Raw genomic sequence first — 112,825 nt, forward strand, 5'->3', positions numbered from 1 at the left:
ACCGCCCTGGAAGTGCTGCACCGCCACCTCAGCGAGGAGCCGCGCCGCCCCGGCTCGGTGCCCGAACCGCTGTGGACGGTCATAGAGCGCTGTCTGCGCAAGCGGCCCGAGGAGCGCCCCAGCGCCGAGAGCCTGGCCCGCGCACTGCGCAGCCTCGCGCCCGGCATCGGGGTGCACGCGACCCCGGCCCAGGCCGAGGCCGCGCTCGGTGTGGCCGCGCTGCTCGCCCCCGACCCGGCGCCCGCCGCGGTCCCGGACACCGGCCGGACCGGCGACGCCGACCCCACCCAGGCGCTCCCGTCCCATGCCGGCTCCTACGACCCGGCCGCGGCCACCAGCGTGCTGCCGGCCACCGGCGCTGCGGGTGGTCCGGGCGGACCGAACCCCGGCCAGGCGCAGCAGGGCTTCGCCTCCCAGGGCTTCGCCTCGGACGGCTACGGCCAGGGCGGCGGCGACCCGACCCGGGCGATGCCGCCGGTGCCCCCGGGCCCGCCCGGCGGGGACCCCGACGGGCCGCACCCGTGGGAGAACCAGATGCGGGCGGCCCGCGACCGCAACGAACAGACCCAGGTCCAGTACCTGAACCCGGACGAGGACCCGCTGCGCCGCCGCCCCCAGCGCCGTCCGGCCGGTCCGCCGCCGCAACAGCAGCCGCAGCAGTACCAGGGGCAGCAGCAGCCCCCGGCGCCGTACGCCCAGCAGCCGCCGCAGGCGCAGCAGCGGCCCCCGGCCCCGCAGCGCCGCCAGGAGCCGCCTCCGCAGCGCTACGAACCCGAGCGCCCGCCGGCCCGGGAGCCGCGGCCGCGGCGTGAGCCCCGCCAGCGCAGCGCCAACCCGATGCGGATCCCGGGCCTGGGCTGCCTGAAGGGCTGCCTGCTCGTCCTGGTCATCCTCTTCGTGGGCAGCTGGCTGGCCTGGGAATACGGCCCGTTCCAGGAGTGGTTCGGCACGACCAAGAGCTTCTTCAGCCAGATCTCGGACATCTTCACCAGCGTGAAGGACTTCGTCCAGGGGTTCGGTAAGTAGGCGCTCCGCTGAGGGGCCCGCGCGGGCCCCTCAGCAAGACTCCCGGGGGCGGAGCGGCGAAGCGGCGGCGTACGGCCGCCTCGCGCACGGTGAACTCCCGTAGCCCGTCGGCGCCGTGAACCCTGCCGAAGCCCGGCTTCCCGGCCGGCGGCGCGACGCCGACGACGCGGTGGCCGGGCCGTCGACGCGACGCCCGGCCCACCACCCCGGCGCCGGTCTCCGCGGTCGGTGCCGGAGCGAACCCGGCGACGGCGCGCGGGTAACCCTGTGGATTTGTCGACACCTGGCGGTCGAATTCCTGTACAGATGTGAAGGTTGCTGCCTTCCTGGGCACTGAACCCTCCGGCACCCGCGTAGCTTTGACGCCAACTTCAGTCCCGGCAGGACGCTCGGGGCCCGACACGTCGGAGCAGTCTTGGCACGGAAGATCGGCAGCCGGTACACCGCTCACCAGATCCTGGGGCGCGGCAGTGCCGGCACGGTATGGCTGGGCGAGGGTCCCGAAGGGGCCGTGGCCATCAAGCTGTTGCGTGAGGATCTCGCCTCCGACCAGGAGCTCGTCGGCCGCTTCGTGCAGGAGCGTACGGCGCTGCTGAGCCTGGACCACCCCCAAGTCGTCGGCGTCCGCGACCTCGTCGTCGACGGCAACGACCTCGCCCTCGTCATGGACCTCGTCCGCGGCACCGACCTGCGCACCCGCCTGGAGCGCGAGCGCCGGATGGCACCCGAGGCCGCCGTGGCGATCGCCGCCGACGTCGCCGACGGCCTCGCCGCCGCGCACGCCGCGCGGATCGTGCACCGCGACGTCAAGCCGGAGAACGTCCTGCTGGACATGCAGGGCGCGCTCGGGCCCGGTGGCGCGCACCCCGCCCTGCTCACCGACTTCGGCATCGCCCGCCTCGTCGACTCGCCGCGCCGCACCCTCCCCCAGCCTCCGGGCGGGGGGACCTCCCTCTCGCTTCGCTCGACGAAGGTCATCGGCACCCCCGACTACCTCGCGCCGGAGATCATCGAGGGCCTGCCGCCGCGCGCCTCCGTCGACGTCTACGCGCTGGCGACCGTCCTGTACGAGCTGCTCGCCGGCTTCACGCCCTTCGGCGGCGGGCACCCCGGGGCCGTCCTGCGCCGCCATGTCACCGAGAGCGTCGCGCCGCTGCCCGGCATCCCCGACGAGCTGTGGCAGCTGCTGCTCCAGTGCCTGGCCAAGGCGCCCGCCTCCCGGCTGCGCGCCCCCGAACTGGCCGCCCGGCTGCGCGAGATGCTCCCCGGCCTGGCCGGTATCCCGCCGCTGGACATCGACGAGCCGGACAGCGAGCACCCGGAGGACGAGGACAGCCGGCCGGGCACCGGCTCCGCCTCCCGCGACGAGGCGCTCTACTCCCCGGCCGCCTCCGGGGAGGACACCCCGCCGCGCGGCGCGGTCCCGCTCGTCCAGGGGGCGGCGCCGGACTCCAACCGCGACACCCACACGAGCATGCGGGTGCCGGGCCCGGACGAGCTGGCGGGCGGTGCGCACGGCACCGCGCGGGCCCCGCGGGCGGCCGGTGAGCGCAGAGCGGGGTCGGCCCGGCACCGTTCGTCACCGGAGGCGGTGCGCCGCCGCCGGATCAAGCTGGGCGCGGCCGCCGCGGCGGTGGTCGTCGCCGCGGGTCTCGGCGGCTGGCTCGCCTCGGGCGGCGACGAGCCGGGCGACGCGAAACCAGGCGTCCACCAGCCCGGTCCCGCCGCCCCGTGACCGTCCTCCGGCGGGCGCCCGGCCTGCGGCGGGACCACCCCGGCGGGCCCGTCCCGCCGGGGCCGGGTCACGCTGACGGTCCTAGCCGTTAGGCTGGGTGCGTGGCAGTCGTCGATGTATCCGAAGAGCTGAAGTCCCTCTCCTCGACCATGGGGTCGATCGAGGCCGTCCTGGACCTCGACAAGATGAGGGCCGATATCGCCGTGCTCGAGGAGCAGGCCGCGGCGCCGTCCCTGTGGGACGACCCGGAGAGCGCGCAGAAGATCACCAGTCGGCTGTCCTACCTCCAGGGCCAGCTGCGCCGGGCCGAGGAACTGCGCGGCCGGGTCGACGATCTGGAGGTGCTCTTCGAGCTCGCCGAGGCCGAGGCCGACGACGACGCCCGCGAAGAGGCCGAGGCGGAGCTGACGGCCGTCCGCAAGGCGGTGGACGAGCTGGAGGTCCGCACCCTGCTGTCCGGCGAGTACGACGCCCGTGAGGCGCTGGTCAACATCCGCGCCGAGGCCGGCGGTGTGGACGCCGCCGACTTCGCCGAGAAGCTCCAGCGGATGTACATGCGCTGGGCCGAGCGCCACGGCTACAAGACCGAGCTCTACGAAACCTCGTACGCCGAAGAGGCCGGCATCAAGTCGACCACCTTCGCCGTCCAGGTGCCGTACGCCTACGGCACGCTCTCCGTCGAGCAGGGCACCCACCGCCTGGTGCGCATCTCGCCGTTCGACAACCAGGGCCGCCGCCAGACCTCGTTCGCGGGTGTCGAGGTGCTGCCCGTCGTCGAGAAGACCGACCACATCGAGATCGACGAGTCCGAGCTGCGGGTGGACGTCTACCGCTCCTCCGGCCCCGGTGGCCAGGGCGTCAACACCACCGACTCCGCGGTCCGTCTGACGCACCTTCCGACCGGCATCGTCGTCTCCTGCCAGAACGAGCGCTCGCAGATCCAGAACCGCGCCTCCGCGATGAACGTCCTCCAGGCCAAGCTCCTTGAGCGCCGCCGCCAGGAGGAGCAGGCCAAGATGGACGCGCTCAAGGGCGACGGCGGAAACTCCTGGGGCAACCAGATGCGTTCGTACGTCCTGCACCCCTACCAGATGGTCAAGGACCTGCGGACCGAGTTCGAGGTCGGCAACCCCACCGGCGTGCTGGACGGCGACATCGACGGCTTCCTCGAGGCCGGCATCCGCTGGCGCAAGCAGCAGGAGAAGTAGCCACTTCGCAGCATCGGACAACTGCTCCTCCTCGGAGGGCAGTTGTTTTTTGCTGTGCGGCCGGTGAGTCCCAAGGGGCCGCGTGGTGTGGCGGTTTGGTCACAGTCGTACGTCCATGTATCACCCAACTCCAGGCAATCCGGGCATCGAGACTTTATTCGACCTTGACGATGTTGGGAGAACTGGGAATGGTGGGCGCGGCATGCGTATGTCTGGGGCGCGTGTGTGAACGGGGAGATGAGTGGCCTGTCCGCCGAGAGCGGGGCTGTGACTCGCGTACCCCCATCGGCCGTCGCCCCGTACAGAGATGCTCCATTGACAAGCTCAGCTACTGGGGGTAGCAGGCACATGACGAAGAAGACACGGCTGCGCGTAGCGCGCATCGCTGCCGGTGCGGTGATTGCGGCCGGTGCGTCGCTCACGGCTGCCGGTGTGGCCTCCGCGGCTCCGGCCGACGGCCCGAACCAGGATGGTGGCGGCGGCATCATCGGCGGCATCATCGGCGGGATCTTCGGTGGCACCGACGGCGGGGACTCCTCCGACGGCGGCACCACCGGCGGCGAGATCGGTGGCAGTGACGGCGGCGAGACCGTCGGTCAGGTCGGCGGCGAGATCGGCGGCGACACCACCGGTGGCGAGACGACCGGCGGCGAGATCGGTGGCGACACCACTGGCGGCGAGACCACCGGCGGTGACACCACGGGTGGCGAGACCACCGGCGGCGAGACCACCGGCGGTGACACCACCGGCGGCGAGACCACGGGTGGCGACACGACCGGCGGTGACACCACCGGCGGTGACACCACCGGCGGTGACACCACTGGCGGCGACACCACGGGTGGTGACACGACCGGCGGTGACACCACTGGCGGCGACGACACCACCGGTGGCGACAGCACCGGCACCGGCACGGACAACGAGGGCAGCAAGCCCGTCGAGCAGCCGGGCCAGGGCAAGGAGCAGATCGCTGACACGCCCGGCCAGGCCAAGCAGCAGGCGAAGGGTGGCGAGCTGGCGGAGACCGGTGCCGACGGCACCACCTTCCTGCTCGTCGGCGCGGCGACGATGATCGCGGGCGGTATCGGCTTCCGTCTGCTGCCGCGTCTGATCAACAAGAACGGTGGCGGCGCGGCAGCGGCCTGACGCTGACGCTTCACACGACGAGGGGCCCGGGACGCGGAAATGGCGTCCCGGGCCCCTCGGTGTCTGTGCACACCTCGCGCGAGGCCGCGATGCACACCTCGCGCGAGGCCGCGATACGGAAGATCAAGTGGCGGAACGCATACGGAGTGTGCGCGGAAAGTACGCGCAACGTCACACTGGGTGAGACGGCTAAATCCGGTCAATCTGCACGAGGGTGATTTCGCCGGCCTAGGCGACCTGGTGGAGCAGCAGCCCGACCGCGATCAGCACGATCAGCAGGGCCACCAGCATCACGGGGTTGAGCTGGGCGAAGATATTGCCTTCGTGCCGCTGGAGCCGTTCTCTGCTGGCCCGGCATACAGGGCAGCGGCCCTCGCTCACAGGGGCCGCGCAGTTGGCGCACACCAATCGGTCGTACGTCATGCGACCTCCTTCTCCACTGCGCCAACGCACCGGAAGGCGCATTGGTTCCCTCTACCACTGTGCCAGCTTCACGGCGGAACGGCGCGCCCCGCGGGATTGTGCTCCTTTTGTCCCGTAGGTGCCGTGAATAAACGCACCAACCGAGGTCGCCGACTGCGCCGCCGCGTGAGGTTCGCGTATGGTCACGCACACCGACGGGAGCCGCAACTCGGCAACCCGTGCCCCTACCCAGGTCGACCGTGGTGCATCAGTGATCCGATTCGACAACGTCTCCAAGACCTACCCGAAGCAGAACCGCCCTGCACTCAGGGACGTCTCGCTCGAAATCGAGCGCGGTGAGTTCGTCTTCCTGGTGGGCTCCTCGGGCTCCGGTAAGTCCACCTTCCTGCGCCTGCTCCTGCGCGAGGAGCGCGCCAGCCATGGCGCCGTGCACGTACTGGGGAAGGACCTCGCGAAGCTGTCCAACTGGAAGGTGCCGCAGATGCGGCGCCAGGTGGGCACGGTCTTCCAGGACTTCCGGCTGCTCCCCAACAAGACGGTGGGGCAGAACGTCGCCTTCGCGCTCGAAGTCATCGGCAAGCCGCGCGGCCAGATCCGCAAGACGGTTCCCGAGGTCCTCGAACTCGTCGGCCTCGGCGGCAAAGAGGACCGCATGCCGGGTGAGCTCTCCGGCGGAGAGCAGCAGCGCGTCGCGATCGCGCGGGCCTTCGTCAACCGCCCGATGCTGCTCATCGCGGACGAGCCCACCGGCAACCTCGACCCGCAGACCTCGGTCGGCATCATGAAACTGCTGGACCGGATCAACAGGACCGGTACGACAGTGGTCATGGCGACGCACGATCAGCAGATCGTCGACCAGATGCGCAAGCGGGTCATGGAACTAGAGAAGGGCCGGCTCGTACGCGACCAGTCGCGCGGCGTGTACGGCTACCAGCACTGAAAGGACGCCATGCGCGCCCAGTTCGTCTTGTCGGAGATCGGCGTCGGTCTCCGCCGTAACCTCACGATGACCTTCGCCGTCATCGTCTCCGTAGCCCTCTCGCTGGGCCTGTTCGGCGCGTCGCTGCTGATGCGTGACCAGGTCAGCACGATGAAGGGCTACTGGTACGACAAGGTCAACGTCTCCATCTTCTTCTGCAACAAGAACGACGCCGGATCCGGTACGAACTGCGCCAAGGGCGCGGCCACCGAGCAGCAGAAGAGCGAGATAAAGGCCGAGCTCAACCGGCTGCCGATCGTGCAGAAGCCGGTGACCTACGAGTCCAGTGACCAGGCGTACAAGCACTACAAGGAGCAGTTCGGTGACACTCCCGTCGCCGGGCTGGTCACGCCCGACCAGCTCCCGGAGTCGTTCCGGGTGAAGCTGAAGGACCCGACGAAGTTCCGGGTCATCAAGTCGGCGTTCTCCGAGCGGCCGGGCGTCCAGGAGGTGCAGGACCAACGGGACACCGTGGAACCCCTGTTCAATCTCCTCAACGGGATGAATATCGCCGCCCTGTGCGTGATGGGGCTGATGCTTGTCGTTGCGCTGATGCTGATCGTCAACACCGTGCGGGTGTCGGCGTTCAGCCGAAGGCGGGAGACCGGGATCATGCGCCTGGTGGGAGCGTCCAGCTTCTACATCCAGATGCCGTTCATCCTGGAGGCGGCCATCGCGGGACTGCTCGGCGCCGCCTTCGCGTGTGTGCTGATCGTCGGCGGCAAGTACATCCTGATCAACAACTGGCTGGCGGAGAAGATCCAGGTGATCAACTTCATCGGCTGGGACTCGGTGGCCGCGGTGCTTCCGCTGGTCCTGCTGATCGGGCTGCTGATGCCCGCGCTCGCCGCGTTCTTCGCGTTGCGCAAGTACCTCAAGGTGTGAGCTTTGCCAAGGGGCGTCGTACGGCCAACTCGCCGTACGGCGCCCTTTTGTCGCCTAGACTCACCGCCATGTCGGGCCCGTGTGCGTACGACCGGCCCCGCCGCATTCGCCGCGGGGCGGTCCTGACGTTGGTCTTCGCGAGTCTGCTCGGCACCGGTGCGGCCACCGGTGCCTGGAGCGACCGGGCCGAGGGCGCCGCCGCACACCACCACCCCGCACACCCCAATGACGGATTCGCCGCCGGATCCGCCGATTCCGGACGGACCGCGGACCGCGAGGCCGTCGAGCGGGCCGCGTCCCAGGCCATCGAGGACGGCAAATCCGGTTCGCAGGCGGCCGCCGAGGTCGTCAGCCGCAGCGGCGACCGCTGGTCGACGATCTACACCCCCGGCGAGTTCGACGATTTCCAGCAGCAGTTGGACGGCGGCTACGTCGGCGTCGGCCTGTGGGTACGCCAGGCGTCCGGCGGCCGCATCGAGGTCTCCCGCATCCAGCCGGGCAGCCCCGCCGCCCGCGCCGGTATCGCCATCGGCGACCGGCTGCACGCCGTCGACGGCCGGGCCGTCCGCGGCAGGCCGGTCACCGAGATCGTCTCCCGGCTGCGCGGCGCCTCCCGGGACCGTGCCCGCGGCCCGGCGGCGGGCGCCGGCACGCCCGTCGAGCTGGACCTCCAGCGCGGCACCCGCCACTGGGGCGTGACCTTGCACCGCACCCGACTCAGAACCCAGAACGTCACCACGGACCGGCCGGCCGGTGCCGACGGCGTCACCCGGATCAAGGTGTCGGCGTTCACGAAGGGCACCGGCGACGAGGTCCGCGAGGCGGTGCGCGAGGCGTCACCGCACGGCGGTCTGCTGCTCGATCTGCGGGGCAACACCGGCGGCCTGGTCACCGAGGCCGTCACCGGCGCCTCCGCCTTCCTGGACGGCGGCCTGGTCGCCACCTATGACGTACGCGGCAAGCAGCGGGCGCTGTACGCCGAGCGGGGCGGCAACACCCGCATCCCGCTGGTCGTCCTCGTGGACGGCGGCACGATGAGTGCGGGCGAGCTGCTGGCCGGCGCGCTCCAGGACCGGGGCCGGGCGGTCGTCGTCGGCTCGCCGACCTTCGGCAAGGGCTCGGTGCAGATGCCCAGCGAGCTGCCGGACGGCTCGGTCGCGGAGCTGACCGTCGGGCACTACCGCACCCCGTCCGGCCGGGCCGTCGACGGCCACGGCATCACGCCCGACCTGAGCGCCGAGCACGGCGCGGAGAAACGGGCCCGCACAGTATTGAGTGGCCTCGGGGGTGGGTCGTAGTGCGAAAATGGCCGCACTATGGCTAAAGAGACGGGGCGCAAGCTCATCGCGCAGAACAAAAAGGCGCGGCACGACTACCACATTCTGGACACGTACGAGTGCGGCCTGGTGCTCTGGGGCACCGAGGTGAAGTCGCTGCGGCAGGGCAAGGCGTCGCTGGCCGACGGCTTTGTGCAGATCGACGGGCACGAGGCCTGGCTGCACAACGTGCACGTACCCGAGTACACCCAGGGCACCTGGACGAACCACAGCGCGCGCCGTAAGCGGAAGCTGCTGATGCACCGCGTCGAGATCGACAAGCTGGAGTCCAAGAGCCAGGAGTCCGGGCACACCATCGTGCCGCTGGCGCTCTACTTCAAGGACGGCCGCGCCAAGGTCGAGATCGCGCTGGCCAAGGGCAAGAAGGAATACGACAAGCGGCAGACCCTCCGCGAGCAGCAGGACCGCCGCGAGACGGACCGTGCGATCTCGGCGGCCCGCAAGCGTCAGCGCGCCCAGGGCTGACCGGCGCGCGCCGCTGCCAGGGAATACGCTGGCCCCGTGGTCGGTTGTTCCCGTACGATGGCACTGCACCTCACGGGGTGCACGCCGCACCTCACGGGGTGCACAGCACCACATTGAAAAATCAACATGGGGATGATCGGTTTCGACAGCGGATGTTGAAGCAGGGGAAGCGAGTCGAGGAAGCGGCAATGATCTCGTTAACCATATGTCGCAAACAATAATCGCCAATACCAAGCGCGATTCCTTCGCCCTCGCTGCCTAAGTAGCGACTTGCGAAGTGTCAGCCCGGGGCTGTTCCCGACCCGGATCCTGGCATCAGCTAGGGAACTAAACTTCTAGACCCGGTCACGGGGCCTAGGAGGAAATCAAACAGTGGCTGAGCCCGTCGGAGACTTGTTCGCGTGATCTCCGGGGCCGAGAAAATCGCAGCGAACTGCACTCGGAGAAGCCCTGATTTTGCACCGTTGGACGCGGGTTCGATTCCCGCCATCTCCACAATTCCCATGTGAGGCCCAGGCCCCGTATGTCCGACAGGACGTACGGGGCCTGAGTCGTTCCCGAGTGCTTCGGGCACCCCTGACATCCCGGAGGCCTCCGTTGTGGGCACCCGCCACATGTCCGCGACCCCGCGGCTTCTCTAGCGTCCCTCGGCAGGCAAGTGCCTGATGGGCTTTGGAGAGAGCGGGAGTGGTGAGGCGGATGGCCGGATGGCGTGGGGGTCGGCGTGCGGGTGCGGTGCTGGCGGTGCTGGGCGGGTTGCTGGCGGGGGTGGTGGCGCCCGGGGGCACGGGCCGGGCGGCGGCCGCCGGGGTGGTGCAGGAGGTGACCGGGTTCGGGTCGAATCCGGGGGCGCTGCGGATGTACCGGTATGTGCCGGACGGATTGCCGCAGGGGCGGCCCGTGGTGGTGGCGATGCACGGGTGTACGCAGAATGCGGCGGATTACGGGCGGGACAGCGGGTGGATCGAGCTGGCCGACCGCTGGGGGTTCTCGGTGGTGCTGCCGGGGCAGACCGCGGCGAACAATGCGAATTCCTGCTTCAACTGGTTCGAGCCGGGCGATATCCGCAGGGGATCGGGGGAGGCGGCGTCCATCGCGCAGATGGTGGAGCGGCAGCGGACGGACAGCGGGGCGTCGAAGGTCTATGTCACCGGGCTGTCGGCCGGCGGCGGAATGACGACGGTGATGATGGCCGCCTATCCGGAGAGTTTCGCCGGCGGCGGGGTGGTGGCCGGATTGCCGTACGGGTGCGCACAGGCTGCCGGGTCGCCGTATGTGTGCATGTACGTCGGGGCGTCTCAGTCGCCGGCGCAGTGGGGGGACCGGGTCCGGGCGGCGGATCCGGGATACGGCGGCCCCTGGCCGACGTTGACGGTGGTGCAGGGGACGGCGGACACGACCGTGAAGCCGGTCAACGCGGCGGATCTCGTGGAGCAGTGGACGCATGTTCACGGGGCGGACGGCACGGCGGACGTGAACGACACGGTGGGGGGATATCCGCATGCCGTGTACCGGGACGCGGGCGGGGCGCCGGTCGTCGAGACGTATGCGATCACGGGGATGGGGCACGGGCAGCCGGTGGATCCCGGGACGGGCGCCGCGCAGTGCGGCCGGGCCGGCGCGTATGTGCTCGACGTGAATCTGTGTGCCGCGTATGAGGTCGGGCGGGGGTGGGGGCTGGGCGGCTGAAGGGGAGCCCTCAGCCAACGGGGGTGAGGCGGCGGGGTGTTGAGGTGCTCCAGGTGACGGCGCAGGCGAGCGTGGCGGCGGCCGCGGGGATGACGTAGCCGGTCCCGGGACCGGTCAGGTGCTCCGCCGCCCAGCCGCCCGCCGCCGATCCCGCCGCGATACCGGCCAGCAGGGCGGTCACCGCGAGCGTCATCCCCTCGTTCAGTTGACGGGGCGGGGTCCGGGCCTGGATGAGGCCCATGCCGGTGACCATGGTCGGTGCCGTCGCCATACCGGCCAGGAGGAGGGCGGCGGCCAGGACCGCCGGGCTCCCCGTGGCGGCGGCGAGCAGCGGCAGCAGCATCAGAGCGGCCATCGCGGCGACGCAGGCCGGGAAGCGGGCGCCGACGCGGCGGGCGGGCGGCAGCAGGCCGTAGAGCAGGCCCGCCGCGCAGGAGCCCGCCGCCTGGAGGGCGAGCATCCCGCCGGCCGCGGCCCGTACGCCGTGCCCGTCCGCGAAGGCGATCGTGACCACTTCCAGCGACCCGAAGACCGCGCCGGTGCACAGGAAGGTGGCCAGGAGGGGCGGGACGCGGGGGATGCGGAGGGGGGAGCGGTTCCGGCTGCCGGGGGTGCGGGGTGCCACCGGGGGTTCGGTGCGGCGTTGTGCCGCGAAGAGCAGGACGCCGCTCAGCAGCAGGGCCGCGGCCACGGCCGTGCCGGCCTCCGGGAAGAGCGTGGTGCACAGCAGGGTCGCGAGCACCGGGCCGAGCAGGAAGCAGAGTTCGTCCACCGCCTGCTCGAAGGAGTTGGCGGTGTGCAGCGCGGCCGGGTCGGCGCGCAAGAGGTGCGCCCAGCGGGCGCGGGACATGCCGCCGGTGTTGGGGGTGGTGGCGGTCGCGGCGTATGCGGCGAAGAGGGTCCAGTCGGGCGCGTCGTAGTGGATGCAGAAGAGCAGGGCGAGCGAGCCGAGGGCGGCGAGCACGGTGGCAGGGACGGCGATCCGGGCCTGGCCGTGGCGGTCGATGAGCCGGGCGGTCCACGGCCCGGCCAGCGCCGTGGCGGCGAGGCCGGTCGCGGTGACCGCTCCGGCCAGCGCGTACGAGCCGCGCGACCCGGCGATCATCAGCACCGCGCTGATGCTGAGCATGCCCATGGGCAGCCGGGCCAACAGGTTGGCGGCGGTGAACGCGCGGGTCCCCGGGACGGCGAAGAGGCGGCCGTAGCGGGTGATTGCGGGACGGGCGGGGGCGCGGCGGGGGAAGCGGGGACGGGCGGTCACGGGCCGGGCGGCGAGGAAGAGGATCACGCCTTCACGGTCGCGTGCGGCCCGGCGGGCCGTCCAACACCTGCTCGGCGACGATTCACGCACCGTGGTTGTCAATGCCGGGAGCGGCTCGGCAGGATGGGCCGGTGCCGTACGACATCGAGCCCCGCCTGCTGCGCGCGTTCACCGCCGTCGCGGACGAACTCCACTTCACCCGCGCCGCTGCCCGGCTGTACGTCGCCCAGCAGGCGCTGAGCCGCGATATCCGCCGTCTGGAGCGGGAGTTGGGCACCGACCTGTTCGTACGCACCACCCGCCAGGTCACGCTGACCCCCGACGGCGCCCGGCTGCTGCCGTACGCGCGGCGGGTGCTGGACGCCCAGGACGAGCTGACCGCCGCCTTCCGGGCCGCCCCCGAGCGGCCGCTGCTGGTCGATGTCGGCGTGCCGATCGGCACCGCGCACCGGGTGCTGGAGGAGGCCCGCGAACGGGTGCCGGAGAGCTGTGAGCTGGTGGCCCGCTTCCACAGCGGACTGACCGGCGCGGCAGGGGAGTTGGCGGCCGGGCGGCTCGATGTGTCGTTCGGCCGGATCGCCGGGCTGCCGGCCGCCGCACGGGCCGGGCTGGACCATCAGCCGGTACGCCTGGAGCCGATGGCCGTGCTGCTGCCCGAGGACCATCCGCTGGCCGCCGGGCCCAGCGTCCAGCTCGCTGACCTGGCCGGCGAGACGCTTTACGCGGGTGCCGGAAACCCGCAGACCGCCGAATGGACGGACCTGGCGGAACGCCTCTTCGCCGGGCGCGGTATCGCGGTCGCCGAACCGTTCCCGGAGATCGAGGGCTCGCGGGAATTCGTCCGCGTGGTGCGCAAGCGGGGGTGGTCGGTGCTGGCGAGCGTGGAGTTCATCGACGTGCCGGGCATGGTGCTGCGGCCCCTGGTGGATCCCGTACCGCTGTCGCCGGTGGCGATGGTGTGGCGGCGGGGCCTGCGCCATCCGGGCCTGGACGCGTTGCGGGCGCTCGCCCGGGAACTCGCCGACGAGGACGGCTGGTTGGCGGCTCCGGCGGGATCGTGGCTGCCGCCGGAGGATGCCCGTGCGATGGGGGTGGCCAGGCCGTAGCCGGCGCCTGCTCGGCGGCGTACGCGGTGAAGGCGGCCCACGCGGCGGGGCACAGGCCGAGGTGCGGGCCCTCGGGGTCCTTGGAGTCGCGGGCGTGGACGGTGGTATCGCCGCTGTAGCTGGACTTGAACCACGTGAAGTCGGTCATTCGGCGGGCCGACGAGGTGTTGCTGTGTGTGAGCGAGCTGGCGACGAACGCCGTGCGGCACGGGGTTCCGCCGGGGCGCGGGTTCCGGTTGTCCGTGTGGCCGCTCGCGGGCGGGGCGTTACGGGTGGAGGTGCACGACAGCGGTGACGAGTGGCCCGGCGTACGGATGCCGGCCGACAGTGACGAGGGCGGGCGCGGGTTGCTGCTGGTGGAGGCGCTGCCGGACAAGTGGGGGGTGGCGGAGCGGTCGTCGGGAAAGGTGGTGTGGTGCGAGTTCGCGGAGGTGCTCACCACCGCCCACCGCCCCCCGTGAGAGCAAGGTTTCGTCGGCGTCACCGGGCGGCACCGGGTGGAAACCCGCCGTCCCTAGCTTCGGGTGGGAGGACCGACGGCTGGGAGGCGCGATGACGGACGAGAGCGGCAGCACGAAAGCAGCAGCAGAGACAGAGGCAGAGGCGGGGGCGGGGGCGCGGAGGCGGGCCGGGGGGCGGTGGATCGAGCGGTGGGATCCGGAGGACGCGGAGTTCTGGGCGGCGTCGGGGGAGCGGATCGCGCGGCGGAATCTGGCGTTCTCGGTGCTGTCCGAACACATCGGGTTCTCCATCTGGAGCCTGTGGTCGGTGATGGTGCTGTTCATGGGGCCCGAGTACGGGGTCGATCCGGCCGGGAAGTTCTTCCTGGTGGCGATGCCGACGCTGGTGGGGGCCGTGCTCCGGGTGCCGTACACCTTCGCGGTGGCGCGGTTCGGGGGGCGTAACTGGACGGTGTTCAGCGCGCTGCTGCTGCTGGTGCCGACGGTGGCCGCTGCGGTGGTGATGACGCCGGGGACGTCGTACACGACGTTCCTGGTGGCGGCGGCGCTGACCGGGGTCGGGGGCGGCAACTTCGCCTCGTCGATGACCAACATCAACTCCTTCTATCCGCTGCGGAAGAAGGGCTGGGCGCTGGGGCTGAACGCAGGCGGCGGGAACATCGGGGTGCCGGTGATCCAGCTGCTCGGGCTGCTGGTGATCGGGACGGCGGGGGCCGCGCAGCCGCGGATCGTGCTCGCCGTCTATGTGCCGCTGATCGTGATCGCGGCCCTCTGTGCGGCGCTGTTCATGGACAACCTGCGGCCGGTGACGAACGACACCGGCGCGGCCAAGGACGCGGCGCGGGAGCGGCACACCTGGGTGATGTCGCTGCTGTACGTCGGCACGTTCGGGTCGTTCATCGGCTACAGCTTCGCCTTCGGCCTGGTGCTGCAGAACCAGTTCGCGCGCACACCGCTGCAGGCGGCCTCGCTGACCTTCATCGGGCCGCTGCTGGGGTCGCTGGTACGGCCCGTCGGCGGGCGGCTGGCGGACCGGTACGGCGGGGCGCGGATCACGCTGGGGAACTTCGTGGCGATGGGGGCGGCGACCGGTGTGGTGATCTACGCGTCGGCGCAGCGGTCGCTGCCCGTCTTCCTCGTCGGGTTCATCGCGCTGTTCGTGCTGACGGGGCTCGGCAACGGCTCCACCTACAAGATGATCCCCGGGATCTTCCAGGCACAGGCTGTACGCCGAGGGCTGGCGGGCGAGGCGGCCGCGGCCTACGGGCGACGGCTGTCGGGGGCCGCGATGGGGCTGATCGGGGCGGTGGGCGCGCTCGGCGGGCTCGCCATCAACCTCGCCTTCCGGCAGGCGTTCGAGACGGCGGGGTCGGGCACTCCGGCGTTCGTGTCGTTCCTGGCCTTCTACGCGGTGTGCGGCGTCGTGACCTGGTTCGTATACCTGCGGGGTGCCGGGCGCGGGCCGGCCGCCGCGGCCTTGGCGAGCGGCGCGGACGCGGGGGAGGAGGACCGGAGGCCGGTGTACGCGCAGGTGTGAGGCGCGCGGGCGGGGCGGCCGGCCCACGGACGGGGGGCGAAGGGCCGGGTCGGTGCGGGGGTTCCGTAACCATGGGGAAATATGGGGTGACCGTGCCTGTCACGTGCTGTTGACAGGCTCGGTACCTCGGACCGCCGGAGCCGCGGCGGCCCGAGCCGGCAGCACCATGCACCACACCACTCTGGGCGGAGCGGGACGACCATGCACGATCAGCAGCAGTCACAGCAGCAGTCGCAGTCGGAGCAGGGCGCGCCGCAGGAGCCGGAGGCCCCTGACGTGCGGCCGCTCGACGGGTTCACCGTCGGAGTGACCGCGGCGCGTCGCGCGCAGGAGCTGGGCACGCTGCTGGAGCGGCGCGGTGCGCAGGTCCAGCACGCGCCCGCGCTGCGCATCGTCCCGCTGCCCGACGACACCGAGCTGCTGGCGGTGACCCAGGACCTGGTCGACAGTGCGCCGGACGTCGTTGTCGCGACCACCGCCATCGGGTTCCGCGGCTGGATCGAGGCCGCCGAGGGGTGGGGGCTGGGTGAGGCGCTGCTCGGGCGGCTGGCCGGGGTGGAGCTGCTGGCGCGCGGGCCGAAGGTGCGCGGGGCGATCCGGGCAGCGGGGCTGACCGAGAAGTGGTCACCGGCGTCCGAGTCGATGGCCGAGGTGCTGGACCGGCTGCTGGAAGAGGGCGTCTCCGGGCGCCGGATCGCGCTGCAACTGCACGGGGAGCCGCTGCCGGGCTTCGTCGAGGCGCTGCGGGCCGGTGGCGCGGAGGTCGTCGGGGTGCCCGTCTACCGCTGGATGCCGCCGGAGGACATCGGGCCCGTCGACCGGCTGCTGGACGCGCTGACCGGCGGCGGCCTGGACGCGGTGACCTTCACCAGCGCCCCTGCCGCCGCGTCGCTGCTGCGCCGGGCCGAGGAGCGGGGCATCCGCGAGGAGGTGCTGGCGGCGCTGCGGCACGAGGTGCTGACGGTGTGCGTGGGGCCGGTCACCGCGCTGCCGCTGCAGGCCCTGGACATTCCGACGCTGCAGCCCGAGCGGTTCCGGCTGGGGCCGCTGGTGCAGGTGCTGTGCCGCGAACTCCCGGGCCGGGTCGAGTCGTTGCCGGTCGCCGGGCACCGGGTGGAGATCCGCGGGCACGCCGTCGTGGTGAACGGTGCCCTGCGGCCGGTGCCGCCGGCCGGGATGGCGCTGCTGCGGGCGCTGGCCCGCCGCCCCGGCTGGGTGGTCTCCCGGGCGGACCTGCTGCGGGCGCTGCCGGGCGCGGGGCGGGACGAGCACGCGGTGGAGACGGCGATGGCCCGGCTGCGGGTGGCGCTGGGCGCCCCCAAGCTGATCCAGACGGTCGTCAAGCGCGGCTACCGGCTGTCGCTCGACCCGCATGCGGACACGGACAAGTACGGCGGGGAGTGAACCGGCGGCGGGGCGGCGCGGTGCCCCGCGCGCGCACTTCCCTTATGCGCCCGGATTGTTGACCCGGATCTTCGACTGGCCGTGTTTGCGGGTCTCCCAGTCGTCCATGAAGCGCGCCTCCAGGCCGTGTTTGCGGGCCAGCTTCAGCAGCGTCTCGGTGCGGTAGTAGAAGTCCTCGCGCAGCACCTGGTGTTCGGCGCCCTCGGTGCGGTCGAAGGTGAAGTCGAAGAAGCCGCCGGGCGCCAGGATCCGGCCGACGTGTGCGAGGCATTCGTCGATGACGCCGATCGGTGAGTGCGAGAAGACGCTGTGCGCGTGCACCACGTCGAAGTGGGCGTCCGGGAGGAAGTCCAGCGTGAGGTCGTGGGTGATCGTCAAGTGCGGCAGTTTTTCCTGGAGTTCGTAGGTCGCCAGGGTCTGCTTGGCGGATATCAGGATGTCCGGTGAGATGTCGATGCCGTAGTAATTGCCGCTGTCCAGGTAGGCGATGAAGCGCCAGCCGGCGCGGAGGTTGCCGCAGCCGATGTCGAGCATCCGGTGGCCCGGCTTGAGGCCGTGCTCGGACAGGTAGTCGAACTGCATCTCGCCCAGCGCCAGCCAGCGTTCATGGCTTTGGCTGCCGACCGCGGCCTCCGGGTTGCGGCCGGCGTCGGACGCCATCACCGCGCGGTAGTAGTCGACGTGGTTCGGATGCTTGAGGCGCAGCCAGGCGTCCCGTGCGGTGCGCTTGACGTACGGGGGGATGCGGGCGGGGTTCCGGACCGCGTAACCGATCTTGTGGGTCAGGCTGGCGCGGTTCCTGAGCAGCGATTTTGCGGGCATGGTGACCTTCGTCCTGGAGTGGCCGGCGGAGGGGCAGAGGCGCGGCGGGCCGAGCCGGAGCCGCCCCGCGTGGACTGTTCGCGGACTATACATCAGAGGTATACGCGGCGTGTCTACTGCGAGTGTTGACTGGCGAGGGCGGCGGGCGGGCGGGTGCTGCCCCGGGGCCTGCCCGAGGGTTCCGGCGGGCCCCCGTGCCGGGCACCCTGGGAGCACACGCGTCGGTTCCCTAAGGAGTGACAGGCACATGGCGTCGCCTCACGACCTGCGATTCGACTGCGGGCGGATCTGCCTGGACCTCGTGGCCACGACCGGCGACCCCCCTGCCGAACGCCTCGCCGGACCGGAGCACTTGACGACCTGGCTGGTCGGCGCGGGGGTCGTGCCGCACAGCGGCCCGCTGGAGGGCGTCGACAGCCGCTGGGTCGCCCGCTTCCGCGCGCTGCGGGAGCTGCTGCGCCGTGTGCTGCACGACGAACTCCGGGGCCGGGCGGGCGATGCCGACCTGGCGCTGCTCAACGGTATCGCCGAGGCCGCCGCCCCGCCCGCGGTCAGGGCCGTACGGGCGACGGACGGCACCCTCGCCCGTGCCCTCCCCGCCCCGCCGGACTGCGCCGGGCTGCTGGCCGTGGTGGCCCGGGACGCCGTCGGGCTGCTGACCGACGCCGTGGCGCGCGGCCGGCTGCGCCAGTGCGAGGGCGAGAGCTGCTCGCTGCTCTACCTGGACACCTCGCGCGGCCGGCGCCGCCGTTGGTGCTCCAGCGAGGTCTGCGGCAACCGGGAGCGGGTGGCCCGCCACCGGCGCCGGACCGCCGGCCGCTGACCTGGCCGAAGGCGCCGCACAACGTGCCCGGAATCACCGGGAATTGCCGAGGTCCCCGGTCCGGCGCGAAAGTTTTTCGTCCGGCGCTGAGTCGCTTCGCCCGTACCGTCCGTACACCACACCGCAAGTCCGATCCATGGCATGGTCCGCGGCGCGCGCCGCGGATCCGCGCTATCGACCCGGGAGTTGGAGTGCGCAAGGATGCCGTCGTGGCAGACAGGACGACACCCGACGAGGAGCTCATGCGAGCCCTCTACGACGACCATGCGGGGCCGCTTCTCGCCTTCGTCCTGCGGCTGGTGGCGGGCGACCGGCACCGCGCGGAGGACGTGGTGCAGGAGACACTGGTACGCGCCTGGCGCAACGCCGACCAGCTCCAGCGCGCGACCGGCTCCATCCGCCCCTGGCTGGTGACCGTCGCCCGCCGGATCGTCATCGACGGACACCGCAGCCGCCAGGCACGACCCCAAGAGGTCGACCCCACCCCCCTGGAGACGATGCCCGCAGCCGATGTACTCGACCGCGCACTGCGCCTGATGACGATCTCCGAGGCGCTGAGCGACCTGAGCCAGGCACACCGAGAGGCCCTCGTTGAGACGTATTTCAAGGAACGTACGGTCAGTGAGGCAGCGGAGGTACTGCGTGTACCTGCCGGGACCGTACGGTCCCGCGTCTTCTACGCGCTGCGCTCCCTGAAGCTCTCCCTTGAGGAACGAGGAGTGACGGAGTGACCCCGCCCACGCAGCCGGACCGGCACAGCGACGTCGGCGCCTACGCGCTGGGCGTCCTGGACGGCGCCGACGCGGACCGGTTCGAGGCGCACCTTGTCGGCTGCGACCGGTGCGCGGCCGAACTGGAGCACCTGATGGGCCTGCCACCGCTGCTGGCCGAATTCAAGGAGTCCGCCCCGACCCCGCAGACCCTCACCGCCGTACCCGGCCCCGGCCTCCTGGACGGACTGCTGCGCGAGGTGTCGGCGGGCCGGCGCAGCCGTGGCAGGCGCCGGCTGTTCCTCGTCGCGGCGGCCGCCGTCCTGATCGTCGGCGGGCCGCTGGCCGCGCTCGCCCTCACCAAGGGCGGGTCCCAGGAGGCGCCGGCGCCGCCGCTCGCGAACGCCGTGCGGGCGCAGTTCGACGCGGGCGAGAAGGCGGCCTCCGTCGATCCGGAGACCAAGGTCTCCGCGGGTGTCTCGATGGCGGCCAAGCCGTGGGGCACCCAGGTCGTCCTCCAGCTCGCCAACGTCAAGGGCCCGCTGACCTGCGACCTGGTCGCCGTCGGCAAGGACGGCAAGCGGCAGACCGTCACCACATGGGCGGTCCCCGAGGGCGGCTACGGCATCAAGGGCAGCGCCGCGAAGTGGAACCGCGAGCCCCTGTACGCGGCGGGCGGCGCGGCCCTCAACCGCGGCGACATCGACCGCTTCGAGATCCGGACCCTGGCGGGCGAACGGCTGGCCACCGTGGACGTCTGAGACCCCGGTGCGACGACCGATTCCTTCCGCACCCTTGACCAGGTCAAGGGTGCGGAAGGGGGTCGAGTCAACATCCGACCGGAGTCGCCCGATTTTGTCCCTGTGGCCAGGTGCGCACGGTGCCCGGTTCGCGTACGGTTGACGGCTGCCCTACGCACAGCAGAAGGGGGCCTGGGTGGCCGCGCAGAACGCCACGCACGCACCGGATCACGCTCCGGATCCCGCTCCGGATTCCGTTCGCGACCGTGAGATCGAATCCGAACAGACGCATCTCGACCGCGTCTACCGGCGCCTTGAGGAGAAGATCCACGAGGCGGAATTCCTGATGGACGACGCCGCCAAGCGCGGCCAGGTCGGCACGCCCGGCGCCCTCGCCGAGCGCGACGCCCAGGTCTTCCAGGCCGGCGTCCATCTCCACCGCCTCAATTCCGAATACGAGGACTTCCTCTTCGGCCGTATCGACCTGCTCCTCGGCAAGGACGGCAAGAAGGGGCCCGACGGCGCCTACACCTCCGTCGAACCCGCCGACGGCGCGATCGAGGACGGCCGCGCCGCCATCGCCGAGACCCTGCACATCGGGCGCCTCGGAGTCCTCGACGCGGACTACTCCCCGCTGGTCATCGACTGGCGGGCGCCCGCGGCCGCACCCTTCTACCGCGCCACCCCCGTCGCCCCCGGCCGGGTCGTCCGCCGGCGCGTCATCCGCTCCAAGGGCCGCCAGGTCCTCGGGGTCGAGGACGACCTGATGCGCCCGGAGGTCCTGGCCACCCTCGACGGCCGGGAACTGCCCGCCATCGGCGACGGCGCACTGATGGCCGCGCTGGGCCGGGCCCGCAGCCACACCATGCGGGACATCGTCGCCTCCATCCAGGCCGAACAGGACCTGGTCATCCGGGCACCCGCCGCCTCCGTCACCGAGGTCGAGGGCGGCCCCGGCACCGGCAAGACCGCCGTGGCCCTGCACCGCGCCGCCTACCTCCTCTACCAGGACCGCCGCCGCTACTCCGGCGGCATCCTGGTCGTCTCCCCGACCCCGCTGCTGGTCGCCTACACCGAAGGCGTCCTGCCGTCCCTCGGCGAGGAGGGCCAGGTCGCCATCCGGGCGCTGGGCTCCCTCGTCGACGGCGCGGAGGCATCGAGCGGGGGCGGCCCGAAGGGCCTCGATGAGGGGCGGCGGTCGGGCGACGGGGGGGCGTACGACCCGCCCGCGGTGGCCCGCATCAAGGGCTCCAGCCGCATGCAGAAGCTGCTGCGCAAGGCGGCACGTGGCGCCCTGGAGATGGCCGCACCGGGCGCCGAGCCGCCGGAGCCCGAGGCCCCGCCGGAGCCGCCGGCACCGGCCGGAGCGGACGCCCAGCTGTCCCTGGAGGACCTCCTCGCGGGCCCCGCCGACGCCCCCACCCCGGCCGGGGCCACCGGCGGCACGGACCGCCGCCGGACCCGCTCGCGCACCCCGCGCCCCGAGAACACCGCACCCACCCGGCTGCGCGTCGTCGTCTTCGGCGGCCGCATCGAGCTGGAGGCCGACGAACTGCGCGGCATCCGGCAGGCCGCGCTCGGCGGCACCGCACCGGTCAACCTGCTGCGCCCGCGCGCCCGCCGGCTGATCCTCGACGCCCTGTGGGCCAAGTCCGGTGCTTCCCGGCGCTACACCGACCCCGAGCTGGCCGCCGAGGCCCGGCAGGGCTTCGACGAGGACATCACCACCGAGGCGTATTTCCAGGAATTCCTGGACGCCTGGTGGCCGGAGCTGACGCCGCGCGGGGTGCTCGCCGCGATGGCCGACGAACGCCGGCTGGGCCGCTGGGCCCGCCGGATCCTCAACCCCCGCGAGGTACGCCAACTCGCCCGCTCCCTGAGGCGGTTGGACGGTGCCGGCGCGTCCGGTGGCGCGCCCGGTGGCGCGGACACCCCGGCCGGCCAGGGTCCGCTGTCCGTGCACGACATCGCGCTGCTGGACGAGCTCCAGCTGATCCTCGGTGCCCCGATGCGGGCGGCCCGGCAGCGCGAGGCCGACCCGCTGGACCATCTGACCGGCCTGGAGGAGCTCTCGACGTTCGCGGACCGCAACAGCGGTGGCCGCAGCCGGCGCGAACGCCTGGAGGAGGAGCGCACCGACTACGCGCACGTCATCGTCGACGAGGCGCAGGACCTGACGCCGATGCAGTGGCGGATGGTGGGCCGGCGCGGCCGGCACGCCACCTGGACCGTGGTCGGCGACCCGGCGCAGTCCTCCTGGTCCGACCCGGACGAGGCGGCCCTCGCGCGCGATGAGGCGCTCGGCGCCCGCCCGCGCCGCCGCTTCACGCTCACCGTCAACTACCGCAACCCTGCGGAGATCGCGGAGCTGGCGGCCAGGGTGCTGGCGCTGGCGATGCCCGGCATGGAGTCGCCGCGGGCGGTCCGCTCGACGGGCCTGGAGCCGCGGTTCGCCGTGGTCCCCGGGAGCCCGGCGGACGGCTCCCGGGCCGCCGAGGAGGCGCTGGCACGGGCCACGTACGAGGAGGCCGAGCGGCTGCTGGGCGAGGTGGAGGGCACGGTCGGCGTCGTGGTGGCGATGAACCGCCGCGAGCAGGCCCGCGGCTGGCTCGCCGGGCTCGGCGACCGGGTCGTGGCGCTGGGCTCCCTGGAGGCCAAGGGGCTGGAGTACGACGCGACGCTGGTGGTCTCCCCGGCCGAGATCGCCGATGAGTCCCCGGCCGGGCTGCGGGTGCTCTACGTGGCGCTCACCCGCGCCACCCAGCAGCTGACGGTGCTGTCCGCCGGACGCGACGACCCGGACACGGAAGGGGTGCCCGACCTGCTGCGGGACTGACGGCCGGCAGGGGGCCGGGGCAGGACGGCGGGCGGTGGCGGGCGGCTGGCGCCCGCCGCGCGCCGCCGTACGAGGGGCGTGCGAGCCCGCCGTACGAGGGGTCTTGAAATCGGTCCCCCGGGACGGGATTCGCTTCCGGGGATGGTTTGTTAGCCTTGGTGACGGCACCGGCTCGATCCAAGCCCCCGGGCCCAACCATCGTCGCTACGAGCGACCACTTGCCGCGAGGCGAGCATGGCGGGTCGGTGCCGCTCAAGCATTCACCACGGGCGTCCCTCCTTCGGGAGGGGCGCCCGTAGTCGTTGGTGCGCTGCCGGGTTGGCCGGATCGCGCCCCGGGCGATCGCGTCCTCCGGAGGGGGTTCCGTTCGACCGGCCATCTCTCGTATGGTGGAAGTGTCTTTCCGAAATAGGTGGCTGGTTACCGTATACCAGCTGGTAGGTGGGACGATCGGACCACGCGCTCCGGACCCAGACGCTGGGTCACGGAGCGGCGCGCAGCGAAATCCAGGGAAAGCAGAGGAAGTCGGCCATGGCAACGGCGCCTAGCGTCTCGTATTCGATGACGGTGCGACTGGAAGTCCCCGCGAGCGGCACCGCCGTCAGCCAGCTCACCACGGCCGTGGAGTCCTCCGGCGGGTCGGTCAGCGGCCTCGACGTGACCGCTTCCGGCCACGAAAAACTCCGGATCGACGTCACCATCGCCGCGACGTCGACCGCGCACGCCGACGAGATCGTCGGCAAACTGCGCGAGATCGAGGGCGTCTCGCTCGGCAAGGTCTCCGACCGTACGTTCCTGATGCACCTCGGCGGCAAGATCGAAATGTCGTCGAAGCACCCCATCCGGAACCGCGACGACCTGTCGATGATCTACACCCCGGGTGTCGCACGGGTCTGCCAGGCCATCGCCGACAACCCCGAGGACGCCCGCCGCCTGACGATCAAGCGCAACAGCGTCGCGGTCGTCACGGACGGCTCCGCGGTCCTGGGCCTGGGCAACATCGGCCCGATGGCCGCACTGCCCGTCATGGAGGGCAAGGCGGCCCTCTTCAAGCGCTTCGCCGGCATCGACGCCTGGCCGATCTGCCTGGACACCCAGGACTCCGACGCGATCGTCGAGATCGTCAAGGCCATCGCGCCCGGCTTCGCCGGCATCAACCTGGAGGACATCTCCGCGCCCCGCTGCTTCGAGATCGAGGCGCGGCTGCGTGAGGCCCTGGACATCCCGGTCTTCCACGACGACCAGCACGGCACCGCCATCGTGGTGCTCGCCGCGCTCACCAACGCGCTGCGCGTCGTCGGCAAGAAGATCGAGGACATCCGGGTCGTGATGTCCGGCGCCGGCGCGGCCGGCACCGCCATCCTCAAGCTGCTGATCGCGGCCGGTGTCCGGCACGCCGTCGTCGCCGACATCCACGGCGTCGTGCACGCCGGCCGGCCCGACCTGGTCGACGCCGACCCGGACTCGCCGCTGCGCTGGATCGCCGACAACACCAACCCGGAGGGCGTCACCGGCACCCTCAAGGAGGCCGTCGTCGATTCCGACGTCTTCATCGGTGTCTCCGCGCCGAACGTCCTGGACGGCGACGACGTCGCGAGGATGGCCGAGGGCGCGATCGTCTTCGCGCTCGCCAACCCCGACCCGGAGGTCGACCCGGCCATCGCCCGGCAGACCGCCGCCGTCGTGGCCACCGGCCGCTCCGACTTCCCCAATCAGATCAACAACGTCCTGGTGTTCCCCGGCGTATTCCGCGGCCTCCTGGACGCTCATTCACGTACGGTGAACACCGAGATGATGCTGGCCGCGGCCGGCGCCCTGGCGGATGTCGTCCTGGACGACGAGGTCAACCCGAACTACATCATCCCCAGCGTCTTCAACGAAAAGGTTGCGGGCGCGGTGGCCGGTGCGGTAAGGGAGGCGGCAAAAGCCGCTGATCCCGCTGTGACGGCGGCCACGGCGGTCTGAAGACGGCGCGTCGCATGACACGCCGTCCGCAAGGCCCCCATAGGGTGGCGGGCAGCAAAGGGCCGCCACCGTGCGGGGCCGGAGCGGGACGGTACGGAAGTCATCACTACGAGGCAGTGGTGCTTTTCGTGTGACCCTCCAGGGTGCCGGATTGGCTTTACCGCCGCAGGTGGGGGCAGGATGCTCCCCCGAGGACTACGTCCAGGGGGGACCCCCACGGCGCGGAAAAGATCAATTGGTCAGACCCGGCTTCGGGGACTGTCCGAGGGCCCTGGCAGCATCGGCTTCGATCTCACGCCTCATTGGCAAGAAGAACACGGGAGTACAAACATGAACCGCAGTGAGCTGGTGGCCGCTCTGGCCGATCGCGCCGAGGTGACCCGCAAGGACGCCGACGCCGTTCTGGCCGCCCTCGCCGAGGTGACCGGCGAGATCGTCGCCAAGGGCGACGAGAAGGTCACCATCCCCGGCTTCCTGACCTTCGAGCGCACCCACCGTGCCGCTCGCACCGCTCGTAACCCGCAGACCGGCGAGCCGATCCAGATCGCTGCCGGCTACAGCGTGAAGGTCTCCGCGGGCTCCAAGCTCAAGGAAGCCGCCAAGGGTAAGTAACACCCTCCGGCACAGCGAAAGGACGGTCATCCCTCCCAGGGATGACCGTCCTTTTCGTCTGTCCGGGGCCGTCCCGTGCGTCTGCCGGGGCCGGGACCGGCGGGCGCGGCGGTGGGCGGCACGCGGATCCGGCCGCCCGTGGAGGGGTCTGTGGCCGGTTCTGCGGCCCTGGCGTCAGGCCACTCGGGTGAACGGGAAGTCCGCCAGGTCCACGTCCTCCAGAGAGGCCACCACGGCCGTACGGGGCCCCGGGGCGATGCCCGGCACCGTCGGCACCGCCAGCAGCCGGCAGCCCGCGGCCAGCGCCGCCGCGGCACCGGTGGGTGTGTCCTCGACCGCCAGGCAGTCCGCCGGATCCACCCCCAGCCCCTCGGCGGCCGCCAGATACGGGTCCGGGTGCGGCTTGCCGCGCGGCGCCTCGCCCGACGTCACCGACAGCGCGAAACGGTGCGCGCCGAGGGTGCGCAGCACCAGATCCGCCACATGGCGCTCGGACGCGGTGACCAGGGCGGCCGGGATGCCGAGCGCCCGCGCCCGGTCCAGCAGCCGCAGGGCACCCGGCTGAACGGTGACGCCGGCCGCGACCCTGGCGGTGAAGTCCCGGTCCAGTCGTGCCGCCGTACGGGTGACTCCGAGGCCGACGCCGTGGTCGCGCACCAGCCGCTTCGCCGCGTCGTCCACCGGGGACCCGGCGAAGGCCGCCAGCGTCTCCTCCCCGGCCTCGGCCCCCTGCTCCCGCAGGAAGTCGGCGACCGTGGCCAGCCACTGGTGCTCGGTGTCGACGAGGGTGCCGTCCATGTCGCACAGCAGGGCGGCGGGAAGCGCGGGGGCGGGCAGAGAGGGCATGCGGGCTCGCTGTTCGTGAGAGGCGGGAGTTAGGGGGGAGCGCAGGTGGTGCGGGTCAGTCGGCCGGGCCGGCCGTCGTGCGGGCCAGCGGGTTGGCCTGGGTGGAGTTCCGTACGGTGAAGACGACCGAGCCGGGGCGGTAGCGGTCGTCCGACGTCTCCACCGGGCGGCCCTCGGCGGTGGTCGTCGTACGGCGGACCCGCAGCAGCGGACTGCCCCGCCGCACCCGCAGTTCCCGGGTGTCCACGGTGCCGGCGGCGAGCGCGTCGATGTGATGCTCGCCATGGGCGAAGACCAGTCCGCGGGACTCCAGCAGCGCCTGGGTGACGGATTCGCAGTCGGCCGGCAGCGACTCGACCGCGTCGGCGACCCAGCCCGCGTAGACGGTGCGCTCCAGCAGCACCGGCTCACCGTCCAGCGTCCGCAGCCGCATCACCCGTAGCACCGCGTCGCCCGGCTGCAATTGGAGCAGGACCGCCTCCTCGCCATCGGCGACGCCGCGTGCGGACCGCAGGACCAGACCGCCGGGGGTGTGGCCGCCGGAGCGGGCCCACTGGGCGAAGCTGCGCAGTTCGGTGAAGCTCTGGCTGGGCGCGGTGCTCAGCACGATGTGCCGGGCGCCCTGGCGGGAACCGATCAGGCCCTCGGCGAGCAGCGCGGCGAGGGCCTGGCGGACGGTGCCGCGCGAGACGCCGTGCGCCGCGGCCAGTTCGCTCTCCGACGGCAGCGCGGCGCCCACCGGATGGCTCCCGTCGGTGATGGCGCGGCGCAGCGCCTCGGCGATCTGCTGGTGGCGTCGGGTCAACAGGACTCCTCGCGGCTGCTGCCTGGTCAAAGGTGCTCCCCGTGTACGTACCCGGGATGGGGTGATCATGTCACCTGTGCGCAGAAGTGCGCATCTCAGCAGGCGCGGGGTATGCGTCTTACCGCTTGGGGAAGCTCTAAACCCTTTCCTTCATAACGCTTATGACCTGCGGTTTTATTGCTGCCAGGGCTTTGTTTGGGGTCCGTCTTGCTGTTAGCTTGCCGGGGTTTACTGACGGCGGCTTGTCCATACAGGTGGACGGTCGAAGATCCAGGAGAACACATGGTGAAGGCACCCCGCCCGGCCCGGAAGCGCCAGGCGACCGCCTGCTGCGCAGCCGTTCTCGTGGCGGCCACGGCCACGGCCGCGGGCGGCTGCGGATACGCGCCGGCCGCCGTCACCAGCAAGGCGGCCACCGCCCGCTCCGCCGCCGACCTCGGCGGCATGGACGCCCTCGTCAAGGCCGCCAAGAAGGAAGGCCGGCTCAACGTCTACGCCCTCGCCCCCGATTGGGCGAACTACGGCGAGATGATCAAGACGTTCGAGCGGAAATACGGCATCGAGGTCAACAACGAGAACCCCGGCGGCACCAGCCAACTCGCCCTCGGCGCCGCCGACAAACGCCGCGGCCAGGACCGCGCCGTCGACGCCCTCGACCTGGGCACCGCCTTCATGCAGAACGCCCGCGGCAAACGGCTGCTCGCCCCCTACAAGGTCGCCGGCTGGAAAGACATCCCCGGCTCGCAGAAGCAGGCCGACGGCTCGTACATGAACAACTACGGCGGCTACGTCTCCATCGGCTGCGACGCCAAAGCCGTCAAGAAATGCCCCACGACCTTCGCCGAACTCAAGCAACCCCAATACCGCAACAAGGTCGCACTCAACGGCAACCCGTCAGAATCGTCGTCCGCCTTCTCCGCGATCTTCGCCGCGGCCCTCGCCAACGGCGGCTCCTACGACGACGTACAACCCGGCCTGGACTACTTCAAAGAGCTGAAGCAGCGCGGCACCTTCGTCCCCGTCGAATCCTCACCCGCCACCATCCGCAAGGGTGAAACCCCCATCTCCATCGACTGGGACTACCTCAACCTCGGCTACAGCAAAGAGCTCAAGGCCAAGGGCGTCGACTGGAAAGTCACCGTGCCCACCGACGGCCAGTACTCCCAGTACTACAACCAGGGCGTCAACGCCTACGCCCCACACCCCGCCGCCGCCCGCCTCTGGCTCGAATTCCTCTACAGCCCCACCGGCCAGAACATCTGGCTCAAGGGCTACTCCCGGCCCGCCCTCCTCGACGAGATGACGAAGGACGGCACCGCCGACAAACAGGCCGCCGCCCGGCTCCCCACCGTCCACGGCACCCCGAAGTTCCCCACACCGGAACAGGAAGACGCCGCCAAGGTGGCCATCAACGAGGGCTGGGGCAAAGCCGTCGGCTGAACCGCGCGACCGCCCCCACAGCCCCCCGCCCCCTGGAGAAACCCGCCGCGTATGAGTGACCGACCGATCACCTCCCAACCCGCCGGCCCGCCGGGCACCCGCACCCGACGCCACCCCTGGCCCGCCGTCGTCCCGTTCTTCGCCTTCCTCACCCTCTGCTTCGGACTGCCCGCCGGCGCCATGGTGTACGGCGCGTTCACCGTCACCGACCCCACCACCGGCCACAGCCACGCCACCCTCGACAACGTCCGCCAGTCACTCAAAGGCATCTACGCCACCGGCCTCGGCGGCAGCGTCCAGCTCTCCCTGATCTGCGCCCTGCTCGCCACCGTCCTCGGCACCCTCATCGCCCAGGCCGTCATCACCTCCCGGCGCCCCGCACTGCGCCGCGCCGTCGTCGCCGCCTCCGGCGTCCTCGCCAACTTCAGCGGCGCCCCGCTCGCCTTCGCCTTCGTCGCGACCCTCGGCACCACCGGCACCATCACCCGCATCATGTCGCTCGCCGACACCGGCTTCAGCCTCTACACGATGACCGGACTCGTGCTGGCCTACCTCTACTTCATGATCCCGCTGATGGTCGTCACCGTGCTGCCCGCACTCGACGGACTGCGCACCCAGTGGCAGGAAGCCGCCGCGTCCTGCGGCGCCACCCGAGGACAGTTCTGGCGGCACATCGGCATCCCCGTCCTCACCCCCTCCCTGCTCGGCGGCGCCGTCCTGCTCTTCGGCACCGCCTTCGCCTCGCACGCCACCGCCGCCGTCATGGTCGGCAGCTCGGTGCCGCTGATCACCGTCCAGATCTCCAACGCACTGGCCGGCAACGTCCTCGTCGGCCAGGAGAACCTGGCCCTCGCCATGAGCCTCAACATGGTCGTCATCGCGCTGCTGGTGATGGCCGTACAGATACCGCTGCAGCGCAGGAGCGCACGATGGCTGGGATGACCACCGCCGCCCAGGCGCCCGTCACGGCACCCCACGACCCCGCGCCCGGTACCCCCGCGCCCCCGACAGGCCGCACACGCCGCCCCTACGGCCGCCTCGCCACCCTGCTCCTGGCGCTCCTCTACTTCACCGTCCCCGTCGCCGCATCCCTCTGGTTCACCGTCGACGACCCCGTCAAGGGCTTCTCCCTCGACGTCTACACCGACCACCTGGTCTCCGACGACATGCTGGGCAGCCTGCTGCTCTCCGTCGAACTGGGCCTGGCCACCGTCGCACTGGGACTCGTCCTCGTCGTCCCCACCATGGTCGTCATCCACCTCCGGCTGCCCCGGCTGCGCCCGGTCGTCGAAATCCTGTGCATGACACCGCTAGTCGTCCCGCCGATCGCCCTCGTCGCCGGCGTCAACACCGTGCTGTCCTGGGCCCCCGACCTGGCCAGAACGCCCTTCTACCAGACCCTGATGGTCATCCAGAACGAGAACTTCCCCCTCGTCCTGGTGCTCCTCTACACCGTCATGTCGCTGCCGTTCCTCTACCGCTCACTGGACGCAGGACTGCGCGGCATCGACCTCAAAACCCTCGTCGAAGCCTCCCGCAGCCTCGGCGCCGGACGCCTCACCACCCTCGCCCGGGTGATCGTGCCGAACCTGCGCGCCGCCGTCGTCGGCGGCGCCGTCCTCGGCCTCGCCATGGTCCTCGGCGAATACACCGTCGCCTCCGTACTGGGCTACCGGCCGTTCGCCGTATGGATGGTGGAGGTCGGGGACGCCGACGCCGAACTCGCCGGCGCCGCCGCCATGCTGAGCCTCTTCATCACCTGGGGCCTGCTGCTCCTGCTCACCACCTTGGCGGGCGGCAGGCGCGCTCGCCCGCGCAAGCAAAGGAAGACGTCATGAGTGTGCCCGTACCCGCCCCCGCCCCCGCGCCCACGGGCGAACCGGGCACCGCCGCAGCGACCCCGGCCCCGGCCCCCGCGCGGACCGGCGGCGTCCCCGTACAACTCAAGGGACTGCGCCGCGCGTTCGGCGACACCACCGCACTGGACGGCCTCGACCTCGACATCGCGCCCGGAGAGATGGTCGCCCTGCTCGGCCCCTCCGGCTGCGGCAAGACCACCGCGCTGCGCATCATCGCGGGTTTCGAAACCGCCGACAGCGGCGAGCTGACCATGGACGGACAGGACGTCACCGGCGTCCCCGCCCACCGCCGCGACATCGGCATGGTCTTCCAGTCCTACAGCCTCTTCCCGAACATGACCGCGGCCCAGAACGTCGGCTACGGCCTCCGCGTCCGCAAGGCCGGTGCCGCCGAACGCGCCGCCCGCGCAAAGGAATTGCTGGAACTCGTCGGCCTGCCCGGCCGCGAGGACCACTACCCGCACCAGCTCTCCGGCGGCCAGCAGCAACGCGTCGCCCTCGCCCGCGCGCTCGCCGTCCGCCCGCGCGTCCTCCTCCTGGACGAGCCGCTGTCCGCCCTCGACGCCAAGGTCCGGCTCACCCTCCGCGAGGAGATCCGCCGCATCCAGCTCGAACTCGGCATCACCACGGTCTTCGTCACCCACGACCAGGAAGAAGCGCTGTCCATGGCGGACCGCGTCGCCGTCATGCACGGCGGCCGGCTCGAACAGTGCGCCACACCCTCCGAGCTGTACGAACGCCCCGCGACCCCCTTCGTCGCCGAATTCGTCGGCACCATGAACCGGCTGCCCGGCACCGTCCGCGACGGCGGCACGGTCGAACTCTTCGGCCGACGGCTGCCGGTCCACGGCACCGCGCCGGCGACCGGCACCGAGGTGGACGTACTGCTGCGGCCCGAGGGGCTCGCTGTGCGAACGGGGGCGGGGACAGCAGCTGACGACGGGGGTAATCCCGCCGGTGCGGTCGCGGGCGCGGAGGGGATGCCCGCGACCGTACGGGTGGCGACCTTCCTCGGCGCCACCACCCGGCTGCACCTGACCACCGAGACCGGCATCCAGGTCAAGGCCGACCTGCCGAGCTGGGAAGCGGGCGCCCTGACACCGGGAGCCGGCTGCACGCTCACCCCGCACGACAACCCGGTACTGGTGGCCGAACGGACGGGCGCCTGACGCGCGGCGACGGGGGCGGGCGGGTGGCTGAGGGCCTCCGACGCCTCTGACAGGCGCCTCTGATCGGCGCCCCCGCCCCCACCCCCCTCCTCCCCCTTCGGGGGAGGGGGCGGGGGAGGGTGTGCGGGTGGGGTGGGGGAGCGGAAGCCGGGCCTCCGCCCCGCCGGGCCGCCGCCCCGCATCCGCTTCGGACTCAGTCCCGCAGCGCGCCGTTCGGGAGTTCCACCTTCGCGCCGAGGCTGATCAGCTTGTCCATGAAGTTCTCGTAGCCGCGGTTGATCAGGTCGATGCCGTGCACCCGGGAGGTGCCCTGCGCCGCCAGCGCCGCGATCAGGTACGAGAAGCCGCCGCGCAGGTCGGGGATGACCAGGTCGGCGCCCTGCAGCTTGGTGGGGCCCGACACGACCGCGGAGTGCAGGAAGTTGCGCTGGCCGAAGCGGCAGGCGGAGCCGCCGAGGCATTCGCGGTAGAGCTGGATGTGCGCGCCCATCTGGTTCAGCGCGGAGGTGAAGCCGAGCCGGGACTCGTACACCGTCTCGTGGACGATGGACAGCCCCGACGCCTGCGTCAGCGCGACGACCAGCGGCTGCTGCCAGTCGGTCTGGAAGCCGGGGTGTACGTCGGTCTCCAGCGCGATGGCGTCGAGCGAGCCGCCCGGGTGCCAGAAGCGGATGCCCTCGTCCTCGACCTGGAAGGCGCCGCCGACCCGGCGGAAGGTGTTGAGGAAGGTCATCATCGACCGCTGCTGGGCGCCGCGGACGTAGATGTTGCCCTCGGTGGCCAGCGCCGCGGACGCCCAGGAGGCCGCCTCCAGGCGGTCCGGGAGCGCGCGGTGGGTGTAGCCGTCGAGCCGGTCGACGCCGGTGATCCGGATCGTCCGGTCGGTGTCCATGGAGATGATCGCGCCCATTTTCTGCAGTACGCAGATGAGGTCCTCGATCTCCGGCTCCACGGCGGCGTTCGACAGCTCGGTGACGCCCTCCGCCAGAACGGCGGTCAGCAGCACCTGCTCGGTCGAGCCGACCGACGGGTACGGCAGCCGGATCTTGGTGCCGCGCAGCCGCTGCGGGGCCTCCAGATACTGCCCGTCGGCGCGCTTCTCGATCGTCGCGCCGAACTGGCGCAGCACGTCGAAGTGGAAGTCCACCGGCCGACCGCCGATGTCGCAGCCGCCCAGGCCAGGGATGAAGGCGTGGCCGAGGCGGTGCAGCAGCGGGCCGCAGAACAGGATCGGGATCCGCGAGGAGCCGGCGTGCGCGTCGATGTCCGCGACGTTGGCGCTCTCGACGTGCGACGGGTCGAGGATCAGCTCGCCCGGCTCGTCGCCGGGGCGCACGGTGACGCCGTGCAGCTGCAGCAGCCCGCGCACGACGCGGACGTCGCGGATGTCGGGCACGTTGCGCAGCCGGCTCGGGCCGCTGCCCAGCAGTGCGGCGACCATGGCCTTGGGCACAAGGTTCTTCGCACCGCGAACCCGGATCTCGCCCTCGAGCGGGGTGCCGCCGTGGACAAGCAGTACGTCGTCAGTAGAGACGGTCATGGATCTCGCGTTCCTGGAGACGGGCAGGGGCCAATGAGAAATGGTAAGGGCGGCGGAGGGGGTGTCCGTAGGGCCGTGCAGGCATCGGGCGTGTAATGGCTTTGTCACAACACGCTCCGCTACGATCCGCCTTTGTTCTGTAATCACCTTCTGGCCGGATATGCACCTCAATGTCTTGAATGGGCGACTCGGCGTGGACAGCGCCCCGATGTCGTGCGCCGGGTGCTGCCGCCGTACGCCCGCCCTGCTCTCGCACGGGAAGCGCCGTTGACACCCCGCTCCGGACCGAAGTGCGGGATCATGTGGCCATGACCGAGGTGTCCTCGCTCACAGGCCGACTACTCGTCGCTACACCCGCGCTCGCCGACCCGAACTTCGACCGCGCGGTGGTGCTCCTCCTCGATCACGACGAGGAGGGCTCCCTAGGCGTGGTCCTGAACCGTCCCACGCCGGTCGGCGTCGCGGACATTCTCGCACCGTGGGCAGCGCTGGCCGATGAGCCCGGGGTGGTGTTCCAGGGCGGCCCGGTCTCCCTGGACTCCGCGCTCGGCGTGGCCGTGATCCCCGGAGGGCTGTCCGGCAGCGGCGACGTTCCGTCCCTGGAGAGCGGCGCCCGGCCCGCCGGCACCGAGGCCGAGGGGGCCGGTGCGCCGGCCGCCGACCGGGCGGAGAGCACCAGGACCGGCGACGAACCGCTCGGCTGGCGCAGGGTGCACGGCGCGATCGGCCTGGTCGACCTGGAAGCCCCGCCGGAACTCCTTGCCGCGATCCTCGGCAGCCTGCGGATCTTCGCGGGGTACGCGGGCTGGGGGCCCGGCCAGCTGGAGGATGAACTGGCCGAGGGTGCGTGGTACGTCGTCGAGTCCGAACCGGGCGATGTCTCCTCGCCCGACCCGGAGCAGCTGTGGCGCGCGGTGCTGCGGCGGCAGCGCAATGAGCTGGCGATGGTCGCCACCTATCCGGATGACCCGTCGCTGAACTGACCCGGGTACGGCCGGATTTCGGGGTGCGCGCCGTTGAACGGCCCGGTGCGGGCGGCCGGTTGGCGTGCGGGGAGCCCGCAGGGGAAGGGCCTCCGACGCTTTGTGACGGCTTCGTCATGGGGAATTGTCGGACCCCGTCGCTATCGTTCGAGAGGGAAGAGGTGACGGCGTGCGGCCGCGAAGGCGGGGCCGTGCGGGACGAACGGGGAGAGTGCCATGCACAGGCCGAGCGTGCCCGAGGATCTGGACCACCCGGAGCGGCTGTGGGCCCGCGCCGCGACGCTGGCCGTGGTCGCGGCCGCCATGGACGACGGGGACGAATTCTCCCTGGGCGCCCACGGACTGCTGTGCTGGAACGCCGGCGGCGCCTACTGGTGGCGGCTGAAGCTGTACGCGGGCGGCCGGGCGCTGCTCTGCGGCCAGGACGCGGACGGCAGCTACACCCACCTCGGCGACAAGCCGGTCGATGTCCTGGACGGCGGCCCGGACTGGCTGCCCTGGGAGCAGTTGCGGCACGACGCCGACGGGCGCCTCCTCGGCTTCGTCTACTGGTGGCAGGACGGCGTCTGGGCCCGCGCGCCGTATCCCGGCAGGCTGCGGGACGACGGCCTGGAGATGGCCGTGAGCTGGGCGCAGCCCGGCGAGGCCGCGGTCGCCGAGATCGTCGAGGATCTCGTGGAGCTGACCGAGACGGAGCGGGAGGACACCCCCGTCGCCGAGGTCCGCGACTTCCTCGCCGCGGCCGAGGCCCGCTCCATCGGCGCGGCGGAGATGACCGCCCTGCTGGACGCGTTCTGCGGCGCGGATTCCTGGCACGACGTCCGGCCGGACGCCGGGCTGGCGCTCGCCGCCCGACTGGGCCTGACGGCCGGCGACCGGGGCGGCGTACCGGTCGCGTCGTAGCCACCGGTGCCGGGTGCGTGAGGCGGCCCGACGGCGGTGCCGGGTGCGGGAGCGCCACCCGTTCGGCGTGGCGCTCCGCCGGTGGGTGGGTCTTACGGGCGGGCAGGGCAGAGCGAGCGGGCAGGGCGAGGGGGCAGGCACGGCGAGAGGGCGGGCGCGGGCACCGCACCGGGGGTGCCGACCGGGGATGTCGACCGGGGGCGCCGGCCCGCCGAGCGCGCTCGTCGGCGGGCCACAGGCGGCCCGAGGGGCGGCGTACGCACTGGCGCGGGCGGTGGCGGGCGGCGGCCGCGGGTCTCGCGCCGCATCCGGCGGCGGGCCGACGCTCCCAGGTCGGCGCGCGCGTGAGTACCCTTGGCAGTTATGAGCACTCTTGAGCCCGAGCGCGGGGCAGGTACGGGGACCCTCGTAGAGCCGACACCGCAGGTGTCGCACGGCGACGGCGACCACGAGCGCTTCGCCCACTATGTCCAGAAAGACAAGATCATGGCGAGCGCGCTCGACGGTACTCCCGTCGTGGCGCTGTGCGGCAAGGTCTGGGTCCCGGGCCGCGACCCGAAGAAGTACCCGGTCTGTCCCATGTGCAAGGAGATCTTCGAGTCCATGGGCGCCGGCGGCGACAAGGACAAGGACGGCAAGGGCGGTAAGGGCGGCGGCAAGAAGTAGCCGCCCGCGACCGCCGGGCCGTGATCGGCGGATGACGCAGGTGAGCCACGCGACGTGAGAGTGCGCCGCGTGGTGCCGCGCCGGGTGCGACGGGCCCGGGTCCCAAGGGACCCGGGCCCGTTGGCGTTCCCATGCGGGGCGATGGCGTCCGGGAACACCTCCCCGGAGCCGGTGTAGACCAATGCGGCCCAACCCCTTGTCGGGGCCTGTGGGCACCCTTAATCTCCTGGGTAATTGTGCAGCGCGAAACGCTCGTTGCGTATGTTGCAACAACGCCCCGGAGGGTCCTTCCATGCACCTCTCTGCTCGAATTGCCGCCGCCACCGCGACAGTTGTGCTGGCCTCCCTGACCGCCACCGCGTGCGCACCGTCCACCTCCGGCAACGCCGCCAAAGGGGACGCGAAGACCGGCACGCTACGGGTCTGGCTCTTCCGGGAAGTCAACAACGCGCCGAAGGAAAAGGTCGTCCAGCAGGCCCTGTCGGCCTTCAAGGCCGACCACAAGGGTGTCCGGGTGACCGTCGACTACATACCCGTCGACACCCGCGCCCAGCGCATCAAGGCCGCCTTCAACGACCCGGCCAGCGCCCCCGATGTCATCGAGTACGGCAACACCGACACCGCCGGCTACGTCAAGGACGGCGGACTGGCCGACATCAGCCGGGAGTTCGGCGCCTGGGCCGACGCCAAGGACACCGACGCCGCAGCGAAGCAGTCCGTCACCGTGGACGGCAAGATCTACGGCGCGCCCCTCTTCGTCGGCGTCCGGGCCCTCTACTACCGCACCGACGTCCTGAGGGATCTCGGCATCCCCGTCCCCGCCACCCAGGCCGAACTCGCCGCGGCCGCCAGGAAGATCCACACGAAGCGGCCCGAGCTCTACGGCCTCGCCGTCGGCGGCGCGTACACCTACGGCGCGATGCCGTTCCTCTGGGCGGCCGGCGGCGAACTCGCCACCGAGAAGGACGGCACCTATACCGCCGCCGTCAACAGCACGTCCGCCAAGAAGGGCATCGCCGCCTACACCGGCCTCTTCGGCGACGACAACTGCCCGGCCGCCAAGTGCGCGGACATGGGCGGCAACGACACCGTCACCGCGTTCGCCTCCGGCAAGGCCGCGATGGCCATCGGCGGCGACTTCAACCACCAGGCCGTCGAGGACGGCAAGGTCAAGGGCAAGTACGCCGTGGTGCCGCTGCCCGGCGTCAAGAAGGGCGAGATCGCCCCGGCCTTCGCGGGCGGCAACAACCTCGGCGTCCTCAAGAGCAGCGGCCACCGCACCCTCGCCGTCGGCCTGTTGAAGGAACTCGCGGGCAAGGAGAGCCAGCGCAAGCTCTTCGACGCGATGGGCTTCCTGCCGACATACCGCGAGGTGCGCGCCGACGCCGCCGCGCGCAAGCCCTATGTCGCGCCGTTCGTCAGGACGCTGGACGCGGGCGCCAAGTTCGTGCCGGCCGCGCCCGGCTGGGGCGCCATCGACGCCGGCCTCGTCCTGCCGACGATGTTCCAGGAGATCGTCAGCGGCCGGAAGAGCGTCGAGGAGGCCGCCGACGACGCCGCGCGCACGATGGACCAGGCCTTCCGGAAGTGAGCACCGTGAGCGCGGTACGCCCCCGCGGCCGGGGCGCGGGCGGCTGGACCCCCTGGCTGTATCTCGCCCCCGCACTGGTCGTCCTCGCCGGGCTGCTCGTCTACCCGATCTACCAGCTCGGCCTGATCTCGTTCCTCGAATACACCCAGGCCCAGGTCAGCGGTGGCGAACCGACCACCTTCCAGGGGCTGGCGAACTACGCCGCACTGTTCGGCGACGGCCAGTTCTGGCAGGTGCTGCTGGCGACCGTGCTGTTCGCCGCCGCCTGCGTCGTCTCCACCGTCGCCCTGGGCTGCGCCCTCGCCGTACTCCTCACCCGCGTCCGCGCGCTGCCCAGGCTCGCCCTGATGCTCGCCGGACTCGGCGCCTGGGCGACGCCCGCCATCACCGGCTCCACCGTCTGGGTCTTTCTCTTCGACCCCGATCACGGGCCGGTCAACAAGGTCCTGGTCGCGCTCGGACTGACCGGATTCCAGGACTACTCCTGGACCTACGACCGCTACAGCGCCTTCGCGCTCGTCCTGCTCGAAGTGGTCTGGTGTTCCTTCCCGTTCGTGATGGTGACCGTCTACGCCGGGATCCGGGCCGTCCCCGGCGAGGTACTGGAGGCCGCCGCGCTGGACGGTGCCTCGCAGTGGCGGATCTGGCGCAGCGTCCTGGCACCGATGCTGCGGCCGATCCTCGTCGTCGTCACCCTCCAGTCGGTGATCTGGGACTTCAAGGTCTTCACCCAGATCTATGTGATGACGGGCGGCGGCGGCATCGCGGGCCAGAACCTCGTGCTGAACGTCTACGCGTACCAGAAGGCGTTCGCGTCCTCGCAGTACAGCCTCGGCTCGGCGATCGGCGTCGTGATGCTGCTCATCCTGCTCGTCGTGACGCTCGGCTATCTGCGGCTGCTGCGCCGCCAGGGGGAGGAACTGTGAGCACACCGCGTACGTCCCGGGCCCCGGGACTGCGGCTGCTGCGGGTGCCGCGCCGGCCCTGGCGGCTGGCGGCCGAGGCCGGTGCGCTGCTGATCGCCGCCGTCGTCGCCTTCCCGCTCTACTGGATGGTGCTGTCCGCCTTCAAACCGGCCGGTGAGGTGCAGTCCACCAGCCCGCGCCCCTGGACCCTCGATCCGTCCCTCGACGCCTTCCGACGGGTCTTCCAGCAGCAGGACTTCGGCCGCTACTTCCTCAACAGCCTGTTCGTGGCGGGTGTCGTGGTGGTCGTCTCGGCGCTCATCGCGTTTCTCGCCGCCACCGCCGTGACCCGCTTCCGCTTCCGGTTCCGTACGACGCTGTTGATCATGTTCCTGGTCGCGCAGATGGTGCCCGTGGAAGCGCTCACCATCCCGCTGTTCTTCCTGCTGCGGGACGTCGGCACCGCCGTACCCTCCATCGGGCTCAACACCCTCGGCTCACTGATCCTCCCGCACCTCGCCTTCTCCCTCCCGTTCGCCATCTGGATGCTGCGCGGCTTCGTCAAGGCCGTCCCGGAGGCGCTGGAGGAGGCCGCCTACCTGGACGGCGCGAGCCGCACCCGCTTCCTGTGGCAGATCCTCTTCCCGCTGGTCTTCCCCGGACTCGTCGCCACCAGCGTCTTCTCCTTCATCTCCACCTGGAACGACTTCCTGTTCGCGAAGTCGTTCATCATCAGCGCCACCGAGAACTCCACCCTCCCCATGGCGCTGCTCGTCTTCTTCAAACCGGACGAGAACGACTGGGGCGGGATCATGGCAGCATCGACCGTGATGACCATCCCCGTGCTGGTCTTCTTCGTACTCGTACAGCGCCGGCTGGTCTCGGGCCTCGGCGGCGCGGTGAAGGACTGACGGATGCCGGAACGCCACCCCGACGCCCCCACAGACCACCGCTCGGCGGCCGCCCCCGCTCCGCGGCCCGAATTGCTGCCCCAGGCACGCGCCTTCGGCCCGGCGCCGTCCGGCCGCGGGCCGCGCGTCCTGGACGAGGAAACCGTGATCGAGGCCCGGCCCGGCACCGAAGGGGTCGCCCGCTGGCTGCGCTCCGCGGTCGGCGCCGCCACGGGCCTGCCGCTCGCCGAGGCCCACGACGACGACCGGGCCGGCAGCGACGACCCCGCCGGCAGCAAGGTGAACGGCGGGGCCAACCGCATCGTGCTGAGCATCAGCCCGCGGGTGGAACGGCACCTCGGGCCCGAGGGCTACGTCTATTCCGACGGCGACAGCGACGGCGACGGCGGTAGTGACGGCGCGGCCCTCCGTATCGAGGGCGGCAGCGCGGCCGGCGTCTTCTGGGGCGCGCAGACGTTCCGTCAGCTGCTCGGGCCGGAAGCCTTCCGGCGGGCACCGCTCGACACCGCCGCGCGCGAGCGGACCGTCCCCAGGGCCGTCATCGAGGACGCCCCACGCTTCGCCTGGCGCGGCATGATGCTCGACGTCGCACGGCACTTCCTGCCCAAGGACGGCGTGCTGCGCTACCTCGATCTGCTCGCCGCGCACAAGCTCAACGTCCTGCACCTGCACCTCACCGACGACCAGGGCTGGCGCATCGAGATCGACCGCTACCCCGAACTCACCGCGACCGGCGCCTGGCGCGAGCGCACCAAGCTCGGCCACCGCGCCTCTCCCCTCTGGGACGAGCGCCCGCACGGCGGCTACTACACCAAGGACGACCTCCGCGAGATCGTCGCGTACGCCGCCGCACGGCATATCACCGTCGTCCCCGAGATCGATGTCCCCGGGCACTCGCAGGCCGCCATCGCCGCGTATCCGGAACTCGGCAACGCCGACGTCATCGACACCACCTCCCTGAAGGTCTGGGACACCTGGGGCGTCAACCCGAACGTACTCGCCCCCACTGACACCACCCTCCGCTTCTACGAACACGTCCTGGAGGAGGTCCTCGCCGTCTTCCCCGCGCCGTTCGTGCACATCGGGGGCGACGAGTGCCCCAAGGACCAGTGGAAGGCCTCGGCCACCGCCCAGGCCCGGATCGCCGAACTGGGGCTGGCCGGCGAGGACGAGCTGCAGAGCTGGTTCATCCGGCACTTCGACCGCTGGCTCGCCGACCGCGGGCGCCGGCTCATCGGCTGGGACGAGATCCTGGAGGGCGAGGACCCGAGGGAGCCCGGCGCCGGGCGGGGCGGCCCGTCCTCCCCGGGCCTGACGCCGGGCGCCGCCGTCTCCTCCTGGCGCGGCTACGCGGGCGGTATCGCCGCCGCCCGCGCCGGTCACGACGTCGTCATGTGCCCCGAACAGCAGGTGTATCTGGACCACCGTCAGCACGCCTCTCCGGACGAGCCCGTCCCCATCGGCTTCGTACGGACCCTGGAGGACGTGTACCGCTTCGAGCCGGTGCCGCCGGAGCTGACGGAGGAACAGGCCACGCACGTCCTGGGGACCCAGGCCAACGTCTGGACCGAAGTCATGGACAGCCAGGCACGCGTCGACTACCAGGTCTTCCCGCGGCTTGCCGCGTTCGCCGAGGTCGCCTGGTCGCGGCTGCCGCCCCCGGCCGACCGCGACCACCAGGACTTCCTGCGCAGAATGACCGTCCACTACACCCGGCTCGACGCCCTCGGTGTCGCCTACCGCCCGCCCGGCGGCCCGCATCCGTGGCAGAAACGCCCCGGGGTGCTCGGACGCCCGATCGACGGGGCGCCCCCAAACGTGTGAGCCGTAGTGCAAGGAGGGCTCCCGAACGGCCGGATCCTGGGACGGTGGTTGCCCGCACCGCCGCACGGGCGGTGAGCGCCCCACCGGGGCACCCGCCGCCGCGCGGGCGCCCAGTGGGGGAGCCCGCGTTCCGGATCCCCGGCGACGGCGGACGAAACCGGACCAGCCCCCTCTTCGGGGACGGATCGTCGCTTCGCGGACCCTCGCGCCGTGGCCCCGGCAAGATGTGCCAGAGTTGCCACGTCCGGGCCGTGAACACGTACCGTACGGCGGAGCGGAACTGCCGGGACACCGGGGAAGGGGCAGCTGGCTTGACCACCCACGCACCGCACGCGTCGCACACGGTGACGTTGCCGGCCTCGCTCGACGAGGCGGTGGCAGCGCTCACCGCCATGCCCGCCGCCGTGCCCGTCGCCGGCGGCACCGACCTCATGGCGGCCGTCAACTCCGGACTCCTCAGACCTGCCGCCCTCGTCGGCCTCGGCCGGATCAGCGAGATCCGCGGCTGGCAGTACCTCGACGGCCACGCGCTCCTCGGCGCCGGCCTCACCCTCGCCCGTATGGGGCGCCCCGACTTCGCCGCGTTGATCCCCGGCCTGGCCGCCGCCGCCCGCGCGGCAGGGCCCCCGCAGATCCGCAACGCCGGGACCCTCGGCGGCAACATCGTGACGTCCGCCCCCACCGGCGACACCCTCCCGGTGCTCGCCGCCCTCGAAGCCACGGTGATCATCGCCGGGCCCGGGGGTGCCCGCCGCGAGATCCCCGTCAGCCATCTCCTGGCCGGCCGGGAGATGCTGGGACCCGGCGAACTCGTCGGCTTCGTACGGGTGCCGCTGCTGCACGCCCCGCAGACGTTCCTCAAGGCCACCGGCCGCACCGGCCCCGGCCGTGCCACCGCCTCCGTCTCGCTGGTCCTCGACCCGGCCCGGCGCGGCGTGCGCTGCGCCGTGGGCGCGGTCGCCACCATGCCGCTGCGTCCTCTGGAGGCCGAGCAGTGGGTGGCCTCGCTCATCGACTGGGACGGCGAACGCGGCCTGGTCCCCGAAGCGCTGACGGCCTTCGGTGACTACGTCGGCGCCGCCTGCATCCCCGACCCGGCGCCACCGCAGGACGGCTCGGAGCCGCAGACCCTGCCGCCTGCCGCACTGCACCTGCGCCGTACGGTGGCAGCCCTGGCCCGCCGCGCACTTGGGAGGGCGCTCTCGTGAGCGACGCCGACAATCGCCATCCACAGCAGCCGCACCCCGAACAGGGCTGGCAGCCGCTGCCGCAGGGCGGTGAGTACGAGCAGGAGGCGACGGCCTTCGTGCAGCTCCCGGAGGGGTTCACCACCGGGGCCTACGGAGCCGGGCTGCCCAACGGTTACGGCACCTCCGGCGCCGATCCGCTCGCCGCCCCCGGCCACGGCTACACCCCGCCGGCCTCCTTCACCCCGCCCGTCCCGGGCGCCGGCACCGACCCCTCGGCGACCGGCCAGTGGACGATGCCCTTCGCCGGCCCCCAGACCGGCTACGCCGACCCGTCCGCGGCCTACCAGGACCGGACGGCTTCGGCGCACCCTTCCGCCCACCAGGACCACTCCGCCGGCTACCCGGGCGCACCCGAGGCGGCCCAGCCGTGGGGCGGCGACCGCGTCGACTGGCCGGTCGCGGGCAGCGCGGAGGCGGCCGGCGCCGGCGGAACGTGGTCGGTGCCCACGGCGGACGAGGGGCCGGAGGAGTCCGGCGAGTACCTGGTCGGCGACGACGGCCTGACGGGGCATCCGGGCCACCAGGGGCATCCGGACCATTCCGCCCATCAGGGCTATGAGGGGCATCGGGCCGATCAGGGCCATCAGGGATATCCCGGATATTCGGACGACGCCGCGAACTCCCTCTACGGGGGCGCACCGGACGCCGGGCACGACGCGCGTACGGGAGAGGCCGGCGGCGCCGGAGGTACCGGGCACTGGAACTTCGCCGCGGGGCTGACCGCCACCAGCGGCGGCACGGCCGCCGAGGGTGCCGGCACCGGGCGTGACGGCATGGACGGCGGCACGGGCGCCACCGGCGCGCACTATGCCGAGGCGCCGTTCCCCGGCGCACGCGACGCGACGCACGACGTGCTGCAGGACGCGGCCCACGGGGGCGCCCGCCGCGACCCGTACGCCGCCCCTGCGTCCGACCCGTACGGAACCCACCCGAACGGCGCGCATGCCCCCGCGGAGGGCGGAACCGGCCACTGGTCGCTGCCGGCCGACGCGATGGCCCAGTGGCCACCCGCCGCGGACGCGGCGAACGTGGCGGACCACCCGGGACACACGAGCCAGGCAGACCACGCGGACCGCACGGACGAGACGGACCAGGCGGACCGGACGGGCCAGTCGCACGACCCGCATGACGCGCGCAACCCACATGACGCGCACGACCCGCACGACCCGCAGGGGATGGGTGAGGCGAACCGCTGGTCCGTCCCGGCGGCCGACGGTGAACAACCGGACGAATCGGGACAGTTCGCGTCCGGAGTGTCGGCAGGACCAGGAGAAGCCGCAGCAGCGGAAGCTGCCGGCGCGGGCATCGCGTCGGAAGCCGGGCCCGCACGACCGGCCGAGCCCGCCGACACCGGTGAGCAGCACGGAGCGGACACCACGGGCCCCGTGGACACCGCCCCCGTGGACACCGCCCCCGTGCACGCGACGGAACCCGAGGCCGTGCCCCACCCGGCAACCGCCCCCGGCGACGCCGCCCAGGACGTCCAGGGCCCCGCAGACACTCACGACGAGCACCCCGCCGCCTCGTACATCCTGCGCGTGAACGGCACCGACCGCCCGGTGACCGACGCCTGGATCGGGGAGTCGCTGCTCTACGTGCTGCGCGAGCGCCTCGGCCTGGCCGGGGCCAAGGACGGCTGCTCGCAGGGCGAGTGCGGGGCCTGCTCCGTGCAGGTGGACGGGCGGCTCGTCGCGTCCTGCCTGGTGCCCGCGGCCACCGCCGCGGGCAGCGAGGTCCGTACCGTCGAGGGGCTGGCGCAGAACGGCACACCCTCCGACGTGCAGCGCGCGCTCGCCGCATCCGGTGCCGTGCAGTGCGGGTTCTGCGTACCGGGCATGGCGATGACCGTGCACGACCTCCTGGAGGGCAATCACGCCCCCAGCGAGCTGGAGACCCGTAAGGCGCTGTGCGGCAACCTCTGCCGCTGCTCCGGGTACCGCGGGGTGCTGGACGCCGTCGACGAGGTCGTCAAGGCCCGTGCGGAGGCCGCTGACGCCGCCTACGCGCCGGCGGACACCCGGGACGACGCGCCCGCCGACACCGCCCGCATTCCCCGCCAGGCGGGGCCCGCCGACCCCATGGACCACGCCGCGCACGACCAGGATTCCCCCGGCCGGTACCCCCACGACCCGGGCTCGCACGACCCGGGCTCGCACGGGCCGCACCACCAGGGGCCGGGCGCCGATCCGCAGTCCGGAGGCTCCGCATGACCGGGCGTGGCGAGCGGCGTGGCGAGCGATTTGAGGAGAGGTGCGCGCCGAGCGGGTGCGAGGCCGGGCGAAGCGAGGATTCGGCATGACCGGTATGACAGAGGGCGGCGGTGCCGCCACCGCGACCCCCGCGGCGGGGGTCCGGATTCCCGCCGAGCCGACCCAGGGGCTGGGTGTCTCGTTGCCGCCCGCCGACGCGCCCGCCAAGACGGAGGGCACCTTCCCGTACGCCGCCGACCTGTGGGCCGAGGGGCTGCTATGGGCCGCGGTGCTGCGCTCCCCGTATCCACGCGCCCGGATCCTGTCCATCGACACCAAGCACGCGGCGGAAATGCCGGGTGTGCGGGTCATTGTCACGCACGAGGACGTCCCCGGGGACGCCGGACACGGGCGGGGCATCGCCGACCGGCCGGTCTTCGCCAAGGACGAGGTGCGCCACCACGGCGAGCCGATCGCCGCCGTGGCCGCGGACCATCCCGACACGGCCCGGCTGGCGGCCGCCGCCATCGCCGTCGAGTACGAGATGCTGGACGCCGTCACCGATCCGCAACTCGCCTTCGAGGCCGAGCCGTTGCACCCCGACGGCAACCTCATCCGGCACATCCCGCTGCACTTCGGTGACGCCGAAGCGGTCGGCGACGTCATGGTCGAGGGGCTCTACCGGATCGGCCGGCAGGACCCCGCGCCCATCGGGGCCGAGGCCGGGCTCGCCGTGCCGCGCCCCGATGGCGGCGTGGAGATCTACACCGCCTCCACGGACCCGCACACCGACCGCGATCTGGCCGCCGCCTCCTTCGGCCTCGAACCCGAGCAGGTCAAGGTCGTGGTGACCGGGGTGCCGGGCGCCACCGCCGACCGCGAGGACCCCGGAATCCAGCTGTCGCTGGGCCTGTTGGCGCTGCGCACCGGCTGCCCCGTGAAGCTCGCCGCCACCCGCGAGGAGTCGTTCCTCGCGCATGCCCACCGCCACCCCACGCTGCTGCGCTACCGCCACCACGCCGACACCGAGGGCAAGCTGGTCAAGGTGGAGGCGCAGATCCTGATGGACGCAGGCGCCTATGCGGACACGTCGGCGGAGGCGCTGGCCGCCGCCGTCTCGTTCGCCTGCGGCCCGTACGTCGTCCCGCACGCCGCCATCGAGGGCTGGGCGGTGCGTACCAACAACCCGCCGTCCGGCCATGTGCGCGGTGAGGGCGCGCTGCAGGTGTGCGCCGCCTATGAGGGCCAGATGGACAAACTGGCCGCCCATTTGGGCATGGAGCCGGACGAGATCCGGCTGCGGAATGTCATGGCCACCGGTGACCTGCTGCCCACCGGGCAGACCGTCACCTGCCCCGCGCCGGTCGCCGAACTGCTGCGCGCCGTCAAGGAGGCGCCGCTTCCGGAGCTGCCCAAGGACACCCCCGAAGCGGAATGGCTGCTGCCGGGCGGTCCCGAGGGCGCCGGCGAGCCGGGCGCGGTGCGTCGTGGCGTCGGGTATGCGCTGGGCATGGTGCACATGCTCGGCGCGGAGGGCGCCGACGAGGTGTCCACCGCCACCGTCAAGGTCAGCGGCTCGGTCGCCACCGTCATCTGCGCCGCCGTGGAGACCGGTTCCGGGTTCTCCACACTGGCGCGGCAGATCGTGCAGGAGACGCTCGGCATCGACGAGGTGCATGTCGCGGGCGTCGACACCGACCAGCCACCGGCCGGGCCGGCCTGTCACGGCCGGCACACCTGGGTGTCCGGTGGCGCCGTCGAGCGCGCCGCCAAGATGGTCCGTACGCAGCTGCTGCAGCCGCTGGCCCACAAGTTCGGGATGTCCACCGAGCTGCTGCAGATCACCGACGGCAAGATCACTTCGTACGACGGGGTGCTCACCACGACCGTCGCCGAGGCCCTGGACGGCAAGGAGCTGTGGGCCACGGCGCAGTGCCGGCCGCACCCCACCGAACCGCTGGACGAGGGCGGGCAGGGCGACGCGTTCGTCGGACTCGCCTTCTGCGCCATCCGCTGCGTCGCCGACGTCGACATCGAACTGGGCACCATCCGCGTCGTGGAGATGACCGTCGCACAGGATGTCGGCCGGGTGCTCAACCCGCGTCAGCTGCGGGCCCGTATCGAGGCCGGCGTCACCCAAGGCCTGGGCGCGGCGCTGATGGAAAACCTGCGCACCACGCGCGGTCAGGTCCGCCATCCCGACCTGACCGGCTACGCGCTGCCGACCGCGCTCGACGCCCCGGACATCCGGATCGTCAAACTGGTCGAAGAGCGCGATGTGGTCGCGCCGTTCGGCGCCAAGCCCGCCAGCGCCATCCCGGTCGTCACCGCGCCGGCTGCCGTCGCCTCGGCCGTCCGCGCCGCCACCGGCCGCCCCATCGGCCGCCTGCCCATCCGGCCACAGGCCGCGGTCGCGCAGCCGGCGGGGGCGCAGGCGGCGGGAGCCCAGGGCCAGGGCCAGAACCAGGGCTAGCCGTGGGTGGGTCTTCAGGGGGCGGGCTCGCACCCGGTGGCCCGGTGGCCCGGTGGATCCGGTGAATTCAGCAGGTGGGGCGCGGTAGGCCGGGTGTGGAGCGGTCGGTCGCGCCGCGGTCGGTGGGTCGTGCCCGCGGTCGGTTGGGCGGGGCCCGCTCGACAGGGCGGGCTCGTCGCGGCCCTCTTGCCCGCGGCTCCCCTCGGGCGGCCAGGCGGAGGCCGGGCGCCGGCCGCTGGCTTCCGGCCTCCAGCTTCCGGCCTCCGGCTCCCGGCCTTCGGCTCCACGCCTTCCACTCCCGGCTTGCGGCTCCCCGCCCACCGTCCCCGCTGCTGACTTCCGGCCCGCGATTTCCTGGCCTCCAACTTCCGGGCTCCGGCCTCGCCCCCATCGTCGACGTGCCAGCGGCCTGAGCCGAGTCCACCCCCGATCACGCTCCGTCGGCGCGATTGTCAGTGGTGTCACTTAGAGTGATATTCAGTGCGCGGAGTGGGGCCGCGGCGTGACGGGGGGAGGTGTCCGGTGAGGTCAAAGTACTTACACCGTGCGGGAATTGGAGGATCCTGGGGCGGCCGGAGCGGGGGGCGACCGGCTGCGGGAAGCGTGGGGGCTGCGAGGGCTGCAAGGGCCGTGGGGGCCGTGGGGGCGAAGGGGAGTGGGATGCCGCAGGAGTGGGCGGGGGAGTCCGGGCGGGACCGGGCAGTTGAGCGATACACGCAGGAGCTGTTGGTGCGGAGGCCGGGCAGCCGGGTGGAGTTGCCGGCGACGCTGTTGCTCGGGCCGCGCGGCAGCGGCAAGACGACCGTGCTGCGGCATCTGGCCGACTGGGCGGCCCGCGCCCCGGTGGCCCGGCTCGATCTGGCGGCGCTGGGGCAGGAGGGCCGTAAGCCGATCGATGTGCTGGCCGCGCTGGTCTTCCAGCTCAACGCCAGGAAGAGGGATTTCGCCCGGCTGCGGTTCCCGGCCTTCGGGCTGCTGACGATCGCCGTCGCGGCCCGGATGGAAGCGGCCGACCGCGACGCCGCCGTGCGGCAGATGGAGCAGGCCCTCATCGGCCCGCCCAGCAGCCGCACCGAAGTGATCAACCAGCTCGCGCAGTACGCCGCCACGGTCCTGGGCGCGCCCACGGCCGTGACCGCGGCGCTGCCCCTGTTGCCGGAGTGGCGTCGTCATTGGGCGCGGATGCGGGTCCGCTGGCGGCTGGCCAGGATCCGGCGGCGCCATCGCGGCGGCGGCTCCGTGGACGGCTTCCTGATCGACCTCAACCAGCGCTACGGCGACCGGGAGGCGGCCGAGCGGCAGCGTGCCGAGGCCGTCCTCTTCGACGCCTTCCTGGACGACCTGCGCCGCGCCTACGGCTCGCGCGGTGGCGACAAGCGGCGTACGACACAGTGCCTGGTGCTGCTGGACAACGTCGACAGCCCGCTCGGCAACGACTTCCTCAAGGCGCTGCTCGACGCACGGAAGAAGGCCGGGGCGCCCGACCCGCTGCTGGTGCTCGCCACCGCCGGCAGCTATCCGGCGGCGCTGGAGAGCTTCGCGTTCGGGGGCCCGCGGCGGCCGGGCGCGCTGCCGGGGCGGTGGCCGGCCGACGAGGAACGGTTCGTTCCCGAACAGGTCGTCAAGGGGCTGGTGGTGGGCCGGCTGCGCGATCTGGCCCGCCATGAGGTGGAGCAGCAGGCCGAGGAGGTGCTGCGGTCGGCCGCCCGCCGGGCCCCGGCCCCGGCGGCCGACAACGGCGTGCAATGGCTGGGCTGGGCGGTGCACGAACTCACCCGCGGCCATCCCGCGGGCACCACCCAGCTGCTGGACGCCCTCCTGGAGTGCCCGGCGGAAACGGGTTGGGAGGCGCGCCTGCGCCAGGTCCTGCAGCCCTCCTACGGGCTCGTCGACGCCCTGCTGGAGCGGCTGTTGCCGATCGACGCGAGCGGCGAACTGGCGCAGGCACTGGCCCGCGCCGCGGCCGCCGCCGATCTGGCCCAGGCGCAGGCCGGCCGGGAGCTGTGGGACGAGTCGAGCGCCCGCGTCCAGGAGGAGTTCAACGATTTCTGTACGGACGTGCTGCGCACCATGCACCCCGACACCGGGGACGAGGGGGCCGACGGGCCCACCGAGACCCCGCATCCGCTGCTGCGCCTCCTGCTGCTGCGCCGCCTCGCCGCGGTCCCCGAACCAGGGTCCGGGCCCGGACCCGACGGGGAGGGGGGCACCGGGAGCGGCGGGGACGGCTCGTCCGGCGTCCGCTGCTGGAGCGAGGTACACGCCGCGCTGCGGGATCGCGCGAGCGCCGCGGGGCAGTGGGGCGCGGCGGCGTACCACGCCCTGGCGGGCGGTGATCTGGCCGCTGCTGCCGCCTACTTGGACGACGCTTTCGAGCGGGTCAGCCCGGAGGAGTGGTGCGCGGAGCTGTGCCGGCTGCGCCGGGCGCCGCTCGCCGACGCCGGCGGGGACCTCGACCGGCCGCTGTGGGAGCGCTACGAACGCCTCGTCGACCACCTCGGCGACGGAGCCGTCGAGCAGCGGCTGCGCACCATCACCCGGCTGCTCGCGGCGGTCTGGATCGCCCCCGAACCGCCCGACGACCCCCGTACGGACCTGGTGGGCGACCCGTACCGCGATCCGCTCGGCGATCCGGGCGCCGAGCTGTACGGCGAGGCGCAGGCCCGGTTCCACACCCTCGCGGTGCACGCCGACAGCGTGCCCTGGACCTCCGCGCTGCTGCGGAAGGCGAAGCAGTACGGAAAGGAGCCGTGGCTGTGAGCACCCGGGTCTTCGAGCCGCCCCGCCCGCCGCGCCGCTGGGGCCTGTGGAGCGTCTGCACGCTGGCGGTGCTGGCCGTCGTGGGCATCGTCGTGCTGCGGATCGTCAGCATGGCCGGCACGTGCGGGGAGGGAGTGTCGGAAGCGGACGGCGAGTGCGTGGGCGTCACGGACGGCGCGTACGCCTTCGAGAACATGAAGGGCCTGAGCGGGAAGATCCGCGCCGAGAACGCCGCGGTCGACAAGTCCGGGAAGCGGACGGTCTCCATCGCCTACATCGAGGCCATGGCCGGCGGGTCCGCGGACCGCGGCCCGGAAGCCACCCGGCAGGCCGTCAGCGGTGCCTATCTCGCCCAGCGCGCGCTGAACTCCGAGCGGTCCACCCTGCCCAAGATCCGGCTGCTGCTCGCCAACACCGGGCGGGGGGACCGCCATTGGGGGCAGGTCGTCGACCGGCTCATCGCGCTGAAGGACAAGGAGCATCTCGTCGCGGTCGCGGGCCTGGGGCAGAGCAACGACCGGACGGCGGCCGCCGCGAAGCGGCTGCGCGCCGCCGGGCTGCCGCTGGTCGGCGCGACCGTCGCCGCCGATGACCTGAGTTCCGGCACCAGCGGCTTCTACCGGGTCTCCTTCCCCAACCAGGACCAGACCGCGGCCGCCGCCCGCTACCTCAAGGACCAGCAGCGAGCGCACCCCGGCTACCGCGTCCAGGTGATCAGGGACGACAACGAGAAGGACCGCTACAACACCTCGCTCTACAAGGACTTCTCCGCGGCCGCGCGGCGCACCGGCCTGGACGTGGACGACGAACTCATCTCGTTCCTCTCCGGCGACGGCGCGCAGGAGACCGCGGGCAACGAGCTGTCCCTGGTGGCCGACAAGGTGTGCGGGGACGGCAGACCCCCGGACGCGGTCTACTTCGCCGCCCGGGGCCGGGAGCTGCGCCGGTTCATAGAAGCGGCCGGCGAGGGCGGCCGGCACTGCCCGACGACGGTGCTCTCCGGGTCCAGTGCGCTGGGTGTCTATTTCGACACCGGAGGCACCCGGCACCGTGCGGAGCTCGCCCGGCTCGCGCAGCGCTGGAAGCACAGCCAACTGAGGGTCTACTACACCGCGTTCACCCACCCCGACATATCCAAGGAGGTCTACGGCGCCAGGAGCGGCCCGTTCGCCGACTTCGCGCGGGCCTACCGCGACGAGATCGGCGACCCCGCGGCCCTGGCCAGCGGCCAGGCGATGCTCGGCTACGACGCCACGTACACCATCGGCCGGGCCGCCCGCCGCGTCGTGGACATCTCGCCCGGGGTCCGCCCCGACGCCGGGCTGGTCCTGAGGCTCCTGGAGCAGACCAACGGGAAGTACCGGGTGCGCGGGGTCAGCGGCGAAATAGCCTTCGACCCCGACACGGGCGAGCCGATGGACCGCCCGCTGGCGCTGGTGGAGCTGCTCCGTCCGACGGACGAGGGCGAGGCCGGGAAGACCTACCGCTTCGTGGCGCCGCTCCGGCCCTGAACCGTCCGGCCCCGCGCCCGGCGTACCCGGACACGTGGCGGTGGGGCCGGATGCAGCTGAAGACGGTCCCCACGGGTGTTGGGGCCGCCTTCAGGTGCGTACGCGTCGTGCGTATCGAGGCCGTGGCGGGAATCGAACCCACGTAACTCGCTTTGCAGGTCTGCTCTAGCCCTCCAGGGTGCGATACGCGATCGTTCGTAGCCGTTCGCGGCGGGCCGGGCGCCTCGACGCGAACGGCTGGAGTACCGCCGTGAACGGTCGCGTACGGCCATGAACGAGACGGGAAGTGAGACGGAGCGTCGATTCCGGAGGACGGCACTGAGGCACTGTGGCTCTCCCCGACGATCGGCCGGCGGCGCGAGGGTGTCATCGCGAACACCCGTTCCTGGACTGGTCAGGCAGTCAGCAGATCAGGATCACGTCATGGACAACAGGATCAGCATCGTTCCCATCGGCCGGGATGGCATTCAGCACGTCCTGGTTGGCAACAGCAGGGACGCCCCCTGCCCAGACCCAGACTGTCGCAGCTTGTCTGACGTCGTCACCGAGATCATCCGTGATGACCAGAGTGGCGAGATCTTCTACGACGGCTGTGATCACGAGTACCTGACCGCTGAGCCCACACTCGGGCGCCTCGTTGCCAGCCGGAGAAGCGAGACCTAGTCGAAGTGTTCAGTCACAGCGTTTGTAGTCCGTGCCGAGCTGCGGGCATGGTAGCGCTGGCTTCGGTATCGACCTGACCTGTTGCATTTGGAAGCCGGTAGAAGACCGTCTCCAATGGGCCAGGTTTCCCGAATTGGAGCAAGGGGACAGCCCAGAACGTCATGCTCGGGAGATGGAGGACTTCGAGTTCGAGTGCTGGCGGTGCTGGGAAACCAACGTCATCAAAGGGAGCCCCAAGGGCTTCTGGACGACGACTCATTACGAACTCCCGGGGGAGTGGGACTGCTGGTCGTGCGGCGCCCTCAACCAGACCCCTGACGACTAAAACCTGATCGACCGAAAAGATCTACAGGCCCCGGACGTTCTGTCCGGGGCCATTTCAGTTCAGTTCCGCAGCCTTGCCGAGGTGGTCGTTGACGGGAGCTTCATGCCTGCTGGTCACCGCGTCGGTACCGTGAGAAGTGCCCTACTCGGCATCGGGAGGCAACATCCATGCGTGGTCTCGGAGATCACCTCAGCATCGGCGAACGGATCGCGTTCTACAGGAAGCGCCGCGGATACACGCAGGAGGTTCTGGCCGGCCTGGTGGGACGCAGTACGGACTGGCTCGCGAAGGCAGAGAGCGGCCGGCGTAAGCCGCCGCGGATCGACATGCTCACCGAACTCGCGAGCATCCTCCGCGTCCCGCTTGGCGATCTGATCGGCCAGTCGGCGCTCATGGAAGACGAGAAGCAGCAGGACGACGTACCCGCGGTCCGAGATGCGCTCATGAGTCCGCGGCGCCTTTCTCGTCTCCTCTTCGGCCCCGAGGCCGATGTGCAACTGCCAACGCCGGCACCGACGGCGGTGCGCGTGGAGAAAGCGTGGGGGGACTACCAGGCGGGGCGGCTCGGCAGCGTCATTGCCGCGCTCCCCACGCTTCTGCAGTGCGCCCAGCAACTGGAGGACCGTGCCGCACGCCGGGAAGCGGACCGGCATGACTGCTGGGCGGTTTCGGCCCGTACGCATCACCTCGCGGCCACCACGCTCGCGAAGATCGGGGAGTCCGACATCTCCTGGCTTGCGGCTGAGCGCGCGATGCAAGCGGCGGATGCCTCTGATGACCCGCTTGTACTGGCCTCTGCGGCGCGCTCCGGTACCCATGCCTTGCTCGCCAACGGCCGCTACGAGGCGGCGATGGAGCTGGGAGACGCCACAGCGAAGTGGCTGTCGCCCAACGTGGAGGACAACGATCCGGCGGCTCTGAGCCTGCTCGGAATGATTCATCTACGAGCTGCTGTCGCTGCGGCACGGCACCAGGATCGAGCGACCGCTACCCGGCTGCTGCACAGTGCCGAGGCGCTGGCCGAAGGCCTCGGTTCCGACGAGAACTACTGGCAGACCGGGTTCGGCCCGACGAACGTGATTCTTCATCGCCTGTCCATCGAGCTGGACCTCGACAACGTCGCGTACGTTGTCGAGCACGGCCGGATCGACGTGGAGCACATGCCGCAGGAGCGGAGCGTCTCGCACCGGATCGACTTCGCTCGCGCGCTGTCCCTGGCCGGTCACGGAGACGACGCATTCGCTGAACTCCGGAAGGCCGAGAGGACTTCTCCACAGCTTGTGCGCAACAATCCTCGGGTGCGTGAGACGCTGCGGGACCTGACCAAGCAGGCTCCCGTGACTGCCGGTTCCCGCACATCTGAGGTGTACGTCATGGCGCAACGATGCAGGGCGGTTCAGTGAGCACGGAGTCGCGCAAGGTTCTCGGTGTGGTGGGTTCCGCTGCCGGCGGGGTAGAAGCGCTGCGTACCGGTCTGGTCGAGCCAGCCATCGCTCGTGGTTGGCGAGTAGCCGTGACGCTGACGCCCACAGCGGGCAGGTGGCTGAGGCTGAACGGGGAATCGGCGAAGCTCGAAGAGCTGACGGGGCTCCCGGTGCGAGACGAACCACGTCTCCCGGGGGAGTCCAGCCCTCACCCGCCGGTCGACTGCTACGTGGTGGCCCCGGCGAGCGCGAACACGGTCGCCAAGCTCGCGACGGGTGTCGCCGACAACCAGGCGCTCACTCAGGTCTGTGAAGCCATGGGGACGCGAGGGCTGCCTGTAGTCCTGTTCCCAAGGGTGAATGCGGCCCACGCACGCCACCCGGCCTGGCAACGTCACCTCGACGCACTGGAGTCGGGCGAGGTCCGGCTCGTTCAAGGCGACGACGTATGGCCGCTGTACGAGCCGCGGGAAGCGCCGCCAGGGCGGGAACTCCCGTGGCGAGCCGTCCTCGATACGGTGCACCAGATGACTACATGAGGCTCCGTCAACTGCCTTGACCTGCAACGACTGTGGACCCGGACAATCTGTCCGGGTCCACAGTCGTCTCTGGATCGAAGCTTTCTCACATGGCAGAGACGTTCGAGCGGCATAGCGTGCAAGTGGGGCTCACCGACGCCCACATCGCCTTGATCACGGCAAGTCTCAGGCGCGTGAGGCAGGAGGCGGACCACCTCGCGCGGCGAACCGATGCCGTCAGCGAGCGGGTGGCGTGCCGGCGTCCTCGACAGCCTGCTCAAGGCGTTCCAGGCGGTCACCGAGACTACGGATCGTCTCGTGCATCGCGCTGATCTCTGCCGCGAGCGTCAGGAAGGCCGAGCCGCCACGCTTCTCATCGTTGGGCGCCTGCTGAGCGGGGTCGACGACGAAGGTGCCACGCCCCTGCTGGGAGACGACGAGTCCCTCGTCCCGCAGCTCGCGGTAGGCGTTCTGGACCGTTACGAGGGTCACTCCGTAATGCTTCGCGAGATCGCGAGCTGCGGTGAGCTGATCTCCGGGCCCACGAGTGCCCTTCACCAGCTCTTGGCGGATGTCTGCCGCGATGTCCTTCGCGGTCACACGCGGTTTCCCAGGGCTCGTCTCCATGGGTTCGAGCGTAACCGGCATAGGTCAATTCGAACCGTGGCGGCGCCCCTTGACGGACCAGATTGACTTAGGTAACTTCTCCTCCTGTGAGCGAGTGACCTAAGTCAATCTCACTCGCGAAGTTGCTTTGACCTGCATGACCGCACCTGCGTGTCCCGTGAAAACGGGAGCCCGAGGGTTACCGCGCTCGCCGGGGCGGCTGTTACTTGAGAACTCCATAGCGATCATGCGGGGCTGACGCGAGAGCGGCTGCTACTTGCAGAGGTCACGGCAGGCGCCTAATCCGAGACGGATGGACGAGGGCGAACCACCGCGGCGAAACGCTCTCCCCCTACGCACGGCACGCCGTCCTCGAACACTGGGGACGGGGGGAAGGACCAGGAGCTGACCAGCACGATGCACCACCGGCTGGATGGCAAGCGGATCGACCAGCGTGGCCCCAACGCATGTGGCGAGATGAGACAGATCGCCCCCGTGGACGGCCGGGCTAAGCCCGTCCTCGCGGCCCGGCCTTGCCAGCCAACACCCCAGGACTTGGGGTGGAGCCGCAGCTGAAGCGCCGCGCACAGCGGTGCGCGTCACAGCCCGACATGACGCACCGGAGCACTCGTTCCGGCAGCCCTAAGAAGGCACCTTCAGGCGCGCCGCACCACCTATGCGCGTCGAGCGCACACCGTCCTCGATCTCCCCGCTTGCCGGCGGAGGTCGGGGGCCGTGGCTGCTCGACCGAACAGCCAACACAGGTGCGGGCTCCGGAGTTGCACCTCCGGAGCCCGCCACAGGACCACCTGGCGAGAGGAAGACCTGTGTCCCACATCTTCGCATTCCCCACCGCGCCGCCGTCGAGTGACCAGGAGCAGATGGACGAGTTCCTGCGTCGCGCCCGGGAGGCCGACTCCCGCCGCTGCGGCGGTGGTTCCCGGTGAGCGAGTCCGTCGAGCAGCAGGCCGGCGGCGTTCCCGCCTGGCAGCACCACATGGAGGAAGCCAACCGCGCCGCCGCGGCCGCCGAAGAGGCGGCCCGCGCGGCCGCGGCGCTCCAGGGCGGTGACCAGTGAGCGAGCCCGAGCCCCGGCACGACCGCGCACCGGACACCACCGACCAGCTGCCGCCGCTGCCCCAGCGTGAGCCCGGCGGCTCCCTCTAACTCCCACACCGCACACCGGGCGCCCACCTTCGGCCACCACCGACGGCGGGCGCCCGCCCTGCGCACCCACCCGACTTCGGAGTACCCCATGAAGACCTTCATCGGGCGCCACCAGGCGCTCACCGACACCGATTACCTCGAACTCGCCCTCGGCACCCCGCTCGACCTGTGGTTGGGCGAGGACGGCGAGAGCGACGAGGAGCGCGCGGCCCGCCTGGATGCGGCCCGCGACATCCTCGACGACGACCCCGACCTCTACGACCGCGCACTGCGCGCCGTCGCGCAGACGCTCGACGGCCCGGCCGTGTACGGCAACGGTCGGCTCGGGACGCTCCTCAGCATTTCGGCTGTGCGCGAGATGCACTGGACGGCGGTGGCCGCATGAGCATCCGGCTGATCACCTCTCGCCGCCTGGCGGCCCTTGAGCACGACCGCGACCATGCCAGGATGCGGGCGCGGGAGGTGCAGGAGGCGTCGGATCGGGCGTTCGCCGGTCACACCCGCTCGGCGCAGCGCCTCACCGCCGGTCGGGAGACCGCACAGGCCCGTGCCGACGCGCTGCAGTGGGCCCTTGATATAGCCAAGGTCGAACTTGCTGAGGCTCACGAGCGGGCGTCCAAGCAGGCTGCTCGGATCGAGGAGCTGAGCGCTCCGGTCAAGGACGTGCCGGCGCTGCTGCTGCACTACGGCAAGCCTCACAGCATCCACCCCGACCAGGCGTCCGCGCTTGCCCATGCAGTCGCCCTCGGCGCTTCGCCGAGCCGTTGGGTGCCGCCTGGTGAACGCCTGGCGGCAGAGCTGCGGTGGCTGTGTGTGCCGTTCATCTACCGCCCGGACGGCGACTACTTCCTGAGCGTCGCTGCACCCGCCGTCGGGCCCTTGGAGGGTGCGGCATGAACGGTGTTCAAGTGCGTTCAGCCGAGCGCGCGTTGTCGGCCGGCACGTGGCTGATCGTGGCCGGCGCGATGCTCTACTCCATCTTGACCGTCACGCCGCTCATGTCCGCCCACACGCCCAAGCCGTGGGCCTGGACGGCCCCGATCCTCCCGCTCGTCGTCGACGCGGCAGTCGTCATCGTGGTCCGCCTCGACTCGGTGCTGGCCCGTCTGGGCGGGCACGGCGGCCGGTGGCCGATCGTGCTGCGGTGGATGACCGGCGCCATGACCCTGGCCCTGAACATCGCCGACTCCGCCCTCAGGAAGGACCTGGTCGGGGTCGCTGTCCACGCGGTGGCGCCGCTGCTGCTGATCGTCACCGCAGAGACCGGCCTGGCCTACCGCCGGGCCATCACCCGCGCCGTCACGGCCCTGGAAGACAAGCGCCAGGCCGAGCGCGAACGGCGCGAGAAGGCCGGACGGGAGCGAGAGGAAGCCGCCCGCCGCGAACGCTGCGAGGAGCGCGAGCACGCCGCGGCGCTGGCCCGTGAACAGCGTGACCATGAGGCCCGGCTCACCCGTGAACAGGCCGAGCGTGAAGAGCGCCAGCGCCGTGAGGAGCGCGAGCAGAGCGCCACTCGGGAGCGGGCGGAGCGGGAGGCTCGTGAACGCGCTGAACAGCAGCGTGAACAGGAGCGGAATGAGCGTGAACAGCGTGAACGCCAGGCCGCTGAACGGGTCGAGCGTGAACGCCGTGAGCGTGCTGCGGCTCAGGCTCGTGAACAGCGTGAGCGTCAGGAGCGGGCGGAGCGTGAACGCGCTGAACTGCTCGCCGCCGGCCCGGCGGACGAGAAGCAGCCCGAGGAGATCGCCCGCCAGACCGTGGCCGCGGCCTTCCACGCGGGGCTCGTGGTCCGCAGTGCGGCCGAGCTGTGTGGCTGGTCGACCGGCTGGGTCTCGACCCGCTACCAGGAACTGCGCGACCAGCAGGCCGCCGCGCCCCGCGCTCTTGAAGGCGTCGGATCGTGAGCACGCTGCCCGTCTACCGGTGGCGCCTGGCCCCTGAGGGCCTGGCGACCTACCGGCAGCTGCGGGCGCAGGGCCTGCGGCCGGGCGGTCAGGAGATCGTCGCGCAGATCGAGCGGCCCCGCCGGCGACGCGGGCCGCTGATCGCCTACCTCTACCGCATCGACCTCGCCAAGCCGGTCCGTCCAATGACGCCGGCCAAGCGGGCCGCTCTCGCCAAAGCGAACGCTGCCCGCCGCGTCTGCCCCGGCTGCGGGCTGGATCGCGGCTACACCATCCCCACTTCGCTCGGCGTCTGCGCCCCCTGCGCGGATGTTCCTGCCCTCGCTGCCTGAGGAGTTCCGGTGTTCGCCTCGATCGTGATTTTGCTGTGGGTCGGCCACCTGCTGGCCGATTACCCGTTCCAGACCGACCACCAGGCCGGATGCAAGGCCCAGCCCGGCGTCGTCGGTTGGGCCGCCAACCTCACTCACGCCGCCACTCACGTGCTCACCTGCGGCGTGCTGCTGGCCGGCGGCACGCTCGCTCTGGGCTGGCGCCTGCCGCTACTGCCGGTCGTCGTGGCCGTTGGATGGATCGGCGTTACACACGCTGTCATCGATCGCCGGTGGCCGGTGCGTTGGTGGATGGAGCACGCCGGCCAGCGCCAGTTCATCGAGCACGGCGGCATGGCCCACGTCGATCAGACCGCACACATCGTCGCCCTCGCCGCCGCGGCCCTCTATCTGGCCGCCTGACCTGACCGGAGTCACCGTGCAGCGTCGTCATCGCATCCTGACCACTGCCCTCGTCGTCGGCGCCGCGACCGGCATCTCCTATGCCGTTCGTCTGGCGGCCTTCGACGTTTCCCCCTCCCTGATCATCGCCTGCACTCTGGCCACCGCGGCCTGTGCCAGCTTCACGGTCGCGTGGGTGGCGGACTGGTTGCTGGTCACCACTCACCGCTGCAAGGCCCCGGGGTGTGACTTCCGGGTGCGCCTGCGCGGGACGAGCGCGGTCGAGAACCGGCGCCTTCAGGAAGCCGCCGCCGCTCATCCGCAACACCACCTGACCTGACCGCTGACCGGCTCCCGTCGGGCCCTTTGAGCGCGCACCGGCGCGTGGGCAGGGCCCGACGTGGGGCGTGACCTGGAGGTCCACCCATGAGTAGTGCATCGACAACCACTGCGGGGACGACGCCGGGCCCCGGCGGCGCCCCGCCCCCGACGTCCGCCTCTTCGATGGATTCCAGCACTGCCACGCCCGGCGCGGAGTCGGGGGCGACCCTGGCCGGCGTGCTGGTGCCGGGCGGGGCCCTGACCGGTCTGATCGGCTTGTGCTGGCTGACCCACCAGTTCGGCGTCTTCGCCACCATGGCGGCCCTGGTGACCTGCGCGATGGCCGCCTTCGTCGGGATAACCCGACGCTCTCGCCGGTCGGGCCGAGGCGCGGCCGGCCAGTTCGGGGGCTCGCTCGGCGGCCGCGGCCGCTCGCGCTCCGCAGCCGGATTCCACAGCGGCGGCATGCCGCGCCACGGATCCCGTCACGGCCGCGGTAGCTCGGGTGGCCTGCGCAGCGGGGCGCCGGGCCGTGGCGGCTCCGGCTCTGCCGGCCGGTCTCGCGCCGGTGCCGGGTCGCGCTCGGCAGCCGGGGCCGGGCTTCCGGGATCTGCCTCGCGCAAGCCGGTGGGCATGATGAGCGGCAAGTCGCTGCCGCTGGCGTCGTCCGCCCGCAATCACCCCGGGCAGGCCGCGCACTTGGGCCGCGGAGCGGCCGCAATGGGCGGCACGGGCCGCCACACGAAGGCGGGCTCCCCGGCCCCGAGCTCCCGCAGCCAACGGGGCCGGGCTGGTGGGGCTCCGTCGGGCGGACCTTCCCCGTCTCGGTCGGGCCAGGCCGGGCTCTTGGACCGGGCGCACAAGCGCAAGACCGCCCCCACCTCAGCCAACGGACGGACCACCACAGGGCTGGGCAAGGGACATCACAAAGCGGCCTCGCAACCCGGCGCCGGACCCCGGGGCGGCGGGGGAAGGAAGCCGTCGCTGCTCGACAAGGCGGCCCGCCGCAACCGTGGCAACAACGCCGAGAGGTCCCCCGGGCCTGAGCATCTGAAGGCCCCGCCCAAGAAGCCGAAGAACGGCAACGGGAGGGGCAAGCCGGGCAGGAAGAAGAACCCCACCACCCTCAACAAGCAGCAGGCTCCGGCCCGGCGCTCTCGTGCTGCCACGACGTGGAAGCGACGTGGCCAGTACCGGGCGGGGCGATTCCTGCGCAAGCACACCAGTGCCACCGTCCGCCACAGGATCCGAGGCGCTGCCGGAGCGCTCCGTGCGGCCGGCCGGACCGTCTCGCGCTACGGCAGTCCGCTGCTGGCCCGCGGCTGGCGCTACGGCGGCCGCGCGCTGATGCGGGCGCATATGGCGCTGGGCAACATCCGCTACTCCACGCTCGGCCCGAACTGGGTGCGTCCGCTGGCGAAGGTGCTGCACCTGATCACGACGCCTGCGGCCCGGGTCATGGCCTGGATGGGCACGTGGGGCTGGCTCAACCGCTGGATGTACCAGCACACCAGCGCCCAGCCCACCCAGCCCAAGCGCCCGCCCCACACCCGCCGCCCCGCCGCCGCGCACCGTCCCGTCACCAGCCCCGGATCGGCCGGGGCAACATCCGCCTCCTCGAAGGGAGTTGCCGTGTCCTACGGCCTCGAACACACTCTGCCTCTGCGCTACGCAGCCGAGACAGTCCGCAATGCCGGCGCCATGATGGTCCTCAACCCGGCCGACAACATGGTCGGCTACGAAGCCACCATCCGGGCCCTGACCGAGGTCCAGCGCGCTATCGGCGACGTGATCCGCATGGCGGCGATCTCCTCGCGGGAGAACTTCAAGGTCAACGAGGCCATCCCGGAGGCCTACGACGACACCGCCGTCTACGCCTACGCGCTCGGCGGCCGCCTGGAGTCGATCCCGACGCTGTACCGGATCATCCACGCCGAGCAGCTCGACAACATCGAAAACCCCACGCCGCAGGGCGCCAAGTGGGACCAGTCCGCGAACCAGTAGATCCGGACCCGGGAGGGCCACGGCCACGCCGTGGCCCTCCCGGTGCGTCCGGTTCACCATCGACGATCGGAGAAACCATGTTGAGCCGTCCCCGCAGCCATGAGCCGATCCCGTGGCGCCACGGTGTCGTCTCCACGCCGCTGTTCACCGCGGCCACCGTCTACGCCGGCGGACTGGGCCTGGGGGTGGCCCAGGACGCCGGGGCCGCGCTCCCGCTGGGCTGGATCGGCGTCGGCTCCCTGACCGGCATCGCCGCCGCCGGCGTCTCGCGATGGCTGCGCACCGGCCCCACGAGCCCCAAGCGCTGGTTCCACACCGGCTTCACCGCGACCTGGACTTCAGCGGCCTACGCCTGGATCAACTGGGCAGCCCACGACACCCCGTGGACGATGGCCTCCGCCACCGTCGTCGCCGCCGGAGCCGCGGCCCTGACCCCCTTCTACGCCATCGACCGCGGCCTTCGCGCCGAGCAGATCGCCGACCAGTGGGCCCACGAATCCGGAGCCAAGAGCGCGGACACGGCCGAGTGGGAGCAGGTCTTCGAAGAGGTCGGCGCCCGCGGTGTGACGGTGGGCAAGAGCGTCCCCACCCGCGGCGGCTACAAGCTCCTGATCAACCTCCACAAGACCCCCGTCAAGCAGCTCCACCAGCTGCTGCCGATGCTGGAGGTCCGCAAGGGCGACCTGCGCACCGGCTCCCTGCGCCTGGAGCCCACCCCCAACGCCTCCGAAGCGTGGCTGCACGTCACCACCCGCGACGTGCTCGGCGAGACCCTCGACCTTCCGGCCGACGACCACCCGCTGACCATCAACGAGCCCCTCACCCTGGGCCTGCTGGAGTCCGGCGAGCCCATCGAGATCCTCTTCCGCCAGAACAGCATCCTCATCGCCGGGAAGAAGGGCTCGGGCAAGTCGGTGCTGCTGCACGGCATCATCGCCGCCATCACCCGCGCCACCGACGCGGTGATCTGGATGATCGACCTGGCCGAAGGCAACGCCGCCAAACGCTGGCTGCGCCCCTGGGCGGAGCAGTGGAAGGACGCCGAGGGCAAGGTCATCGACCGGCCCATCCTCGACTGGGTCGCCACCACCCACGAAGAAGCCGTCCGCCTGCTCAACGCGGCTCTGGCCGTCGGCAACGGGCGCTCTGGGCGTATGAAGGGCGGCAAGATCCGCCCCAAGGCCGAAGAGCCCGCCCTGATCGTCCTGTCCGACGAGAACGCCGACCTGATGGCCTGGTCACCCCAGGCCGTCCAGGCCAAGACCCGCGGCGTGAAGAAGGGCAGGAAGGCCGCGGTCGACTACATCGACGCCGTCCAGCGCGGCACCGGCCCCAACACCGGCGGCGGGGAGATCGAGTCGCAGTACGACACGATCATCGGCATGCGCTTCTCCCGTAAGGCGGAAGGGCAGTTCGTCTTCCCCGACCACTACGGCCAGGTGGACCTGTCCCTCCTGCCCTGCGCGGGCGCCCTCTACATCCTCGACGAGGCCCGGCGCCAGGCCGGCGGGGTCGGGCCGGAGCGCGGCAAGGTCTACTTCGCCAACGATGACGACGAGATGCCCGACGGCACCCCCCGCGACGACATCGAGCAACTCTCCGTCGCCCGCTGGGACATCCGCCCCGACCTCGACGCCGCAGCCCAGGCCGACGCGGCGAGCTTCGGCTACGAAGACCGCTGGACCGACCCCGCCCGCACCGCCTGGCTCCGCGACACCGACGCGGAGCCGCCTGCCCCTGCGATGGCCTCAGCCAGCACCCTGCCGCATCAGGCCCCGCCGCCTGCAGCGGGCCCCGATGCGGCGTCGGGGATGGGGCCGCTCACCCCGATGAAGCCCTTCGAGTACTACGTCGACAAGGCCAAGGCCCAGCCCGCAACACCCGATCCGGACATGCCCACAACCCCGCAACCGCCTGCCGACGAACAGGGCGCCGGAGAAGCCCCGGAGGACACGAAGATCGCGCGGGCCATCGCCGACGCCCTCTCCGAGTTCGAGCGCATCACCGAAGAAGCCGCCGGCAACCACGCCACCGAGCCGGAGCCCGACCAAGCCGACGACTCCGGCCCCTTGCCGGACGGCGGCACGGACGCGGGTCCGGACTGGCTTCCTGCGGCCCTCGACGCCATCGAGTCCGCAGGCTCGATGGGAATGAAGCCGGCCGCCATCGCCGACATGGTCGGCCGCGACCGCAAGACCGTCCGCGCCGCCCTCCAAGGCGCCGCCGCACGCGGCGAACTCATCTACCGCGACCGCGGCCCCCGCTCCGTCTACGTCCACCCCGACCACGCCTGACCCGTCACACACAGCTACCGGGTAGTGGGTAGTGGGGCGACACCCACTACCCACTACCACCGTCCCAACCGCCCCCAGGGGCTCGGTGGGCGCTCCTGCCGGGGCGTTCCCCAGTACCCACTACCCAGTACTCACTACCCACTAGAACTACACACCGTTACCAAGCGGCGAGCGGCCTCCCGACTACGGGAAGGCCGCTCGTCGCGTCTGGAGGAACCGTGGCCCTGTCCATCTCCGCCGTCGTCCTCTTCGGCATCCTCACCGTCGTCCTGATGCGCGGACGACACGTCAGCGTCGGCAGCGCGCTGGTCCTCTTCCTCTTCGGCTTCTTCATCGCCGGAACCGGCGCCTACAAGCCCATCCACGACGCCTGCCAGGCAATAGCCAGCACCCTCGCCCACCTCATCGCCTGACCCACCAGCCGCACGAGGAGGAACCGTGCCCAACCACGCCCACCCCTCCACCGCACTACCTCCCGCCGCTGCCGGGGCCGACCACCCCCTGATGCGCGCCGAGGAGATCCCGCCCGGCGTCCAGGAAGTCATCCTGCCGAGCGGCGAACGCGCCCTCGCCTACAGCACCGAACCGACCGCCCCGCCGCCGGCGCCCATCGCTCCCGCAGCACCGGTTGCTCAGCCGATCCCGGCGTGGGCCAAGTCCACCGCTCTGCTCGCCCCGACCGTCGGCGGAGGCATCGCGATTGCCGCGGTCGGCCTCTCGGCCGCCGCCCCTGGGCTGGTCGCCGTCAGCCACGTTTTGTGGTCCGCGGTCGCCGCCATCGCCACCGGCGGCGCCGTCGCCGCAGCGGTCATCGGCCGCGTCCGGGCCCGCATCACCGCCGCCCAACGCCCACACGTCACCCAGCACATCACCGCTAACGGCGTGTTCGGCCGCGCTACCGGATCCGTCAACCACCGCTAAGGAGCGCCCTGTGTACGACGACTTCGACGACTTCACCGAGGGCTGCGAGTGCGGCGCCGAGGACGCCACCGAGTCCTACCCGCACTGCTGCGGGTGCGGCGCCGACGGCTCCAGCGAACGCCCCGACTGCATCTGCGAGTAACAAACCACAAGGAGAAGACCCATGGCCATGGGAGAAACCCCCATCACCGTCACCGGCAACCTCACCTCCGACCCGGAGCTGAAGTTCACCGCCTCCGGCGCCGCGATGGCGAAGTTCACCGTCGCCTCCACCCCGCGGACCTACGACCGCGAGTCCAGCCAGTACCGCGACGGCACGTCGATGTTCATGCGCTGCTCCGCCTGGAGGCACCTGGCCGAACACGTCGCAGAGTCCCTGACCAAGGGAATGCGGGTGATCGTCTCCGGCCGCCTGCGCCAGCTCGACTGGCAAAACGACCAGGGCGAAAACCGCTCGATGCTCGTGATGGAAGTCGACGACATCGGCCCCAGCCTGACCTTCGCCACCGCCACCGTCGCCAAATCCGCCCCCCGCAACAACGCGGGCAAGCCCACCGGCGGCGGTGACGTCTGGAACACCGCACCGGCGCCCGACGGCGGGGAGAACCCGCCGTTCTGATCAGCCCGGGGCGACCGCCGCGTCTCGCCAAAGTCACGCGGTCGCCCCGGCCACCAGCCCCCAACAGAGAACTGGAGACAGTCAGCATGACTCAACGCATCGACATCCGGCGAGTCCCCCACTCACCGCCGCGGTTACTGGCGCTGTGCGCCGGCTACGGCGGCCTGGAAGAAGCCATCCGCGCCGGCATCGGCGGCCAGGTCGCCGCATACGCCGAGAGCGACCCCCACGCCGCGAAGGTCTTCGCCGCCCACCACCCCGGTGTGCCGAACCTGGGGGACATCACCCGCGTCGACTGGCGCCGGGTGCGTGAGCTGTACAGGCCCGACGCGGTCGGGGCCGGGTTTCCCTGCCGCAACATCTCCAACGCCGGAAAGAGGGACGGAATCAATGGCCAGTGGTCACGCGTCTGGAAAAACGTCGCTCAGGCTGTGGGCGAACTTCGACCGCGCCTCGTCTTCCTGGAAAACGTGGCGGCGCTCCGCTCAAGGGGGCTGGACGTCGTCGCCGCGGACCTGGCCGCGCTCGGGTATGACGCGCGGTGGACATGTCTACGAGCTGGTGACGAAGAAGTCGGCGCCCCGCACCCGCGCGACCGCTGGTTCGCCATCGCGCATCCCGCTGATGCCGACCCCCACCACCTCGGACGGCACTGGCGGCCCCGGCACCTCCCCGAAGCGCAAGGGCGGCCTGAACCTACGCACCGCGGTCACGCGCCTGCCGGCCCCACCGTCGGAGACGTGAGGCTGCTGCCCACCCCCGCGGCCCGGGACTGGAAGTCCGGCGCCTCCAACCTCCTGGGCCGCAACAGCCGGCCCCTGAACGAGGTGGTGGTGAACCTGCTGCCCACGCCGAAGGCCTCCGACGGGCCGCACGGCGGGCCCAACCAGCGGGACACCAGCGGCCGGTACTACCTGCCCGGCCAGGCCGTCCGCCTCGACGCACGCTGGATCGCCTCCGACGGTACCGACTACGGACCCGCCATCCGCCGCTGGGAACACATCACCGGCCGCCCGGCGCCCTGCCCCACCGAACCCGGCACCCGCGGCAACCGCCGCCTGTCACCGGCCTTCGCCGAATGGCTCATGGGCCTGCCCGCCGGCTGGGTCACCGACGTTCCCGACATCCCCCGCAAGGAACAACTCAAGATCCTCGGCAACGGCGTCGTCCCCCAACAAGCCCACCACGCCTACGGCCTCCTGCTCACCGCCGGCGCCCCCGCCCACCTCGAAGTGGAGGCCGCAGCATGACCGACCACCTGCGAATCGCCCGGCCCCTGGCCGCCGCCGGCGTACCGGTCCTGCCCCTGAGCCGGGGGAAGCGGCCCTTCGCCAACTGCCCGGCCTGCGAGAAGAGCGCTTGTGGCGACCGCCCGCACATGAAGGCCGCCGGGCCCTGCCAGTGCCCGCGGCCGTGCCACGGCTGGGCCGCCGCCACCACCGACCACGCAGTTCTCACGTCTCCAGAGTGGGCGGGAGTGTGGCGTGATGCCTCAGCCGTCGCCTACCACCCCGGCGGCGCAGGACTCACCGTCGTCGACCTGGACGACGCCGACGCCGTCGCATGGGCACACCAGTCCCTGCCGCCCACACGGACCGTGCGCACGACGCGAGGGGAGCACTGGATCTACTTCCACGCGATGCGCTCCGCGAACGCCGTGCGGCCCGGCGTGGACATCAAATCGCGCATGTCCTACGCCCGTTGGCTCGGCCCGGGAACCGGGCACATGGAGGAGCTGCCGGGGGCTGTCCGCGCTCTCGTCGAGACAGAAGAGACCACCCCGCGCGAGGCGGTGGTCTCTTCTCCCTCCCTGCGCCTCACCGTGGACCGCAACCGCTCCACCGGGTGCCGCCACACCGAGCGGTACGTCCTCTCCGGTCTCATGCGCGGACTCGAAAAGATCCATGCCCGCACCAAGACCGGCGCCGGATCACAGGCCTACGGCGTCGCCAGCTTCCTGGCCGCCCAGCACGCCGACTGCCCCGGACCGTGCGGCCTCAACGCCCTCAGCGAGCACATCATCGCCGCAGCCGTCTCCGTCGGCGTCCCCGAGGCCTACGCCCACCGAGCCGTCACCAACGGCCTCAACAGCAGCGTCAGGAGGGCTTCGTGACCCCCGACCGCATCAACTCCGCCGAACCCGCCCGTACCCCGTCCGGCAGTGGTGCGCCGAGGGTCGTCGCCCGTCAGGGCGTCCTTTCAGCAGTTCGCCCTGACCCGCACCCGGACACCGCGCACGAGCCGGAACGGGTGTTCTTCGGCTTGCACATCATCGCTCCGCCGAGCTTCTCGGCCGCCACCAGCGCCACGGCCGCGTGCCGGTGTGGCTACCGCCGCAGCGCCAAGGGCCGGTCGGGCGTGCTGCAGCTCGTCGCCGACTACACCGACCACCAGACGGCCTGCCCCCGGCACACCGGCATCGCCGAGAAGAGGAACATCGCATGACCCCGACGACGACCGAGACGATCGACGGCGCCGCCCTGCTGGACGAAGTCGAAGCCTTCCACCGCCGGTTCAACCGCTTCCCCCGCGAATCCGCCTACGCCGCCGTGGCCCTGTGGGACGCCCACGCCCACCTCCTCGACGCCTTCGACAACACCGGCCGCCTGGCGTTCCTCTCACCCGAGCCCGGCAGTGGCAAAAGCCGTGCGCTGGAGATCGTGGAAACCCTGGTCCCCCGGCCGCTGGCGACGGTCAACCCCTCCGCCAACGCCCTCTTCCGCGTCGTGACCGCCGAAGAGGGCAAGCCCACCATCCTCTTCGACGAGATCGACACCATCTTCGGCCCGAAGGCCGGGGGCGACGAGGACGTACGCGGCTTCCTCAACTCCGGCTACCGGCGCGGCGCCAGCTCCCTGCGGTGCGTCGGAGACGGCTCCAAGCAGACCGCCCAGCGATTCCCCTCGTTCTGCGCAGTCGCCGTGGCCGGACTCGGCTCGCTGCCGGACACGATCCTGACCCGAGCCGTCATCATCCGCATGCGCAAGCGCGCCCCCAACGAGACCATCGAACCGTTCCGTCAGCGCATCAACGAGAAGGAGGGCCACGCCCTGCGTGACCGGCTCGCCGCCTGGGCCGACCAGGTCCGCGAGCAGGTGACCGGCGCCTGGCCTCAGCTGCCCGAAGGCATCTCCGACCGGCCGGCCGACGTGTGGGAGCCCCTGCTCGCCGTCGCCGAAGCCGCCGGCGGGACCTGGCCCGAGCGTGCCCGCGCCGCGTGCGTCGAACTGGTCACCGCCGCCAAGGACGACGACCCCGCCTCCATCGGCGTCCAGCTCCTGACCGACCTGCGCGACAAGGTCTTCCAGGGCACCGACCGGCTCCCGACCTCCACCATCATCGAAACCCTCCTCGCTCTGGAAGACGCCCCCTGGGGAGACACCGAAGGTCGGCCCCTGTCTCCCCGCCGACTGGCGAAGCTGCTCGGCGAGTACGTCACCGCCGACAACAAGCCCATCAAGCCCCGCTCCATCCGCACTTCCGGAGGCGTCCCCAAGGGGTACTACGCCGAGGATCTCGCAGACGCGTGGCTGCGCTACTGCCCTCCCCCCTCCCAGGAATCCGCTACTTCCGCTACATCCGCTACACCCCAGGTCAAACGGGGTGCGGATGTAGCGGATACGCGCGATGTAGCGGATAGCTCCGCTACACCCGCCCTGTTCGTCGCACGCAGCGCATAGCGCATCTATCCGCTACATCTGAGCAATCCGCTACACAAAACAGGCCCCTGACCTGCGGTGTAGCGGATGTAGCGGATGTAGCGGACCTGGCAGAGGGGGAGCTCCGCGGGGCGCCCCCTCTGCGCCATCTATCTGCCGTGACCGAAGCAGTTGGAGGTTCGTCGTGAGCGACGAAGGCATTGCCCAGGGAGCTGACGCAGACGACTCAACGGCCGTGCTCCTGACGGTCGAAGAAGCTGCGCGGAGGCTGAAGGTCGGTCGTACGACCTGCTACGCGCTCATCAAGTCCGGAGAGCTGGAATCCATCCCCGTCGGTCGACTGCGTCGAGTTCCGCTCGACGCCCCCGCCGAGTACGTAGCGCGCCAACGGCAGGCCGGCCGCCGCGCCGCAGCATGAGGAGCTGTCCTTCATATGGAAGAAGAGAAGAAGCGAACCCGCCAGCCCAACGGTCGGTCATCCATCTACCAGGGCAAGGACGGGAAGTGGCACGGCCGCGTCACCGTCGGCGTTCGCCCTGACGGAAAGCCGGACCGGCGGCACGTGGAACGCAAGACGCGGTCCGAGGTGACCAAGGCGGTGAAGAGGCTGGAGCAACAGCGCGAGGCCAAGACACTGCGCCAGCCCGGTCGGGCCTGGACCGTCGCCGCGTGGCTGACGCACTGGGTGGAGAACATCGCTCCTCTGGGCGTCAACCAGAACACCATGGTTGGCTACGGCGTCGCCGTCAGGAAGCACCTTGTCCCCGGGCTCGGCGCGCACAAGCTCGACCACCTCAAGCCGGAGCACATCGAGCACTTCTATGGCCGCATGGTGGCGGCCGGCAGCAAGCCCGCCACGGCTCACCAGGTGCACCGCACCTTCCGCACCGCGCTGAACGAGGCGGTGCGGCGCGGCCACCTGGGGCAGAACCCGGTCTCGCTCGCCAAGGCTCCGCGTGTCCGAGAGACCGAAGTGGAGCCGTACACCGTGGATGAGGTGCAGCGGCTGTTGAAGGCCGCCGGCAAGCGCCGGAACTCGGCGCGCTGGGCGGTGGCTCTCGCTCTCGGCCTGCGTCAGGGGGAGGTGCTGGGGCTGAAGTGGGAGGACGTCGACCTCGACGGCGGTTTCCTCATCGTTCGCCGGAGTCGGCACCGCCCGCAGTACGCGCACGGCTGCGGCGATCCTTGCGGTCGGAAGGCCGGGTACTGCCCCGAGCGGCGACGGACGAACCCGGAGACCGCAGATACCAAGTCGCGGGCGGGTCGACGCGCGGTCGGTCTTCCGCAGCAGCTTGTGGATCTGCTCAGGTCCCACCGAGTGCAGCAGGAGAAGGAGCGAGCGGCGGCAGGGAAGAACTGGACTGACGGGGGGTGGGTCTTCCCCAATGAGGGCGGGGCCATCGCTTCCCACCGAAAGGACTGGCAGGAGTGGAAGGACCTGCTCAAGGAAGCGAAGGTGCGCGACGGCCGTCTTCATGACGCCCGCCACACCGCGGCGACGGTGCTGCTGATCCTCGGAGTGCCGGAGCGCGCGGTGATGGGGCTCATGGGATGGTCGACCACGGCCATGGCCGCGCGGTACCAGCACATGGTCGACGCGGTGCGGACCGATGTCGCGAAGCAGGTGGACGGGCTGATCTGGAAGCCCGAGAAGAGCCGGCCGGACGACGACGATGACGGCGCCGCCGGAGCGCTCGTACCGGCCAACTGAGACGGGAACTGAGACGAAAGGCTACGGGCCGGTCTCTCCGAGGAGAGACCGGCCCGTAATCAGCTCCTGGTCAGAGCCTGTGGAGGCCGTGGCGGGAATCGAACCCACGTAACTCGCTTTGCAGGCGAGTCCCTAAACCACTCGGGCACACGGCCGGGATGAGGTGATGTCCTGACTGTAGGCCGTGGCGCGGGGGGTGGGGCAAGGGTGCGGGCCGTGCTGCCATGAGGCTGCAATACGGGGTTCATGAACGGGGTTCAGGGAGGGGGCTCACGGACCCCGTGGTTCCGTGTCGCGACGGTCGTGGGGGGTCAGGACGGTGGGGTGGTGGCGGCCGGTGGGGTGGCGGGGGTGTCGCGTACGGCGACCAGGCCGTTGAAGACGCCGACGTAGGCGGTGCCGTCCGGGCCGAGGGTGACCGGGGCCCAGTTGTTGTCGTAGAAGGGGCCGGTGCCGGTGAGCCGCTTCCAGCGGGTGTGGCCGCTGCGGAAGTCGACCGCGGTGAGGTACCAGGCGTCGATGCCCAGCCGGTTCGGCTCCTTTGTGTAGAAGTACAGCAGGCCGTTGGCGGTGGAGAGCTTGGCGACGGTGGACGGGGAGCGTTCCTGGCTCTCCCAGACGGTGTCGCAGCCGCTGCCGTCGGGCCGGATGTCGATCCGGGTGATCCCGCCGGTCACGGACTTCCCGGCGAGCAGCGAGGTGACGTTCTCGTAGCCGTAATTGTTCTCGACGACGAGGCTGTTGCCGTAGCCGATGAGGGAGTTGTCGGTGGTGGAGGCGCCGGACCGGAAGACGGGGACCTTGCAGACGAGCCGGTCGCCGCCGCCGCCGACGCCGCCGCCGCTTCTGTCGCCGCCGCCGTCGGAGCCCTCGTCACGGCCGTCACCGGGGACGGGCCCCGAGCCCGGTCCCGAGCGTGACCCCGTACCGGACCCCGAGCCGGAGGCCGTCGCGTTCGCCGGGTCAGCGGCCGTGGCGCGGCGGTAGACCAGGACGTTCATGCGGTCGTCGGCGTTGTCGGTGATCGCGACGTACGGGTGGGCGGAGTCGCCGAGCAGGGTGGGCGTGGTGCCGGAGCCCTGGCTGACGGAGCCCGGCTTGCTGCCCGTTCCGCGGTCGTAGGTCTGCCGCCACTGGACGCGAGGGGTGCCGTCGGCGTCCGTGCGCAGGCTGTAGAGGGCATGGTCGGAGACGACCGAGACGCCGTCCGGGGCCACCGAGAAGCTGTTCTGGATCTCCTCGCCCGGCAGTTGGGTGGTGCGCACCGTGCCGCTGTCGGGCGCGATCGTGCCGATCCGGCCCTTACGGGTGACCCACCAGATCCGGCCATCCCAGTCGGGCTGGACCGCGGTCACCGGATCGCAGGTACCGCGCGGGTAGAGGTGGGTCCAGCCGACGCAGTCGTGCGGGACGTACGGGGTCAGGTCCCAGTCGTCGTCGAGGGCGAAGTGCCAGCTGCCGTCGGCGGCCCGGGAGTGGGACAGGCGCAGTACGTGCTGGCGGGAGTCGGCGAGGACGACGCGGTCCTTGTTGTCCAGGTAGAAGTAGGCGCCGCCCGAGGTGTCCTTGAAGATCTTGGAGAAGTCGAGGCGGGTGAGGGCCTCGATGGTGGAGGGGCGCTGCGGCAGCTTGTACTCGGCGAGCGTGGCCAGGCTCTTCGGGTCGAGGAGCTTGAGCCGGAAGCCCTGGAAGGTGCCGCAGACAGTCAGGATCCGGCCATCTTTGTCGAAGGTGACGGTCGCGCACTCACCACCCAGCGCCGCCATCTTCGCGCTGCTCACGGCCGGCTGTGCGCCGAGCGGGCCCGGGAAGGGGTGGGTGTCGCTGCTCGCTCCGTCCCCGTGCATACCGGCCCGCCCGTTGGGGGCCAGAAACGGATGCTGTGGCGGCGCCTGGTCGGCGGGGAGCGGTGCCGCGGTGGCCGGCGCCCCCTCGTACTGCGGGACCAGGCGGTGTCCCGGGGCGGGCGGGATCGGCGCGGCGTACGCGGCGGGGGCGAGCGCGGCGCCGGCCGGCAGCGCGAGCAGCAGCGCGGTGAGGGCGGCGGCCGCGCGGGCCCCGAACCGTCTGCCCCGGGGGCGCGGACTGCCGCCCCGAGGTCCAACGAGCCTTATGCGCATGGGAGTTCCTTCGTCCGGGGGCAACGGCGGACGAGGCTAGGGCGGGGGAGATGAGGAGTCCATGGATTCCGGCGGCCTGGCATGAAGCGTTCATATGCGTCCACATGGCCGAAAGAATGGTGGCGGGCGCGTCTCGGGCGGGGCCTCAACCCTCACCCCCCGGCCCCTCGTCGCCGCCCTCACCCTCCATGCCCCGGGCGCCTCCTCATCCCGCCCGGAGGAACTCCTCCACCGTCGAAGCGAACAGTTCCGGTTCGTCCACCCACGGGTAGTGGCCGACCGCGTGCAGCGGCCGGAGCCGCGCGTCCGGGAACGACTCGGCCACCAGCTCGCCCGCCCGCATCCCGGCCAGCCCGTCCCGGTCCCCGGTCACCACCAGCACCGGGCACTCCACCTGCGCCAGCCTGTCCAGCACCGTACGGGTCGTGTGCTCGTCCACGCCCTGCCAGAACCCGGCCCGTGGCACCGGCCCCAACTGCCCGCCCTCCGCTGCCGCGTGGGCCCGCTGAGGCTCCTCCCACCGCCCGTATCCCAGCGGCGCCGCGGTGAACAGCAGCTCCCGCACCTCCTCCAGGTCCGTGGTCTCGGCCAGGTGCCGCACCGCCGCCGCGGCCTGCGGCCACCAGTCCTCGTCGCGGCGCGCCTGGAAGATCTCCCGTGCGTCATCGGGGAGTTCACCCTGCAGCCGGGAGCCGGGGCAGACCAGCACGAGCCGGGTCAGCCGCTCGGGATACGCCGCCGCGTAGGCCTGCGCGACCGCCGCGCCGGCGTCGTGGGCGAGCAGCGCGAACCGCTCCAGGCCCAGGTGGGCGCGGAGCGACTCGACGTCCTCGGCGAGGTGCGGGAAGGCGTAGCGGGACGGGTCGTCGGCGGCGGGGGAGTCGCCGGTGCCGCGGCTGTCCGGGATGACCAGCTGTCGGTGCGCCGCCAGGCCGCCGAGGTCCTCGAGGTACGCGGCGTCCCGTCCGGGCCCGCCGGCCAGGCACACCAGGGGCGGCAGCGGGGAGTCGGCCGGGCCGAGCACGCGGTAGTGGAGTGCGGTGTCGTCGTACGTACGGAAGTGCGGCATACGCACAGCTTGCCCGATGCGGGAGGCGGGAAAAGCGGGGGAGCGCCGCCCCTCGTTCAGGCCTTCCGCCGGATCCGGAGGAAGCCCTAGGACCGACGGCCGACCCGATCCCCGTCCCCCGACAGGGGTGCAGCGGGTGCTTGGCCCTTACCGTGGCCGGATGAGCGCTGACCCCTCGCGCGGCACCGGGACCGACTCCGGGACCGCCCTCGCCCCCGGAAGCACCCCCGACCCCGACCACCCCGGGATACCCGGCCCGTCCGCCGTCACGGACGCCGGCCCCGGGACCCGAGCCGCGGACACCGGCGGCGTGCTCGGCCGCACCCACCGCGCGCTCACCCTCGGCATCATCTCCGTCGTCTCGCTGGTCGCGTTCGAGGCGAGTGCCGTGAACACCGCGATGCCGGTCGCCGCCCGCGCCCTGGACGGCATCGGCCTCTACGCGTTCGCCTTCTCCGCGTTCTTCACGGCGAGCCTGTTCGCGATGGCGCTCGCGGGGGAGTGGAGCGACCGGCGCGGGCCGCTCGCGCCGCTGTTCAGCGGGATCGCCGCGTTCGGTGCCGGGCTGCTGATCGCGGGCGGAGCGCAGAGCATGGGGATGTTCGTGGCCGGCCGCGGGGTGAAGGGGGGCGGCGGCGGGCTGGTCGTCGTCTCGCTGTATGTGGTCGTCGGCCGGGCCTATCCGGAGCGGCTGCGCCCGTCGATCATGGCGTCGTTCTCGGCGGCGTGGGTGGTGCCGGTGATCGTCGGCCCGCTGGTCGCCGGGACGGTCACCGAACACGTCGGCTGGCGCTGGGTCTTCCTCGGCATCCCCGTACTGATCCTGCTGCCGCTCGCGGTGATGCTGCCCGCGCTGCGCAAGCTGCCGCGTACGGTGCCCGGCCCGCACGACGGGCTCCGGCAGGTGCTGGGCGACCGGCGCTGCCTGCTCGCGCTGGCCGTGGCCGTCGGCGCGTGCCTGCTGCAGTACGCCGGGCAGCACCCGTCCTGGTACGGGCTGCTGCCCGCGGCCGCCGGGCTCGGGCTGCTGGTGCCGGGGATCGTGCGGCTGCTGCCGCGGGGGACGTTCCGGGCGGCGCGCGGCCTGCCCTCCGTCATCCTGATGCGCGGTCTGGCGGCCGGGTCGCTGGTCGCCGCGGAGAGCTTCATTCCGCTGATGCTGGTCACCCAGCGCGGGATGTCCGCGACGCTCGCCGGACTGTCCCTCACCGGTGGCGGGCTGACCTGGGCGCTCGGCTCGTACGCGCAGAGCAGGCCGCGCTGCGAGCCCTACCGGGAGCGGCTGATGGGCGTGGGCATGGGCTTCCTGGCGGTGGCCGTCGCCCTGGTGCCGCTGGCCCTGATCGAGGGGGTGCCGGTGGGGATCGTCGCTGCGGCCTGGACGCTCGGCGGCTTCGGTATGGGTCTCAACATCTCCAGCGGCGGGGTCCTGCTGCTGAAGCTGTCGCCGCCCCGGGAGGCGGGCAGCAACTCCGCGTCGCTGCAGATGTCGGACGCGCTGGGGAACGTCACCTTCGTCGGCGTCAGCGGCGTGCTGTTCGTGGCCTTCGGCGGCGGCTCGATCGCGGCGGGTGGTCACGCGGTCGCGGGCGGCGGCCAGGCGGGCCACCCCGCGGCCTTCGCCGCCGTGTTCGCGGCGATGGCGCTCGTCGCGGCGGCGGGCGCGGCGGTGGCGGCGCGGCTGCGGCCGGGGGCGGGGGCGGGGGCCGCGGGAGACGGGACGGGCACGGCCGCCGCCGGACCCATCGGCTGCTGAAGGAGCAGGGGAACCGCGGCCGGGGCACGGCGGGAACGTGACGCTCGGCCCACTTGTGCGGAACACGCGGGCTCGCCCGGACGAGGGCGAGCCGCACCGGTAGGCTGACGCGGTTGCCGATCGCCGAGTTCAGCCCGACGGAGACCGTGACTACCACCACCAGCGCCACCAACAACCACCACCTGTCCCCGGCCTTCCCGGGACGGGCCCCTTGGGGTACCGCGAACAAGCTGCGCGCCTGGCAGCAGGCGGCCATGGACCGGTACATCGAGACCCAGCCCAAGGATTTCCTCGCCGTCGCGACGCCCGGCGCCGGCAAGACGACCTTCGCGCTCACCCTCGCGTCGTGGCTGCTGCACCACCACGTCGTGCAGCAGGTGACGGTCGTCGCGCCCACCGAGCATCTGAAGAAGCAGTGGGCGGAGGCAGCGGCCCGGATAGGGATCAAGCTCGATCCGGAGTACAGCGCGGGCCCGTTGGGCCGCGAGTACCACGGCGTCGCCATCACCTACGCGGGCGTCGGCGTCCGCCCGATGCTGCACCGCAACCGCATCGAGCAGCGCAAGACGCTGGTCATCCTGGACGAGATCCACCACGCCGGTGACTCGAAGTCCTGGGGTGAGGCGTGCCTGGAGGCGTTCGAGCCGGCCACCCGGCGGCTCGCGCTCACCGGCACCCCGTTCCGGTCGGACACCAACCCGATCCCCTTCGTGACGTACGAAGAGGGCAACGACGGCATCCGGCGCTCCTCGGCCGACTACACCTACGGCTACGGCAACGCCCTCTCCGACGGCGTCGTCCGGCCGGTCATCTTCCTCTCCTACAGCGGCAACATGCGCTGGCGGACGAAGGCGGGTGACGAGATCGCGGCCCGCCTGGGCGAGCCGATGACCAAGGACGCCGTCTCGCAGGCCTGGCGTACCGCGCTGGATCCGCGCGGCGACTGGATGCCGAACGTGCTGCGCGCCGCCGACCGGCGGCTCACCGAGGTGCGCAAGGCCATCCCGGACGCCGGGGCGCTGGTGATCGCCTCCGACCAGGAGCAGGCGCGGGCGTACGCGAAGCTGATCCGGGAGATCACCGGCACCGGCGCCACCCTGGTGCTGTCCGACGACACCGGCGCCTCGCAGCGCATCGACGACTTCGCCGACTCCCACGACCGCTGGATGGTCGCGGTCCGGATGGTGTCCGAGGGCGTCGACGTGCCGCGGCTCGCGGTCGGTGTCTACGCCACGACCATCTCCACCCCGTTGTTCTTCGCGCAGGCCGTGGGCCGTTTCGTACGGTCCCGCAAGCGCGGGGAGACGGCCTCCGTCTTCGTGCCCACCGTCCCGATGCTCCTGGAGTTCGCGAACGAGATGGAGGTCGAGCGCGATCATGTGCTCGACAAGCCGAAGAAGGACGGCGAGGAGGACCCGTACGCCGAATCCGAGAAGGAGATGGAGGAGGCGGAGAAGCAGCAGGACGAGGACACCGGCGAGCAGGAGCAGTTCTCGTTCGAGGCGCTGGAGTCCGAGGCCGTCTTCGACCGGGTGCTCTACGACGGTGCCGAGTTCGGCATGCAGGCGCACGCGGGCAGCGAGGAGGAGCAGGACTACCTCGGCATCCCCGGGCTGCTGGAGCCCGACCAGGTGCAGATGCTGCTGCAGAAGCGGCAGGCCCGGCAGATCGCGCACAGCAAGAAGAAGCCGGACACCGAGGCGGACCTGCTGGAGATCCCGGCCGAGCGGCGCCCGGTGGTCACGCACAAGGAGCTGCTGGGGCTGCGCAAGCAGCTGAACACGCTGGTGGGTGCCTATGTGCACCAGAGCGGCAAACCGCACGGCGTGATCCACACCGAGCTGCGGCGGGTGTGCGGCGGGCCGCCGAGCGCGGAGGCGACCGCGGGGCAGCTGAGCGAGCGGATCAAGAAGGTGCAGGAGTGGGCCACCCGGATGCGGTGACCTGCGCGGGGCGGTGAGCTCACCGCCCCGCCGCCGGCCGGCGGACCTCCGCTTTCGGGCCGGTTTTTCCGTCCCGCGGTCCGTGGTGGCCCGCGACCTCGCATAACGAATCGGTAACGCTGCGGTCCTCTCACCGGGGCGATACGGCCGTTCCGTATGGCCCAGAGGGGATATTCCGGGCGCGGGCGCCCGGATTCTGGACGGACTCTTCCGCTGACCGGACCGGCTCGCTACTGTCCCCGTCACGCACACGCCCCGTGGCAGCGCCGCCGCGGAGCGCAGCCGGTGCCAAGCGGCCGGCGGCCTCTTGCGCGCGCTGCTCCGGGACCTGCAGCGCGTCGCGCCCGAGTGCCGCCACTCACACGAGGAGGGGGCGTCGTGACCGCGGAGACCTCCCAGACGCTCGACCGGGGACTACGTGTCCTCAAACTGCTCGCCGACACCGACCACGGGCTGACCGTCACCGAGCTGTCCAACAAGCTCGGTGTCAACCGCACCGTGGTCTACCGCCTGCTCGCCACTCTGGAGCAGCACGCCCTGGTACGCCGTGACATCGGCGGCCGGGCCCGGGTGGGCCTGGGCGTGCTGCGCCTGGGCCGCCAGGTGCATCCGCTCGTCAGAGAGGCGGCGCTGCCCGCGCTGCGCTCGCTCGCCGAGGACATCGGGGCCACCGCACATCTCACTCTCGTCGACGGCACCGAAGCGCTCGCTGTCGCCGTGGTGGAGCCGACCTGGACCGACTACCACGTCGCCTACCGGGCCGGTTTCCGTCATCCGCTGGACCGCGGGGCCGCCGGACGGGCGATCCTCAAGGCCCGGCAGGGGCGCACCCAGGACGCCGGACTCGCCCTGACCCACGGGGAGTTGGAGGCCGGTGCGAGCGGGGCCGCGGCGCCGCTGCTGGGGGTGAGCGGCATCGAGGGCAGCGTCGGCGTGGTGATGCTCGCCGACACCGTCTCCGAGCGGGTCGGGCCGCGGGTGGTCGACGCGGCACGGGAGGTGGCCGAGGCGCTGCGCTAGGGCGTGTCCGGGGCGGTGCGCGGGCGGGGCGGCAGCGGTTCCGCGGCGCCGGGTGAGCCGGTCCGTGCAGGGTTCAATTAGGGTGGCACGGTGTCCTCACGCGCCCGTGCCCTGGCGGTCTGCACCGCCCTCGTCCTCGCCCTCCTCGTCACCGTGGCCCTCGCACCGCTGCCGTTCTCGGTCGCCTATCCGGGCATGACGGCGAACGTCCTCGGTGACGACAAGGGCAAGCCGGTGATCACCATCACCGGCGCAGGCACCCGCAGGACCAGCGGCGAGCTGCGGATGACCTCGATCGTCGCCACCGGCCCCGACGCCTCCGTGCGCCTTTCGGACGTGGTCAAGGGCTGGTTCCGTACGGACGAGGCGGTCATGCCGCGGGAGGCGGTCTATCCGGTCGGCGACAACACCGAGGAGATCGCCGAGCACAACGCCGCGCAGATGAAGGAGTCGCAGGACTCGGCCACCAGCGCCGCCCTCGGGCACCTCCACAAGTCCGCGAAGGACATCAAGGTCAAGCTGAGCCTCGCGGACGTCGGCGGGCCCAGTGCCGGGCTGATGTTCGCCCTCGGCATCGTCGACAAGCTCGACGGCGACGGCGCGGGGCAGGACCTGACCGGCGGGAAGAAGATCGCCGGCACCGGCACCATCACCGCCGGCGGCGAGGTCGGCGCGGTGGGCGGCGTCCCGCTCAAGACGCAGGCGGCGCACCGGGACGGGGCCACGGTCTTCCTGGTCCCGCGGAAGGAGTGCGCGGACGCGCGGGCCGAGCTGCCCAAGGGCATGCGGCTGATCCCCGTCACCACCCTCGACGGCGCGGTGGGCTCCCTGGAGGCCCTGCGGACCGGCGGCAAGGTCCCCGCCTGCTAGCGAAGATCCCCGGCCCGGCCCCCGGGCCCGGTCAGCCCTCCTTCACGAAGCCTTCCTCGACCAGCCAGTCCAGGGCCACCTTGTGCGGGTCCTGGCCGTCCACGTCCACCAGGCGGTTGAGCCGCTGGGCGACGGCGTTGTTGAGGGCCTTGGTGATCGGCGCCAGCACCTTGGGGATGGACGGGTACTTCTTCAGCGAGTCGGCGTTCACCGCGGGGGTGGCGTTGTAGTTGGGGAAGAAGTGCTTGTCGTCGGCGAGGACGTTCAGATGCATCGCCTTGATCCGGCCGTCGGTGGTGAAGACCTCGCCGAGCGCGCAGGTGCCGCCCTTGGCCGTCTCGGTGTAGACGACGCCGCCGGTCATCTTGCGGATGTTGGAGGCCGGCACCTTCATGCCGTACGCCCGCGCCATGCCCGGGTAGCCGTCGTTGCGGGCGGCGAACTCGTTCTCCACGCACAGTGACACCGCGCCGGGGTTCTTCTTGGACAGCGCCGCCACGTCCGAGAGGGTGCGCACGCCCAGCTTCTTCTGGTTGGCGGCGTTCAGCGCCAGCGCGTAGGTGTTGTTGAGCTTGGACGGCGGCAGCCAGACGATGCCGTTCTTGAGGTCCTCGTCGTGGACGGCCTGCCACTGCTTCTGCGGGTCGGTGATCGGCTTGGCGTGGCCGAGGTAGGTGATCCAGCCGGTGCCGGTGTATTCGTAGGTGGCGTCCGCCGTACCGGACTTGACCGCTTCCCGGGCGCCGATCGACCCCTGGATGCTGGTCTTGTCGATCACGTCGGCGCCGGCCGCCTCGAAGACGATGCCCATGATCTGGCCGAGCACGATCTGCTCGGTGAACTCCTTCGACGTCACCGTCAGATCCGCGCCCGCGAGGGGGCGGCCCGGGTAGCCGGCGTTCGCCCCGGGGGAGACGTCGTCGCTCATCGCGCTGCCGCTGACCAGCCCGCACCCGCCCAGCGCGACGGTGGCGAGCAGCGCGCCGGCGAGCAGCCCGGCCCGGCGGGCGCGGCTTCGGTGGGTGCTCACGTCGTTGCCTCCAGGCCGCGCGGCCGCAGCAGCAGTTCGGCGAGCGATGCCAGCCATTCGACCAGCAGGGCGAGCGCCACGGTCAGTACGGAGCCGAGAATCAGGACGGGCATCCGCTGGGTGACGATGCCCGCCGAGATCAGGTCGCCCAGGCCGCCGCCCCCGCCGAAGGTGGCCAGGGTGGCGGTGCCGACGTTCAGGACGAGCGCGGTGCGGACACCGGCGAGGATCAGCGGTACGGCCAGCGGCAGTTCGACCTTGCGCAGCACGCCCATGGGGGACATGCCGATGCCGCGGGCGGCCTCGGTGAGGGTGGGGTCGATGCCGCGCAGGCCCGCGATGGTGTTGGCGAGTACCGGCAGCACGGCGTAGATGACCATGCCGACGATGGCGGAGCGCGCGCCGATGCCGAGCCAGATCACCAGCAGGATCAGCAGACCCAGCGCGGGGACTGCCTGGCCGAGGTTGGCGAAGGTCATCGCCACCGGGGTGGCCTTGCGCAGCTTGGCGCGGGTCAGCGCGATGCCCAGCGGGATGGCGATGATCAGCACGAAGAAGGTGGAGATCACGGTGAGTTGGACGTGCTGGCGCAGCGCCAGCCACACCTTGCCGTTGTCCACGGCCTGGTGGGCGATGGAGTCCAGGCGGGCGCCGCGGAACCACAGCCAGGTGATGAGCAGCGCGACGACCAGGAAGGCCGGCATGAAGGTCCACTTCTGCCAGCTGATGCGGCGGGCGCCCTGGGGGCTGCCGGGCGTCGGCGCCTCGCCGGTCGCGACCTCGCGTTCCGTGCGCTCCTCGACCTGGACGTTTTCGTGGTGCGCCGGCCCGCGCCGGTCCCGTTCGCCCGGTGGCCGGCGCCGGCGCGGGCCGGCCGGGTCGTATGAGTCCCGTGGTGTCATGCCGTGACCCCCTGGGAGCCGTCCGCGCCGTCCGCACCCTCCTGCGCGAGGTGCGTCCTGCGGTCCCGCTGGTCCTGGAGTTCGTGCTGGTGCTCGGCGGCGTCCAGCCGGTCGGCCTCCAGGAGTTCATGGACGTTGTTCATCAGCGTCTCCATGTCGACGACGCCGATGTACTCGCCGCGCCGCCCGGTGACCGCGACCCGCCCGGCGTTGTCGGTGAGCACCGCCTCCAGGGCGTCGCGCAGTGTCGCGTCCCGGGTCACCGTGTCGTGCACCAGCGTCCCGGCCCGCGCCAGCGACTCCTTGGCGCGCGAGAGGTCGCCGCGCCGCAGCCACTTGTAGGGACGGCGGTGCCGGTCCAGCAGCAACACCTCGTTGGTGCTGCCGGAGCGCAGCAGGTCGAAGATGTCCTGGAGCGGGTCGTCCACGGCGGCGGTGGCGAAGTCGACGATGGGGACGTCGCGTACGCGGGTGAGGTTGAGCCGCTTGAGGGCGGCGCCGGCGCCGACGAATCCGGAGACGAAGTCGTCCGTGGGGTTGGTGAGGATGGCTTCGGGGGTGTCGAACTGGGCGATGTGCGAGCGTTCGCGGAGCACCGCGATGCGGTCGCCGAGCTTGATCGCCTCGTCGAAGTCGTGGGTGACGAAGCAGATGGTCTTGTGGAGTTCGTGCTGGAGCCGGATCAGCTCGTCCTGGAGGTGGTCGCGGGTGATCGGGTCGACGGCACCGAACGGCTCGTCCATCAGCAGGACGGGCGGGTCGGCGGCGAGTGCGCGGGCGACGCCGACGCGCTGCTGCTGGCCGCCGGAGAGCTGGCGCGGATAGCGGTGGCGGAATTCGGCCGGGTCCAGGCCGACGAGGTCGAGCATCTCCTCGACCCGGCCTTTGACCTTGGATTTCGACCAGCCCACCATCTTGGGGACCAGCGCGATGTTCTGGGCGACGGTCATGTGCGGGAAGAGGCCGGAGGACTGGATGGCGTAGCCGACCTTGCGGCGGAGCTTGACCGGGTCCATGTCGGTGACGTCCTCGTCGCCGATCCGGATGCGGCCGGAGGTGGGCTCGATCAGCCGGTTGATCATCTTCAGGGTGGTGGACTTGCCGCAGCCCGAGGGCCCCACGAAGACCACCAGCTCGCCGGCCTTGATCTCCATGTTGACGCTGTCCACTGCGGGGTTGGAGTTGCCCGGGTAGATCTTCGTCAGGTTCTCCAGCTGGATGCTGGCGCCGGAGGTGGTGGTCGGCTCGGACGTCTCAGGCACGGATCCCCCTGGGGATGGTCAGGCGTCCGATCAGGACGTAAACGGCGTCGAAGAGCAGGGCCAGGACGGCGATGCCGAGGGTGCCGGAGAGCACCTGGTTGAGGGAGTTGGCGCTGCCCAGGGAGGCGATGCCGCGGAAGATCTCGTTGCCGAGACCGGGGCCCGAGGCGAAGGCGGCGATCGCGGCGATGCCCATCAGCATCTGGGTGGCGACCCGGATGCCGGTGAGGATGGGCGGCCAGGCCAGGGGCAGTTCGACGCGCAGCAGCCGGGCGCCGCGGGACATCCCGATGCCCTTGGCGGCGTCCACCAGGGTGGGGTCCACCCCCCGCAGCCCGACGATGGCGTTGCGTACGACGGGCAGCAGTCCGTACAGGGTGAGTGCGATGACGGTGGGGGCGACGCCGAGGCCGACGATCGGGATGAGCAGACCGATCATGGCCAGGGACGGGACCGTCAGGATGGTGGCGGTCGCGGTGGTGGCGAGGTTGCCCGCCCATTCGCTGCGGTAGGTGGCCACGCCGAGGGCGACGCCCAGCACGGTGGCGATCACCATGCATTGGAAGACCGCGCTGGCGTGCTGATATGTGTCCGTCAGCAGCTGGGTATGCCGGGTGCCGACGTACTCCCAGAAGCTCACTCGGCGCTCTCCCTTTGTCAGTCCCCTGATGCCTGTTTCACCAGCGGGATGATGCGCAACGGCACCGGATTTTCCATCACGATCGCCGTCGAGGCCCGCACGATGCCATCAAAGCCCACAACACGGTCGATGACACGTTGCAAGTCGGCGTTGGATCTGGCGACGAGCCTGCAGAGCATGTCCCCATGTCCCGTCGTTGTATGCAGCTCCAACACCTCGGGAACGGTCGTCAAATGAGCACGGACGTCGCTGCCTTGACCCTGTTTGATCTCAAGTGTCGCGAATGCGGTCACGGGATAGCCGAGTGCGGCCGGGTCCACGTCCGGCCCGAAGCCCCTGATCACTCCATTCGACTGAAGGCGGTCCAGCCGCGCCTGCACCGTCCCGCGCGCCACCCCGAGGCGCCGGGAGGCCTCCAGGACACCGATCCGCGGCTCCCGGGCGAGCAGCTCCAGCAGCGCGCCGTCCAAATGATCGATCGCCATCGCCGGTCCCTCCGATTTCGATGGTCATCCTGTACAGATAGCCCGGCGAAACCCCCGGACTGCTATGCATAGTGCCCAGTAGATACGCAAACTATTGCGCACCTTGTGGATCGGGGGGACTCTGCGGCCATGGCAGACACCACGATGCACACCCAGCCCACCACCCCCGGTACGGCCCGGCAGGCGGACCCCTTCCCGGTCAAGGGGATGGACGCGGTCGTCTTCGCCGTCGGCAACGCCAAGCAGGCCGCGCACTACTACGCCACCGCGTTCGGTATGCAGCGCGTCGCCTACTCCGGACCGGAGAACGGCAGCCGCGAGACCGCCAGTTACGTGCTCGAATCCGGTGGCGCCCGGTTCGTGTTCACCTCCGTCATCAAGCCGTCGACCGACTGGGGCCGCTTCCTCGCCGACCATGTCGCCGCCCACGGCGACGGCGTCATCGACCTCGCCATCGAGGTCCCGGACGCCCGCGCGGCCTACGCCTACGCCGTCGCCCACGGCGCCACCGGCATCGACGAGCCGTACGAGACCAAGGACGAGCACGGCACCGTCGTCCGTGCCGCCATCGCCACCTACGGCAAGACCCGGCACACCCTCGTCGAGCGCACCGGCTACGACGGCCCCTACCTGCCCGGCTTCGTCGCGGCCGAGCCGCTCGTGACGCCCGGCGCCCGCCGCTTCCAGGCCATCGACCACTGCGTCGGCAACGTCGAACTCGGCAAGATGAACGAGTGGGTGGCCTTCTACAACAAGGTCATGGGCTTCACCAACATGAAGGAGTTCGTCGGCGACGACATCGCCACCGAATACTCCGCCCTGATGTCGAAGGTCGTCGCCGACGGCACCCTCAAGGTCAAGTTCCCGATCAACGAACCGGCGATCGCGAAGAAGAAGTCGCAGATCGACGAGTACCTGGAGTTCTACGGCGGCGCCGGCGTCCAGCACATCGCGCTCGCCACCAACGACATCGTGGCCAGCGTCCGCGCGATGCGCGCGGCCGGTGTGGAGTTCCTCAACACCCCCGACTCGTACTACGACACCCTCGGCGAGTGGGCGGGCGAGACCCGGGTGCCCGTCGAGATCCTGCGCCAGGAGAAGATCCTCGTCGACCGCGACGAGGACGGCTATCTGCTGCAGATCTTCACCAAGCCCGTCCAGGACCGGCCGACCGTCTTCTTCGAAATGATCGAGCGGCACGGCTCGATGGGCTTCGGCAAGGGCAACTTCAGGGCCCTCTTCGAGGCCATCGAGCGCGAGCAGGAGCTCCGCGGCAACCTCTGACCCGCGCCCCGGGGCCCACGGCGGTCCCCAAGCGCCGCCCGCCTCCCCGGCGGCGCCCGCGGCCCGGTACGACGCCCTGAGCGCCGTACCGGGCCGCTTCGCCGCCTGCGGCCCCGCCGGCGCCGACGCGCCGCCCCGTGAGCGGTCCCCGGGTCCGCGATCCTCGGGTCCGTGATCTTCCGTGTACGGCGCACGAATGCGACGCTTGACCCATGGACCTCATCGCAGACCTGCGCGCCGGACTTCCCGCGGAAGCGATCCTCACCGACCCCGACGTCACCGGCGCCTACGCCAACGACATGGCGAGCTTCTGCGAGGCCGGCACCCCGGCAGTCGTCGTCCTGCCGCGCACCGTCGAGCAGGTCCAGCACGTCATGCGCACCGCCACCGCCCGCCGCGTCCCGGTCGTCCCGCAGGGCGCCCGCACCGGCCTGTCGGGCGCCGCCAACGCCTCCGACGGCTGCATCGTGCTCTCGCTGGTCAAGATGGACCGGATCATCGAGATCAACCCCGTCGACCGGATCGCGGTCGTCGAACCCGGCGTCGTCAATGCCGTCCTCTCCCGCGCGGTCAACGAACACGGCCTGTACTACCCGCCGGACCCCTCCAGTTGGGAGCAGTGCTCGATCGGCGGCAACATCGGCACCGCCTCCGGCGGCCTGTGCTGCGTCAAATACGGCGTCACCGCCGAGTACGTCCTCGGCCTGGACATCGTCCTCGCCGACGGCCGGCTGCTGTCCACCGGCCGGCGCACCGCCAAGGGCGTCGCCGGCTACGACCTCACCCGCCTCTTCGTCGGCTCCGAAGGCAGCCTGGGCATCGTCGTGCGCGCCGTCCTCGCCCTCAAGCCCGAGCCGCCCCAACAGCTCGCGCTGGCCGCGGAGTTCCCCTCCACCGCGGCCGCCTGTGAGGCGGTCTGCGAGATCATGGCCCGCGGCCACGCCCCCTCACTCCTCGAACTCATGGACCGCACGAGCATCCGCGCCGTCAACGCCATGGCGCAGATGGGCCTGCCGGACAGCACCGAGGCGCTGCTGCTCGCGGCCTTCGACACCCCGGAGCCGGCCGCCGACCTCGCCGCCGTCGGCGCGCTGTGCACGGCGGCCGGCGCGACCGAGGTCGTCCCCGCCGAGACCGCCGCCGAGTCCGACCTGCTGCTCCAGGCCCGCCGGCTGACCCTGACCGCGCTGGAGCAGGTCAAATCGGCCACCATGATCGACGACGTCTGCGTGCCGCGCTCCCGGCTCGCCGAGATGCTCGACGGGACCGCCGCCATCGCCGAGAAGTACGACCTCACCATCGGCGTCTGCGCACACGCCGGTGACGGCAACACCCACCCCACCGTCTGCTTCGACGCGGACGACCCGGACGAGTCCCGCCGCGCCCGCGAGTCCTTCGACGACATCATGGCGCTGGGTCTCGAACTGGGCGGCACGATCACCGGCGAGCACGGCGTCGGCGTCCTGAAGAAGGAGTGGCTGGCGCGCGAACTGGGCCCGGTGGGACTGGAGTTGCAGCAAGGCATCAAGGGCGTCTTCGACCCGCTCGGTATCCTCAACCCGGGCAAGCTCTTCTGAGGCCCCGCTCCGGCTCCCCGACGGGCGGGGCCGGATGCGCGGCCCGTCACCGGAAGGATTGACCGCCTCATGACGATCCACGACCCGCACCGACCCGGCGACGGCACGGTCACCTTCCGCGTGACCGGCCACGGCGTCGACGACATCACCTATGCGGTCCAGGCCCCGGGCGCCGACTCCGGCGGGGAACACCAGGTCTCCCGGCCCGAACTCCCCTGGTTCGCGGTGACGGACGCCCGCGGGGTGGGTGCGATGCCGATGCTCACGCTCACCCTCGAAGGGCCGGGCGCCTACGCCGAATGCGAGATCCTCACGGACGGCGCACCGGCCGTCCGCGGCACCGTGCACGGCCCGGCGGCGACTGTCGTGTTCATGGCTCGGGCAGGGGTCTCGTAGAGTTCGCGACCATGGAATCCATCCTCCCCGCGATAGCCGTCCTGCTCTTCGTCGTCCTCCTGCTGTCCGGCTTCGCCGACACCCGCGCCAAGCGCACCGAGCGCAGGCTCCAGCGCATCGAGCGGAAGCTGGACCAGTTGATGGCGCACGTCGGCGCCGCCGCGCCCGAGGAGCCGCGGATGGCCGAGGTCGACGAGCTGCTGCGCGGCGACAAGAAGATCCAGGCCATCAAGGTGTACCGCGAAATCACCGGCGCCGACCTCGTCGAGGCCAAGGAAGCGGTCGAACGCCGGATGCGCTGACGGGCCGCGGGACCGAGGATGTCCTTGACGACACCCCAGGACCCGCCGGGCCCTCCCGGCCACCCATTGCCCAGGGAGCGAAGAGCCGATGGCAGCGACCGAAGCGACCGCAGCCGACGCGACGTACGACGTCGTCGTGCTGGGGGCCGGACCGACCGGGGAGAACGTCGCCGACCGGGCGCACGCCGCCGGTCTGAGCGCAGTGATCGTGGAGAGCGAACTCGTCGGCGGCGAATGCTCCTACTGGGCCTGCATGCCCAGCAAGGCCCTGCTGCGCCCCGTCACCGCCCGGTCCGAGGCGAGCCGGGTCCCCGGCATCGACAACGCCGTCTCCGGCCCCCTGGATGCCGCCGCTGTCCTCGCCCACCGCAACACCTTCACCTCCCACTGGAAGGACGACGGGCAGGTGCGGTGGCTGGACTCGGCCGGCATCGACCTCGTACGCGGGCACGGCCGGCTCGACGGACCCCGGCGGGTGGTCGTCGACGGCCGGGTCCTGTCCGCACGGCACGCGGTCGCGGTGTGCACCGGCAGCCGCGCGGTGCTCCCGCCCATCCCCGGACTCGCCGCCGCCCGGCCCTGGACCAGCCGTGAGGCCACCAGCGCGCAGAAGGTGCCCGGCCGCCTGGTCGTCGTCGGCGGCGGTGTCGTCGGCGTCGAGATGGCCACCGCCTGGCGCGCCCTGGGCGCCTCGGTGACCCTGCTCGTACGCGGTGACGGACTGCTGCCCCGGATGGAGCCGTTCGCCGGCCACCTCGTCGCCGAATCGCTCGCCGAGGCGGGCGTGTTCCTGCGCATCGGGGTCGAGGTGACCGAGGTGCGCCGGGAGGCACCGGGCGGCGCGGTGACCGTGGTGCTCGACACCGGCGACGAGATCATCGCCGATGAACTGCTGATCGCCACGGGCCGCGCCCCGCGCACCGACGACCTCGGCCTGGAGACGGTCGGCCTGGAGCCCGGCGGCTGGCTGGACGTGGACGACAGCTGCCGGGTGGCCGGTCTGCCGGACGGCTGGCTCTACGGGGTAGGCGACGTCAACCACCGCGCGCTGCTGACCCACCAGGGCAAGTACCAGGCCCGGATCGCGGGCGCCGCCATCGTGGCCCGCGCCCGCCGGGTCCCCATCCTGGAGTCCGACCCCTGGGGCGCGCATGCCGCCACCGCCGACACCCGCGCCGTCCCGCAGGTCGTCTTCAGCGACCCCGAGGCCGCCTCGGTCGGTCTGACGGCCGCCGAGGCGGAGCGCGCCGGTCACCGCGTCCGCGTCGTCGACCAGGACCTCGGCGCCGTCGCCGGCGCCTCGCTGTACGCCGACGGCTACCGCGGCCGGGCCCGGATGATCGTCGACCTGGACCGCGAGGTGCTGCTCGGGGCCACGTTCGTCGGCCCGGGGGTCGGCGAGCTGCTGCATGCGGCGACCGTCGCGGTCGCCGGCGAGGTCCCCGTGGAGCGCCTCTGGCACGCGGTACCCGCCTACCCGACGATCAGCGAGGTCTGGCTGCGGCTGCTGGAGAGCTACCGCGGCTGAGGCGCGGCACCCGGTCCGCCCGCACCCCGCCGTCCGCCCGCAACTCGCCGTCCGGGTACGGCAGTCGGCCGCGGCGGGGGCCGGTGCCCCGCTGCCGGAGGCCGCCGCCGGCACGCTCACGCACCTGGTTCCGGGGACTCGTCGGACGGCCAGGGGTCGCTCAGCCACAGATCGTCCCGCGGCGCCATGGCGAGCAGTTCGCTCAGCCCTTTGTCGATGCCCAGATACTCCTGCTCCGACCCCGGCGGCACCACCCGCAGGGTGCGCTCCAGCCAGGCGGAGACCGCCGCCGCCGGGGCCTCCAGCAGGGCGTCTCCGTCCGGCGAGGTCAGCACCATGCAGACCAGGCTGCGGCCGTCCAGCTTCGTCGGCCAGACCCGTACGTCCCCGTGGCCGCACGGCCGGAACACGCCCTCGACGAGCAGTTCGCGGGCGAACGTCCAGGTGACCGGGGCGTCCGAACCGACATGAAAGGTGACATGGACGGCATAGGGGTCCTCGGTCCGGTAGACCAGCCGGGCCGGTACCGGAATGGTGCGCTCCGGCGACAGCACCAGGCCCAGTTCCAGCTCTCGTTCCACCACGGTGTGCATCAAGTCCGCCTCTCTACGCTCCCGGTGCGGACACCGTCTGCGGGCCCGCACGGGGAGAGAGGCGCCGGGCGCCGGACCCTTACACGACTTCGTACAACTTTTTTGCGGCCCTCTTCCAGGTGGTCGTCGCCGGGCAGGGACACGAGGCGACCCGGGGTCTGATAGATGTGGACGCTGCGTTGCGGCAGACTGCACCCCACACCCACCAGGCCAAGTACAGATACGGGACTTCGGACATGAGCGCCCCTACCTCAGGATCCGCCGGCGACAGCCCCACGCCAGGCTTCTACCCGGACCCGTCCATCCCCGGCTACATCCGGTACTGGAACGGCGCCGGATGGGTGCCCGGCACCAGCCGGCCCGCCCCGGCCGAGGGGGAGGCGATGCCCGCGCCCCCGCCGGGCGTGGCCCCCGCGCCCGCCCCCGCACCGCTCGTCGAGGAGACCGGCCCGGTCTTCTTCGACGAGGAGGCGGACGGCGGCTCGGTACCCGCCGTCCGCCAGAGCGGCGAGGCCGAGGCGCAGAACGCCGTCACGAACTGGGACGACCCCGCCCGCCTGCACGGCGGCAGCCCGGAACCGGCCTCCGCCTGGCAGGCCGACGCCTCCCGGCAGGGCGGCTTCGGCGGCGAGGTGGACCGCCGGGTCTCGTGGGGTTCGCCCGACCAGCCCGACCCGTACGGCCACCCCGACCAGTACGGCGGCCAGTCCGGGACCCCCGGTGGCGGGGCCGCCTGGGGCGCGGTGCCGCCGCAGCGCGAGGAGCGGCCGGGCGGCGAAGGACCCGGGGCGGACGGCTCCGCGGCCGACGGGGCCACGGCCGACGGTTCCGCGCAGACACCGGCCGCGCCCGCACCCCGGCCCTCCGACATCCCGGCCGACGGGACCGTCGCCATCCGCGCCCTCAAGCCCGGTGCGCCGCGCCCCGGGGCCGGTGGCCGGCCCCCCGTCGACCAGGGCACGACGGCGATCCGCGCGGTACGCCCCGACAACGGCGGCGCGGCCGCCCCCGGGTCCCCGCCCGCGGCCAAGGGCAACCAGACGATGGCCATCCGGATCGCCCCCGGCGGCGGACCGTCCGCGCCCGCGCCCTCCGGCAGCGGCGCCCCGCAGGCACTGCCGTCCGTCGGTGCCCAGCAGACCCCTCCGCAACAGACCCCTCCGCAGCAGAACGCCCCGTCGCCGCAGCGGCAGGCCCCGCAGACTCCCGCCCCGTCGGCGGGATTCCCGCCGCAGGGCGGCGCCGCCGCGCCCGGTCCGCAGGGCGCCGGCGCGGAGGCCCACATCCCGTGGAAGCCGCCGACCGAGGACGTGTTCTTCGCGGCCGCACAGGCACAGCAGGGCCACCCGGCAAGCCTCGGCCGCCGGTTCGCGGCCCGGCTGATCGACACCGTCGTGCTGGGCGCGGCGACCGCCGCGGTCGCCGTCCCCATGTGGGGCACGGTCACCGACCACATCGACGCCAAGGTCGAGGCGGCCAAGCAGTCCGGCCGCCAGGTGACGGTCTATTTCCTCGACGGCACCACCGCCCCGGTGTTCGGTGTCATCCTCGCCGTCCTGCTGATCGGCGGTGCGCTGTACGAGGCGCTGCCGACGATCAAGTGGGGCCGCACGCTCGGCAAGAAGCTGTGCGGGGTGCGGGTGCTGGACATCGAGAGCCATGACACCCCGATGCTCGGCGCTGCCCTCAAGCGGTGGTTCGTGTACGGCGTGCTCGGCGTGCTGGTCGTCGGGATCGTGAACGCTGCCTGGTGCCTGTTCGACCGCCCGTGGCGGCAGTGCTGGCACGACAAGGTCGCGCGCACGTTCGTCGCCGCCGACTGACCCGCCGTCCGGCGGCACCCGCCGGTGGCTCTGTTCCCCCGAACGGCCTTCGCCGGATGCGGCGGGCGGTGACAAGCGGTCGACTCGGGCCATGAGCACCGACCAGCCCGGACCCGGTTCCGGTGAACCGCCGGAGAACGACCCGTTCCTGAAGAGGCCGCAGGAGCCGCCGGCGGGCGGCGGTCCCTACAACGGCTCTCCGCACGGCGGCGGCATGGGCGGCGAGGGGGCAGCGGGCGGCACCCCGCCGCCTCCCGGCGGCCCGCCACCGCCGCCGCCCGGTGGAGGCGCACCGCCCCCCGGTGGCACACCGCCGCCCTACGGGGGAGACCCGTACGGCGGCGGCCCGTATGCCGACAACCCCTACGGCGGGCAGTACGGCGCGGCCGATCCGCTCGCCGGGATGCCGCCGCTGGCGAACCGCGGCCGGCGGCTCGTGGCGCGCATCATCGACGCGATCGTCATCATCGTGCCGGTCTCTCTGATCATGAACGCGATCGTCGGCTGGGTGGACTACACCAGCACCAACGGCTCGGAGACCGGTAAGCAGGCGACCGTCTCGGGCGTCACGATGCTGGCGTACCTCATCTACGAGGGCCTGATGCTGACCAGCCGTGGCCAGACGCTCGGCAAGATGGCGATGAAGATCCGGGTCGCGATGCTGACGAACGGTGCGGTGCCCGCGGGCTCGCCCGGCTGGATCCGGGCGGCCGTCTACACCCTGCCGGAGATCGTGCCGTGCTGCGGCTTCATCTTCTGGCTGGTCAACGTCCTGTGGTGCACATGGGACAAGCCCTATCAGCAGTGCCTTCACGACAAGGCGGCCAAGACCGTGGTGGTGTCGACGGCTTGAGGCCCGAGGGGGCGCGGGTGAGGGCCGGTGCAGCCGGGCCTGCCCGGCCCCGTCCGGGCGCCGGGCGGGGCCGGGAGCGGGGGAGGCCGCCACCCCGCCCGCAGGCGGTGTGACGGCCTCCCCGGGGCTTTCGCGCCCTACCGTGAGTGTTCGCTGACCCGGGCTCCGCCGACCCGGGCCTCGCCGCTCACCCGGGCGCCGGCGTTGTCGGCGGGCCGGGTGCCGCGTGACCGGTCCAGGTGGCCGGCCGACGGGCGTACGGCGTGCAACGTGGCGGGTGAGACGGGGGACTTGGTGCGTACGACGTGCCGGCGTACGACACGCGACAGCCGTGGCATGGGGACCGTCATGGCGACGAGGAGTCCGAGCCCGAGCCCGGCGATGGCGATGACCGCGACCCCGATCCCGGTCTGCGTCTGCGAGAGCAGGAGCATCGCGAGGGTGGAGAGGAAGACGGTGGCCGAACCATAGACGAGCTGGGTGGCAGTCGGACGAGGCATGGCGGATCCGTCCTCGGAGGTCGGCGGGGGTGTTCGGTCAACGGCGTGCCATCGGGCGAGCCTAGTGTCCAGTTTTCCCGAGCGGACCGGCCGGTAAGCGTGACCTAACCCACGGTCTCGGTGCACGGGGGCGCACATATCCGGGTGGAGGTGAACACCCAGCAGGGAAAAGCCAGTTGGCGCGGGGGCGCATGCCCTGGGGGCATATCCATCGATGCCCCGGCCGGTGCGGAGCCGACGGCGCGGCGGAGGGCGCCGTCCGTTACGGCCCATCCGCTCGCGTCCGATAGCCGTAACTCGGGGACCGAGTAACGTACTTCGGTGACGTGAGCAAGTCAAGATCTGTCTTTTTCTCCGCGCTTCCGGTCGAATGCCCTCGAACAGTGACCGGTTCGAAGGGGAGGACAACGCCAAGTGAGAGACCACAGACAGGTGTTCAGATCGGCCGCCCTGGCCACGGCAATCGCCGCGATCGGGGCGGCCGCTTTGTCTTCCGGGGTGGCTTCGGCCGACGCCGGTGGCCCGTCGCCCGTCGGTCGGCGTCATGACCCGGCCCCCGAGCGGACCGTGGACCACGACCTCAAGGGGCCGTTCAGCGACCGGCAGGCCGCGCAGCGCAAGGAAGCGCTCCAGCAGGTCATATCCGGCGAGGCCAAGGCGACCGAGCGGGACGGCTCGAAGGTCGTCAAGCTCGGCAGGAGCAAGTACGTCGAGCTGGCGCGGGAGAAGACCGACAAGATATTCACCATCCTGGTGGACTTCGGCGACAAGGTCGACGACACGACGATGTTCGACCCGGACGGCGACGGTCCCAAGCCGCCGGTGAAGAAGTTCGGCGGTACGGCCGGCCCGGCGCACAACCAGATAGCCGAGCCCGACCGCAAGAAGGACAACAGCACCGCCTGGCAGAAGGACTTCCACCAGAAGCACTTCCAGGACCTCTACTTCTCGCACGACAAGAAGAAGGAGTCGCTGGCCAAGTACTACGAGAAGCAGTCCTCGGGCCGCTACTCCGTCGAGGGCGAGGTCTCCGACTGGGTCAAGGTCGACTGGAACGAGGCCCGCTACGGGTCGAACTACTGCGGTGACACCAACTGCGCCAACGCCTGGGACCTGATCCGGGACGGCGTCAACCGGTGGGCGAAGGACCAGAAGGCGGCCGGCCGCACCGACGCGCAGATCAAGACCGATCTCGCCAAGTACGACCAGTGGGACCGCTACGACCACGACGGCGACGGCGATTTCAACGAGCCGGACGGCTACATCGATCACTTCCAGATCGTGCACGCCGGTGAGGACGAGTCCGCGGGTGGCGGCGCGCAGGCGACCAACGCCATCTGGGCGCACCGCTGGTACGCGTACGGCAGCGACGCCGGCAAGAACGGCCCCGGCGAGAACAAGGCCGGCGGCACGCAGATCGGCGACACCGGCATCTGGGTCGGCGACTACACGATGCAGCCTGAGAACGGCGGGCTCGGCGTCTTCGCGCACGAGTACGGCCATGACCTGGGCCTGCCGGACGAGTACGACACCACCGGCACCGGCGAATCCTCGGTGGACTTCTGGTCGTTGATGTCGGCCGGTTCCTGGCTGGGACGCGGCAAGGACGCCATCGGTGACCTGCCGGGCGACATGAGCGCCTGGGACAAGCTGCAGCTGGGCTGGCTCAACTACGGCAAGGCGAAGGCCGCGAAGAAGTCGGTCCACAAGCTGGGTGTCGCGGAGTACAACACCAAGAACAAGCAGGCGGTGGTCGTCGAACTGCCCTCGAAGTCGGTGAAGACGGACATCGTCAAGCCCGCGGAAGGCTCCCAGCAGTGGTGGAGCGACATGGGCAACGACCTCAAGAACACCCTGTCCCGGCCGGTGGATCTGACCGGTAAGTCCAAGGCGTCGCTGTCCCTCAAGGGCTGGTGGGACATCGAGGAGAACTACGACTACCTCTACGCCGAGGTGTCCACGGACGGCGGCAAGAACTTCACGCCGCTGGACGGCACCGCCAACGGCAAGGCCATCTCGCGCGACGGCGGCGACAAGCCGGCGCTGACCGGCACGGCCGACGCCTACCAGGACCTCGTCTACCCGCTGGACGCGTACGCGGGCAAGAAGATCGACCTCCGCTTCCGCTACCAGACGGACGGCGGCGCGGCTCAGAAGGGCTTCGCTGCGGACGCGATCAGTGTCACCGCCGACGGCAAGGCGCTGTTCAGCGACGGTGCCGAGGCCGGCGACAACGGCTGGACCAGCAAGGGCTTCTCGCGGATCGGTGCGTCCTTCACCAAGGACTACCCGCAGTACTACCTCGCCGAGAACCGTCAGTACGTGTCGTACGACAAGACCCTCAAGGTCGGTCCGTACAACTTCGGCTGGACGACCGCGAAGCCGGACTGGGTGGAGCACTTCCCGTACCAGAACGGGGTGTTGATCTGGCTGTGGGACACCTCGCAGCCGGACAACAACGTCGGCCAGCACCCGGGGCAGGGGCAGATCCTCCCGGTCGACGCGCACCCCAAGGCCGAGAAGTGGGCCGACGGGAAGCTGATGCGCAACCGTTTCCAGTCCTACGACTCGACGTTCACCCGTCACCGTACGGACGCGCTGCGCCTGCACAAGGACGGCAAGCTGATCACGGTCAAGTCGAAGAAGGGCGTCACGCTCTTCGACGACCGGCACGGCGTCTACTACGACAAGGCGAACCCGACCGGCGGGGTGATCGTTCCTGACACCAACACCCGGATCAAGATCGCCAAGGAGGCCGGGGACGGCTCCACGGTGACGCTCCAGGTGGGCCCGGCCGGTAAGTAAAAGGTAAAGTCGCAGGTCAGAGGCTAATCGGCCGTCGCCCCCTAGCGGGCGGCGGCCGTTCGCGTTTAGATGCGTCCTAGAGTTCCTTGTTGACGCGAAGTCTCACGGGGGAGATATGACGATGAATGGCGGCGGCTTCATCAGGCTTCCTGGCGGAAGCGTGGTGGTCGCTCTCTCGCTGCCCAGACCGGGCGAGGGCACCCTGCACACGGCGTACGACGGCACCGGCCACGTACGCGTCCTGGTCCATGCCGTGAACCGGCAGCGCGCCCTGACCAGGCTGCGCAACCTCGGACTACGGGCCGTCTACCTGCGCGGCAACATGAAGCCGCCCACGCCGGACGAGGTCACGGCGGTGCTGCACCATCCGGACGGCCTGGTCTGGCGGGAGGCGCCGGAGGACGACACCGAGTCCTGGCATCCGATACGGGCCCTGCTGCGGGCCCCGGCCAAGGACGGGGCGGTCAGCCGGCGGTGATCACCGGCTTGCCGGTCAGCTCGGCACCGGCCGCCCGCAGCTCCTCCAGTGCGCGCTCGGTGGTGTGCGGTGCGACGCCCGCCGTCAGGTCCAGCAGGACGTGCGTGCGCAGGCCCTCGCGCAGCGCGTCCAGGGCGGTGGCGCGCACGCAGTGGTCGGTGGCGATGCCGACCACGTCGACCTCGGTGACGTCCCGCTCGCGCAGCCACTGCGCGAGCGGGCTGCCGTTCTCGTCCGAGCCCTCGAAGCCGCTGTACGCGCCGGTGTAGGCGCCCTTGTCGAAGACCGCGTCGATCGCGCCGGAGGCGACGGCGGGCGCGAAATTGGGGTGGAAGCCGCTGCCCTCGGTGCCGGCGACGCAGTGCACCGGCCAGGTGTGCTCGTAGTCGGGGACGTCGGAGAAGTGGTCGCCGGGGTCGATGTGGTGGTCCCGGCTGGCCACGACGTAGCGGTAGCAGCTGCCGGCCGACTGGCCGACGTAGTCGGTGATGGCCGCCGCGACATCGGCGCCTCCCGCAACGGCGAGGCTGCCGCCCTCGCAGAAGTCGTTCTGCAGATCAACGACGATCAATGCCCGGTGCATGGTGCGTGCCTTCCGGCTGGGAATCGTGGAGGAGGCGCGGAGCGGTGCGGAGCGTTGCCGAGGGGTGATGTGACCGAGGGTAGCCACTCGCTCGCCATTGCGGGAGTGGGGCTGCCGCGCCCGTTTCGCCGAGGCGGGCGCGGCGGCTCGCTCAGATGTACTCGGTGGGCAGGACGGCCTCGCCGCGGGAGAGCTGGGTCGCCGACAGCGGCAGTCCGGCGCGGGCGGCGATATGGCGGTCCCGGGCGGCGTCCAGCGGCTCGCGGGCCACCACCTCGCCCCCGCGCACCAGCGGCACCAGCAGCTGCCGCTCGGCCAGGTCGGCGGGCACCGGACCGGTCCCGATGACCTCGGCCTCGGCCACGCCCTCCTCGTCGAGCCGGCGGGCCGCCCACTTGCGGCCGCCGATGGACGTCTTGCCGCCCAACGACTTCTTCGCCACCGGCCGCAGCTCGGCGTCCGGCCCGTCGCCGTCGGCGCGGGCGACCAGCTTGTAGACCATCGAGCAGGTCGGGTGGCCGCTGCCGGTGACCAGCTGGGTGCCGACGCCGTACGCGTCCACCGGCGCGGCGGCCAGCGAGGCGATGGCGTACTCGTCCAGGTCGCTGGTGACCACGATCTTGGTCTTCTCGGCGCCCAGCTCGTCGAGCTGCTGGCGCACGCGGTGCGCGACCAGCAGCAGATCGCCGGAGTCGATGCGGACGGCGCCGAGGCCGGGACCGGCCACCTCCACGGCGGTACGCACCGCCTCGGTGACGTCGAAGGTGTCGACCAGCAGGGTCGTGCCGCTGCCGAGGGTCTCGACCTGGGCGGTGAAGGCGTCCCGCTCGTTGTCGTGCAGCAGGGTGAAGGCGTGCGCGCTGGTGCCGACGGTGGGGATGTTGTAGCGGAAGCCGGCCGCCAGGTCGGAGGTGGTGTGGAAGCCGCCGACGTACGCGGAGCGGGCCGCGGCCACCGCCGCGAGCTCGTGGGTGCGGCGGGCGCCCATCTCCATCAGGGGCCGCTTGCCGGCCGCCACGGACATCCGCGAGGCCGCCGCGGCCACCGCGGAGTCGTGGTTGAGGATCGAGAGCATCACCGTCTCCAGGACCACGGCCTCGGCGAAGGTGCCCTCGACGCGCATGATCGGGGAGCCGGGGAAGTAGACCTCGCCCTCCGGGTAGCCCCAGATGTCGCCGCGGAAGCGGTAGTCGGCCAGCCACTGGAGCGTCGGCTCGTCGAGGATGCCGCGCTCGCGCAGGAAGCCGAGGATCGTCGCGTCGAAGCGGAAGTTCTCCACCGCGTCCAGCACCCGGCCGGTGCCGGCGACCACGCCGTAGCGGCGGCCCTCGGGCAGCCTCCGGGTGAAGACCTCGAAGACCGAGCGCCGGTCCGCGGTCCCGGACCGCAACGCGGCCTGCAGCATGGTGAGTTCGTACTGGTCGGTGAAGAGCGCAGTCGACGGCACGTCCACCGGCAGCCCCAGGTCTGCTGTGTTCATGAGGACGATGCTACCCCCATTACTCGTCACTCTGACGATTTCAGGTCGGGGTGCCCCGGGCCCCCGCGCGGGGCGGCTGCGCGCCGCCCCCTGGGTGCGAGCGCGCGGGGAGGCGTTTATGCGTCGCCCGCCCCCGGGTGGCAGCATGGGGCGTGTGAGCGCCCACCCGTCACCCACGATCACTCTCCGGCCGCATCGCTGCACCCTCAGTGTTCCGGTCGAGATCGAGCGTCCCGAGTCGAGCGAGGCACCCTTCGCGGTCCCCGAACCCGACGTCCCGTGGGTCACGATCGTCCACAACGACCCCGTCAATCTCATGAGCTATGTGGCGTACGTGTTCCAGTCCTACTTCGGCTACTCCAAGGACAAGGCGCACCAACTGATGCTCGACGTCCATCACAAGGGCCGCGCGATCGTCTCCAGCGGCAGCCGCGAGGAAATGGAGCGCGACGTGCAGGCCATGCACGGCTACGGCCTGTGGGCGACCCTTCAGCAGGACCGCTGATGGCCGGCTACTTCGAGCCGCTGCCCGGCGGTGGCGCCGCCGCCCCCCTCGACGAGGTCGAGATCTCCATCCTGCGCAGCCTCGCCGTGCAGCTGCTGGAGCTCATCGGGCCCGGTGAGGAGACCGGCGACAGCGACGACGATCTGCTCGCCTCGATCTTCAACGACGGCCCCAGCGAACCGCCCACCGACCCGGTCCTGGCCCGCCTCTTCCCCGACGCCTACGGCGGCCCGGACAACGTCCCGGACGACGGCGTACGCGCCGCGGCCGCCGAATTCCGCCGCTACACCGAGAACGACCTGCGCTCCCGCAAGCGGGACGACGCCCTCGCGCTGGTCCGCGCGCTGGACGCGCTGACGCCGGCCGGTGACGGCGGTGCGGTGCTGCGCCTGAAGCCCGACGAGTGCCGGCAGTGGCTCGGCTCCCTCAATGACCTCAGGCTGGCCATCGGCACCCGTCTGGAGGTCACCGACGAGGAGGACGGCGGCGAGCTGCTGCGGCTGCCCGACACCGATCCGCGCAAGCCGATGGTGATGGCCTACCTCTGGCTCGGTGGCTTGCAAGAGACCCTCGTCGACGCGTTGATGGGCTGAAAGACCGGTGCGCGGAGAGTGCGTAACGGACGATAACGGGGCGTAGTCGTCCAAGCCGTTCGCTCAGCGGAGGCTCAATTCCGGATAACGATCGCGTCACCACGCCTGTGTGTTGTGCGACGAAATTCATCCTTTGTCCTATTTTTCCTGTGGTTCCGATCACGAGCTCACTGGTTGATCTTCGAAGCGTCGTGATAAATCTTCACGACCTGCCGTGAGCGACGCCACCCCTGTCGCCGCGGGAGCGCTGAGCCGGCCGACCGTCGGCGTGCAGGAACTCCATCCGGGGGGTCGGGACCCGACCCGGACAGACCGGGTCGGAATGGAGAAAGGCGCACCACTCATGACCTCTGTGCAGGTCGACAAACAACGCGACGGCAATGAGGCCGCTGGCAAGGCTCCCGAAGAGGGCTACCAGCGGGGTCTGGGAAATCGCCAGATCCAGATGATCGCCATTGGTGGCGCCATCGGCACAGGCTTGTTCCTCGGAGCGGGCAAAGCGATCTCGAAGGCCGGACCGAGCATCATCCTGGCCTACGCCATCGTCGGTCTCGTCATCTTCTTCATCATGCGGGCCCTGGGCGAACTGCTCATGTACCGGCCGGTCTCCGGCTCCTTCTCCGAATACGGCCGTGAATTCCTCGGCCCGTTCATCGGCTTTGTGACCGGCTGGACCTACTGGCTTTTCTGGGTCGTCACCGGCATCACGGAAGTGACCGCGGCGGCCACCTATGTGCATTACTGGAACCACGACATCCCTCAATGGGTGTCGTCCCTGATCTTCACCGTCGCGCTCTTCGGCATCAACCTGATCTCCGTCAAGATCTTCGGTGAACTGGAATTCTGGTTCTCGATGGTCAAGGTCACCGCGATCATCGGCATGATCCTTATCGGCCTCGGCGTCATCATGCTGGGCTTCTCGAACGCCGGTGACACCGCGTCCTTCACCCTCCTGTGGTCCGACGGCGGGTTCTTCCCCAAGGGCATCGGCGGCACGCTGATGACGCTGCAGATCGTGATGTTCGCCTTCCTCGCCGTCGAACTCGTCGGCGTCACCGCGGGCGAGGCGACCAACCCGAAGAAGGTCCTGCCCAAGGCGATCAACACCGTGCCGTGGCGGATCGGCCTCTTCTACGTCGGCGCGCTCATCATCATCCTGTCCGTCGTCAGCTGGAAGGTCTTCGAGCCGGGCACCAGCCCGTTCGTCCGCGCCTTCCAGGAGATCGGCCTGCCCGCCGGCGCCGGCATCGTCAACTTCGTCGTGCTGACCGCCGCGCTCTCCTCGGCCAACTCCGGCATGTACTCCACCGGCCGGATGCTGCGCGACCTCGCCCTCAACGGGCAGGGTCCGAAGCTGTTCACCCGCCTCAGCAAGAACGGACTGCCCACCTGGGGCACCGGCGTCTCGGTCGGGATGATGCTGGTCGGCGTCTGGATCAACTACCAGTGGCCCGGTGACGCGTTCAACTACGTCGTCTCCTTCGCCACCATCTCCGGTATGTGGGCCTGGATCGTCATCCTGCTCTCGCAGCTGCGCTACCGGCACAAGGCGGACCGCGGACTGCTTCCCCAGTCCGAGTTCCGCGCCCCCGGCAGCCCGTACACCTCGGGCTTCGCGCTGGCCTTCATCGCCATGGTGATCGTGATGATGGGCATCGACCCGGACGCCCGCATCTCCCTCTACGCGGCCCCGATCTGGGCGCTCATCCTGGGCGTCAGCTACCTGGTCATCAAGCGCCGGGACGCGGCACTCCTGGCGGGTGCGCCCGCCGGCGCCGGCAAGCCCGGCGAGGCGGACGAGCCCGGGGACAAGAAGGACTGACCCGGTCCGGCTTCCTCCCGGCTCGGCCTGCCCGGCCGTCCCAGCATGCGGGCCCGTACGTACCAGCCTTCGGTACGTACGGGCCCGCGGCCTATTCTTGGCCGCATGCTGACCCTTACCAAGGCCCTCCACGACCAGATCGTCGAGCACTCCCGCCAGGACCACCCCGACGAGGCCTGCGGTGTGGTCGCGGGCCCGGCCGGCAGCGGCCGCCCCGAGCGGTTCATCCCGATGCTGAACGCCGCCCGCTCACCCACGTTCTACGAATTCGACTCCGCCGACCTGCTCAAGCTCTACCGCGAGATGGACGACCGGGACGAGGAGCCCGTCATCGTCTACCACTCGCACACCGCCACCGAGGCCTACCCCTCGCGCACGGACATCTCGTACGCGAACGAGCCCGGCGCGCACTACGTCCTCGTCTCCACCGCCGACACCGACGACGCGGGCCCCTTCCAGTTCCGCTCGTTCCGCATCGTGGACGGACAGGTCACCGAGGAAGAGGTCGAGATCGTCGCGGAGTACGCCTGAACGCCGCACGACGGCGGCAGGCCGGGCCGGCCACCGGCGTGATCCATGCCCCACCCGGCCCCGCCGACCGGCCCGCGGGAGCACCTCCGTACGGGCGTGACCTGCGCTTTCGCCCGCGGCACCGCGGTGCCCGGATGCGCCGCCCGCACCCCCGTCCCACCTGGTGTACACCTACCGTCCGCATCATGGGACAGGGTTCCAATACCCGGACCGGGAATCGATACGATGACCGCATGGTTGACCACGACGTGAGCGAGAAGAGGCCGGGCATGCTGCTGCTCGCTCCGCTCGCCCTGCGTCGGTCCGCGTCCGCCCTGCTGGGCGCGTTCGGCTGCGGAGCCGCACGACTGCACGTCGATCTGTGCCGCCTCTCCAGCGCCATCTGTCCGCGCTGCGCCGCCGCCTGACCGCGCAACCGACGGCAGCGGCGCCCGCAGGCCCGCACTCCCCGCACTTCCGCGTCACCCGACGCACCCGCACCGCGAAGCCGCCGTGCACACGGGACGTACAGCACCCCGCCACCGCACTCCGACAGGAGCACTCTCATGGCCATCGAGGTCCGAATCCCGACCATCCTGCGCACCTACACCGACGGCGAGAAGGCCGTCGAGGGCAGCGGAGCGACTCTTGCCGACCTCTTCGCCGACCTGGAGAGCCGGCACACCGGCATCCGGGAGCGCCTTGTCGACGGCGAGCAGCTGCGCCGCTTCGTGAACGTCTACCTCAACGACGAGGACGTGCGCTTCCTGGAGGGCATCTCCACCAAGCTCGCCGACGGCGACAGCGTCACGATCCTCCCGGCCGTCGCCGGGGGCAGGGTCTGACATGCGGTATGACTCACCGCTCGCGGCGGTCGGCAACACCCCTCTGGTCCGGCTGCCGCGGCTGTCCCCCTCCGACGACGTCCGGATCTGGGCGAAGCTGGAGGACCGCAACCCCACGGGCTCGGTCAAGGACCGGCCCGCGCTGCACATGATCGAACAGGCGGAGAAGGACGGCCGGCTCACCCCTGGCTGCACCATCCTCGAACCGACCAGCGGCAACACCGGCATCTCGCTCGCCATGGCGGCCAAGCTCAAGGGCTACCGCATCGTGTGCGTGATGCCGGAGAACACCTCGTCCGAGCGGCGCGAACTCCTCGCCATGTGGGGCGCGGAGATCATCTCCTCGCCCGCGGCCGGCGGCTCCAACACCGCCGTCCGGGTCGCCAAGGAGCTCTCCGCCGAACACCCCGACTGGGTGATGCTCTACCAGTACGGGAACCCGGACAACGCCGGCGCGCACTACGCCACCACCGGCCCCGAGATCCTCGCCGACCTCCCCTCCGTCACCCACTTCGTGGCGGGCCTGGGCACCACCGGCACCCTCATGGGCGTCGGCCGCTACCTGCGCGAGCAGGTCCCCGGTGTCCAGATCGTCGCCGCCGAGCCGCGCTACGACGACGTCGTCTACGGCCTGCGCAACCTCGACGAGGGCTTCATCCCCGAGCTCTACGACGAGTCCGTGCTGACCACCCGCTTCTCCGTCGGCTCGACCGACGCGGTCCGCCGCACCCGCGAACTCCTCGCCGAGGAAGGCATCTTCGCCGGGATCTCCACCGGCGCCGCCCTGCACGCGGCGATCGGCGTCGGCAACAAGGCGGTCAAGGCAGGAGTGAGCGCCGACATCGCGTTCGTCGTCGCCGACGGCGGCTGGAAGTACCTCTCCACCGGCGTCTACACCGCCGAGACCACCGAAGCGGCGATCGCCACCCTGCACGGTCAGCTCTGGGCCTGACGCCCGCCGGGCCGCCTGACCGGGCCGCCCGCCCCCTGCCGCCGGTCCGCCGGCCGTCCCGCGACCGGGCCGGCCGGCTTTTCGGTGCGGAGCCCCGCCGGCCCCGCCAGAAGTGCGGGCGGGCACGCCACGCCCGGACCGGGCGGACGATCAGCCGGCACCCGGACGGCGGTCATCGGCCTCTTGGTCGCAGCCCTCGGGGCCAGGGGCCAGCTCCCGCGGACGGACACCGTCCGCCCGGCCGTACCGTCTGAGCCGCCCGCGGGCCTTCCGGGGCGGTCGCCCGCTCCGCCCGCGGCCGTCCACCAGCGCCGCGACCAGCGCCAACGCCACCACCACCGCCACACCCGGCCACCACGAGGCATCCATGCCCGGCTCCCTCCACCACGGGGACGCTGCGACCGTACCGGCCGCGCGTACGAACGGCCCATGGGAACACTGCCCTGTACGGCCCCACCCGGACTGGTGATTCCGCCCACAGCTCGCCCCGCTGGAGGAGCCACCGGACCTTTTGCGCCTTACGCTCGTGGGCACCGTAAAGAGCGCCGAGGCCCCCGAGGAATCCGCGAGAAACCGGCAAGGACCCGCCGGGAAACCCCGCAGGGACCGTCCCCAAGCCCTCAACCGTGTTCGAGCAGGGGGAGGCCCGCTCCCGCCGCCACCGCCATGGAGGTTCACGCCCGCATGAAGCTCACTGTCGTCGGATGCTCGGGGTCGTTCCCTTCCACGGAATCGGCCTGTTCGAGCTACCTCCTGGAGGCCGACGGCTTCAGGCTGCTCCTCGACATGGGCAACGGCGCCCTGGGCGAGCTGCAGCGCCACACCGGTCTCTACGACCTGGACGCCGTACTCCTCTCGCATCTGCACGCCGATCACTGCATCGACCTGTGCGGCTACTTCGTCGTGCGCTACTACCGCCCCGACGGCGGGCGTTGCGCGCCCATGCCGGTCTACGGGCCGGAGGGCACCGAGCGCCGGCTGACCGCCGCGCACGCGGACCTGCCGCACGACGGGGCGATGAGCGAGGTCTTCGACTTCCGGACGCTGCAGCCCGGCACCTTCACGCTCGGCCCGTTCACCATCCGCACGGAACGGGTGAAGCACCCGGTGGAGGCGTTCGGCTTCCACATCGAGCACGGCGGCAGGTCCCTGACGTACTCCGGCGACACCGGCACCTGCGACGCACTGGACACGCTCGCCGCCGGCACCGACTTCTTCCTGTGCGAGGCGTCCTTCACCCACGGCAAGGAAGACATCCCGGACCTGCACCTCAACGGCCGCGAGGCCGGCGAACACGCCCGCCGGGCCGGCGCCGGCCGCCTCGTCCTGACCCACATCCCGCCGTGGACCGACCCGGAGATCAACCTCCGCGACGCGCAGAAGGTCTACGACGGCCCGGTCGAGGTCGCCCGAGCGGGCACGGTGTACGAGATCTGAGCGGGGCGGCGGGGGAGCGAAAACGCCCTGGGGACGCCGAAGGGGCCCCGGAACCATGGGAGATGGTTCCGGGGCCCCTTCGTGATGTCCGGGGACCGGCGGCCTACGCCTTCGTCAGGTCCTCGATCTCCTCCTCGGGCTCGCGGCCCGGGGTGGTGAGGTTGAACTTCTTGATCGCGAAGCGGAAGAGCACGTAGTAGATGGCCGCGAAGACCAGGCCGATCGGGATGATCATCCAGGGCTTGGTGGCCAGGTTCCAGTTCAGTGCGTAGTCGATGAAGCCGGCGGAGAAGGTGAAGCCGTCGTGCACACCGAGCGCCCAGGTGATGGCCATCGAGGCGGCGGTCAGCACCGCGTGGATCGCGTAGAGCACCGGGGCGATGAACATGAACGAGAACTCGATCGGCTCGGTGATACCGCAGACGAAGGAGGTCAGCGCGAGCGAGACCATCATGCCCATCACGGCCTTGCGGCGCTCGGGGCGGGCGGCGTGCGCGATGGCGAGCGCGGCGGCCGGCAGGCCGAACATCATGATCGGGAAGAAGCCCGACATGAACTGCCCGGCGGACGGGTCGCCCGCGAAGAAGCGGCCGATGTCGCCGTGCGCGACCTTGCCCGCGGCGTCCGTGAAGTCACCGAGCTGGAACCACGAGACGGTGTTCACGAACTGGTGCATGCCGATCGGCAGCAGGGCGCGGTTGATCAGACCGAACAGGCCGGAGCCGCCGGCGCCCAGGCCGGTCATCCACTCGCCGAAGCTGGTGATGCCGTCGCCGATGGGCTCCCAGATCAGCAGGAAGAGCACGCCGATCGCGGTGCCGACGAACGCCATGATGATCGGGACGAGCCGGCGGCCGTTGAAGAAGCCCAGCCAGTCCACCAGCTTCTTGCGGTGGTAGCGCTGCCACAGGACCGCGGCCAGCAGCCCCATGATGATGCCGCCGAGGACACCGGGGTTGTTGACGACCGGCTCGACCCACTTGCCGTCCTCGATGTGGCCTTCCGTGACGGGGAAAGCCTTGAGGACGTTGCTGTAGACCAGGAACCCGACCAGGGCGGCGAGCGCCGTGGAGCCATCGGACTTCTTGGCGAAGCCGATGGCGACGCCTATGCAGAACAGCAGCGGCAGATTGTCGAAGACCGCGCCACCGGCGGCGGCGAAGACCTTGCTGACGTCGATCCAGCCCAGGCCCTTCTCGCCGAAGACGTCGGGCTGGCCGAGCCGGTTGAGGATGCCCGCGGCGGGCAGGACGGCGATCGGCAGCTGGAGGCTGCGGCCGATCTTCTGCAGGCCCTGGAACAGGCCTGAGCCCCGCTTCTTCGCGGGGGCCGCCTTGGCGGCAGTGGCCGAACTCATCGGATTCCTCCTGGTGAGGCGGGCACTCGAAAGGGGGAAAGGCCCGCTGTTGGTCTACACCACTCAGTGGTTTAGACCATTCTTAGCACGTCGCCCCGACATAAAGGAATCCATTCTTCCAAGAGGTTTGGACCACATGACGACCGGCCCCCGAGTCCGAGGACTCGGGGGCCGGTTCACGCGGGACGCGGCGCCCGGCGGGGCGGCCGGCTGCCGCACGCAGCGGCCCGCGGCAGCCGCCTACCGCACGTTCTCCTTCTCCATCTCGTCACCCAGTTCGTCCGGCTCGCGGCCCGGAGTCATCAGATGGAATTTCGTGATCACGAAACGGAAGAGCGCGTAGTAGACGACCGCGAAACACAGCCCGATCGGAATGATCAGCCAAGGCTTGGTGGCCAGCCCCCAGTTGATGACGTAGTCGATCAGGCCCGCCGAGAAACTGAAACTGTCGTGCACGCCCAGCGCCCAGCTCACCGCCATCGACACACCCGTCAGCACCGCATGGATCGCGTACAGCGCCGGCGCGATGAACAGGAACGAATACTCGATCGGCTCCGTGATGCCCGTCACGAACGACGTCAGGCCGACCGACAGCATCATGCCGGAGATCTCCTTGCGGCGATGCGGCTTGGCGCAGTGCGCGATCGCCAGCGCCGCGGCCGGCAGCGCGAACATCATGATCGGGAAGAACCCGGTGGTGAACTGCCCCGCCGTCGGATCGCCCGCCAGGAACCGGTTGATGTCGCCGTGCACCACCGTGCCGTCCGGCTTCGTGAAATCGCCGAACTGGAACCAGACGAACGTGTTCAGGAACTGGTGCAGCCCCACCACCAGCAGCGCACGGTTCGCGACACCGAAGATCCCCGAACCCGCCCAGTCCAGATCCGTCAGCCACTTGCTGAAACTCGTCAGCCCGTCACCGATCGGCTGCCACACCCACACGCACACCACCGCGAACGCCAGGCCGACGAAGGCCATCACGATCGGCACCAGCCGGCGGCCGTTGAAGAAGCCCAGCCAGTCCACCAGCTTCACCCGGTGCAGCCGCTGCCAGAACCAGGCCGACGCGAAACCCAGCACGATGCCGCCGAAGACCCCCGGATTCTGGTAGACGGCCTGCGCCGCGGTGCCCGACGGATCCACACACACGCCACCCCACGGCCCCGCCTGTGTGTAGGCCTGCCCCGGGCCGCAGTCCGCGGGGAACTGACTCAGCACCCCGAAATAGACGAGGAACCCCACCGCCGCCGCCAGCGCCGTCGAACCGTCCGCCTTCTTCGCCATCCCGATGGCGACACCGACGCAGAACAGCATCGGCAGCCCCAGCCCCGAGTCCAGCAGCGCACCGCCCGCACCGGCGAAGACCTTGGCGACGTCGTCCCAGCCCAGCCCCTCGGCGCCGAACACATCGGGCTGGCCCAGCCGGTTGAGGATGCCGGCGGCCGGCAGCACGGCGATCGGCAGCTGAAGGCTGCGCCCCATCTTCTGCATGCCCTGGAAGAGGAACGAGCCCCAGTTCCTCTTCGGCGCCGCCGCCGCTGCCTGCGAACTCATCTGCGTCCTCCCGGCAGTCGGCCGCTCGACAACCGACCTGCTGCTTGCCGCATACTGGTGGTGTAGACCACTCATGGGTGCGTTACCGGTTTCCGGCGCGCACTCCGAGTGATCGCCATCCTTCGCCAGATAGCGGACAAACGCCCACGTAGTTGGGCTGAACGTGCGTTACCGTGTGAAATCCGTGCGGCGGAACCGCCGGCGGCCGAGACAAGCAGGAGTGGACATGGCCAGCAAGGCTGAGAAGATCGTCGCCGGGCTCGGCGGACTCGACAACATCGAAGAGGTCGAGGGCTGCATCACCCGCCTCCGCACCGAGGTCGTCGACGCCTCCCTCGTCGACGAGGCCGCACTCAAGGCCGCCGGCGCCCACGGCGTCGTCAAGATGGGCAACGCGATCCAGGTCGTCATCGGCACCGACGCCGACCCCATCGCCGCCGACATCGAAGACATGATGTGAGCTGACCACCCGCTCACCGAGGGCCCCGAACCGGAGCGCACCACGTGCACCGGTTCGGGGCCCCCGCCGTTCCTTATAGGGTCTACGCCATGTCTCGCATCGACGGCCGCACCCCCGAACAGCTCCGCCCCGTCACCATCGAACGCGGCTGGAGCAAGCACGCCGAAGGCTCCGTACTCATCTCCTTCGGCGACACCAAAGTCTTCTGCACCGCCTCCGTCACCGAAGGCGTCCCCCGCTGGCGCAAGGGCAGCGGCGAAGGCTGGGTCACCGCCGAATACTCGATGCTGCCCCGCTCCACCAACACCCGCGGCGACCGCGAAGCCGTACGCGGCAAGATCGGCGGCCGCACCCACGAGATCAGCCGGCTCATCGGCCGCTCACTGCGCGCCGTCATCGACTTCAAGGCCCTCGGCGAAAACACCATCGTCCTCGACTGCGACGTCCTCCAGGCCGACGGCGGCACCCGCACCGCCGCCATCACCGGCGCCTACGTCGCCCTCGCCGACGCCATCGCCTGGGCCCAGGGCAAGAAGATCGTCAAGCACGGCCGCAAGCCCCTCACCGGCACCGTCTCCGCCATCAGCGTCGGCATCGTCGACGGCGCACCGCTCCTCGACCTCTGCTACGAAGAGGACGTCCGCGCCGAAACCGACATGAACGTCGTCTGCACCGGCGACGGCCGCTTCGTCGAGGTCCAGGGCACCGCCGAAGCCGAACCCTTCACCCGCGAAGAACTGGGCGCCCTCCTCGACCTCGCCGTCGCCGGCTGCGCCGAACTCGACACCGCCCAGCGCGAAGCGCTCGCCCGCACCCTCTGACCCACCCCCCCCCCCCACGCGCCCGGCGCGGTGCCCCCGGCACCGCGCCGCCCGCGCCCCCTGTGACCCTTCCTCACGGGAGGTGCGCCTCTGGGAAAACAGCCACCCCCACGGCATCGTGAACCCATGCTCACCACTGCCGCCACCGCGCCCCGCGCCCGCACCGGCGGGCCCCGGAACCACTCCGCACTCCTCGAACACACCCTCGGCTGGACCCTCGTCGTCGTCCTCGCGATGCTGCTCACCCAGACCGGACTTGTCTGACATTCGCCCCCGACCCGGCCGCCCCGGCAACCAAAGCCGCGCGCCCGGCGTTTCTCCCTTTGCCCGAGCATTGCCCAAGGGGAGGAACCGTTCCATGGCCCAGCGCACCCGACGACGACACCGCCGTCCCGCCGCCACCGCACTCACCGCGCTCACCGTCGCCGCGCTCGCGATACCCGCACTCACCGCCTGCGGAGCCGTCCAGAAGGCCATGGACTGCGCCAACACCGCCAGCGCCGTCGCCGACAGCGTCGGCAAGCTCCAGGACGCCGTGGGCAACGCCGTCGACCGGCCCGACGACGCCAGGAAAGCCCTCGACGACATCGACACCAAGCTCGACAAGGTCAGCGACTCCGCGAGCGACCCCGAGCTCTCGAAAGCCGTCGACCGGATGAACACCGGCATCAAGGACGTCCGCAAGGACCTCGACGCCGCCAAGGCCCCCGACATCACCCCCATCACGGACGCCGCCGGCGACATGACCAAGATCTGCACACCGGGCTGAACCCACCCCGGCCCCTCGGCCGCCCGGTCCCCCCACCGGGACCGGGATAATCACCTCCCATGCAGCCTCAAACTGGCGGGCAACCCGCACACCCCCGTCGACTGATCCTCGCCACCCGCAACGCCGGCAAAATCACCGAACTCCGCGCCATCCTCGAAGCCGCCGACCTCGACGTCGAACTCGTCGGCGCCGACGCCTACCCCGACATCCCCGACGTCAAGGAAACCGGCGTCACCTTCGCGGAGAACGCCCTCCTCAAAGCACACGCGCTCGCCACCGCCACCGGACACCCCGCCGTCGCCGACGACTCCGGCCTCTGCGTCGACGTCCTCGGCGGCGCACCCGGCATCTTCTCCGCCCGCTGGGCCGGCCGCCACGGCGACGACCGCGCCAACCTCGACCTGCTCCTCGCCCAGCTCGGCGACATCGCCGACGGCCACCGCGCGGCCCACTTCGCCTGCGCCGCCGCCCTCGCGCTCCCCGACGGCACCCAACGCGTCGTCGAAGGCACGCTGGCAGGCACCCTCCGCCACACCCCCTCGGGCACCGGCGGCTTCGGCTACGACCCCATCCTCCAGCCCCTCGGCGACACCCGGACCTGCGCCGAACTGACCGCCGACGAGAAGAACGCCATCAGCCACCGCGGCCAGGCGTTCCGCGCGCTGGCGCCGGTGCTGGGGGAGTTGCTGGGCTGAGCCCGAACAGCGGACGGCCTCCCCGTTCAAGGAAGGGGAGGCCGTCCGTGTCTGTGGGCCCGGTGGGATTCGAACCCACGACACACCGGACCTAAACCGGCGCCCTCTAGCCACTGGGGTACGGGCCCGCGGCAGCTACTCTACCGGGCCCTTCCCGGCGACCGCTTGGACGGCTGTTCTCGGGGATCGTCCCGCGAAGGTCCTCGTCTGACTGTGGCAAGACGGGCACAGATAGCGCAGATTGGTGATCCGGTTGTCCAGCCGGTCGCCGTTGATGTGGTCGATTTCCAGGACGAGGCGTTTGCCTTGCCAGGTCTCCCCGATCCCGCACGCGCGGCAGCGGTGCGGCATCTCGCGGTCATCCAGCGCGCGGCGCAGCAATGCGGTCTTCGTCCGGCGTGCTCCTGGCGGAAGGCGTTGCAGGATGTCCGCCGCCGCCTTCCGGGTGGTGGAGGGCCGGCCGCGTCGGTGCCCCGGGCCGGTGAAGTGCGCGGTCGACAGGCCGTACGCCTCGATGCTGCGCTTCACGGGCCGGTGGGAGGTACGGGTGCCGGTTCGTGCCAGGCACCTGACGACTCCGGCGACGCTCTCCGAGACGGCCACGGCCTGGGCGAGTTCGTCGCGGCCGAGCAGCACGGATCCGCCCTCACGGGTCGTGAAGTGCGTGGTGTCGATGCCGTATTGGTCCAGCTTCTTGCGCAGATGGGCGTACGCACTGTCGTACGGCGGAACCGCCAGGTGGTCCAGCATTTCCCGGATGCTGCGACATTGCGGGGCGGCTTTTGCCAGCACGGCTTCTGTGTACGAACGGCGCTGGAGGGGTGGGAGCGGCTCGTCGGCGAAATGCGCGGTGCTGATGCCGTAGTGCTGCAAGCGGGTGCGCAGGTATCGGCACGAACCGCTGCCCACGGGAGTGCCGAGTCGGCGCAGCATGTCGACCAGCCCGGTGGAGACGGCTGCCGTGCGGGTCAGCAGCTCGCGGGTGTAGCGGGCGCGTCCGGGCACAGCGTCCTCACTTCCGCCGCGGCTTGCGGCCGCGGTAAGTGTCGGTCACCGCATGGCAGTTGGGGCACAGGAGCTGTAAGTTCTCCGGGCGGTTGTCCCACCAGTCGCCGTTGAGATGGTCCACATCGAGGCGCAACGGCCGGCCGTTCCATTCCGGTCCTGTGCCGCAGGTCGCGCATCGCTCGGGGACCCCTTGCCGCAGGAGTTCCTTCCTGAGCCGGCTTCCCTTGATCCTGCCGTCGGACGGCGACCCCAGCACCAGGCGCTCGCCGAGCGGGGCCTTCGGCCCGCGGCGTGGCCGGGCGGCGAAATGGGAGGTGTCGATGCCCAGTGCGGCGATGCGGCGGCCGATATGGGCGTGGTTGCCGCCGACCGGATGGATGCCGAGCCGGCGTACGACCTCGGCGATGCTGTGCGAGCGGGCCACCAGTTCGCGGAGCCTGGCCTCGGTATGGCGTACGGCATCCGGGGCGAGGTGGGAGATGTCGATGCCTTCGGCGGCCATTCTGGCGCGTAGATAGCGCCTGCGGCCTGGTGTCGGGGCCCCGCCCAATAGGCGCACGGCGTCGTCCATTGACGCCGCACCCCGAGCCGCCTCCGCGAGCTGTTCGCGTGGGTATCTGAGCGGCATGATTGCTCCCCCGTCCCGTGTGCCGGGCCCGCCCCCGCGTGCCCTCTCGAACGTCTCAACGATCGAACGTGCGGTCGGTTACGGCCGAGGGGGCGCGCAGGGGCGGGAAAGGGGACGGGCCCCGGGGAAGGGATTCCCGGGGCCCGTGGGGGTGGTGTGTGAGGAGGGGCGGCTCAGAAGCGGGGTTCCGTGGTCTGGGCGGTGACCATTTCGACCGCTTCCTCCTTGGTGGCGACCGAGGGCGGGGAGCCCTCCAGGGGCTGCTGAGCGGTTTCCTTCATGCAGGCGACGGCGATGACGCCGACGAGGGCGGCGCCCATCGTGTAGTACGCGGGGACCATGACGTTGCCGTTGAAGACGTCCATCAGGGCGGTGATCACCAGGGGGGTGGTGCCGCCGAAGATGGAGACCGCCAGGTTGTAGCCGATGGACAGCGAGCCGTAGCGGACGTTGGTGGGGAAGAGCGCGGGCAGGGCCGCGGACATGGTGCCCAGCAGGCAGACCAGGGAGAGCCCGAGCAGGGCCATACCGGCGATGACCGCGCCCACGCTGCCCTGCTTGACCAGGAGGAAGGCGGGGATGGCGACGACGAAGAAGCCGAGCATGCCGGCCATCAGCAGCGGCTTGCGGCCGAAGTGGTCGTTGAGCTTGCCGATGCTGCTGATGATGCACATCAGGGCGATCATGGTGCCGAGCAGGATCAGCAGACCGTGCGCCTCGTTGTAGTGGAGGGTGTCGGTCAGGTACGTCGGCATGTACGACAGCAGCATGTAGTCGGTGATGTTGTACGCGCCGACCAGGGCGATACAGAGGATCAGTGTCGGCCACTGCTGGGCGAAGATCTCGCCGATCTTCTTCTTCGGGGCGTTCTCCGACAGGTGGGAGAACTCGCTCTCGGTCTCGGTGGCGGAGCCCGTGGTGACGTGGGTCTGGGAGGCTTCCAGCTTCTGGAAGGCGGGGGTCTCGTCGAGCTTCATCCGCAGGTAGAGGCCGACCAGGCCGAGCGGGCCCGCGATCAGGAAGGGGATGCGCCAGCCCCAGTGGAGCATCGCGTCGTCGCTGAGCGCGGTGTTGAGGATCAGCACGATGCCGGCGGCGCCGGTGTAGCCGATGAGGGTGCCCATCTCCAGGAAGCTGCCGAAGTAGCCGCGCTTCTTGTCGGGGGCGTATTCGGCGATGAAGGTGGAGGCGCCGCCGTACTCACCGCCTGTGGAGAAGCCCTGCACGAGGCGCAGGAGGATCAGCAGGACGGGGGACCAGAAGCCGATCAGCGCGTAGGACGGAATCAGGCCGATGCACAGGGTGCCCAGCGCCATCATGATCATGGTGAGGGCGAGGACCTTCTTGCGGCCGATGCGGTCACCGAGAGGACCGAAGTAGGCACCGCCGAGCGGCCGCACCAGGAAGGCCACGGCGAAGGTCGCGAAGGACGACAGCAGCCTGGTGGTGTCGCTCCCACCAGGGAAGAAGACCTGGCCGATGGTGACCGCGAGATAGCTGTAGATCCCGAAGTCGAACCATTCCATGGCGTTACCGAGGGCGGCTGCCTTCACGGCCCGCTTGACGATCTTCTCGTCGGTGATCGTGATGTCGGTGCGCCGCAGTTTGGGATTCCTGCGGCGGGCGACGGCACGGAAGAGCGCCCGGTGGCGCTTTTGCGCCTCACGGTCCTGTTCGGAAGCGTGATCTGCTTCGGTGCTGCCGGTCGGCACGAGGCGGTCCTCTCGGTCGGTCAGCGCGCGGTGCGCGGTGGGGATACGACAGGTGCGCCTGCGCAGTGGAGCGCGGATCAAACCACTCTGGCCGAAAATCGCGATGTACGTCACGCTCGGATGGGCCGTCCGGACCATGATCAAAGGGGCGCGCCAGAGGCGTGCGGGCCCCTGTTACAGGACTGGTACACAGCCGCGCGGTGCCCGCAGCGTTCGG

General features: G+C 71.2%; 108 protein-coding genes, 2 tRNA genes, 1 other RNA gene and 1 pseudogene (1 of these 112 running past the window's edge). 84 read left to right on the forward strand and 28 right to left on the reverse strand.

Annotated features, from left to right (window positions below):
- The 4 genes from ACIRQ7_RS27355 to ACIRQ7_RS27370 form a co-directional block, all read left to right on the forward strand.
- Positions 1-1,026, forward strand: partial view of a serine/threonine-protein kinase gene (locus ACIRQ7_RS27355; protein WP_404265335.1) — the 3' portion only. It extends 678 nt beyond the left edge of the window; only the last 1,026 of its 1,704 coding nucleotides appear in the window; its start codon lies beyond the left edge, outside the window; its stop codon occupies positions 1,024-1,026.
- A 415-nt stretch (positions 1,027-1,441) separates the two neighbouring features.
- Positions 1,442-2,761, forward strand: coding sequence for a protein kinase (locus tag ACIRQ7_RS27360; RefSeq protein WP_404265336.1), 1,320 nt, complete (start codon positions 1,442-1,444; stop codon positions 2,759-2,761).
- Positions 2,762-2,862: 101 nt separating this feature from the next.
- Positions 2,863-3,969 (forward strand): peptide chain release factor 2, encoded by a 1,107-nt coding sequence (prfB, locus tag ACIRQ7_RS27365; protein WP_404265337.1) that lies wholly within the window; start codon positions 2,863-2,865, stop codon positions 3,967-3,969.
- 348 nt (positions 3,970-4,317) lie between these two features.
- The gene (locus tag ACIRQ7_RS27370; RefSeq protein WP_404265338.1) at positions 4,318-5,112 is read left to right on the forward strand and encodes a hypothetical protein; all 795 of its coding nucleotides are present in this window, start codon (positions 4,318-4,320) and stop codon (positions 5,110-5,112) included.
- 228 nt (positions 5,113-5,340) lie between these two features.
- Here ACIRQ7_RS27370 and ACIRQ7_RS27375 read toward each other — a convergent pair whose 3' ends face one another.
- Positions 5,341-5,535, reverse strand: coding sequence for a hypothetical protein (locus ACIRQ7_RS27375; RefSeq protein WP_401469419.1), 195 nt, complete (start codon positions 5,533-5,535; stop codon positions 5,341-5,343).
- A 250-nt stretch (positions 5,536-5,785) separates the two neighbouring features.
- Between ACIRQ7_RS27375 and ftsE the strand changes: the two genes are divergently transcribed.
- From ftsE to ACIRQ7_RS27405, 6 genes are all read left to right on the forward strand, one after another.
- Positions 5,786-6,475 carry a cell division ATP-binding protein FtsE gene (gene ftsE, locus ACIRQ7_RS27380; RefSeq protein WP_030069385.1) on the forward strand — a complete coding sequence of 230 codons (690 nt, stop codon included), beginning with the start codon at positions 5,786-5,788 and terminating at the stop codon, positions 6,473-6,475.
- 9 nt (positions 6,476-6,484) lie between these two features.
- On the forward strand, positions 6,485-7,399 hold the full coding sequence (gene ftsX / locus ACIRQ7_RS27385) for a permease-like cell division protein FtsX (RefSeq protein WP_401469423.1): 915 nt from the start codon (positions 6,485-6,487) through the stop codon (positions 7,397-7,399).
- 68 nt (positions 7,400-7,467) lie between these two features.
- The gene (locus tag ACIRQ7_RS27390) at positions 7,468-8,697 is read left to right on the forward strand and encodes a S41 family peptidase (RefSeq protein ID WP_404265339.1); all 1,230 of its coding nucleotides are present in this window, start codon (positions 7,468-7,470) and stop codon (positions 8,695-8,697) included.
- 18 nt (positions 8,698-8,715) lie between these two features.
- Positions 8,716-9,201, forward strand: coding sequence for an SsrA-binding protein SmpB (smpB, locus tag ACIRQ7_RS27395; protein ID WP_404265340.1), 486 nt, complete (start codon positions 8,716-8,718; stop codon positions 9,199-9,201).
- A gap of 128 nt (positions 9,202-9,329) precedes the next feature.
- Positions 9,330-9,699: a transfer-messenger RNA gene (gene ssrA, locus ACIRQ7_RS27400) on the forward strand.
- A 201-nt stretch (positions 9,700-9,900) separates the two neighbouring features.
- Positions 9,901-10,890 (forward strand): alpha/beta hydrolase family esterase, encoded by a 990-nt coding sequence (locus ACIRQ7_RS27405; RefSeq protein WP_404265341.1) that lies wholly within the window; start codon positions 9,901-9,903, stop codon positions 10,888-10,890.
- A 10-nt stretch (positions 10,891-10,900) separates the two neighbouring features.
- Here ACIRQ7_RS27405 and ACIRQ7_RS27410 read toward each other — a convergent pair whose 3' ends face one another.
- Complete coding sequence (locus tag ACIRQ7_RS27410; protein WP_404265342.1) at positions 10,901-12,178, reverse strand: MFS transporter; 1,278 nt, start codon at positions 12,176-12,178, stop codon at positions 10,901-10,903.
- A 104-nt stretch (positions 12,179-12,282) separates the two neighbouring features.
- Between ACIRQ7_RS27410 and ACIRQ7_RS27415 the strand changes: the two genes are divergently transcribed.
- Entirely contained in the window at positions 12,283-13,257 is a 975-nt protein-coding gene (locus tag ACIRQ7_RS27415; RefSeq protein ID WP_404265343.1) for a LysR family transcriptional regulator, read from the forward strand.
- A gap of 73 nt (positions 13,258-13,330) precedes the next feature.
- Here ACIRQ7_RS27415 and ACIRQ7_RS27420 read toward each other — a convergent pair.
- Positions 13,331-13,405, reverse strand: a pseudogene (locus tag ACIRQ7_RS27420) (DUF397 domain-containing protein); the annotation flags it as partial.
- Between ACIRQ7_RS27420 and ACIRQ7_RS27425 the strand changes: the two are divergent.
- From ACIRQ7_RS27425 to ACIRQ7_RS27435, 3 genes are all read left to right on the forward strand, one after another.
- On the forward strand, positions 13,377-13,718 hold the full coding sequence (locus ACIRQ7_RS27425) for an ATP-binding protein (protein ID WP_404265621.1): 342 nt from the start codon (positions 13,377-13,379) through the stop codon (positions 13,716-13,718). The pseudogene ACIRQ7_RS27420 and the gene ACIRQ7_RS27425 sit on opposite strands and share 29 nt — an antisense overlap.
- 91 nt (positions 13,719-13,809) lie before the next feature.
- On the forward strand, positions 13,810-15,255 hold the full coding sequence (locus tag ACIRQ7_RS27430) for a nitrate/nitrite transporter (RefSeq protein ID WP_404265344.1): 1,446 nt from the start codon (positions 13,810-13,812) through the stop codon (positions 15,253-15,255).
- A 201-nt stretch (positions 15,256-15,456) separates the two neighbouring features.
- Positions 15,457-16,659: a uroporphyrinogen-III synthase gene (locus ACIRQ7_RS27435; RefSeq protein WP_404265345.1), complete on the forward strand. Its 1,203-nt coding sequence runs from the start codon at positions 15,457-15,459 to the stop codon at positions 16,657-16,659.
- Positions 16,660-16,701: 42 nt separating this feature from the next.
- Here the strand turns inward: ACIRQ7_RS27435 and ACIRQ7_RS27440 are convergent, their stop codons facing one another.
- On the reverse strand, positions 16,702-17,481 hold the full coding sequence (locus ACIRQ7_RS27440; protein ID WP_404265346.1) for a class I SAM-dependent methyltransferase: 780 nt from the start codon (positions 17,479-17,481) through the stop codon (positions 16,702-16,704).
- A gap of 247 nt (positions 17,482-17,728) precedes the next feature.
- On the opposite strand from ACIRQ7_RS27440, the gene ACIRQ7_RS27445 reads away from it, so the two are divergent.
- From ACIRQ7_RS27445 to ACIRQ7_RS27470, 6 genes are all read left to right on the forward strand, one after another.
- On the forward strand, positions 17,729-18,304 hold the full coding sequence (locus tag ACIRQ7_RS27445) for a CGNR zinc finger domain-containing protein (RefSeq protein ID WP_404265347.1): 576 nt from the start codon (positions 17,729-17,731) through the stop codon (positions 18,302-18,304).
- A gap of 191 nt (positions 18,305-18,495) precedes the next feature.
- The gene (locus ACIRQ7_RS27450) at positions 18,496-19,035 is read left to right on the forward strand and encodes a sigma-70 family RNA polymerase sigma factor (protein WP_401469460.1); all 540 of its coding nucleotides are present in this window, start codon (positions 18,496-18,498) and stop codon (positions 19,033-19,035) included.
- The gene (locus ACIRQ7_RS27455; protein WP_404265348.1) at positions 19,032-19,775 is read left to right on the forward strand and encodes an anti-sigma factor family protein; all 744 of its coding nucleotides are present in this window, start codon (positions 19,032-19,034) and stop codon (positions 19,773-19,775) included. Before ACIRQ7_RS27450 ends, ACIRQ7_RS27455 begins: the two co-directional genes overlap by 4 nt.
- A 175-nt stretch (positions 19,776-19,950) precedes the next feature.
- The gene (locus ACIRQ7_RS27460; protein WP_404265349.1) at positions 19,951-22,590 is read left to right on the forward strand and encodes a HelD family protein; all 2,640 of its coding nucleotides are present in this window, start codon (positions 19,951-19,953) and stop codon (positions 22,588-22,590) included.
- A 531-nt stretch (positions 22,591-23,121) separates the two neighbouring features.
- Positions 23,122-24,555 carry an NAD-dependent malic enzyme gene (locus ACIRQ7_RS27465; RefSeq protein WP_401469469.1) on the forward strand — a complete coding sequence of 478 codons (1,434 nt, stop codon included), beginning with the start codon at positions 23,122-23,124 and terminating at the stop codon, positions 24,553-24,555.
- 330 nt (positions 24,556-24,885) lie between these two features.
- Entirely contained in the window at positions 24,886-25,167 is a 282-nt protein-coding gene (locus ACIRQ7_RS27470; protein ID WP_401469472.1) for an HU family DNA-binding protein, read from the forward strand.
- Positions 25,168-25,341: 174 nt separating this feature from the next.
- Here the strand turns inward: ACIRQ7_RS27470 and ACIRQ7_RS27475 are convergent, their stop codons facing one another.
- Together ACIRQ7_RS27475 and ACIRQ7_RS27480 are read right to left on the reverse strand one after the other, a co-directional pair.
- Positions 25,342-26,013 (reverse strand): HAD family hydrolase, encoded by a 672-nt coding sequence (locus ACIRQ7_RS27475; RefSeq protein WP_404265350.1) that lies wholly within the window; start codon positions 26,011-26,013, stop codon positions 25,342-25,344.
- A gap of 55 nt (positions 26,014-26,068) precedes the next feature.
- Positions 26,069-26,818, reverse strand: a complete 750-nt coding sequence (locus tag ACIRQ7_RS27480) for a GntR family transcriptional regulator (protein WP_404265351.1) — start codon at positions 26,816-26,818, stop codon at positions 26,069-26,071.
- A 282-nt stretch (positions 26,819-27,100) separates the two neighbouring features.
- On the opposite strand from ACIRQ7_RS27480, the gene ACIRQ7_RS27485 reads away from it, so the two are divergent.
- Genes ACIRQ7_RS27485 through ACIRQ7_RS27500 form a run of 4 tightly spaced genes read left to right on the forward strand, consistent with a single transcriptional unit; the run spans position 27,101 to position 31,286 of the window.
- Positions 27,101-28,258 (forward strand): extracellular solute-binding protein, encoded by a 1,158-nt coding sequence (locus tag ACIRQ7_RS27485; RefSeq protein ID WP_404265352.1) that lies wholly within the window; start codon positions 27,101-27,103, stop codon positions 28,256-28,258.
- A 51-nt stretch (positions 28,259-28,309) separates the two neighbouring features.
- Positions 28,310-29,200 carry an ABC transporter permease gene (locus ACIRQ7_RS27490; protein ID WP_404265353.1) on the forward strand — a complete coding sequence of 297 codons (891 nt, stop codon included), beginning with the start codon at positions 28,310-28,312 and terminating at the stop codon, positions 29,198-29,200.
- The gene (locus ACIRQ7_RS27495) at positions 29,188-30,096 is read left to right on the forward strand and encodes an ABC transporter permease (RefSeq protein WP_404265354.1); all 909 of its coding nucleotides are present in this window, start codon (positions 29,188-29,190) and stop codon (positions 30,094-30,096) included. Before ACIRQ7_RS27490 ends, ACIRQ7_RS27495 begins: the two co-directional genes overlap by 13 nt.
- Positions 30,093-31,286 (forward strand): ABC transporter ATP-binding protein, encoded by a 1,194-nt coding sequence (locus ACIRQ7_RS27500; protein WP_404265355.1) that lies wholly within the window; start codon positions 30,093-30,095, stop codon positions 31,284-31,286. The genes ACIRQ7_RS27495 and ACIRQ7_RS27500 overlap by 4 nt, the downstream gene beginning before the upstream one ends.
- Positions 31,287-31,479: 193 nt before the next feature.
- On the opposite strand, the gene murA is transcribed toward ACIRQ7_RS27500, so the two are convergent.
- Positions 31,480-32,826 (reverse strand): UDP-N-acetylglucosamine 1-carboxyvinyltransferase, encoded by a 1,347-nt coding sequence (murA, locus tag ACIRQ7_RS27505; protein ID WP_401469493.1) that lies wholly within the window; start codon positions 32,824-32,826, stop codon positions 31,480-31,482.
- Between the two features lie 308 nt (positions 32,827-33,134).
- Between murA and ACIRQ7_RS27510 the strand changes: the two genes are divergently transcribed.
- From ACIRQ7_RS27510 to ACIRQ7_RS27565, 12 genes are all read left to right on the forward strand, one after another.
- A complete protein-coding gene (locus tag ACIRQ7_RS27510; RefSeq protein ID WP_404265356.1) occupies positions 33,135-33,809 on the forward strand; it encodes a YqgE/AlgH family protein in 675 nt (224 codons plus the stop codon).
- A gap of 216 nt (positions 33,810-34,025) precedes the next feature.
- Positions 34,026-34,712 (forward strand): hypothetical protein, encoded by a 687-nt coding sequence (locus ACIRQ7_RS27515; protein WP_401469499.1) that lies wholly within the window; start codon positions 34,026-34,028, stop codon positions 34,710-34,712.
- 363 nt (positions 34,713-35,075) lie between these two features.
- On the forward strand, positions 35,076-35,378 hold the full coding sequence (locus ACIRQ7_RS27520; RefSeq protein ID WP_401469502.1) for a DUF3039 domain-containing protein: 303 nt from the start codon (positions 35,076-35,078) through the stop codon (positions 35,376-35,378).
- Between the two features lie 292 nt (positions 35,379-35,670).
- On the forward strand, positions 35,671-36,969 hold the full coding sequence (locus tag ACIRQ7_RS27525) for an extracellular solute-binding protein (RefSeq protein ID WP_404265357.1): 1,299 nt from the start codon (positions 35,671-35,673) through the stop codon (positions 36,967-36,969).
- Positions 36,966-37,895: a carbohydrate ABC transporter permease gene (locus ACIRQ7_RS27530; RefSeq protein ID WP_401469507.1), complete on the forward strand. Its 930-nt coding sequence runs from the start codon at positions 36,966-36,968 to the stop codon at positions 37,893-37,895. Before ACIRQ7_RS27525 ends, ACIRQ7_RS27530 begins: the two co-directional genes overlap by 4 nt.
- Positions 37,892-38,785: a carbohydrate ABC transporter permease gene (locus tag ACIRQ7_RS27535; RefSeq protein ID WP_404265358.1), complete on the forward strand. Its 894-nt coding sequence runs from the start codon at positions 37,892-37,894 to the stop codon at positions 38,783-38,785. Before ACIRQ7_RS27530 ends, ACIRQ7_RS27535 begins: the two co-directional genes overlap by 4 nt.
- A 3-nt stretch (positions 38,786-38,788) precedes the next feature.
- The gene (locus ACIRQ7_RS27540; protein ID WP_404265359.1) at positions 38,789-40,609 is read left to right on the forward strand and encodes a beta-N-acetylhexosaminidase; all 1,821 of its coding nucleotides are present in this window, start codon (positions 38,789-38,791) and stop codon (positions 40,607-40,609) included.
- 311 nt (positions 40,610-40,920) lie between these two features.
- Complete coding sequence (locus tag ACIRQ7_RS27545) at positions 40,921-41,817, forward strand: FAD binding domain-containing protein (RefSeq protein ID WP_401469516.1); 897 nt, start codon at positions 40,921-40,923, stop codon at positions 41,815-41,817.
- Positions 41,814-44,069 carry a (2Fe-2S)-binding protein gene (locus tag ACIRQ7_RS27550; RefSeq protein ID WP_404265360.1) on the forward strand — a complete coding sequence of 752 codons (2,256 nt, stop codon included), beginning with the start codon at positions 41,814-41,816 and terminating at the stop codon, positions 44,067-44,069. Before ACIRQ7_RS27545 ends, ACIRQ7_RS27550 begins: the two co-directional genes overlap by 4 nt.
- A gap of 85 nt (positions 44,070-44,154) precedes the next feature.
- Complete coding sequence (locus ACIRQ7_RS27555; RefSeq protein ID WP_404265361.1) at positions 44,155-46,521, forward strand: xanthine dehydrogenase family protein molybdopterin-binding subunit; 2,367 nt, start codon at positions 44,155-44,157, stop codon at positions 46,519-46,521.
- A gap of 660 nt (positions 46,522-47,181) precedes the next feature.
- Complete coding sequence (locus tag ACIRQ7_RS27560; protein ID WP_404265362.1) at positions 47,182-49,281, forward strand: ATP-binding protein; 2,100 nt, start codon at positions 47,182-47,184, stop codon at positions 49,279-49,281.
- Positions 49,272-50,792, forward strand: coding sequence for a hypothetical protein (locus ACIRQ7_RS27565; protein WP_404265363.1), 1,521 nt, complete (start codon positions 49,272-49,274; stop codon positions 50,790-50,792). Before ACIRQ7_RS27560 ends, ACIRQ7_RS27565 begins: the two co-directional genes overlap by 10 nt.
- Before the next feature lie 402 nt (positions 50,793-51,194).
- Here ACIRQ7_RS27565 and ACIRQ7_RS27570 read toward each other — a convergent pair whose 3' ends face one another.
- Entirely contained in the window at positions 51,195-51,392 is a 198-nt protein-coding gene (locus ACIRQ7_RS27570; protein ID WP_404265364.1) for a hypothetical protein, read from the reverse strand.
- 235 nt (positions 51,393-51,627) lie between these two features.
- Between ACIRQ7_RS27570 and ACIRQ7_RS27575 the strand changes: the two genes are divergently transcribed.
- The 3 genes from ACIRQ7_RS27575 to ACIRQ7_RS27585 all read left to right on the forward strand — a co-directional run bounded on the left by ACIRQ7_RS27575 (position 51,628) and on the right by ACIRQ7_RS27585 (position 53,743).
- A complete protein-coding gene (locus ACIRQ7_RS27575) occupies positions 51,628-51,780 on the forward strand; it encodes a hypothetical protein (RefSeq protein WP_404265365.1) in 153 nt (50 codons plus the stop codon).
- A gap of 167 nt (positions 51,781-51,947) precedes the next feature.
- On the forward strand, positions 51,948-53,183 hold the full coding sequence (locus ACIRQ7_RS27580; RefSeq protein ID WP_404265366.1) for a helix-turn-helix domain-containing protein: 1,236 nt from the start codon (positions 51,948-51,950) through the stop codon (positions 53,181-53,183).
- On the forward strand, positions 53,165-53,743 hold the full coding sequence (locus tag ACIRQ7_RS27585; protein ID WP_404265367.1) for a flavoprotein: 579 nt from the start codon (positions 53,165-53,167) through the stop codon (positions 53,741-53,743). The genes ACIRQ7_RS27580 and ACIRQ7_RS27585 overlap by 19 nt, the downstream gene beginning before the upstream one ends.
- 216 nt (positions 53,744-53,959) lie before the next feature.
- On the opposite strand, the gene ACIRQ7_RS27590 is transcribed toward ACIRQ7_RS27585, so the two are convergent.
- Complete coding sequence (locus ACIRQ7_RS27590; protein ID WP_404265368.1) at positions 53,960-54,349, reverse strand: GntR family transcriptional regulator; 390 nt, start codon at positions 54,347-54,349, stop codon at positions 53,960-53,962.
- A gap of 922 nt (positions 54,350-55,271) precedes the next feature.
- On the opposite strand from ACIRQ7_RS27590, the gene ACIRQ7_RS27595 reads away from it, so the two are divergent.
- The 19 genes from ACIRQ7_RS27595 to ACIRQ7_RS27685 all read left to right on the forward strand — a co-directional run bounded on the left by ACIRQ7_RS27595 (position 55,272) and on the right by ACIRQ7_RS27685 (position 69,641).
- On the forward strand, positions 55,272-55,406 hold the full coding sequence (locus ACIRQ7_RS27595; protein ID WP_404265369.1) for a hypothetical protein: 135 nt from the start codon (positions 55,272-55,274) through the stop codon (positions 55,404-55,406).
- A 177-nt stretch (positions 55,407-55,583) separates the two neighbouring features.
- Complete coding sequence (locus ACIRQ7_RS27600) at positions 55,584-55,880, forward strand: hypothetical protein (RefSeq protein WP_404265370.1); 297 nt, start codon at positions 55,584-55,586, stop codon at positions 55,878-55,880.
- Positions 55,877-56,392, forward strand: coding sequence for a hypothetical protein (locus ACIRQ7_RS27605; RefSeq protein ID WP_404265371.1), 516 nt, complete (start codon positions 55,877-55,879; stop codon positions 56,390-56,392). The genes ACIRQ7_RS27600 and ACIRQ7_RS27605 overlap by 4 nt, the downstream gene beginning before the upstream one ends.
- The gene (locus tag ACIRQ7_RS27610; RefSeq protein ID WP_404265372.1) at positions 56,389-57,399 is read left to right on the forward strand and encodes a DUF2637 domain-containing protein; all 1,011 of its coding nucleotides are present in this window, start codon (positions 56,389-56,391) and stop codon (positions 57,397-57,399) included. The genes ACIRQ7_RS27605 and ACIRQ7_RS27610 overlap by 4 nt, the downstream gene beginning before the upstream one ends.
- A complete protein-coding gene (locus ACIRQ7_RS27615) occupies positions 57,396-57,731 on the forward strand; it encodes an RRQRL motif-containing zinc-binding protein (RefSeq protein WP_404265373.1) in 336 nt (111 codons plus the stop codon). The genes ACIRQ7_RS27610 and ACIRQ7_RS27615 overlap by 4 nt, the downstream gene beginning before the upstream one ends.
- 9 nt (positions 57,732-57,740) lie before the next feature.
- Complete coding sequence (locus ACIRQ7_RS27620) at positions 57,741-58,133, forward strand: DUF3307 domain-containing protein (RefSeq protein WP_404265374.1); 393 nt, start codon at positions 57,741-57,743, stop codon at positions 58,131-58,133.
- 16 nt (positions 58,134-58,149) lie between these two features.
- Positions 58,150-58,452, forward strand: a complete 303-nt coding sequence (locus ACIRQ7_RS27625) for a hypothetical protein (protein WP_404265375.1) — start codon at positions 58,150-58,152, stop codon at positions 58,450-58,452.
- Positions 58,453-59,279: 827 nt separating this feature from the next.
- The gene (locus ACIRQ7_RS27630; protein WP_404265376.1) at positions 59,280-60,437 is read left to right on the forward strand and encodes a hypothetical protein; all 1,158 of its coding nucleotides are present in this window, start codon (positions 59,280-59,282) and stop codon (positions 60,435-60,437) included.
- 77 nt (positions 60,438-60,514) lie between these two features.
- Complete coding sequence (locus ACIRQ7_RS27635; protein ID WP_404265377.1) at positions 60,515-62,731, forward strand: hypothetical protein; 2,217 nt, start codon at positions 60,515-60,517, stop codon at positions 62,729-62,731.
- Positions 62,732-62,949: 218 nt separating this feature from the next.
- Complete coding sequence (locus ACIRQ7_RS27640; RefSeq protein WP_404265378.1) at positions 62,950-63,144, forward strand: hypothetical protein; 195 nt, start codon at positions 62,950-62,952, stop codon at positions 63,142-63,144.
- 25 nt (positions 63,145-63,169) lie between these two features.
- Positions 63,170-63,652 (forward strand): hypothetical protein, encoded by a 483-nt coding sequence (locus tag ACIRQ7_RS27645; RefSeq protein WP_404265379.1) that lies wholly within the window; start codon positions 63,170-63,172, stop codon positions 63,650-63,652.
- Positions 63,653-63,662: 10 nt separating this feature from the next.
- Positions 63,663-63,794 (forward strand): hypothetical protein, encoded by a 132-nt coding sequence (locus ACIRQ7_RS27650; RefSeq protein ID WP_404265380.1) that lies wholly within the window; start codon positions 63,663-63,665, stop codon positions 63,792-63,794.
- A gap of 21 nt (positions 63,795-63,815) precedes the next feature.
- Positions 63,816-64,271 (forward strand): single-stranded DNA-binding protein, encoded by a 456-nt coding sequence (gene ssb / locus ACIRQ7_RS27655; protein ID WP_404265381.1) that lies wholly within the window; start codon positions 63,816-63,818, stop codon positions 64,269-64,271.
- 86 nt (positions 64,272-64,357) lie between these two features.
- Positions 64,358-65,521: a DNA cytosine methyltransferase gene (locus ACIRQ7_RS27660; protein WP_404265382.1), complete on the forward strand. Its 1,164-nt coding sequence runs from the start codon at positions 64,358-64,360 to the stop codon at positions 65,519-65,521.
- Complete coding sequence (locus tag ACIRQ7_RS27665; RefSeq protein ID WP_404265383.1) at positions 65,518-66,384, forward strand: bifunctional DNA primase/polymerase; 867 nt, start codon at positions 65,518-65,520, stop codon at positions 66,382-66,384. The genes ACIRQ7_RS27660 and ACIRQ7_RS27665 overlap by 4 nt, the downstream gene beginning before the upstream one ends.
- Positions 66,381-66,716: a hypothetical protein gene (locus tag ACIRQ7_RS27670; protein ID WP_404265384.1), complete on the forward strand. Its 336-nt coding sequence runs from the start codon at positions 66,381-66,383 to the stop codon at positions 66,714-66,716. The genes ACIRQ7_RS27665 and ACIRQ7_RS27670 overlap by 4 nt, the downstream gene beginning before the upstream one ends.
- On the forward strand, positions 66,713-67,951 hold the full coding sequence (locus ACIRQ7_RS27675) for a DUF3631 domain-containing protein (RefSeq protein WP_404265385.1): 1,239 nt from the start codon (positions 66,713-66,715) through the stop codon (positions 67,949-67,951). The genes ACIRQ7_RS27670 and ACIRQ7_RS27675 overlap by 4 nt, the downstream gene beginning before the upstream one ends.
- A gap of 178 nt (positions 67,952-68,129) precedes the next feature.
- Positions 68,130-68,348 carry an excisionase family DNA-binding protein gene (locus ACIRQ7_RS27680; RefSeq protein ID WP_404265622.1) on the forward strand — a complete coding sequence of 73 codons (219 nt, stop codon included), beginning with the start codon at positions 68,130-68,132 and terminating at the stop codon, positions 68,346-68,348.
- Positions 68,349-68,363: 15 nt separating this feature from the next.
- Positions 68,364-69,641, forward strand: coding sequence for a tyrosine-type recombinase/integrase (locus tag ACIRQ7_RS27685; RefSeq protein ID WP_404265386.1), 1,278 nt, complete (start codon positions 68,364-68,366; stop codon positions 69,639-69,641).
- Positions 69,642-69,721: 80 nt separating this feature from the next.
- Here ACIRQ7_RS27685 and ACIRQ7_RS27690 read toward each other — a convergent pair.
- The 3 genes from ACIRQ7_RS27690 to ACIRQ7_RS27700 all read right to left on the reverse strand — a co-directional run bounded on the left by ACIRQ7_RS27690 (position 69,722) and on the right by ACIRQ7_RS27700 (position 72,830).
- Positions 69,722-69,796 (reverse strand) — tRNA-Cys (locus tag ACIRQ7_RS27690).
- Positions 69,797-69,952: 156 nt separating this feature from the next.
- Positions 69,953-71,761 (reverse strand): hypothetical protein, encoded by a 1,809-nt coding sequence (locus ACIRQ7_RS27695; protein WP_404265387.1) that lies wholly within the window; start codon positions 71,759-71,761, stop codon positions 69,953-69,955.
- Positions 71,762-71,966: 205 nt separating this feature from the next.
- On the reverse strand, positions 71,967-72,830 hold the full coding sequence (locus ACIRQ7_RS27700; protein ID WP_404265388.1) for an alpha/beta fold hydrolase: 864 nt from the start codon (positions 72,828-72,830) through the stop codon (positions 71,967-71,969).
- A 160-nt stretch (positions 72,831-72,990) separates the two neighbouring features.
- Between ACIRQ7_RS27700 and ACIRQ7_RS27705 the strand changes: the two genes are divergently transcribed.
- The 4 genes from ACIRQ7_RS27705 to ACIRQ7_RS27720 all read left to right on the forward strand — a co-directional run bounded on the left by ACIRQ7_RS27705 (position 72,991) and on the right by ACIRQ7_RS27720 (position 78,419).
- Positions 72,991-74,586 (forward strand): MFS transporter, encoded by a 1,596-nt coding sequence (locus ACIRQ7_RS27705; RefSeq protein ID WP_404265389.1) that lies wholly within the window; start codon positions 72,991-72,993, stop codon positions 74,584-74,586.
- A 146-nt stretch (positions 74,587-74,732) separates the two neighbouring features.
- Positions 74,733-76,529, forward strand: coding sequence for a DEAD/DEAH box helicase (locus tag ACIRQ7_RS27710; RefSeq protein ID WP_404265390.1), 1,797 nt, complete (start codon positions 74,733-74,735; stop codon positions 76,527-76,529).
- Between the two features lie 378 nt (positions 76,530-76,907).
- A complete protein-coding gene (locus ACIRQ7_RS27715) occupies positions 76,908-77,549 on the forward strand; it encodes an IclR family transcriptional regulator (RefSeq protein ID WP_401469543.1) in 642 nt (213 codons plus the stop codon).
- Between the two features lie 90 nt (positions 77,550-77,639).
- Positions 77,640-78,419, forward strand: a complete 780-nt coding sequence (locus ACIRQ7_RS27720; RefSeq protein WP_404265391.1) for a S16 family serine protease — start codon at positions 77,640-77,642, stop codon at positions 78,417-78,419.
- A gap of 31 nt (positions 78,420-78,450) precedes the next feature.
- Here the strand turns inward: ACIRQ7_RS27720 and ACIRQ7_RS27725 are convergent, their stop codons facing one another.
- The 5 genes from ACIRQ7_RS27725 to ACIRQ7_RS27745 are packed head-to-tail and all read right to left on the reverse strand — an operon-like array spanning position 78,451 to position 82,738.
- Positions 78,451-79,449: a glycine betaine ABC transporter substrate-binding protein gene (locus ACIRQ7_RS27725; RefSeq protein ID WP_404265392.1), complete on the reverse strand. Its 999-nt coding sequence runs from the start codon at positions 79,447-79,449 to the stop codon at positions 78,451-78,453.
- Positions 79,446-80,351 carry an ABC transporter permease gene (locus tag ACIRQ7_RS27730; protein WP_404265393.1) on the reverse strand — a complete coding sequence of 302 codons (906 nt, stop codon included), beginning with the start codon at positions 80,349-80,351 and terminating at the stop codon, positions 79,446-79,448. The genes ACIRQ7_RS27725 and ACIRQ7_RS27730 overlap by 4 nt, the downstream gene beginning before the upstream one ends.
- The gene (locus ACIRQ7_RS27735; RefSeq protein WP_404265394.1) at positions 80,348-81,613 is read right to left on the reverse strand and encodes an ABC transporter ATP-binding protein; all 1,266 of its coding nucleotides are present in this window, start codon (positions 81,611-81,613) and stop codon (positions 80,348-80,350) included. The genes ACIRQ7_RS27730 and ACIRQ7_RS27735 overlap by 4 nt, the downstream gene beginning before the upstream one ends.
- Entirely contained in the window at positions 81,606-82,253 is a 648-nt protein-coding gene (locus ACIRQ7_RS27740; RefSeq protein ID WP_401469558.1) for an ABC transporter permease, read from the reverse strand. Before ACIRQ7_RS27740 ends, ACIRQ7_RS27735 begins: the two co-directional genes overlap by 8 nt.
- Before the next feature lie 17 nt (positions 82,254-82,270).
- Positions 82,271-82,738 (reverse strand): Lrp/AsnC family transcriptional regulator, encoded by a 468-nt coding sequence (locus tag ACIRQ7_RS27745; RefSeq protein ID WP_401469561.1) that lies wholly within the window; start codon positions 82,736-82,738, stop codon positions 82,271-82,273.
- A 129-nt stretch (positions 82,739-82,867) separates the two neighbouring features.
- On the opposite strand from ACIRQ7_RS27745, the gene hppD reads away from it, so the two are divergent.
- The 5 genes from hppD to ACIRQ7_RS27770 all read left to right on the forward strand — a co-directional run bounded on the left by hppD (position 82,868) and on the right by ACIRQ7_RS27770 (position 87,825).
- Complete coding sequence (hppD, locus tag ACIRQ7_RS27750) at positions 82,868-84,022, forward strand: 4-hydroxyphenylpyruvate dioxygenase (protein WP_401469564.1); 1,155 nt, start codon at positions 82,868-82,870, stop codon at positions 84,020-84,022.
- 212 nt (positions 84,023-84,234) lie between these two features.
- Positions 84,235-85,599, forward strand: a complete 1,365-nt coding sequence (locus ACIRQ7_RS27755) for an FAD-binding oxidoreductase (RefSeq protein WP_404265395.1) — start codon at positions 84,235-84,237, stop codon at positions 85,597-85,599.
- Positions 85,600-85,668: 69 nt separating this feature from the next.
- Positions 85,669-85,995 (forward strand): hypothetical protein, encoded by a 327-nt coding sequence (locus ACIRQ7_RS27760; RefSeq protein ID WP_404265396.1) that lies wholly within the window; start codon positions 85,669-85,671, stop codon positions 85,993-85,995.
- Positions 85,996-86,006: 11 nt separating this feature from the next.
- On the forward strand, positions 86,007-86,297 hold the full coding sequence (locus ACIRQ7_RS27765; protein WP_404265397.1) for a ribosomal protein L7/L12: 291 nt from the start codon (positions 86,007-86,009) through the stop codon (positions 86,295-86,297).
- 88 nt (positions 86,298-86,385) lie between these two features.
- Entirely contained in the window at positions 86,386-87,825 is a 1,440-nt protein-coding gene (locus ACIRQ7_RS27770) for a dihydrolipoyl dehydrogenase family protein (RefSeq protein WP_403667936.1), read from the forward strand.
- Positions 87,826-87,941: 116 nt separating this feature from the next.
- On the opposite strand, the gene ACIRQ7_RS27775 is transcribed toward ACIRQ7_RS27770, so the two are convergent.
- Positions 87,942-88,418: an SsgA family sporulation/cell division regulator gene (locus ACIRQ7_RS27775; protein ID WP_404265398.1), complete on the reverse strand. Its 477-nt coding sequence runs from the start codon at positions 88,416-88,418 to the stop codon at positions 87,942-87,944.
- A gap of 236 nt (positions 88,419-88,654) precedes the next feature.
- On the opposite strand from ACIRQ7_RS27775, the gene ACIRQ7_RS27780 reads away from it, so the two are divergent.
- Positions 88,655-90,241 carry an RDD family protein gene (locus ACIRQ7_RS27780; RefSeq protein WP_404265399.1) on the forward strand — a complete coding sequence of 529 codons (1,587 nt, stop codon included), beginning with the start codon at positions 88,655-88,657 and terminating at the stop codon, positions 90,239-90,241.
- 91 nt (positions 90,242-90,332) lie between these two features.
- On the forward strand, positions 90,333-91,094 hold the full coding sequence (locus tag ACIRQ7_RS27785) for an RDD family protein (RefSeq protein WP_403667945.1): 762 nt from the start codon (positions 90,333-90,335) through the stop codon (positions 91,092-91,094).
- Between the two features lie 137 nt (positions 91,095-91,231).
- Here the strand turns inward: ACIRQ7_RS27785 and ACIRQ7_RS27790 are convergent, their stop codons facing one another.
- The gene (locus ACIRQ7_RS27790; protein ID WP_404265400.1) at positions 91,232-91,594 is read right to left on the reverse strand and encodes a hypothetical protein; all 363 of its coding nucleotides are present in this window, start codon (positions 91,592-91,594) and stop codon (positions 91,232-91,234) included.
- A 414-nt stretch (positions 91,595-92,008) separates the two neighbouring features.
- On the opposite strand from ACIRQ7_RS27790, the gene ACIRQ7_RS27795 reads away from it, so the two are divergent.
- Positions 92,009-94,399: an immune inhibitor A domain-containing protein gene (locus ACIRQ7_RS27795; protein WP_404265401.1), complete on the forward strand. Its 2,391-nt coding sequence runs from the start codon at positions 92,009-92,011 to the stop codon at positions 94,397-94,399.
- A 121-nt stretch (positions 94,400-94,520) separates the two neighbouring features.
- Positions 94,521-94,877 (forward strand): hypothetical protein, encoded by a 357-nt coding sequence (locus tag ACIRQ7_RS27800; protein ID WP_401470331.1) that lies wholly within the window; start codon positions 94,521-94,523, stop codon positions 94,875-94,877.
- Here ACIRQ7_RS27800 and ACIRQ7_RS27805 read toward each other — a convergent pair.
- Together ACIRQ7_RS27805 and ACIRQ7_RS27810 are read right to left on the reverse strand one after the other, a co-directional pair.
- Positions 94,864-95,460, reverse strand: a complete 597-nt coding sequence (locus ACIRQ7_RS27805) for an isochorismatase family protein (protein WP_401469593.1) — start codon at positions 95,458-95,460, stop codon at positions 94,864-94,866. The two genes, ACIRQ7_RS27800 and ACIRQ7_RS27805, sit on opposite strands and share 14 nt — an antisense overlap.
- Positions 95,461-95,611: 151 nt before the next feature.
- The gene (locus ACIRQ7_RS27810; RefSeq protein WP_404265402.1) at positions 95,612-96,940 is read right to left on the reverse strand and encodes a nicotinate phosphoribosyltransferase; all 1,329 of its coding nucleotides are present in this window, start codon (positions 96,938-96,940) and stop codon (positions 95,612-95,614) included.
- Positions 96,941-97,094: 154 nt separating this feature from the next.
- On the opposite strand from ACIRQ7_RS27810, the gene clpS reads away from it, so the two are divergent.
- The 7 genes from clpS (at position 97,095) to ACIRQ7_RS27845 (ending at position 102,167) form a co-directional block, all read left to right on the forward strand.
- Positions 97,095-97,445, forward strand: a complete 351-nt coding sequence (clpS, locus tag ACIRQ7_RS27815; RefSeq protein ID WP_404265403.1) for an ATP-dependent Clp protease adapter ClpS — start codon at positions 97,095-97,097, stop codon at positions 97,443-97,445.
- Positions 97,445-98,038 carry a DUF2017 domain-containing protein gene (locus ACIRQ7_RS27820; RefSeq protein ID WP_404265404.1) on the forward strand — a complete coding sequence of 198 codons (594 nt, stop codon included), beginning with the start codon at positions 97,445-97,447 and terminating at the stop codon, positions 98,036-98,038. The genes clpS and ACIRQ7_RS27820 overlap by 1 nt, the downstream gene beginning before the upstream one ends.
- Positions 98,039-98,381: 343 nt before the next feature.
- Positions 98,382-99,860: an amino acid permease gene (locus ACIRQ7_RS27825; RefSeq protein WP_404265405.1), complete on the forward strand. Its 1,479-nt coding sequence runs from the start codon at positions 98,382-98,384 to the stop codon at positions 99,858-99,860.
- 105 nt (positions 99,861-99,965) lie between these two features.
- Positions 99,966-100,391 carry a Mov34/MPN/PAD-1 family protein gene (locus ACIRQ7_RS27830; protein ID WP_401469608.1) on the forward strand — a complete coding sequence of 142 codons (426 nt, stop codon included), beginning with the start codon at positions 99,966-99,968 and terminating at the stop codon, positions 100,389-100,391.
- 233 nt (positions 100,392-100,624) lie between these two features.
- Complete coding sequence (locus ACIRQ7_RS27835) at positions 100,625-100,798, forward strand: putative leader peptide (protein WP_404265406.1); 174 nt, start codon at positions 100,625-100,627, stop codon at positions 100,796-100,798.
- Positions 100,799-100,936: 138 nt separating this feature from the next.
- Complete coding sequence (locus tag ACIRQ7_RS27840; protein WP_401469614.1) at positions 100,937-101,215, forward strand: MoaD/ThiS family protein; 279 nt, start codon at positions 100,937-100,939, stop codon at positions 101,213-101,215.
- 1 nt (position 101,216) lies between these two features.
- Positions 101,217-102,167: a PLP-dependent cysteine synthase family protein gene (locus ACIRQ7_RS27845; RefSeq protein ID WP_401469617.1), complete on the forward strand. Its 951-nt coding sequence runs from the start codon at positions 101,217-101,219 to the stop codon at positions 102,165-102,167.
- Between the two features lie 150 nt (positions 102,168-102,317).
- On the opposite strand, the gene ACIRQ7_RS27850 is transcribed toward ACIRQ7_RS27845, so the two are convergent.
- Positions 102,318-102,536, reverse strand: coding sequence for a hypothetical protein (locus ACIRQ7_RS27850; RefSeq protein ID WP_404265407.1), 219 nt, complete (start codon positions 102,534-102,536; stop codon positions 102,318-102,320).
- A 315-nt stretch (positions 102,537-102,851) separates the two neighbouring features.
- Between ACIRQ7_RS27850 and ACIRQ7_RS27855 the strand changes: the two genes are divergently transcribed.
- Complete coding sequence (locus tag ACIRQ7_RS27855; protein WP_401469623.1) at positions 102,852-103,604, forward strand: MBL fold metallo-hydrolase; 753 nt, start codon at positions 102,852-102,854, stop codon at positions 103,602-103,604.
- 103 nt (positions 103,605-103,707) lie between these two features.
- Here the strand turns inward: ACIRQ7_RS27855 and ACIRQ7_RS27860 are convergent, their stop codons facing one another.
- Positions 103,708-104,961 (reverse strand): PTS transporter subunit EIIC, encoded by a 1,254-nt coding sequence (locus ACIRQ7_RS27860; RefSeq protein ID WP_404265408.1) that lies wholly within the window; start codon positions 104,959-104,961, stop codon positions 103,708-103,710.
- A gap of 240 nt (positions 104,962-105,201) precedes the next feature.
- Positions 105,202-106,515 carry a PTS transporter subunit EIIC gene (locus ACIRQ7_RS27865; RefSeq protein ID WP_404265409.1) on the reverse strand — a complete coding sequence of 438 codons (1,314 nt, stop codon included), beginning with the start codon at positions 106,513-106,515 and terminating at the stop codon, positions 105,202-105,204.
- 220 nt (positions 106,516-106,735) lie between these two features.
- On the opposite strand from ACIRQ7_RS27865, the gene ACIRQ7_RS27870 reads away from it, so the two are divergent.
- From ACIRQ7_RS27870 to rdgB, 5 genes are all read left to right on the forward strand, one after another.
- Positions 106,736-106,975, forward strand: a complete 240-nt coding sequence (locus ACIRQ7_RS27870; RefSeq protein WP_401469632.1) for a glucose PTS transporter subunit EIIB — start codon at positions 106,736-106,738, stop codon at positions 106,973-106,975.
- Between the two features lie 89 nt (positions 106,976-107,064).
- Entirely contained in the window at positions 107,065-107,796 is a 732-nt protein-coding gene (gene rph / locus ACIRQ7_RS27875) for a ribonuclease PH (protein ID WP_404265410.1), read from the forward strand.
- Positions 107,797-107,922: 126 nt separating this feature from the next.
- Positions 107,923-108,060 carry an SCO1431 family membrane protein gene (locus ACIRQ7_RS27880; protein WP_404265411.1) on the forward strand — a complete coding sequence of 46 codons (138 nt, stop codon included), beginning with the start codon at positions 107,923-107,925 and terminating at the stop codon, positions 108,058-108,060.
- Between the two features lie 94 nt (positions 108,061-108,154).
- Positions 108,155-108,565 (forward strand): hypothetical protein, encoded by a 411-nt coding sequence (locus tag ACIRQ7_RS27885; RefSeq protein WP_404265412.1) that lies wholly within the window; start codon positions 108,155-108,157, stop codon positions 108,563-108,565.
- A 59-nt stretch (positions 108,566-108,624) separates the two neighbouring features.
- Positions 108,625-109,260: an RdgB/HAM1 family non-canonical purine NTP pyrophosphatase gene (gene rdgB / locus ACIRQ7_RS27890; RefSeq protein ID WP_401469644.1), complete on the forward strand. Its 636-nt coding sequence runs from the start codon at positions 108,625-108,627 to the stop codon at positions 109,258-109,260.
- A 54-nt stretch (positions 109,261-109,314) separates the two neighbouring features.
- On the opposite strand, the gene ACIRQ7_RS27895 is transcribed toward rdgB, so the two are convergent.
- The 4 genes from ACIRQ7_RS27895 to ACIRQ7_RS27910 form a co-directional block, all read right to left on the reverse strand.
- Positions 109,315-109,388, reverse strand: a tRNA-Leu gene (locus tag ACIRQ7_RS27895).
- A 7-nt stretch (positions 109,389-109,395) separates the two neighbouring features.
- Positions 109,396-110,265 (reverse strand): HNH endonuclease signature motif containing protein, encoded by an 870-nt coding sequence (locus tag ACIRQ7_RS27900; protein ID WP_404265413.1) that lies wholly within the window; start codon positions 110,263-110,265, stop codon positions 109,396-109,398.
- A 7-nt stretch (positions 110,266-110,272) separates the two neighbouring features.
- Positions 110,273-110,770, reverse strand: a complete 498-nt coding sequence (locus tag ACIRQ7_RS27905) for an HNH endonuclease (RefSeq protein WP_404265414.1) — start codon at positions 110,768-110,770, stop codon at positions 110,273-110,275.
- Between the two features lie 299 nt (positions 110,771-111,069).
- Positions 111,070-112,608: an MFS transporter gene (locus ACIRQ7_RS27910; RefSeq protein WP_404265623.1), complete on the reverse strand. Its 1,539-nt coding sequence runs from the start codon at positions 112,606-112,608 to the stop codon at positions 111,070-111,072.
- Positions 112,609-112,825: the final 217 nt, after the last annotated feature.

Source organism: Streptomyces sp. NPDC101393 (genome assembly GCF_044767385.1).
Classification (GTDB): domain Bacteria; phylum Actinomycetota; class Actinomycetes; order Streptomycetales; family Streptomycetaceae; genus Streptomyces.

Bases quoted from the DNA above. Each gene is read 5' to 3' on its own strand.
- ACIRQ7_RS27660 (WP_404265382.1), top strand. From the start codon at position 64,358: ATGACTCAACGCATCGACATCCGGCGAGTCCCCCACTCACCGCCGCGG.
- ACIRQ7_RS27465 (WP_401469469.1), top strand. From the start codon at position 23,122: ATGGCAACGGCGCCTAGCGTCTCGTATTCGATGACGGTGCGACTGGAA.
- ACIRQ7_RS27825 (WP_404265405.1), top strand. From the start codon at position 98,382: ATGACCTCTGTGCAGGTCGACAAACAACGCGACGGCAATGAGGCCGCT.
- murA (WP_401469493.1), bottom strand. From the start codon at position 32,826: ATGACCGTCTCTACTGACGACGTACTGCTTGTCCACGGCGGCACCCCG.
- ACIRQ7_RS27605 (WP_404265371.1), top strand. From the start codon at position 55,877: ATGAGCATCCGGCTGATCACCTCTCGCCGCCTGGCGGCCCTTGAGCAC.
- ACIRQ7_RS27730 (WP_404265393.1), bottom strand. From the start codon at position 80,351: ATGACACCACGGGACTCATACGACCCGGCCGGCCCGCGCCGGCGCCGG.
- ACIRQ7_RS27760 (WP_404265396.1), top strand. From the start codon at position 85,669: ATGACGATCCACGACCCGCACCGACCCGGCGACGGCACGGTCACCTTC.
- ACIRQ7_RS27790 (WP_404265400.1), bottom strand. From the start codon at position 91,594: ATGCCTCGTCCGACTGCCACCCAGCTCGTCTATGGTTCGGCCACCGTC.
- ACIRQ7_RS27865 (WP_404265409.1), bottom strand. From the start codon at position 106,515: ATGAGTTCGCAGGCAGCGGCGGCGGCGCCGAAGAGGAACTGGGGCTCG.
- ACIRQ7_RS27520 (WP_401469502.1), top strand. From the start codon at position 35,076: ATGAGCACTCTTGAGCCCGAGCGCGGGGCAGGTACGGGGACCCTCGTA.
- smpB (WP_404265340.1), top strand. From the start codon at position 8,716: ATGGCTAAAGAGACGGGGCGCAAGCTCATCGCGCAGAACAAAAAGGCG.
- ACIRQ7_RS27590 (WP_404265368.1), bottom strand. From the start codon at position 54,349: ATGGAGACGAGCCCTGGGAAACCGCGTGTGACCGCGAAGGACATCGCG.
- ACIRQ7_RS27470 (WP_401469472.1), top strand. From the start codon at position 24,886: ATGAACCGCAGTGAGCTGGTGGCCGCTCTGGCCGATCGCGCCGAGGTG.
- ACIRQ7_RS27855 (WP_401469623.1), top strand. From the start codon at position 102,852: ATGAAGCTCACTGTCGTCGGATGCTCGGGGTCGTTCCCTTCCACGGAA.
- ACIRQ7_RS27375 (WP_401469419.1), bottom strand. From the start codon at position 5,535: ATGACGTACGACCGATTGGTGTGCGCCAACTGCGCGGCCCCTGTGAGC.
- ACIRQ7_RS27820 (WP_404265404.1), top strand. From the start codon at position 97,445: ATGGCCGGCTACTTCGAGCCGCTGCCCGGCGGTGGCGCCGCCGCCCCC.
- ACIRQ7_RS27635 (WP_404265377.1), top strand. From the start codon at position 60,515: ATGTTGAGCCGTCCCCGCAGCCATGAGCCGATCCCGTGGCGCCACGGT.
- ACIRQ7_RS27390 (WP_404265339.1), top strand. From the start codon at position 7,468: ATGTCGGGCCCGTGTGCGTACGACCGGCCCCGCCGCATTCGCCGCGGG.
- ACIRQ7_RS27445 (WP_404265347.1), top strand. From the start codon at position 17,729: ATGGCGTCGCCTCACGACCTGCGATTCGACTGCGGGCGGATCTGCCTG.
- ACIRQ7_RS27525 (WP_404265357.1), top strand. From the start codon at position 35,671: ATGCACCTCTCTGCTCGAATTGCCGCCGCCACCGCGACAGTTGTGCTG.
- ACIRQ7_RS27830 (WP_401469608.1), top strand. From the start codon at position 99,966: ATGCTGACCCTTACCAAGGCCCTCCACGACCAGATCGTCGAGCACTCC.
- ACIRQ7_RS27490 (WP_404265353.1), top strand. From the start codon at position 28,310: ATGAGTGACCGACCGATCACCTCCCAACCCGCCGGCCCGCCGGGCACC.
- ACIRQ7_RS27495 (WP_404265354.1), top strand. From the start codon at position 29,188: ATGGCTGGGATGACCACCGCCGCCCAGGCGCCCGTCACGGCACCCCAC.
- ACIRQ7_RS27810 (WP_404265402.1), bottom strand. From the start codon at position 96,940: ATGAACACAGCAGACCTGGGGCTGCCGGTGGACGTGCCGTCGACTGCG.
- ACIRQ7_RS27600 (WP_404265370.1), top strand. From the start codon at position 55,584: ATGAAGACCTTCATCGGGCGCCACCAGGCGCTCACCGACACCGATTAC.
- ACIRQ7_RS27370 (WP_404265338.1), top strand. From the start codon at position 4,318: ATGACGAAGAAGACACGGCTGCGCGTAGCGCGCATCGCTGCCGGTGCG.
- ACIRQ7_RS27700 (WP_404265388.1), bottom strand. From the start codon at position 72,830: ATGCCGCACTTCCGTACGTACGACGACACCGCACTCCACTACCGCGTG.
- ACIRQ7_RS27840 (WP_401469614.1), top strand. From the start codon at position 100,937: ATGGCCATCGAGGTCCGAATCCCGACCATCCTGCGCACCTACACCGAC.
- ACIRQ7_RS27835 (WP_404265406.1), top strand. From the start codon at position 100,625: ATGGTTGACCACGACGTGAGCGAGAAGAGGCCGGGCATGCTGCTGCTC.
- ACIRQ7_RS27775 (WP_404265398.1), bottom strand. From the start codon at position 88,418: ATGCACACCGTGGTGGAACGAGAGCTGGAACTGGGCCTGGTGCTGTCG.
- ACIRQ7_RS27695 (WP_404265387.1), bottom strand. From the start codon at position 71,761: ATGCGCATAAGGCTCGTTGGACCTCGGGGCGGCAGTCCGCGCCCCCGG.
- ACIRQ7_RS27745 (WP_401469561.1), bottom strand. From the start codon at position 82,738: ATGGCGATCGATCATTTGGACGGCGCGCTGCTGGAGCTGCTCGCCCGG.
- rdgB (WP_401469644.1), top strand. From the start codon at position 108,625: ATGCAGCCTCAAACTGGCGGGCAACCCGCACACCCCCGTCGACTGATC.
- rph (WP_404265410.1), top strand. From the start codon at position 107,065: ATGTCTCGCATCGACGGCCGCACCCCCGAACAGCTCCGCCCCGTCACC.
- ACIRQ7_RS27575 (WP_404265365.1), top strand. From the start codon at position 51,628: ATGGAGGACTTCGAGTTCGAGTGCTGGCGGTGCTGGGAAACCAACGTC.
- ACIRQ7_RS27685 (WP_404265386.1), top strand. From the start codon at position 68,364: ATGGAAGAAGAGAAGAAGCGAACCCGCCAGCCCAACGGTCGGTCATCC.
- ACIRQ7_RS27540 (WP_404265359.1), top strand. From the start codon at position 38,789: ATGCCGGAACGCCACCCCGACGCCCCCACAGACCACCGCTCGGCGGCC.
- ACIRQ7_RS27785 (WP_403667945.1), top strand. From the start codon at position 90,333: ATGAGCACCGACCAGCCCGGACCCGGTTCCGGTGAACCGCCGGAGAAC.
- ACIRQ7_RS27880 (WP_404265411.1), top strand. From the start codon at position 107,923: ATGCTCACCACTGCCGCCACCGCGCCCCGCGCCCGCACCGGCGGGCCC.
- ACIRQ7_RS27510 (WP_404265356.1), top strand. From the start codon at position 33,135: ATGACCGAGGTGTCCTCGCTCACAGGCCGACTACTCGTCGCTACACCC.
- ACIRQ7_RS27405 (WP_404265341.1), top strand. From the start codon at position 9,901: ATGGCCGGATGGCGTGGGGGTCGGCGTGCGGGTGCGGTGCTGGCGGTG.
- ACIRQ7_RS27580 (WP_404265366.1), top strand. From the start codon at position 51,948: ATGCGTGGTCTCGGAGATCACCTCAGCATCGGCGAACGGATCGCGTTC.
- ftsX (WP_401469423.1), top strand. From the start codon at position 6,485: ATGCGCGCCCAGTTCGTCTTGTCGGAGATCGGCGTCGGTCTCCGCCGT.
- hppD (WP_401469564.1), top strand. From the start codon at position 82,868: ATGGCAGACACCACGATGCACACCCAGCCCACCACCCCCGGTACGGCC.
- ACIRQ7_RS27475 (WP_404265350.1), bottom strand. From the start codon at position 26,013: ATGCCCTCTCTGCCCGCCCCCGCGCTTCCCGCCGCCCTGCTGTGCGAC.
- ACIRQ7_RS27800 (WP_401470331.1), top strand. From the start codon at position 94,521: ATGAATGGCGGCGGCTTCATCAGGCTTCCTGGCGGAAGCGTGGTGGTC.
- ACIRQ7_RS27430 (WP_404265344.1), top strand. From the start codon at position 13,810: ATGACGGACGAGAGCGGCAGCACGAAAGCAGCAGCAGAGACAGAGGCA.
- ACIRQ7_RS27500 (WP_404265355.1), top strand. From the start codon at position 30,093: ATGAGTGTGCCCGTACCCGCCCCCGCCCCCGCGCCCACGGGCGAACCG.
- ACIRQ7_RS27860 (WP_404265408.1), bottom strand. From the start codon at position 104,961: ATGAGTTCGGCCACTGCCGCCAAGGCGGCCCCCGCGAAGAAGCGGGGC.
- ACIRQ7_RS27780 (WP_404265399.1), top strand. From the start codon at position 88,655: ATGAGCGCCCCTACCTCAGGATCCGCCGGCGACAGCCCCACGCCAGGC.
- ACIRQ7_RS27675 (WP_404265385.1), top strand. From the start codon at position 66,713: ATGACCCCGACGACGACCGAGACGATCGACGGCGCCGCCCTGCTGGAC.
- ACIRQ7_RS27560 (WP_404265362.1), top strand. From the start codon at position 47,182: ATGCCGCAGGAGTGGGCGGGGGAGTCCGGGCGGGACCGGGCAGTTGAG.
- ACIRQ7_RS27770 (WP_403667936.1), top strand. From the start codon at position 86,386: ATGGCAGCGACCGAAGCGACCGCAGCCGACGCGACGTACGACGTCGTC.
- ACIRQ7_RS27885 (WP_404265412.1), top strand. From the start codon at position 108,155: ATGGCCCAGCGCACCCGACGACGACACCGCCGTCCCGCCGCCACCGCA.
- ACIRQ7_RS27440 (WP_404265346.1), bottom strand. From the start codon at position 17,481: ATGCCCGCAAAATCGCTGCTCAGGAACCGCGCCAGCCTGACCCACAAG.
- ACIRQ7_RS27755 (WP_404265395.1), top strand. From the start codon at position 84,235: ATGGACCTCATCGCAGACCTGCGCGCCGGACTTCCCGCGGAAGCGATC.
- ACIRQ7_RS27610 (WP_404265372.1), top strand. From the start codon at position 56,389: ATGAACGGTGTTCAAGTGCGTTCAGCCGAGCGCGCGTTGTCGGCCGGC.
- ACIRQ7_RS27765 (WP_404265397.1), top strand. From the start codon at position 86,007: ATGGAATCCATCCTCCCCGCGATAGCCGTCCTGCTCTTCGTCGTCCTC.
- ACIRQ7_RS27515 (WP_401469499.1), top strand. From the start codon at position 34,026: ATGCACAGGCCGAGCGTGCCCGAGGATCTGGACCACCCGGAGCGGCTG.
- ssb (WP_404265381.1), top strand. From the start codon at position 63,816: ATGGCCATGGGAGAAACCCCCATCACCGTCACCGGCAACCTCACCTCC.
- ACIRQ7_RS27665 (WP_404265383.1), top strand. From the start codon at position 65,518: ATGACCGACCACCTGCGAATCGCCCGGCCCCTGGCCGCCGCCGGCGTA.
- ACIRQ7_RS27850 (WP_404265407.1), bottom strand. From the start codon at position 102,536: ATGGATGCCTCGTGGTGGCCGGGTGTGGCGGTGGTGGTGGCGTTGGCG.
- ACIRQ7_RS27905 (WP_404265414.1), bottom strand. From the start codon at position 110,770: ATGGCCGCCGAAGGCATCGACATCTCCCACCTCGCCCCGGATGCCGTA.
- ACIRQ7_RS27805 (WP_401469593.1), bottom strand. From the start codon at position 95,460: ATGCACCGGGCATTGATCGTCGTTGATCTGCAGAACGACTTCTGCGAG.
- ACIRQ7_RS27555 (WP_404265361.1), top strand. From the start codon at position 44,155: ATGACCGGTATGACAGAGGGCGGCGGTGCCGCCACCGCGACCCCCGCG.
- ACIRQ7_RS27485 (WP_404265352.1), top strand. From the start codon at position 27,101: ATGGTGAAGGCACCCCGCCCGGCCCGGAAGCGCCAGGCGACCGCCTGC.
- ACIRQ7_RS27705 (WP_404265389.1), top strand. From the start codon at position 72,991: ATGAGCGCTGACCCCTCGCGCGGCACCGGGACCGACTCCGGGACCGCC.
- ACIRQ7_RS27585 (WP_404265367.1), top strand. From the start codon at position 53,165: ATGCAGGGCGGTTCAGTGAGCACGGAGTCGCGCAAGGTTCTCGGTGTG.
- ACIRQ7_RS27435 (WP_404265345.1), top strand. From the start codon at position 15,457: ATGCACGATCAGCAGCAGTCACAGCAGCAGTCGCAGTCGGAGCAGGGC.
- ACIRQ7_RS27845 (WP_401469617.1), top strand. From the start codon at position 101,217: ATGCGGTATGACTCACCGCTCGCGGCGGTCGGCAACACCCCTCTGGTC.